This window comes from Methylovulum psychrotolerans (assembly GCF_002209385.1).
GTDB lineage: Bacteria > Pseudomonadota > Gammaproteobacteria > Methylococcales > Methylomonadaceae > Methylovulum > Methylovulum psychrotolerans.
Window position 1 is genome coordinate 2,480,053 of the sequence record NZ_CP022129.1, and the last position, 115,343, is coordinate 2,595,395.

Consider the following 115,343-nt stretch of genomic DNA (forward strand, 5'->3'; position numbering starts at 1 on the left):
ATCGGTCAACAGGATCATATCGGCACTGGCATTGACCGCCCGCATCAGCATAATGAGTTGTTCATTCGCTTGTTTTTGGGCGGTAATGTCTTGGCGCACGGAAATATATTGGTAAATCAGGCCATATTCGTCCTTTAACGGCGTAATGGTGCTGTCCACCCAATACAGGCTACCGTTTTTACGACGGTTGCAAAACACCCCTTGCCAGATTTGGCCTTGGCGGATGGTTTGCCACATAGTACGGATATAGTCTTTGTCGTGATAACCGGAATTGATGATACGGTGGTCTTTACCCAACAATTCCTCTAAAGAATAGCCGGACACCTCACAAAATATTTTATTGGCATGGATAATCTGCCCTTGGGCGTTGGCGATGCTGACCAAGGAATGATAATCCATCGCCCTACGCAATTCGGCATTCAGGCGGGTTTGTTTTAGCGCCACGTCACGTTCTAAGCCGATTTGCACGACTAACCTGCGCAGGACGAAAAACCATAATAACGGTGCGCTGATCAAACACATCAGCAACGCGTCGATTGCCGCTTCTTGGTACACCGTTAAAGAGGCGATATGCTGCCGATAAAAATCCAATACCAGCATCACGGCAATTTCGACCAAAAAAATGGTTAGGCTGATGGTCAATAACGACAGCAGAAACCGGCGGTTTAATTGTTGCGTTGCGCTATGCCGTTTGTTCATGGTCAGACCTTTAGGGATAAGTTGTTGTCGGCTTTGCCAAGTCCAATTAACCGCTTTTAAGGGACATGGGGTTGGCTAGCTGCGGCATAGTGCAGTAATTTAGCAAACAGAGTATTGGTGTTAATAGGTTTGCTTAAAAAATCGTCCATACCTGCGGCTTTGCAAGCCTGTGCGTCTTCATCAAGGGCGTTGCCGGTTAGGGCAATAATGTAAGGCTGGTGGATATGGCCCATGGCACGGATATGGCGGGTTGCCGTCAGGCCGTCCATATTAGGCATCTGCATATCCATTAAGATAATATCGTAAGTATTTTGCCCGACTTGTACCAACGCTTGTAAGCCATCATTTGCCGTATCCGGCTTAATGCCTATTTTTGCGATGAGTTTGCCGGCAATGGTGCGGTTTAGTAAGTCGTCCTCAACCAATAAGAGCCGCAAATGCGCCAAAGCCGCCGTGTTGTCGGTATGGGTAGGGAGCGGGGCGGTCTGTTGCGGTGGGCTTTGCCAAGACAGAAAGGTAAAGTGGAACGTCGCCCCTTGTCCGGGCTCGCTGTCTACCCAAATTCGTCCGCCCATCATCCGGGTCAGATGGGCGCAACTTGCCAAATTTAAGTCTATGCCGCCAAACGGGTGGGGCGTTGCCATGTCCGCTTGGCTAAAGGCGGTAAACAACGTGTCTTGGGCAGGTTTGCTAATGCCGATCCCGGTATCTTTAATGCTTGCTTGGATTAAGCCGGGCGTTGCGGTGGCTTGTAAGCGGATGCTGATATGGCCGTTTTGGGTGTATTTGATGGCGTTAGACAGCAGGCCGGCGATTATTTGCCGTAAGCGCTTAGGATCGCCCACTAAGTTTTCCGGCACAGCCGCATCAATATCGGCCAGCACCGCTAGGTTTTTACCACGCGCTGGCGGGCGGAAAATGTCTAACAATTCCGCCAGCAATTGCCGGGGGTTAAAGGGGATGCGCTCAAGTTCCAAGTTACCTGCTTCGATTTTAGCAAAATCGGGAATGTCGTTAAGGCCATCAACAAAGTTTGCTTAGCGCTTTGCTGACCTGTCAGTGGTGTATTCACGCGCTTTTTAGGCGATAAAGCCCTGCATTGATTAGTACGGATCGCGTGAGGTGGCGGACAAAACCTATTATAGGCTTCTTAGGAGGCGATGTCTTATGAACTGCCGACCATTCCCAAGTAACCGAATAGGCCATCCACAATTACCCTAAAGCTGATCGCCCAGATTCTACCACTTTTTTGAGACGCTTCGTTACGGTAAAAACGGCGGTTTTTTTAGGTTATCATTTTTCCCGGCAAATCCTTAAGGCTTTGGCCTGTCCACATCTTAAATCTTGTGAAGGCTGCTATGGGAAGCCATTTCTTTTTTTTACGGTATTGGCGGCTAGGGTGGCAACATCCACGCCGCCGATTTTTTAAACCTCAGAAAATACCCGCGTCACATCAGTCCAAACAATAGACGTTAGCAAATTATCTCCCAAGATTGAATAATTTGCGACACCAGCAAAAAATCCTACCCTTCTCATACAAGCCCAGTCTTGTGCTTTTTCATCAACACCCACGCATTTCCCCCAAAGCTATTCGCTTAATCGGTCTAGGCTTTCGGTAAGCCCGGCCATAGGTCGGGAATAACAAATATATCACTGATGTTACGCAGTAACGGGCTTTACCCCCGTTTGCCGCGCCGACCCCCGACAAAACCGAGAAGCGCAGGATCAAGCGGCAATCGGGCCGCCTTTTCTTTGGATACTTTCTTTTGGCGGAGCAAAAGAAAGTATCTCGCCTTCGGGTGCGAGAACCCGATTAAAAAACGTCGCGGCAGCGACTCATCACTACATTTTTCAATATCGCAAAAGTGGCCGCGTAACATCAGATATATCATTTAAAAAAAGCCAGTGCTGCTTTAGCAGCGATAGAGCAGCAACGCCGCCTGATATTCAACGCCTAAAGGTTTTCTAAAAACGCAATAATATATTGATTTTAATGGAAAAAATAACTGGCATAGTAAGTGCTTTTGTCAATATAAGCGTTGCTTTCGCTTTATCTGGCAATGACTTAAGCACATTTAAACTAGGAGTGAATAATGAGTGAGAAATTAAAAGTGACGGCCGTTTCCGGCGGTGCGGGTAAACCGTCCAGAACCTTGGCCGTTGTGGAAGAGATTATTGCCCGTCTTGGCCAACACATCGCCATAGACCTGCATCTGATTGAACTGGGGGCAATAAGCCCAAGCCTAGGGGCGGTTTCGGCACGCGCCCAATTGCCGGACAGCATCCAAAACGATATTGCTGCTATAGAAGCGGCAGATTTTCTGGTGGTGGCGACACCTGTTTACCGCGCCTCGTATACGGGCTTGTTTAAGCATTTGTTTGATCTTGTCCATCATGAGGCCTTGTTTGATGTGCCGGTATTGTTGGCGGCCACAGGCGGCAGTGACCGCCATGCCTTGATTATTGATCACCAACTCCGCCCCTTGTTCAGCTTTTTCCAAGCCTTAACGTTACCGGTTGGCGTTTATGGGACAGAGGCCGATTTCACCGATTATAAAGTCACCAGTAAAGCCTTGGATGAGCGCATTGACTTGGCGGTAGCCAGAGCCTTGCCGTTCTTGAAGCCCAGGCAACAATAACAGCGCGTTGTTTAGGGCAACCTAAAATCTTTAAACCATTAATTAAGTGAGAAAAATTATGAGTTCCGAACCTATCAAATTTGCTTATTGGGTGCCTAATGTCAGCGGCGGCTTGGTGGTGAGCGACATTGAGCAGCGCACCAGTTGGGATATTGATTATAACCGCAAATTGGCGCAAATCGCCGAACAGAGCGGCTTTGAATATGCCCTTACCCAAATCCGTTTCATCGCCGGTTATGGCGCCGAATATCAACATGAATCGGTGTCATTTTCCCATGCCTTATTGGCGGCGACCAGCCACCTGAAAGTCATTGCCGCGATTCTTCCGGGGCCTTGGGACCCGGTTTTGGTGGCTAAGCAAATAGCCACTATCGATATTCTGACGGCCGGACGGGTGGCCGTGAACATTGTTTCGGGCTGGTTTAAGGGCGAATTTGTCTCCATAGGCCAACCGTGGCTGGAGCATGACGAGCGTTACCGCCGTTCTGAAGAGTTTATTGATGTCCTTAAAGGCATTTGGACGACCGATAACTTTTCCTATAAAGGCGATTTTTACCGCATCAACAATTTTTCCTTAAAACCCAAGCCGCTGCAAGACCCGCATCCTGAGATATTTCAGGGCGGCAGCTCGCGGGCGGCGCGTGACATGGCCGCCAAGGTGTCGGACTGGTATTTCACCAACGGGAATACCGTAGAAGGCATAAAAGCGCAAATTGATGATATTAAGGCGAAAGCCGCCGCCCATAAGCACCCGGTCAAAATCGGCATTAACGCCTTTATTATTGCGCGGGACACCGAAGAGGAAGCCAAAGCGGTACTGGCGGAAATTATCGACAAGGCCAACCCGGAAGCCGTTAATGCCTTCGGCCACGAAGCCAAACAGGCGGGCGCATCCAGCCCTGAACGCGAAGGCAACTGGGCCAAATCCACGTTTGAAGATTTAGTCCAGTATAACGATGGCTTTAAGACGAATTTGATCGGTACGCCGCTACAGATTGCCGAACGCATCGTCGCCCTTAAAGCGGTTGGTGTCGATTTGATTTTGTCAGGATTTTTGCATTTTCAGGAAGAGGTGGCTTACTTCGGCGAGAAGGTGTTGCCGCTGGTACGCGAACTGGAAGAACAAAAAATCGCCTTGGCGGCCTAGGCGGCATTCTGATTTATCCCCGATCCTCAACTAAGGAGCCCGATTATGACAGCGGATACCTTGCCTTTTTGGCTAAATTATCAAGCCAGCGAACAGCCTGTTAAGGTCGCGCTACGGCATAAACAACGGGGTATCTGGCAGGAAAAACGCTGGCTTGAGCTGCGCCATGACATCGCCTCGCTGGTGTCGGCGCTCCAAGCCAAGGGCTTTGCGCGGGGTGACACCTTGTATCTGCTCTCTGACCCAAGGCCTGAAGCCCTGCTGCTTGCCATTGCCGCGCACTGGTTGGGCGGCAGTGCTACCCCGTTAGACCCTAATGCTGGCGAGGCGGATACCCTGAGCCTGTTAGCAAGGTTACAACCCGCTTTCATTTTTGCCGAAGGGCAATGCCAAGTCGACCTCGCCCTAAAATCGGCCCTTAAGCCGCCGTTGATCATTTATGCCGATGCACGGGGCTTGTCCGGTTATCGGCAAGGTGGTTTACAGCCTTATGCCCAATGGCTGGGCGCGGCTAATGCTGGCTCTATTAGCCCGCCCATCGCCCAAGCCCATGATGATGCGTTTGTGTTTTTTCGTCTGGACCCGCACGGGCAAGTGGAGCGGCTAAACCTGACCCACCACCAGTTGTTAAACCAAGGCCGCGAGCTGGTTAAGCAGGAGCGTTTGACAAGTCAGGAAGAGGCCTTGGCCGCTAGGGCGTTTGCCGCCAGCGGACATCTGCGTTACTTGCTGGCGCCGTGGCTGCTGGCTGGGTTTACGCTGAATTTTCCCGAAAATATCAATACCCGCGATATAGACAGGCGCGAGCTAGGGCCTACCCTAGTGGCCGGCACTAGCCAAACCTATCAACGTTTGGAAGCGCTGATCTACGCGCGGTTGCCGTTGCCGGGTACAGTCCGGCGGGCTTTCTTGGATTGGTCGCTGACCGCACCGGCCCAGACCAAGCCTTGGTATAAATTGTTCGCTTATTGGTTAACGATAAGGCCGCTGCGGGATGTGATCGGCTTTAGCCGCACCCGCGTCCCCTTATTGGTCGGGGAGGTGTTGCCGGAACCGTCCGCCGCATTTTTTGCCGCCCTAGGTATCAGGGTCAGGAACTGGCCGGATGCTTGCGATTGGCAACCCTCCCCCAATAGCCCCAAGCCTAAACATGTCCTTCAGGATAGCTATCTTGATGACAGCCTCACCCAGTTGGGGGCGCAAGCATGACGGCCCGCGACCCACTGTTAACGCTTGAGCATATCTCGCTGTCGTTTAAAGGCGTTAAGGCGATTACCGACATGAGTTTTAGCGTCGCCGAAGGGGAAATCTGCGCCTTGATCGGCCCTAATGGGGCGGGTAAAAGTTCGCTGCTTAACGTGATTAACGGCGTTTATCAGCCTGATGACGGCATCATTACTTATGACGGGGAAATCCGCACCGCCATGAGGCCGCACCATGCCGCCGAGCGGGGCATTGCCCGCACCTTCCAAAACATCGCCTTATTTAAAGGCATGAGCGTACTGGATAACGTGCTGACCGGGCGCAACCTAAAAGTCCAAAGCAGTTGGCTGGAGCAAGCCTTTAATGTCGGCCGTGCGCCTAAGGAAGCGCTGGTGCAGCGGCAAAAAGCCGAGGAAATCATCGAATTTTTAAGGATTCAGCCGTGGCGGGGCAGTTTGGTGGGTGGCTTGCCTTATGGCCTGCAAAAACGGGTGGAATTGGCCAGGGCATTGGCGGCAGAGCCTAAGTTGCTGTTATTGGATGAACCGATGGCGGGGATGAACAGGGACGAAAAAGCGGAAATGAGCCGTTTTATTATCGATACCCAACGGGAGTTTGGCACCACCATTGTCCTGATCGAACATGACATTGGTGTGGTGATGGCACTGTCACAGCACTTGGTCGTCTTGGATTATGGCAAAAAAATTGGCGATGGCCCGCCTGAGGCGGTCCGTAACAACCCCGAAGTGATTGCCGCTTATCTGGGCACAAGACATTAATAATAGGGAGTGACGACGATGAGTTTTTTCTTTGAGGTATTGCTGGGCGGTTTGCTGGCCGGGGTCATGTATTCTTTGGTCGCCATTGGCTTTGTGCTGATTTACAAAGCCTCCGGGGTGTTTAATTTCGCCCAAGGCTCTATGGTGCTGTTCGCCGCCCTGACGTTTGTCAGCTTGTTGGAGCGCGGCATTAGTTTCTGGCTGGCCTTTGTCCTGACGCTGCTGGCGATGGTGGCGCTAGCTTGGACGATAGAGCGGTGGGTGCTGCGCAAATTGGTTAACCGCCCGCCCATCACCCTGTTCATGGCGACCCTGGGTTTGAGCTACATCATCGAAGGCTTGGCGCAATCGCTGTGGGGGGCGCAAGTGCATGGCCTGGACTTGGGCATCAATGATGAGCCTTTCGAATTTCAGGGCATGTTGCTGTCGCAGTTCGATATTTTTGCGGCTTGCGTCGCCGGGATCTTAGTGCTGGTGCTGTCGGTCTTTTTCAATAAGACCCGTACCGGCATCGCGCTTCGCGCTGTTGCCGACGATCAATTGGCGGCGCTGGCAGTCGGCATCAAACTGGAAAAACTCTGGCTAATCGTTTGGACGGTAGCCGGATTTGTCGGCTTGGTGGCTGGGCTGCTTTGGGGCGCACGCTTGGGGGTGCAGTTTTCCTTATCGCTGGTGGTGCTGAAAGCCTTGCCGGTGTTGATTATTGGTGGCTTTACCTCCATCAGCGGTTCGATTGTCGGCGGGCTTATTATCGGCGCTTCTGAAAAGCTCGCGGAAGTTTTTTTGGGGGCTTATATCGGTGGCGGCATTGAAAACTGGTTCCCTTATATGCTGGCGATGCTGTTTTTGCTGGTCAGGCCTACGGGCATTTTTGGCGAACGCCAAATCGAACGGGTGTAAAGGAGGCGACCATGTTGTATAGGGAATCAGGCCAATTTAGCACCAGTTACCCAGCGGATCGGCGGATATTTCGCTTGTATCAGGAGCGGTGGGCGTTTTATTTGTTGTTGGCGGCGGCGTTTTTGTTAATCCCCTGGCTAGGCAATGACTATTGGTTCAGCGCCATTTTAATCCCTTTTCTGGTGTTGTCCTTAGCCGCCTTAGGACTGAATTTGTTGACGGGCTATGCCGGGCAGTTGTCTTTAGGCTCGGCGGCCTTTATGGCCGTCGGCGCATTCGCGGCCTATAACAGCCATTTGCGCATCGAAGGCTTGCCGTTTTTATTGAGCCTCCTTTTGGGCGGCGTGGTGGCCGGGTTGACCGGGGTGGTGTTTGGCTTACCCAGTTTGCGGATTAAAGGCTTCTACATTTTGGTATCAACCTTGGCTGCCCAATTCTTTGTGCTCTGGGTATTCACCACCTTTGCTTGGTTTTCCAATGACAGTTCGTCAGGGGTGATTACCGCCCCGCCCTTGGTGATACTGGGCCACGATTTCAGCTCACCGCAGGGACGGTATTTATTCACCCTGACGGTCGTCGTGGCACTGGGATTTTTGGCAAAAAGCATCGTCGGCAGTGAATTGGGCAGGAACTGGATGGCGGTGCGTGATATGGACAAGGCGGCGGAGGTGATCGGCATCGCCCTTCCCAAAGCCAAATTATTGGCCTTCGCCATCAGTTCCTTTTATCTGGGCATCGCCGGTTCTTTATGGGCTTTTTGCTATCTGGGCACGGTGGAGCCGCATGGTTTTGATTTGAGCCGGTCTTTCCAGATTCTCTTCATCATCATTATCGGTGGTATGGGCAGTATTTTGGGTAATTTCTTAGGAGCCGCCTTTATTGTCCTGTTACCTATCTTGCTCTCCCATATCGCCAGCGGTTTGTTGGCCGATACGATTGACGCGGGGCAACTGGAGAACTGCCAAAAAATCATCTTTGGGGGCTTAATCATCTTTTTTCTGATTAAAGAACCCGATGGCCTGGCAAAGATTTACCAAACCTGCAAACAACGTTTGCAGGTCTGGCCGCTACGTTTTTGACAGGTTTAGCCAACTATCCCAAGGAAAGGGACAAATTTAACAATCAGCCGTTTTAATTTTTAACTGTCTTACTCAACTAAATGGTATCAACTTATGAAAAGCACTTTAACCAAATTTTCAAAACTGGCTATTGCGATAAGCATAGGCGCCGCACTCACCGTCAATGCCGCCCACGCCGAAGGGGAGCAATATTTTCCGTTGCAAAGCTATAGGATAGGGCCTTATGCCGCTGGCGGATCGGGGTTTTTTGGCGGGTTTATTGATTATCTCCAGTATGTCAACCTCAAAGATGGCGGCGTTAACGGTGTTAAGCTGACTTGGAGCGAATGCGAAACCGAATATGTAGTCGAAAAAGGCGTGGAATGCTATGAACGCCTCAAACAAGGCTTAAACGGTGCGCCCGCAGCGGCCACCAACCCGTTGTCAGTGGGCATCGCCTATGCGACGCTGGACCGCTCGACCGCCGATAAGCTGCCCTTGATTACCATTAACCACGGCAGGACAGATTCCACCGACGGCAGCGTGTTCCCTTATGTATTTCCGCTGCAATTAAACCCCTACAGCGAAGTGTCGGCCATCATCAATTATATCGGCACCCAATCCGGCGGTTTGGAGAAGCTGAAAGGCAAAAAAATCGTCACGCTGTATCATGGTTCGCCTTACGGTAAGGAAACCAACCCTATTTTAGAACTGTTGGCGAAAAAATACGGCTTTAAACTGACCTTGTTGGAAGTGCCGCATCCGGGTAACGAACAACAATCGCAATGGCTGAATATCCGCCGTCTTAAACCGGATTGGGTGATCTTGCGCGGTTGGGGCGTGATGAATCCGGTGGCGTTAAAAACCGCCCAAAAAACTGGATTTCCTGCCGACCACATTATCGGCAACATCTGGAGCAACTCCGAAGATGATGCCGCCCCTGCGGGCAATGCCGCCAAAGGCTTTATCGCCATTACTACCCATCCGTCCGGCACCGATTTTCAGGTCTTGCAAGACATTAAAAAATACGTTGTCGATGCCCAAAAAGGCAATTTGGAAGACCCCAAACGCTTCGGCACGGTCTATTACAATCTGGGGGTCGTGAACGGCATATTAAATGTCGAAGCGGTGCGGGTGGCGCAAAATAAATACGGCAAACGTCCGTTAACCGGCGAAGAAGTCCGTTGGGGTTTTGAAAATATCAAATTGGATGATAAGCGTTTGGCGGAATTGGGGGCATTAGGTCTGGTCCAACCCCTGACCTTAAGCTGCGCCGACCATGAAGGGGGCGGGGCCGTGCGTTTCCAACAATGGGACGGCAGCCAATGGCATGTGATTTCGGATTGGGTGCAGGCAGACCGTGAGTTGCTGCGGCCTATTATTGAAAAATCATCCCATCAATATGCCAAAGAAAAAGGCATCACCCCGCGTGATTGCGCCAAAGAATCTTAAGCTTGCTTTACCGGGCGCAGGGCAAATCCTGCGCCCGCTGCCTAACACTCTAGGAGATTGCCCATGCCAGTCGGTGCGCTATTACATATCCAAAATATTGAAGTGATCTATGAAAAAGTGATTCTTGCAGTACAAGACATTTCGCTTTCGGTTGCCCCGCAGAGCATAGTGGCGTTGCTGGGTGCGAATGGGGCGGGGAAAAGCACCACACTAAAAGCCATTTCTGGCTTGGCCTCGGCCCAGCGCGGGGAGGTTGTCGATGGCCGCATCGAATATCAGGGTAATGACATCACCACTACGCCGCCTGCAACCTTGGTCGAAAGGGGCTTGGTGCAAGTCTTGGAAGGCCGCCATTGCTTTGCCCACCTGTCCGTTGAAGAGAATTTGCTCACGGGCGGTTTTGTCCACAACCCCTCCCGGCACAAATTAAACCAACTCTTAGAAAGCATCTACCATTATTTTCCACGGCTTAAACTGCTACGGAAAAATTTGGCCGGGTACGCTTCCGGGGGCGAACAGCAAATGGTGGCAATAGGCCGTGCTTTGATGAGCGAACCTACATTGGTATTACTGGATGAGCCTTCCATGGGTTTGGCACCCCAGATTGTCGAAGAGATATTTGCCATTGTCAAAAATCTCCGGGACGAACAGGGCATGAGTTTTTTAGTCGCCGAACAAAATGCGGGGGCAGCGCTGAGGTATGCCGACTATGCCTATATTTTGGAAAATGGCCGAATTAGTAGCGAAGGCGATGCCGGGCATATCAACCAATCAGAGGTACTGTTAGCGTCTTATCTTGCAGGTTAAGCACATAAAACGTCATAAAGAAACCCTAAATTTATCGCTTAAGGCGGAGATAAAGCGTTTTCGTTTGCTATTCTTTTAGTAGGTGCAACTCGATCATCAAGATATTAAGGGTATACGCTAGCTTCCACATCCACACCACATCCGCATCGCTTAAATCTGGTGAGCCTTTTGATCCGCTTTGGGCGGATGCAATAAGGCTTGATCTTTGGATTTTAAGACGGCCTCTGTAAATAAATGCCCGTAACCAGAGGGCAACAGTGGCGGCATCTACGCCCTGTACGTTGTTCCACAACCGCCATTGTGCCACTACTTCACCGTCTTCGGTAAGGGTACTGCTGGCTCTCCGCTTTGCTGTCGCAAGAATGCCGGGTTATGTGCTTTTCTGCATGTAAAAACCACCGCTTCCATTCGCCATACCTTCACTATGTACGATACCGTACAGACCTGGCCTGTCCTTATGGCTAAGATTTAGCTGAGTTTTTAAACTGCTAGGCGCGACCAAAAAAGCGGCATTTCCCCAAAAGGAGGCCGCATTTTGCCAATAACCCAACAGCTACTATCAAAATACCTAAGGAACACCCCCATGAACACGACAAATAGCTATTTATATAAGATAGCCGCCCATAATTTTCTGATACTTGCTTGTGCATCTTGTCTCGGCTTTGGTTTGGCGGGTTGCCAACCGGAAGGGTCTGCCGAAAAAACCGGCAAAAAAATTGATAAGGCGGTTGGTCAGGTTAAACAAAAAATTGGCGATACGACAGAAAAAGCGGGCGATGAATTAACCGAGGCCAAGCAGTCGGCTAAAAATAAGGCCGATATCGCCGAAGAATATATTGATGACGCAATGATTACCTTAAAAGTTAAGGCGGCACTGGGCAACGACGCTATCCTTAAAGCTTCCCATATTGAAGTGGTAACCGCCAATGGTGTCGTAACCTTAAGCGGCACAGTAGATTCTGAGCCCAGCCTAGGCAGGGCGATGGAAGTTGCCGGGAGCCAAGCCCATGTCAAATCGGTACAAACTCAACTGATAGTGGATGCCAATGCAGGGAGCAAATAATCATGATTAATTTGCGTTTATTGGCGATCACCGCCGCTATGCTACTGCCTACGGCTTTTGCCCAAGCAGACGAGACGGAAAATTTATATCAGCAGCCTGTTGATCCTGCCGCATCCAAAACGGAAAAAACCGTTTTATCGACCGGGTTGTTACCCGCCGGGCATTTATTCAAGCCTTTATTGGCCGATCCGCGCTGGGCGCATTTCTCGGCTTCTTACCGCAATTACCAAAACAATAGCTTTGATGGCTCAGACATTGCCTCGGTCAGCTTTGGGGAAACCATACCCTTTTACCGCAGCAACTTCGGGCAATCTAATGCCCAATGGGAAGCCGGTTTACAAGCCGGGGTTTTTAGTGATTTCAACATCGGCACACCGTCAAAGGATTTGGTCAATACCGATTTTATCGCCTCGATGTATACCAGTATCCGCTCAGGAAACTTTTCCGCATTTGGACGGCTTTTTCATCAGAGTTCGCATTTGGGCGACGAATTTTTGTTGCGCAAAACCAACGAAAAATTTCAGCGCGTCAACTTAAGTTATGAAGGCGTGGATATGAAGCTGTCTTATGAATTGCCGTTTGGCCTGCGTCTCTACGGCGGCGGCGGCGGTCTGTTTGATAGGGAGCCATCCAAGCTGAAGCCTTGGCTGGCGCAATATGGCGCTGAATTCCGTAGCCCTTGGCGGTTAAATTTCGCTTCCCTAAGGCCTATTGTGGCGGTGGACATTAAGAATTTTCAGGAAAATAACTGGAATAATGACCTTTCCGCCAGAGCCGGGTTTGAATTTGAAAACTTGAAGGTATTAGGGCGCAAGCTCCAAATCTTAGGCGAATATTATAACGGCTACTCACCTAGCGGCCAATTTTATAGAGAAAAAGTGGAATATTTCGGCATCGGGGCGCATTATCACTTCTAACCCAAATAATGGGTCATGTCCGTCCGCAAGGGCGGACAGACAGGGCTTTAAGCCCGCCCATTCCCTAAGATAGGATTGATCATGATGCACCGCTTGCAAATCAAACATATAACGACTTACCAATACGCACAGACCGTAACCCTGTTACCGCACAAATTGCTGTTGCGGCCCCGCGAAGGCCATGACATCCGTATCGAATCGGCGGAACTGACAATTGCGCCCGCCCACCAATTGCAATGGCAGCGGGATGTCTATGACAATGCGGTGGCGTTGGCGACCTTTACCGAGCCGTGCAACCAACTTTTGATAGGCAGCCATATTGTCCTCCAGCATTTTGCCCACCAGCCGTTGGATTTTTTTATGGCCGATTATGCCGTGTATTTCCCCTTCCAGTACGATGCCTCCGAACGCATTGACCTGATGCCTTATCTGTCATTGCTTTATGAGCAAGACCGCCCGGTGTTGGGCGCATGGCTACGGCAATTTTGGTATTCCGGACAAATCGTCGAGACGTATATGTTATTGGATTGGCTCAATAAAGCGATAGCCACCGGGTTCATCTATCAACAACGTGAAGAGCCGGGTGTGCAATCTCCGGCGGCCACCTTAAAAAGGGGCATCGGTTCCTGCCGGGATTTTGCCACCTTATTCATTGAGTCTTGCCATAATCTGGGGTTGGCGGCACGCTTTGTCAGCGGTTATTTATTTTCCCCAATATCCCCACAAGACCAAGGCGCAACCCATGCTTGGTCGGAAGTTTATTTGCCGGGGGCAGGTTGGAAAGGTTTTGATTCGACATCCGGCCAAGTGGTCGGCAACGACCACATCGCCGTCGCGGTAAGCCGCCACCCTGAATTAGTCCCGCCCATATCAGGGGCTTTTATCGCCCATCCCCCGCAATCCCCGCTGATGAGTGTTATGGTCGAAGTCAGCCGTGAACCCGATGCAGCAGACGACGAGGAGGAGGCAACATTTTCTTAAGCTAACAGCTTTTATGTATCTATAGAAATTTTTACATCAACCTGGAATAAGTGAGTATTTATGAGTGATTTAGTTGTTACAGAAAATGATATAAGCAATGAAAAATTAAAAAACCTAACCGTAACCGTCTATATCTGTCAGATCCTAACGTTTGCTTTAGCAGGCTTACCCTTGCTGATCGGCGTGGCGATTAATTTTTACAACCGCAATGAGGTACAAGGAACATGGCTGGAATCGCATTTTAATTGGCAAATTAAAACCGTTTGGATCACTTTGGCAGGTTTTGCTTTGGCAGGTTTGGTCTTAACCATCAATATGGAAATGGCCCTATTTATTTTAATCCCGACCTTAGTGCTGCTGGTTTACAGAATTGTTATCGGTTGGACGACGCTTGCGGCTAACCAGCCCATTAAAATATAGGCTAGACGTTACGCAGTAACGTGGTTTACGCCACTTGCGCTTCACTGCCGAACGGCTTAAGAAACGCGGGCAGCGCTACAAGTCCGATAATGAAAACTAGCTTTGGCCTTGCCAGTTAGGTCTTGAGTGTCTATACTAACGGACAATAAAACTCATACTAGGTATTCTCAGGGCATTGTCCTGGGGATTTAAACGGGAAGCCCGGTGCGTTTGCCTTAAGCGCAAACTAATCCGGCACTGCCCCCGCAACGGTAAACAAGTATAAAATTTGCAACAAGCCACTGTGGTTTCATGGGAAGGCGCAAATTTTGGGAATAATCCCAGCTTGTCAGTCCGGAGACCGGCCTCGTGTTGATGATCAAATTTGTACGCGGAGGGCGTTCAGATGGATTGCCGTTCGCTTTGTCCGACTCTCTGTCTGTTCTTTCTCCCGCGTTAACCTTTACCCGATGGGCGTGCCAGTATTGGCAGGTTTAAGGGGGTATTCACTGGGTTCGCCCTTAACAGGAGAAAGAAACATGTCTGTTGCACCTCTATTGACGGCTGCCGTCACCGCCCCTTCCCAAACCCGCCTGAGCAAAGATAAGTTGGCCTCCAGTGTGCTGACGGCCTTATTAGGCTTAGTGCTTGTTTATGCGGCAGGTTTTGCCGAAAGCGCAATCTTGCACAATGCCGCCCACGATGGCCGCCATTCCGCCAGCTTCCCTTGCCATTAACCATGCCGAACCTTGCTAACGCCCGGCAGATGCTGGTCGCCGCCTTATGGGCGGGGCTATGGGCGGGGCTGTTTCTGACCGCTATCCAACGCCTTCAAGTCTTGCCGCTGATACAGCAAGCCGAACTGTATGAGGTTCAGGCAACGGCAATCCCTAGCCATACCCCTGCCGAGCATGCAGTGCCCCATCAAGCTGAAGAAACGGCTTGGCAACCCCAAGAGGGTTGGGAGCGTACCGCCTATACGGCGGTGGCCAATATCAGTTTGGCGGTCGGTTTTGCCTTATTATTGGCGGCGGCGGGTAATCTGCGGGGCGGTTTGAGTGGTTGGCGCAAAGGCTTAGCGTGGGGCTTGGCGGGTTATGTGGCTTTTTTTGTCGCGCCATCTTTAGGCTTACCGCCGGAATTGCCCGGAACGCAAGCGGCTTTACTAAAAGACCGCCAATTCTGGTGGGTGTTGACCGTGGCCGATACGGCTCTGGGTTTATGGTTGTTGGCTTTTGCCAAAACCTCCACTAATAAGCTGTTCGGCTTAGTATTGCTGGTATCCCCGCATCTTCTGGGGGCTCCGCAACCGGAATTCCATGATAGCGCCGCACCCGCCGAATTAGCCCGACGTTTTATCATCGCCACAACCATTGCCAACGCCCTGTTTTGGCTGGTTTTAGGCGGTTTAATAGGCCGGTTTTTCGCGCCGCACACCGATAATAAGCCCGTATAATGCGCAGCCATCACAAACATGTCCTAATGTGTACCGGCCCGCGCTGTACCGAAGGCGGCTTGCAAGCCGAAAGCCTATTTCAAAAGTTGGGTAAGGCTATCGATAGCCGTCCTGGCCTTACTGTCAAGCGCACCCGTTCGCATTGTTTTGCCGTCTGTAAGGATGGCCCGATTATGGTGGTATACCCTGAAGGGGTATGGTATCGCTGCGCCGATGAAGCCGTGTTAGAGCGTATCGTCGAAGAGCATTTGCAAAATGGCCAAGAACTTAGCGGGCATGTCATCCATCGTTTAGGGGTCGGCGATGTCTAAACCGCTGATTGCCTTGTTAAGCCATGCGCCCAGTGATTTGGCGGTTTTGCACAGTGCCTTGCTGCAAATGCCGGATAGGGCGGTGCAGGCGATTGCCATCAATTTGCAAACGGTGGCGGACGACGCTGAAATGTCGGCCTTGCTGGCGGACATGTTGCAGCCTGTGCGCATTATTGTCTTACGGGTATTAGGACGGCTAGGCAACGTGCCAGGTTTTAGCGAATTGCGTAGGCACGCACAACGCCAAGGCCAACAGCTTTTAGTCATTAGCGGTACGGGCGAGCCTGACCCCGAACTGGCGGCGGCTTCAACGGTCGCGGTGGATGTCCTGCATCAAGTGCAAACCTATTTCCAGGCGGGTGGCAGCATCAATATGGCACAATTGCTGCGCTATCTGTCCGACCATTTCTTATTAACCGGATTGGGTTTTGAGCCTGCGCTTGCCCTGCCTGAACACGGCATTTACCATCCTGATCTAGGCCAAGCCGCCGAGATTGATGAGTGGCTGGCAATCCGCGACCCCGCGCGGCCCAGTATTGGCATTGTCTTTTACCGTGCGCATTGGTTAAGCGGCAATACCCGTTTTATTGATGCCTTAGTGACGGCTTTGGAACAACAAGGCCTGAATGTTTTGCCTGTGTTTACCGCCTCGTTACGCGCGGGCGGCGATAATGGCGGGCAGTTGCCGACCGCCTTGGCCTATTTTAGCGGCGCTCAAGGTGCCCATATCGATGTACTGATTAACACTACGGCGTTTGCGATGGGGGAAATCAGCGCGGGCGGCCCAACTCCGGCGGGGTGGTCGGTAGCGGTGTTGGAACGGCTGAATGTGCCTGTCTTGCAAGCCATCACCAGCGGGATGACCGAAACGCAATGGCGCGGTTCGGTGCGGGGCCTTAATCCTTTGGATGCGGCCATGAATGTGGTGTTACCTGAATTTGACGGCCGCATTATCACCGTCCCCCTGTCCTTTAAGGCCAAAACCGAAGGTTTGCCTCATGAAAGCGTCGAATATCGCCCTGTGGCCGATAGGGTCACGCGCATAGCCGGTTTGGCGGCACGGTTCGCACGGCTTAAACGCCTGCCCAATACCGACAAGCGGGTCGCCTTTATTTTTACCAATTCCAACAGTAAGGCTTCGCAAATCGGCAATGCTGTCGGTTTGGACGCACCTGCTTCTTTGCTGCATATTTTGGCGGCCCTACAAGAGGCGGGTTATCAGATCGGTGAGTTGCCGGACACCGGCACGGCTTTAATCCACGCCCTGATAGACCGTTGTGCTTACGATAACACTTATTTGACCAGCGAACAGTTGGCCAATGCCATAGGGCAGGTGTCGGCGGGGCAATATGCAGAGTGGTTTGCCGAACTGAGTGAGTCTATGCAGGCAAAAATGACCGCACAATGGGGCGAGCCGCCTGGTGCCGCTTATTTGCACAATGGCCAACTGGCTTTGGCGGGGCTGCCCTTCGGTAATGCCTTGGTGATGTTACAGCCGCCGCGTGGTTATGGCATGGACCCCGATGCCATTTACCACCAACCGGATTTGCCGCCTACCCACCACTATTATGCCTTATACCGTTGGCTGAAAGATGTCTGGCAAGCCGACGCGCTTGTCCATGTCGGTAAGCACGGCACCTTGGAATGGTTGCCCGGCAAAGGTGTAGGGCTGTCTGGCGACTGCTTCCCCGACGCGCTCTTGGCCGATTTGCCCTTGTTTTATCCTTTTATTATCAATGACCCCGGCGAAGGTTCGCAAGCCAAACGCAGGGGCCATGCAGTGGTGGTTGACCACCTGACCCCGCCGATGACCACGGCGGATACTTATGGTGCCTTGGCGCAATTGACGCAATTGGTGGACGAATATTATCAGGTCGAAATACTGGACCCGGCAAAATTGCCGCTGTTACAGCAACAAATCTGGGAGTTGGTCAAAGCGACTAATCTTGATGCCGATTTGCAGGCCCGTTTGCTCCATGAGCATCATGACCATGACCATGAACACCCACATGGGCATCATCACCCTCATACCCATCCGGCCAGCAAGCCTTTGTTATCGCCTAGTGTGGCAAAAGTGGGCGGAGGCTTAAGCCCCGTTATGCTAAAACCGCTTAAGATGGGGCAAGGTGTGTTCAAACAGCAAACCGTTGTTGCTGCCCATAGCCATGCCCATGATCCCGAACAATTGCCTGCGGTACTGAAGAAAATGGCTGGCTCTGATGTCGCCCATTTAATCGAAGATTTGGACGGTTATTTGTGCGAATTGGGTGCGGCACAAATCCGCGATGGCTTACATATTCTGGGGCAAGCGCCGGAACAGGGGCAGCAGCTTGACATGCTAGTGGCGATCACCCGCCTACCTAACCAGGACATACCCGGTTTGCAGGCGGAAATAGCCCGCCTATTTGGCTTTGATAGCGGGGAGTTGCAGGAACATCCAGGCCGCCGCCTTAAGGGGCGTTGCCCCGCACTGGAAGCCTTACAAGGCCGGGCGCTGATGACCCATGCGGACATAATGGACAGCATTGATGCTTTAAGCCAACAACTGTTTTGTAATTTGCAGGCTAAGGGCTTCCAGGAAACGGCGATAGGCGATATGGTGGCGGCTACGTTTGCCAACCCCAGTGCCGATCTTCAGGCCATCAGGCAAATAGCGGGTTTTGTTTGCCGCCAACTTGTCCCTAAGTTAAACCAAACTCGCGCTGAAATCGACCATTTATTAGCCGGTTTATCGGGCGGTTATATACCCGCCGGCCCTAGCGGCTCGCCAACGCGGGGCATGGCGCATATCTTACCGACCGGACGCAATTTTTATTCGGTTGACCCGCGTAGCGTGCCTTCGCAATCGGCGTGGCGGGTCGGCCAACAATTGGCCCATGAAGTGCTGGCCCGTTATCAGCGCGAAACAGGTGCTTATCCTGAAAGTGTCGCCATCAGCATTTGGGGGACCAGCGCCATGCGCACTCACGGTGATGATGTCGCGCAAATTCTGGCTTTGCTGGGGGTACGGCCTGTGTGGCGGCCAGAAAACTGCCAGATAACGGGCGTGGCGGTAATCCCACTTAACGAACTTAAGCGCCCGCGTATTGATGTCACTACCCGCATCAGCGGTTTTTTCCGTGATGCCTTCCCGCAATTGATTGATTTGCTTGATGATGCCGTCCATGCCGTGATCGCCCTAGATGAAGCGCCGGAAGACAATTTTGTCCGCAAACATTATCTGGCCGAATTGGCGGGCTTGGTCGGCAGTGGTTTAGCGGCTCCCGAAGCCGCACAACGTGCCGCTTACCGGATTTTTGGTGCGAAACCCGGCAGTTATGGGGCGGGCATTTTGCCGTTGATACAGGAAAAAAATTGGCAGACCGATGCCGATTTTGCCGAGAGCTATATCAATTGGGGCGGCTACGCCTACGCGCGTGGGCAACAAGGCCATGATGAGCGCGCCGCTTTCCGCACCCGTTTGGCGGGGGTGCAAGTCGCTTTACACAATCAGGATAACCGTGAGCATGATTTGTTTGACAGCGACGATTATCTGCAATTTCATGGCGGCATGATCGCCACCATCCGCGCCCTGACCGGCCAGCAACCGCGCCATTATTTCGGCGACAGCCACGACCCGTCCCGTGCCCAAGTCAGGGATTTAAAAGAAGAGACGTTGCGGGTATTCCGCTCCCGCGTGGTTAACCCGAAATGGTTGGCAAGCATCCAACGCCACGGCTACAAAGGCGGTTTGGAATTGACCGCGACCGTCGATTATTTGTTCGGTTACGATGCCACCGCGCACATTATGGATGATTGGATGTATGAACAAGTCGCCGCTACTTACGCCTTAGAACCGGGCTTGCGAGATTTTTTGGCGGCGGCTAACCCTTGGGCGCAAAACGCCATTGCCGAGCGTTTACTGGAAGCCGCCAGCCGTGGCATGTGGGCTAACCCTGAGCAAACGACGTTAGACGCACTGCAAGCGCTTTATTTGCACAGCGAAACCCTGTTGGAAGCGCGGGGCGAAACCCCACGCCTGGCTTGAGATCATGATGAATTTTCCTTTTACCGCCATTGTTGGGCAAACGCAGTTAAAAACGGCCTTATTAATGTGCGCGGTTGACCCTTCCCTAGGCGGGGTGTTGATACGCGGCGATAAAGGCTCCGCCAAAAGCACCGCCGCCCGGGCGCTGACCGATATTTTACCGCTGATAAGCCGGGTGCCTGGCTGTGCTTTTGTTTGTAGCCCTGATATACCCAGCGAACATTGCCCCGTTTGTAACGGCCTTGATGTGGTGGCCGTCGCCAGTCCGGTACCCTTTATCACCTTGCCCTTAGGGGCAACCGAAGACCGGGTGGTCGGCACCTTGGACTTACAGCAAGCCCTAAAAGGCGCGGAGCGGGTATTTCAGCCCGGCTTGTTGGCCGCCGCCCATCGCGGCATACTCTATATTGATGAAGTGAACCTATTGCCCGACCATTTAGTGGATGTGCTGCTGGATGTCGCGGCGATGGGGGTTAACTCGGTGCAACGGGAAGGCTTGTCCGTCACCCATCCGGCACGGTTTAGCCTGATTGGCACCATGAATTTGGAAGAAGGGGATTTACGCCCGCAATTGCTGGACCGTTTTGGCCTGATGGTCGAAGTGGCCGCCCCGCGCGACAAAACGGTACGCGCCGAAGTGGTACGCCGCCGGATTGCCTTCGAGGCCGATACCGCAGGCTATGCCAATAGCTGGCAAGATTCCCAACACAGCTTGCGCGGGCAGTTGGTGGCCGCCCAGCAACTGTTGCCGCAAGTGCTGATGGCCGATGCCTTATTAGCGTTAATCAGCCATATTTGTTGTGAATTTGAGGTAGCCAGCCTACGCGCCGATATTGTTATCCATAAAGCCGCCCGCACCTTAGCCGCTTTGGCCGGGCGCATTCAGGTCACGCCGGAGGACATCCGCACCGCCGCCGAACTGGCCTTACCGCATCGGCGGCGGCGCAAACCTTTCGAGCAACCGGGCTTGGATCAAGAACGTTTGGATGAATTGATGCAAGCGGCTTTGCCGCCGCAACACAGCACTGATGATGGCGAGCCAGACCTAAACACGCCGCCACCTGAAACCGATGGCTTGGACGCGCCGCAGCAAGTTTTTGCCGCTGACCCGGCTACGGCAATGGCCACTATTAAAGTGGACAGCCCTGCCCGGCACTCGGCTTCCGGCAAACGCAACACCGCCTTACATGCCACGCGAGGACAAGTGGTGCGCTCCGTACCGGATAGCCAGCCTAGCAGTTTGGCACTGGCCGCCACGTTACGCAGCGCCGTGTTGCGTGACGGCAGTGACTTTCATATTCAAGCCGATGATTTACATCAACAAATCCGCACCGGCAAAACCGCCAATTTGATCTTGTTTGTGGTTGACGCGTCCGGTTCTATGGCGGCACAACGGCGCATGGCGGCGGTGAAAGGCGCGGTGTTGGCTTTGTTGACCGATGCTTACCAGCACCGCGACCAAGTGGCGGTGATCGCTTTCCGTGGTGAGGCCGCTTATTGGCTGTTACCGCCTACGCGCAGTGTCGAACTGGCCGAACAGCAGTTGCAGGATTTGCCTACTGGCGGCAGGACACCTTTGGCACACGCCCTGCATTTGGCATTGGAAACAGTCGGAACCCGCCAAGGCCTGCCGCCATTATTGGTGCTGTTAAGCGACGGCAAAGCCAATGTGGCCCTGCAAGAAGGCGGCGACCCTTGGCAAGAAAGCCTGGCCTTAGCGCATTTGTGTGCGGATAGCGGCTTACCCGCCTTAGTGCTGGACACAGAAACGGGTTATCTGCGCTTAGGGAAAGCCCGGCAATTGGCGCAAGCGTTACGCGCAGACTGTTTGACCTTGGAAGAATTATCGGCAGAAAATCTGGTGTTGACGATACGCGGACAGCTGCACTAAAAAGCTACCGCTTAAACCATATAAATATACTGTGAACGGCCAAGTTTTCGGCTTTTACCATTCACCGTAGGGTACGCTGTGCGTACTTTTTGCACTGATTTTATGATGGTTTTTTAAAGGTACGCATTATGCCCCTGAGGGTACAGCGTACCCCACCAAAAAACCGAAAACTTGACCGTTTGAAATATAACTTCACATATAGTATTAAATGATTATTTGCATAGGTGCAGGCCCCGGCGACTTGGGCTATTTGACCCGGCGGGGTGCGGAACTGATCGGTAACGCCGATGTGGTCGCTGGCTTTGACGCGGTCGTTAACGTGGTTGCCAGCCTGATTCCGGCGACCGCGCAAACGGTGCTGATGAATTACCGCGACCAAACCGCCCAATTGGCGATGGTCGCCGCCGCCCATCATGCGGGTAAGCGTTGCGTGGTGGTGTTTATGGGCGACATCCATTTTAGCGGTTTCCAATATTTGGAGCGGGTCGAGCGGGCTTGTGGCCATCCGGTGGACACCTTGCCGGGCATATCTTCGGCACAAATACTCGCCGCCCGTGCAAAAGTCTGTTTTGATGAAACCACTTTTATCACCTTCCATCGCCGGGGTGACTTAAGCCCTTTCAAACGCCATTTGCTGCATGTGCTGCAAGATTGTCGCAATGCCATTGTCATCCCTTGCCCTTGGGATGCCGCCCGCTCTTTTATGCCCTGCCATATCGCCGCGTATTTGCTGGAAAATGGCATACCGCCTGAGCAACCTGTGGAAGTGTGGGAAAACTTGACCCGTAATGAGGCCGAATGGCGCGGTTCGCTATCGGCGTGTGCCGGACAGTCATTCAGCGATATGAGCATTATGTTAATCCGCACCTTAAGACCTATGCCCAGTCAAATTGAAGCGCCATGACACCTATAGAACCACACGCGCCGCTGGCGATTGTCATAGCCGGACATGGCAGCCGTGATCCTGATGGCTTGCGGGAATTTGAGGCGCTGATGGCTTTGATCAAACAGCGTGCCCCACACTTGTTGGTCAATCATGGTTATTTGGAATTTGCCAGCCCGACTATTGAAGAAGCCATCGGCGAGCAGATTGCGGCGGGTGCGCAACGCGTGGTGATGGTGCCGGGTGTGTTATTGGCGGCGACCCATGCCAAAAATGATATGCCCAGCGAATTACTGGCGTTCGCACAAAGCCATACCGACCTTGATTTTCATTTTGGCGCACCGCTAGGTTTGCATCCTTTGTTATTGCAAGTTGTCCAGAGCCGTATCATCGCCGCCGAAGCCCAATCACCCCGGACAGTGCGCCGTGATGACACCTGCTTGGTGGTGGTCGGGCGCGGTACCAGTGACCCTGACGCTAACGGCGAAGTCGCCAAGTTTACGCGGATGCTCGAAGAAGGCATGGGCTTTGGCAGCTCTTTCGTTTGTTATTCCGGCACCGCCAAGCCCTTGGTGGCCGATGGTCTGAGGGCGGCGGCGCAACTGGGCTTTACACGCCTGATAGTCGTGCCGTTCTTTCTGTTCGATGGCGTGTTGGTCAAACGCATTTATACCGCCGCCACCGCCCTGCAAGAGCGTGAGCCTGGCGTGGAAGTGTTGCAAGCGGGCTATCTGGGGGTACATCCCTTAGTGGCCGATGTCTTGCTGGCACGGGCGCAAGAAGCCGTGGAAGGGCGGGCGGCAATGAACTGCGCCTTATGTAAATACCGGGTGCAGATTGTCGGTTTTGAAGAACAAGTGGGAGAGCCCCAGCGCCCGCACCATTGGCAGGTACGCGGCCTGTCGGCTAAGGAAGCGGCTCCCGAACGCACAACTACTGGCGTGACGGAGTTTGCGGCTTATCTTCCCCATCCTATTGAGGCGGAAAGCTTCCGCATTATCGCTGCCGGACGCGATTGGTCGGCGTTTCCACCTGACCAATTGACCATTTTACAACGCTTGGTGCATACCAGCGGCGATTTTCATGCCGTTGATGACCTTTATTTTTCGGCGGGGGTGGTTGAGATCGGCATCCGTGCCTTATTGCGTTGCAAATGGGTGGTGACGGATGTGACGATGGTACAAACCGGGCTGAAACGGGCGTTATTGGCACAATTGGGTATTGAAACCTGGTGCGGTGTCCATGATCCAGAAACAGTGTTGATGGCCGAAGCGCACGGCATTACCCGCTCGGCGGCGGGCATCCGCCGCGCTTGGGAAAAATTCGGCAATGATATGGTATTGGCCATTGGCGATGCCCCCACCGCGATTATGGAAGCGACCCGCCTGATCCGTACACAGGGCTGGCGGCCACAGCTGGTGATTGGTTTGCCGGTCGGTTTTGTCGGCACTTGTGAGGCTAAGGCCGACCTTCAGCGTTGCCTGCAAGTGCCGCGTATCACCAATAGCGGAACCCGTGGCGGTTCGCCGTGGGCGGCCAGCGTCGTTAATGGTCTGATGATTGATGCGGTGAACCAGCTTGCAGCCAGTACCGCCCCCTGATTTGCAAGAATTTTCCCTCGCCGAGCTGGCCCCTAATGGTTTGCGGCGCGGACGCACCACCGGCAGCTGCGCCACGGCGGCGGTTAAAGCGGCGTTGACCTTGTTGTTGCAAAACCGGATTTGCCAGCAAACTGCCGTGACCTTGCCTGATCAGCGGCATTATCTGTCGGTACCGATTGAGGCGGTGTTTTGGCTGGATGCACACAGCACCCGCGCCGAAGTCCGCAAAGACGGCGGTGACGACCCCGACAATACCCATGGCGCGATCATTTTTGCCGAAGTGCGCAAAAATGCCGTGGCCGACATCCGCTTTTTTGCCGGGGCTGGGGTCGGTACCGCCACCCAACCGGGTTTGCGGGTGGCGGTGGGCGAACCGGCGATCAATCCGGTGCCACGGCTGATGATGCGGCAAGCCGTTATGGACGTGTTGGAACAATTCGGTTTGACGGCGCAAACGCCGGGGTTTGATTTGACTATCGGCTGCGAAAACGGGGCGGTTATTGCCGAAAAAACCTTTAATCCCCGCTTGGGTATTGTCGGCGGCATTTCCATTTTGGGTACATCCGGCATTGTCGAGCCCTTATCATTGGCTTCTTGGTTAGCATCCATCGACGTATATATCCGGGTGGCTTTAGGTGCCGCCGCACCTGGCATCGCCTTATTGCCGGGCAAGATAGGCCGTGGCTATGCCCAACAGGTGTTGGGTTTATCGCCGCAACAAGCCGTGCAAATGGCGAATTTTTTCGGTGAATCGCTGGATTTCCTCCAGCAAGCTTTACGCGAAGAAGACCGCCAGTTACAGGTGTTATGGCTATTGGGCCATCCTGGTAAATTGGCGAAAGTCTTGGCGGGCGCTTGGGATACCCATTCCGGCAAAAGCGCGATGGCCATGGCGGCAGTGGCGACAGTCGCCGCCGATTTGGGCTTTACCCACGCACAAGTGCAGGCCATTACCCAAGCCAATACCGTCGAAGCGATTATCGGCATTGTGCCGCAACCGCAAGCGCGTGTGTTGTGGTTGGAAATAGAGCGGCGGATTGCCGTATTAGTCCGGCAACGTACCCCAGCGGTAAAGCGTGTGGAAGTGCGTTTATTTAATTTACAGGGTGAAACATTAGGCAGCGCATGAGCAATTTAGGGACATTTTGGGGTATCGGCGTAGGCCCTGGCCCTGCGGGGTATCTGCCGTTGGCGGCGGTGGCCGCGTTACAGGCGGCGGACATCATTTTTGCCCCGAAGGCGACCACTGCCGATAGCTCCATTGCCGTACACTGTTTGGCGGGTATTGCTATCGAGCCAAGCCGGATACGCGAGATCGCCTTTACGATGGACCCGGACCGTTCGGTGTTGAGCGAACATTATGCGGCGTTGGCGGAGACTATCGCCTTGGAATTACAGGCCGGCCACTCGGTTGCTTATCTGACCATCGGCGACTCGCTGACCTATTCCACTTATGGTTATATCCTCAGCGCCTTACAGGATATTCTCCCCACCGCCCCATTACACACCTTTCCGGGCATCACCAGTTATGCGGCAACCGCGGCGGCCTTAAATTGGCCGCTGGGCGAAGGCAAGGAGCGGGTGTTGATTTTGCCCTGTCCTGAGCAAGCCGACGCGCTTCGCGCCGATATTGCCAGCCACGATATTGTTATCCTGATGAAAATTGGCAAACGCTTGCCGTGGGTATTAGCGTTGTTGCATGAGTTGGGCATTAGCCAGTATTGCGCGTTTGCGCACCGGATTGGCTTGGCCGATGAAATCCTCAGCAATGATCTGGACACCTTAAACACTACAGCGGCGACGGGTTATTTGGCCACCTTACTGATCCGCAAAACCCCCAAAGGCAAACGTTAATGAAAGTCTATTTTATCGGTGCAGGCCCAGGTGCCGCCGACCTGATTACCGTGCGCGGTGCGAACGTGCTCGGACAAGTGGAGATGCTCTTATATGCCGGTTCCTTAGTATCGACAGAGATGCTGGCTTATTGCCGTGCCGATGCCGAGATCATCGACACTGCCGAGCTTGACCTGGAGCAACAGGAAGCCTGTTACCGCCGCGCCCAAGCTGAAAACCTTAACGTGGCGCGGCTGCATTCCGGCGATCCGGCCATTTATGGCGCGACCGCCGAACAAATGCGCCGTTTGGAGGCACTGGGCATAGATTATGAGATTATCCCCGGTGTGTCGTCATTTACCGCAGCGGCGGCGACCATTAAGGCCGAACTGACTAAGCCGGAAGTGTCGCAAACCATTATCCTGACCCGCGTTTCAGGCCGCGCTTCCGCCGTGCCGGACAGCGAAGCCATCGCCTTGCTGGCAGCACACCGCGCCACGATGGCGATTTTTTTGTCCGGGCCACATTTGAAGAAAATTGTCGCCGATTTGCGCCTGCATTATCCCGACAGTACCCCAGTGGCGTTGGTGTATCGGGCCAGTTGGGCGGAAGAAAGGAGCTTACAAAGCACTTTAGGGCAATTGCTGGGCGAAATTAAGGCCAGTGATTGGAATCTGACCACCATGCTTTTGGTGGGGGCGGCGTTAAGTAAGGACATTGCCGCCGAATCGCGTTTATATGCCCAAGATTACACCCATATTTTTCGGGTTGTGAAGAAACGGCCAGGCCAGCCGCCCGGCGAATGAACGGGGAACTGGGCATTTGGTTAGTGCGTCCGGCCAGCGAAGCCTTGGCGGAGCGGTTACGACAGCAATTAGGCGGGGTGTTATATCGGCCTTGGCAACAGAGCGGGCAACCGCAACAGGCACTATTCGCCCAAGCCTACCGCCAGCATCGGCAATGGCTGATGTTGGCGGCCAGCGGCATTGCCGTGCGTTTTCTTGATGGCTTGAGCCATGATAAGCACAGCGATCCGGCGGTGGTGGTGATTGATGAGGCCGGGCGGTTTGCGGTGTCCTTATTGGCGGGGCATGAAGGCGGGGCGAACCGTTTGGCTTACCGTGCCGCCAATGTGCTGGGGGCAGTGCCTGTGATTACCACCGCCACCGAAGCCTTAAAGCCCTTGGTGGTCGGTATCGGTTGCCGTAAAGATGTGGGCGTGGCGCAGATTAGCGCCGCCGTTCAGCAGGCACTAGGGCTACGGGCCATCATAGAAATCCGCGAACTGGTCACGATTGACCTGAAAGCCCAAGAACAAGGCTTGCTCGAATTTTGCCAACACTATGATCTACCGTTGCGGGTATTGGCCAGCGAAACCGTCGCCGCACGCGAATGGCTGACCCAGCCTTCTGAGTGGGTACAACAGAATATCGGTTTGGCGGGGGTATGTGAGCCTTGCGCTTTGATCGCCAGTCCGCGTGGGCGGCTGATTGTGCCAAAGACCGCCTTGGCCGGAGTGGCGGTGGCGATAGTGGAAGATACGCTGGCCTGATAGGCCACCATCACCAACAACGGCATCCTCCGTACGGAAGGATTTTCAAACTTTACTATAAACAGCAACATGAAAGGTGTCTTAAATTTAGTCTCGGTAGGCCCCGGTTTTGCCGATTTGATTGTCCCCCGTGCCGAGGCGGCTTTGCGCGGTAGTGAGGTGATTGTCGCTTATGAATTGTATTTGCGTTGGATAGGGCCGTGGCTGGACGGCAAAGAAATCCATACCCCACCGCTAACCCAAGAGCGTGAACGGGCGTTGTTGGCGATAGAAAAAGCGCGGAGCGGGGCAAAGGTGGCTTTGCTGTCCAGCGGTGATATTGGCATTTATGCCATGGCGGCCTTGGCGTTTGAAGAAATGCGCGAAGATGACGGCTACGAAGTGAATGTGATACCCGGTATCACTTCCGCCAATGCCTGCGCATCTTTATTAGGCTCGCCTTTGTCGCATGATTTTGCCACCCTCAGCTTATCGGACTTATTATGCCCCTGGGAATGGATTGAGCAACGCGGTAAGCATATTGCCGAAGCGGATTTGGCTTGTGTGCTGTATAACGTGCAAAGCGTGGGCCGGATGGAAGGGGTGTACCGCATCCTTGCCATTATGCTGGCGGCAAAATCCCCGCAGACCTTGTGCGGTGTGGTGCGTAATGCCTATCGTCCCGATCAGGCCGTCAGTATCCATACGCTGGCGGAATTGCCGACCTTGCAGTTTGATATGTTGACGACCATTGTTATCGGTAACCGCTTTACCCAATGCAAACGCGGCTTTATTTTTACCCCGCGCGGTTATAACGCTTGGGCGGCTCCGGTTGCCGCCGCCCCCGCCCCAGAGCCGCCATCACAAGCATTATGGGTATTTGCAGGGACGAGTGACGGCAATCGGCTGGCGGCGCAGTTGGCCGGACAGGGTTATCCGGTGGTGGTGTCGGCGGCCACCGAGTATGGCGGACAAATCGCCGCCGAGCATTGCCCTGATGTGTTCGTCTGGGCAGGACAACCCGGCGTAGAGGCGCGTAAGCAAGCCTTGCAACGCTATCGGGCGCGGGGGCTGGTTGATGCCACCCACCCTTATGCCCAACTGATTTCCGGGCAATTGCTGGCCTTAGCGCAACAGCTAAAGTTACCGTATCTGCGTTATGAGCGCGGCAGCGCCTTTACGGCAGATTCCGGGCAGTTGTGCGCTTCCAGCCAAGCCGCCGCCACCGCCGCTATTGCCCAAGGGCGGCGGATTTTTCTGGCAACTGGCTCCAAAGACTTGGCGACCTTCCTGAACGCCCCAGGGGCACAGGCTTGCCAATGGTTTGTCCGTATTACCCCAGAGCCGGATTTTATCCGGCGGACATTGGCTTTAGGAATACCGCGTAGCCATCTGTGTGCCATGCAGGGGCCTTTTTCAGCCGCTTTTAACGAAGCGTTGTGGCGGGATTGGGCGATTGATTGTGTGGTCACTAAAGATTCGGGCGAAGAGGGGGGGTATCCTGCTAAAGCCGCCGCCGCTAAGGCCTTGCAAATCCCATTATTAGTGATCCAGCGCCCACAATTGGCGTATCCGGTGGTCGCCACCGATTTCGGTGCGGTGTTAAGGCAAATCCAAGCGTGGCAACCGGACGTATGAGCAATTTAATTCCTGTGACGATAGTGACCGGATTTCTAGGTTCCGGTAAAACAACATTACTGGGCAACTTGGTGAAAACCAAGCAAGATCGTCGGTTGGCCTTATTGATTAATGAATTTGGCGAAGTTTCGATTGATGGTGCGCTGATACGCGCCGACAGTAGCGGGCAGGCACATATCCAAATCCATGACTTCCCGCATGGCCTGATTGCGTACGGCGATGACCGCCAATTTGTCCCGACCCTGTTGGCACTGGCCGAACGCCGGAGCCAAATCGACCATTTACTGATTGAAACCTCCGGTTTGGCCTTGCCCACAGCGGTTATGGCATTACTGCAAAGCCCGGAATTGGCCGCGCATTTTATTCTTGATGCCACTTTGGCTATTGTTGACACGCCCTTATTATTGGCGGATGCGTTTGCCGGACAGCTAACGCCCGCCCAAGCGGCTGTCAGTGATTTGTTTGCCCGGCAATTGGAATACGCCGATGTGGTGGTGCTGAATAAAATTGACGGTTTGGCCGAAGAGGACTTGCTTGTCGCCGAAGCCCGCATCCGGGCAGGTGCGCCTAAAGTGCGGTTTTTGGAGCTGGCCTATCAGGCCAGCTTAGATAGCCGTTTGGCCTTAGGTTTGCGTCTGCATCAACCGACCTTGTTGGCGCAAACCCACCGCTATACGCCATTGCCTAGCGTACCCGGCGACACGGCCCGTGTTTTGGCTAACCAGCATTTGCTGGACGGCCATGCCCATTCCGGCTTAGCCAGCCATAGCCACGGCTTGGCAACCCATAAACATTTTCACGAACAAGATCCGGGCTGGCTGTCCTTTGTGCTGCGTAGCCAAGACCCGCAACAGCCGGAGGTGTTAAAGTCGGCGTTGTTTGAGACGGCCAAAGCCGATCCTATTTTGCGCATTAAAGGCTTTATCCGTACCGGGCAATCCGAACAGGCGGTACTGGTGCAAGGTGTGCGCACCCGTATGGTTATCAGCCCTTATGCCGCCCAGCCAGTCCGGCACGGTTCGGAAATCGTCTTTATTGGTTATCACCTGAACCGTAAACAAGTGGCCGCCAGATTGTCGGCTTTGACGGCGACCCGGTGGCTATAAATACGCCTTATTACGCTTGCCTAACCGTTATCAGCCAATGACCGCCGCCCACGCCGAAACCCGCCATTGCCCCGCCCTGTTCATTACCGCTCCCGGTTCCAACCACGGCAAAACCACGGTGACTGCTGCGCTGGCCCGTTACCATCGTGACCAAGGCCGCCAGGTCAGGGTGTTTAAGGCCGGCGCGGATTTTCTTGACCCGATGATCTTAGAGCAGGCGAGCGGCCAACCCGTTTACAGCCTAGATTTGTGGTTGGCAGGGGCGGACGAATGCCAACGCTTGCTTTATGACGCGGCCTTGGTGGCGGATGTGATATTGGTTGAAGGGGTGATGGGGCTGTTTGACGGCGAGCCATGCAGCGCCGATATAGCCCAACGCTTTGGCCTGCCCGTCTGTGCGGTGATTGACGCGGCAGGAGCGGCGCAAACGGTGGGGGCGGTGGCTTATGGTCTGGCGCATTATCGCCCGGGACTGGGTTTTGCTGGTGTGTTGGCCAATGGTGTCGCCTCGTCCCGCCATGCTGATATGATTAAGCAAGGTATGCCGGATACTCTCCGTTATTTGGGCAGCTTGCCGCGTGACCCGCAAATGGTCTTGCCTGAGCGGCATTTAGGGCTGGTGCAAGCGGCGGAAATTGCCGATTTGGATGGCCGCCTAACCCGTGCGGCGGAGGCGGTGGCCGTTACCGAACTGGCCGGCCTACCGGAAGCCGTGGCCTTTTATCCGGCCAATTGGGCCGTCTTGCCGCAATGGTTGGCTGGGGTGCGTATCGGCATCGCCCGCGACAGTGCGTTTTCCTTCATTTATCCCGGCAATCTGGAGTTGTTGCAAAAGCTGGGAGCCACTTTGGTGTTCTTTTCGCCCCTGGCCGATAACGGCTTACCCGATGTCGACAGCCTCTATTTGCCGGGCGGTTATCCAGAGCTGCATATAACGGCTTTAGCCGCCAATCAGGCGATGCAAGCGGCATTACAAACGCACTTTAGGCAAGGCAAACGCATCTATGCCGAATGTGGCGGGATGTTGTACCTACTGGAATCGCTCACCAATAAGGCAGGGGAAGTGGGGGCAATGGTCGGCTTATTGCCCGGCCATGCGGTTATGCAAAACCGCCTACAAGGTTTGGGCTACCAATCCGCCCCATTCCCAGGCGGCTTATTGCGTTGCCATACCTTCCATCATTCGCGCATCGACACCCGGCTGGAGCCGCTAGCCTATGGCGAGCGTTTATATAACACCTCGCCGGGGGAAGCCATTTTCCAAAGCAAAGGCTTGACCGCCTCTTATTTGCACGGTTACTTTGCCTCCAACCCGCTGGCGGCGGCACAGTTATTTTTAACCACCTCTTATAGCCTGTAATGCCTTTATGAATCATGGCGGTAACATTTATCAGTTTGCCCGGCAAGTGGGCTGCTTGCCCGACCAAGTGCTGGACTTTTCGGCGAACATCAACCCCGAACAAGCGGTCAGTGCGGACAATTTGCCGGTAACCGCCCTAGGGCCGTATGCCGACCCTGATTATCCGTTGTTAAAAGCGGCCTTAACAAGCCGTTACCCCTACCCTGACGGGGTTGACATAGAAGTGTTTAATGGTGCGAGTGCGGCTATTTTTGCCGTTTTACGCTGGCTACAACCCCAAGATGTCGTATTGTACACGCCGTTATACGGCGAATATGCCCAGATTGCCAAGCAATTGGGCTGTACCGTGCATACCGTTGACCGCTTCACCGATGTAGGCGCTGCCGTACCTAAGAACAGCACGGTTATTTTTGTCAATCCGGCGACACCGGACGGGCAGCTTTATGAAATGCAAACCCTATTAGGGCACTGGCGGCAAGCGGGGTGTACGGTGTTGGTCGATGAATCGTTTTTGGATTTTTGCCCTGCCGAGTCTGTCAGCGCTTACCTTGGCGAAGACGATAAGCTATTGCTCGTCAAATCCTTAAGCAAATTTTATGGCTGTGCAGGCATCCGTATCGGCTTTGTGTTGGCAGCCACCCCCGTTATCCGGCAATTAAGGCGTTTAGAACCCGCCTGGAAACTCTCCAGTTTTGACATGGCCTATATGCAGCAAGCCTTGGCGAATACGGCATTTATCGACCAAACCCGCCAACAAACCCGCCAGCGCCGCGAGTTACTGGCGCAAACTTTGGCCGATTCCGGTTTATTCACGCATATCTACCCCAGCCAAGCTAATTTCTTATTGGCGGAACTGGCGGCGGATGGCGATGGCCAGCAATTACAAGCCCGGTTGGCGACCGCGCGGATTTTAATCCGGGTGTGCGCCAACTTTACCGGCTTGACTAACCGCCATGTCCGCTTTGCGGTTAAGGATGAGTTAGCCATCGCCCAACTGGCAAAAGCCCTGCAAGGCGGCGTGTCATGAAGCCGTTGGCGGTCTTAGGCACTAGCTCGGACGCGGGCAAGACTACGGTGGCGATGGCTTTATGCCGGATTTTGGCGGATCGCGGCCTGAAAGTCGCCCCGTTTAAAGCCCAAAACGTCTCCAACAATTCCGCCGTCACCCACGAAGGCCGGGAAATTTCTAGGGCGCAGTGTTTGCAGGCAGAGGCGGCGCGGGTCGAGCCGAGCTATCTGTTTAATCCGGTACTGCTCAAATCCCACGGCAATGGTAGTGTGCAAGTGGTGGTCAACGGCTTGGTGTACCAAAACCAATCGGTTGCCGATTATTATGATGGCATTGCGCATTTGAAAACCCAAGTGGAACAGGCTTTTTTACAATTGCAACGCCAGTATGATGTAGTGGTGGCCGAAGGGGCTGGCTCGCCGGTGGAATTGAATTTGCTGCATAAAGACTTATCCAACACCTTTGTCGCCAACACTTTTTCCACCCAAAACATTTTGGTCGCCGATATTGAACGCGGCGGGGTGTTCGCGTCCATTTATGGCACGTTGGCGTTGCTGGACCCGCATATCCGCAGTAACCTGATGGGTGTGGTCATCAATAAATTTCGGGGCGACCGGCGATTTTTTATGGACGGCGAAAAAATCATTACCGAACGCTTCGGCATTCCCGTCTTGGGGGTGTTGCCGTTCAAGCCCTTGAACATCGACATGGAAGACTCGCAATCCTTGCGCAATTATCGGCAACGCTTGCAGGCGATGAGAGTCCGTATCGCCGTTATCTCCTATCCCGGTCTGAGCAATTATAACGACGTGGATGTGCTGATGGCGGATCAGGAGCTGTACGTCGAATGGGTGGATGCTTACCGCCCTTTAGAGAGTTTTGATATGGTATTGTTGCCGGGCAGTAAAACCGTCATCCGCGATTTGCGCTGGTTGAAAGCGCAAGGGCTATTTACGGAAATCCGGCAGTTCAAAAAAGCCCTGTTCGGCATTTGTGGCGGCTACCAAATGCTTTGTAAAACCTTGCATGACCCCGATGCCTTGGAACATGACACGCCCAGCATGGAAACCGGCTTAGGCCTGATTGACGATGAGGTGGTTTACCAAAGCCCTAAACTGCTGACGCGCGGGCATTACCCGCTGTTCGGCTATCCGGCCATTAAAGGCTACGAAATCCACTGCGGGCGCATGGCCCGCTATCCGCTGTACTATCAGGATAGCCCTGCCAGCGGCTTGCGGACGGTGGCGGGTACGCACGTCCACGGCATTTTTGACGATGACCGTTTCCGTGGCGATTATTTCCGGGCCTTACACGCCGATTATCAAGGCTATGCTTACGGCGCTTACCGCGAGCAAGAAATCCAAGGTTTCGCCGACGGCGTCGCCGAAAATTTGGATATGGATGTCATTTTAGCGGCGTTGGCGGACTGATGTTTTTTGCTTTGGCGTTATTGGCGTATATCTTGGATAAAGTGTTTGGCGAATTGCCGGGCAAACATCCGGTAATGTGGATGGGCGATTTTATCCAAGCCTTTGAGCGGCATTTTTACCGCAATAGCATTTTATCCGGGGGGCTATTAGTGCTTGCCTTAGTCGGGCTGAGTTTAAGTCTTAGCTTGCTGGCCGTTTATGTGTGCGGGTTGTTGCCCGCTTGGTTGGCCTTGCCCGTCCTGGCGTTGATGGCTTCGACCGGATTGGCGATGAATATGCTACATGCCTCAGTGGCGGCGATTCTGACCGCAGACCACCCCCGGCAAGCCATCCGCCTTTTGGTCAGCCGCGACACCGATAGCATGGACGAAACGGCGGTGTATAAAGCCGCTTTGGAAACGTGGGCGGAAAACCTCAGCGATGGGGTCATCGCGCCCTTATTGTATTTATTGCTGTTTGGCCTGCCCGGCCTCGCCGTTTACAAAGCCATTAACACCCTGGATTCTATGGTGGCCTACAAAACCGAACGTTACCTGTACTTTGGCCGCGTCGCCGCACTAGCCGATGATGCCGCCAATTATCTGCCCGCCCGCCTGACCGCCTTAGGTTTAGTCCTGGTGTCGGCTCAGCGGCGGCGGGCGTGGCAATGCGCCTTACGCGACGGCAATAAATTGGACAGCCCTAATGCCGGTTGGCCGATTGCCGCCTTGGCAGGGGCTTTAGGGGTCGGTTTGGCGGGGGAGGCTTTTTATCATGGCCAGTTAAAACCTAAGCCTATCCTCGGTGACGCACTTGGGCCCGTTACTGAAGCGACCCTGAGGCAAGGCCTACAACTACGCGCTACCATAGACGGCTGGCTGATTGCCCTGTTGGTTTTAGGCGTGTTATTTTCATAAAGCCGTAGGTTCCCGTGTCCGTCTACTCCGTCGTCAGCCCCGCCCAAATCAACGCGTTTTTCAGCCATTATCCGTTAGGCCGAGTCTTAGGCTTTAGCGGCATCACAGACGGTATCGACAACACCAATTATTGGGTCAGCACCTCAGAAGGCGAATTTGTCCTGACCGTGTTTGAATCGATAAGCGCCAGTGATTTGCCGCATTTTATGGACTTGTTAGGCCACTTGGCCGCACAAGGTTTGCCTTGCCCTTACCCCCTGCCTGATCGGCAAGCCCAGCACCTGCGCCTGCTTAACCATAAGCACGCGGCGGTGTTCCGCCGCTGCCCAGGCCGGGCCGTACTCAAGCCGGGTATGACCCATTGCCGGCAAATCGGCTGGCATTTAGCCCGTCTGCACCAACATACCCAAGATTACGGTTTCCCTATCGCCAGAAACCATGATCTGCCGGGTTATCTGCACCTGTTCGCAAAAATTGCCGGACAACTTGCCGCAGCGGACTTGGCAGTCATCCACGAGGAACTGGCTTTCCAAGCGGCAAACAGCCATGCGGGGCTACCGACCGGACTGATCCACGCTGACCCGTTCAGGGATAATGTCCTGTTTGTCGGCGATAAGCTGAGCGGTTTGTTGGACTTTTACAGTGCGGGTAAGGGGGTGCTGTTGTTGGACCTTGCCATAGCCGCCGCCGACTGGTGTCATGATGACGGCATAGTGAATGGTGCCAAATTAGCCGCGCTCTTGGCGGGATATGAAACGCTGAGGCCTTTGCACACATTAGAAAGGCGTTTATGGCCAACTCTGCTCCGTGCCGCCGCCTTGCGTTTTTGGTTATCCCGTCTGGTCCATCAGCTTCATCCCCGTTCCGGCGCAATCACCCAAAATAAAGACCCTGGGGTGTTCCGGCAACTGCTTTGCCAGTATCGGCAAGCGCACCGCTATAGCTAATCCGATATAAAAAGATGTCCTGCAACGGCCTCAGTGAAGAGGTCGTCAACGGAACATCGTGCTTGGTTGCGGGGATTTAAGCTGTGCCCATTTGTGTGCGATAGGGTTAAGGTCTGATGAGTATGGGGGCAAAAACGCCTGCTTTCCCGATACAGCTTTTCAATGATTCTGAGCGCCATAATCGTCTCACCCTTGCCATTTCCAGTTGCGGATTTCCGGCATGTCCTGGCCATATTTGTTGATGTACAGTCTGTGTTCGACTAGCTTATCTTTGAGATCCCGCTTTAGGCTGATACCTAGATCGCCGGTCTGTGGCAAACGGTCAATGGCGTCCATCACCAGATGGAAGCGGTCCAGATCATTCAGTACCGTCATGTCAAAGGGCGTGGTGATGGTGCCTTCCTCTTTGTAACCACGGACATGGATATTGTCGTGATTGGTGCGGCGGTAAGTCAGCCGATGGATCAGCCATGGATAAGCATGGAAGGCGAAGATGACCGGTTTGTCCTTAGTGAAAAGCGTGTCGAAATCGGTGTCACTCATGCCATGAGGATGTTCGAGTTGCGGCTGCAATTTCATCAGATCGACGACGTTGACCACGCGGACTTTCAAATCGGGCAAACGCCCGCGCAGGATGGACACGGCAGCAAGCGTTTCCAGCGTCGGCACATCGCCGCAGCAAGCCATGACCACATCGGGTTCAACGCCTGCGTCACAGCTCGCCCATTGCCAAATGCCGATGCCGGCGGTGCAATGTTTGATAGCTTCCTCCATCGTTAGCCATTGCGGGGCTTGATACTTGCCCGCGATCACGACATTGACATAATGGCGGCTGCGTAAACAATGGTCCCAGATTGAGAGCAGGCAGTTGGCATCCGGTGCCAGATAAACCCGCACGACCGAGGCTTTTTTGTTGACGACGTGATCTATGAAACCGGGGTCTTGATGGGTAAAGCCGTTGTGCATCTGCTGCCAGACATGCGAGGCCAACAGATAATTCAGCGAGGCGATCGGCCGTCGCCACGCTAGCCCGGCGGTGACTTTCAACCATTTGGCGTGTTGGTTGAACATCGAATCGATGATGTGGATAAACGCTTCGTAGCAATTGAACAGGCCGTGCCGGCCCGTGAGCAGATAACCTTCGAGCCAGCCTTCGCATTGATGCTCGCTCAACATCTCCATGACCCGCCCGTCCGGGGCGAGGAACTCATCGTTGTCCTGCTCCCTGGCATCCCATTGCCGGTTGGTCACCTCAAACACTGCGCCCAGACGATTGGAAAGTGTTTCGTCTGGACCGAAAATCCGAAAATTGCGCTGCTCAAGGTTAAGCTTGACGACATCGCGGAGAAACACGCCGAGTTCATGCGCGTCAGAAGCCTTAACAGATCCGGGCGACGGCACGTTAACGGCATAGTTACGAAAATCCGGCATAATCAGATCATGTAGCAGCATACCGCCGTTAGCGTGAGGATTTGCCCCCATGCGGCGGTCGCCTTTGGGCGCGAGTTCAGCCAGTTCCGGCTTCAGTTTGCCCTCTGTGTCGAACAACTCTTCCGGTCGGTAGCTCCGCAACCAGTTCTCCAGCAGTTTTAGATTTTCAGGATGGGCGGAAGGGTCGGAAAGCGGTACCTGATGCGCCCGGAAAGTCCCTTCAATTTGCAGGCCGTCCACCCATGTCGGCCCAGTCCAGCCTTTCGGTGATTTAAGGACGATCATAGGCCAGCGCGGGCGCATAGTGTTGCCGTTGACGCGGGCTTCGTGCCGGATGCGTTGGATTTCTTCCACCACCACGTCGAGTGTCGCGGCCATCGCCTCGTGCATCAATGCCGGCTCATGCCCTTCGACGTAATAAGGTGTCCAGCCATTGCCGCGTAAAAACTGGTCTAATTCTTCCGGCTCTATGCGTGCAAGCACGGTAGGGTTGGCGATTTTGTAACCGTTGAGATGCAGGATAGGCAGCACTGCACCATCCGTAATGGGATCGAGAAATTTATTCGATTGCCAAGCGGTTGCCAGAGGCCCCGTCTCCGCCTCGCCATCGCCGATACAACAAGCCACAATAAGATCAGGATTGTCGAACACCGCGCCGAACGAATGGCTGAGCGAATAACCCAACTCCCCGCCTTCGTGGATCGAGCCTGGACACTCCGGCGAGGCGTGGCTGGGAATGCCGCCCGGAAAAGAAAATTGGAGGAAAAGCTTTTGTAGGCCAGCCTCGTCCTGGCTGATGTCGGGATAGATTTCGCTGTAAGTACCTTCAAGATAGGTATTGGCCACCACGGCAGGGCCACCATGACCGGGGCCGGAGACGTAAATCATATCGAGGTCGAATTTTTTGATAATCCGGTTCAAATGCACATAAATGAAATTCTGTCCGGGGGTCGTACCCCAGTGGCCCAGTAGCATGTGCTTAATGTCTGAAAGCAGCAGTGGCCGCTTTAACAAGGGATTGTCGAAAAGATAAATCTGGCCGACCGACAGATAATTGGCGGCACACCAATAGGCATCAATTTTTTGGAGCAGTTCTGGCGTGAGTGTGTTAGTTTTCAAGGTCTACATTTCCTGTATAAAAATTAAGACGGATGGCGCAAAGCTTTATCTTTGGTTTCAAGGCAACTTATTCTTAGTGCCATCTTCATCAACCCAGTAGCCTTGGCGGTCGTAAAGGCGATGCAGCCCAATCTCATAGTCTCTCGTCAGCTCAGACGCATCAGTAAATTCCGGTGATTCTCTGATGATCTCGCGGGGAAGGCCGACGAAGACGGTTGATTCGTTCCAGCTAACGCGCTCAATCCATTGCGGCGCAATCAGCACCTTTTTTCCAGGCCACCAGTTGTTGGTATCAATCACCAGATAACGGATCGTCCAAGTCGCATCGTCGATGATAAAATCATCAACATGCCCTATATCGCCGTCGGTCGCCTGGATGTGATAGCCGCTGACATCATGCGTACTGCGCAAATGCGAATCCCAGGCTTTCCCGCCTTGGTTGCACGTTAGCCTTTTTTCAGGATCACGCTCAATGGCAGCAAATTGCCCCCAGTCGTAGGGGCCGTCCCAATATTGCGGCCACCGATAATATTGGAAGTACGCCTCCTCGAATTGCTGTGAGACAGGTTGGTCAGTGTTCAAGGCGGGGCTGTCCTCAATCTGTTTTTTGGTCAAACTGATTGTAATGTATTCGTCCTTTTGATCGACACCGACCAACGCATACGGGGAGATCAACACTTGCCGGCCCAATAAGTAATTTCCCGTATCAGCGACGAGATAGCGTACCGTCCAATAATGGTCATCGAAATAAAATTCTTTGGCCTTGCCTATTTTTCCATCGAGACCGTGTAAGGTATAACCGCGCAGGGTTTTGGCTTTGTTTAGCATGGTAGTAATCCTAGTTTTTTGAGTTTGATTTTTGTACGCTGTTGTCGATCAACTGGCCGTCGTATTTGAACAATAGCTCTGCTTTTATCCACAGCGGCCAGTGTGATCAATCAGTCTGATGCCGCTTCCTTCATGATTTTTACAATGGTGTTTTCCACATCCCGAGCCACTACTTCCAGTTGCGGCACGTTAAACATGGCCAGAAGAGTGGTTGGTTTTAATGTCGCCAGAACAGTTTTACCTCCCTCCTCGTAAATGCTGATTCGGCAGGGCAAGGCAGTGGAGACGCTCATGTCTTGCTCAAGCACTTTTTTGGCCTGTTGCGGGTGACATACTTCAAAAATCAGGCATTCGCTGTTGAATTCCACGCCCTTTTTGTTCATAGTCTCTTTGAGGTTATGCACCTGCATGACACCAAAATGATTGGCCTGGACGGCATCTTGCAAGGCCGCCGCCGCTTCTGTTACGGTTTTATCAGTAAATAATTTGACTAGCATAAAATGGCCTCCGATTGATAGTTCACTTAATTAACAGGGCGGTGTGCGCGGAATTATTTTTTAGACAGTTTGATTAATCAGGGCGGCCAACAGGACGACCATCAGCACACCGATGACCGTCCAAACCCACATTCCTCCGCCCATCATGCCGGTCATCCAACCCTCTGTATGATTCATCATAATTTTCCTTTTGTTGCACTGAGACTAACGTATATGTTATGTTTTGAGCCGCCGCGCATTAACCGTCAGGATGCGTGGGTTATCAGGTTTCATGGCTGACACCCTCGTCATACGGCAATCCGAAGGCGGCCAATTGTGCGCAGGTGGACGGGTAATCCGTGTGCAGGATGCTGCGGATTCCTAAACCTTCCGCGATCTCGGCGAACATCAGGGTGTTTTCGATATAGATGATCTGTCCGGTCGGCACCTGGGCGAGGTCTAGGGCAAGCCGGAAAATGTCCGTGTCGGGCTTGCGGAGATGGACAAAGCAGGAGGAAACAAAAAAATCCACGAAACTGTTCAGCTTGAACTGATGAATCCGGTGTTCATTCAGTTCTCGTGCTTCGTTGCTGACCACGACAATTTTCAAGCCATATCTTGCTTTCAGTTTGCGGACCAGCCCGATCATTTCGGGAAGCGCGTGTGACTGCGCGAACATGAATTCCCGGAACTGTTCCCGTGTGAACGGACGCTCCTCATAGAAAACCGTCCGGCTCAGATAGTCTTCCAGGCTGAGCTTGCCCTCCTCATAGGTGGCGAAGTTCAGGCCATGCCTATCTTCCATCTCGGCCCATTCCAGTTTGAAATTCGTTGCCGCGCGTTTGCGGGCAAGATGGTCCCAGCCGTTGGTGAGCAGGACACCGCCGATATCCAAAAATAATGCCGTAATGTCTTTGTTCATTTGGCCTCCGTCAATGCTGTTTACCGTCTTTCATTGTTGATTCCCCGAACCGGCAATAGGGCGGGGCTGAGGTGGTAAGTTGGTCGATATTTCCAAAGCGGCTTCCCGCCAGCAACACACAGACCTTGCGGCGACTCGCAGGCGGATGCGGTCAGGCTCCCGGCAGGTACACCACGAACGGATTAACCGTCCACCCTTCGATAGGCTCAGGGCGAACGGTTAATCCTAAAACCGAAAACTTGACCGTTTGAAGTATATATTCAGCAACGCCGTATTTATGGCACAAGAACCGCCGCACCGACAAACCGGCCTGCCCGCAGGTCGGCAAGGGCTTGGTTCGCTTGCTTGAGTGGATAGGCGGTTGTTTGGGTGACAATGCCCATCTCAGGTGCGAGACGCAGAAAATCAAGGCCATCCTGCCGGGTGAGGTTGGCAACCGACACCAGTTGCCGCTCTTCCCACAATAGCTGATAGGGGAAACTAGGAATATCGCTCATGTGAATTCCTGCGCAGACAACCCGCCCACCTTTGCGGACAGCTTTTAATGCCAGCGGCACCAGTTCTCCCACAGTAGCAAAGATGATGGCAATATCCAGTGGCTCTGGTGGCATTTCTTCCGAGCCACCCGCCCAAACAGCACCGAGTTGCCGGGCAAAACATTGTGCCGTTATATCTCCAGGCCGGGTAAACGCAAACACCGAGCGGCCTTGCCAGTTGGCGATTTGCGCAACGATATGGGCAGCCGCACCAAAACCATAAAGCCCCAGTTTGTTACCCTCGCCTGCCATAACGAGCGAACGCCAACCAATCAGTCCTGCGCACAGCAGCGGCGCCAACGCTATATCACTACCCCTTTCACCCAAGGGCAATGCAAAGCGGGCATCGGCTATTACCTTAGTCGCAAAGCCGCCGTCGCGCGTGTATCCGGTAAATAAGGGCTTATCACAGAGGTTTTCATGGTGCGTTAAACAATAAGGGCAGTTGCCACAGGTATGCCCCAGCCAAGGAATACCCACCCGTTCACCAAGTTGAAAACCTGTGACATGAGTGCCAATAGCATCTACACGTCCGATAATTTCGTGTCCAGGAATGATGGGAAAAACGGGGTGGGGTAATTCACCGTCAAGGACATGCAAATCGGTACGGCAAACGCCGCAAGCCAGCACCTTGACACGAATTTCACCAGATTCCGGTTGCCTGTCAGGAAGCTCTGTCCATTCCAAAGCAGAATGGGCTTGTTTTAACACCATGGCATACATAGTCTGTTTTCGCTTATTAATTGATGTTACGCAGACACATTCTGCAATTTAAAAAAAACAATAATGAGTCGCTACCGCGACGATTTTTTTAATCGGGTTCTCGCACCCGAAGGCGAGATACTTTCTTTTGCTCCGCCTCGGCAATTGCTCTGTCTCCAGACCACCCTGAGGTGGCATTGCTCTACCTCCTGCATCCTTGCAGTCGAAAAGAAAGTATCCAAAGAAAAGGCGGCCCGATTGCCGCTTGATCCTGCGCTTCTCGGTTTTGTCGGGGGTCGGCAGAGTGGGCTCCTGCCTTTATGCCCTTGGGTGCACCTGCCGACGCGCGGCATCCCTGCCGCGCCCCTTTATGCCCTATGGGTATTCGGGCTGATCCCGACAAAACCTGCGATGCTCGGCGCGGCAAACGGGGGTAAAGCGACGTTACTGCGTAACGTCAGTTATTAAACGTTAATCTTTTGGAAAATCCGCACCACGGGTCACTGTTTCCCACGCGGCAAACTCTTTCTGCAAACTGGCAAGTTTGGCTTTTGCACCTTCAAAAGCGTCATTACCTAAGAGCAAATGATGCGGCGGATTATCGGAATTGACCGCTTGGACGATGGCATGGACGGCGCGTAGCGGGTCGCCCGACTGTTTGCCGGAAATGGCGCGGATATTTTTACGCCATTTACCTGCGGTCTTCGCATAATCGTCAATAACGTGCTGGCTTTCATTGGCTGACCGGCCTGCCCAATCGGTTCGGAAACCGCTAGGTTCAACGACCATCACTTTAATCCCCAAGGGTTCCACTTCTTGCCACAGCGCATCGGACAGACCTTCCACGGCAAATTTAGTGGCGTTGTAATAACCTAAGGACGGTAATCCGGTCAGCCCTGCAATGGAGGATAAATTGACGATAAAACCTTTCCGACGTTTACGCATGGTCGGCAAAGCCACATGAATCATGCGGCACAGGCCAAAGAAATTGACATCAAACATTTTCCGCACTTCATCTTCTTCGCTTTCTTCCACAGCGGCGAAATAGCCGATGCCCGCATTGTTGACCAAAACATCAATATGCCCAAAGGCGTCTTCAGCGGCTTTTATTGCCGCCTCGGCTTGAACATGATCGGTCACATCAAGTTTAAGCACCAAAGCATCGCCTAATTCAGCCAAATCTTTAATGGCATCAGGATCACGCGCAGTCACTACGGTGCGATAGCCCAGTTCCAGTACATGGCTGGCAAGTTCGCGGCCAAAACCCGTTGAGCAACCGGTAATAAACCAAACAGGTTTGTCGTTGTTTGTCGTTGTCATTGCAATTTATCCTTGTGGTGTTATGCGGATGCGTCAATCGCATCAACTCGAATCAGTTTTTTGTTGACGAATTCCTGAATGCCCAGATGGGAAAGCTCCCGCCCGTAACCGGAATTTTTGATGCCACCAAACGGTAAGTCTGAGGTTGTCCAGGTCGGATGATTGATGAACACCATGCCGGTTTCGATACGGCTGGCGACAAATTTTCCCCATTCGACATCTTGGGTAAAAATAGAGCCGCCTAGCCCAAAATGGGAGTCATTGGCTAATATCACGGCTTCATCTTCATCTTTGACCCGAAAAAAGAGCGCGACGGGGCCAAAAAATTCTTCATTATAGGCAGGGTTGTCGGGTTGAATATGGGTGAGGATGGTCGGCTGCATAAACGCGCCTGGACGGTCAATCCGTTTGCCGCCCATCAACACAATAGCGCCGTGCGCAACGGCCAGTTCTACTTGCGCTAACAGATGTTGCAGGGCATCTTCGGTCGATAATGGGCCTAATGTGGTTGCTATATCCATTGGGTCGCCACATTTGAGCAAGGCCAATGCCGCGCTAAATTTTTCCAGAAACCGGTCCGCCAATTCATCGACAACGATGAAACGTTTTGCCGCGACGCAGCATTGGCCATTATTGTTCATCTTCGCCCAAACTGCCCATGCGACGGTTTTGTCGAGATCAGCATCATCAAGCACGATAAACGCATCGCTTCCACCGAGTTCCATGGTCGATTTTTTAAGATTTAGCCCTGCCCGCGCGGCAACACTCTTTCCGGCTTGTGCGCTACCTGTTAAGGCTACGCCTTTTATCCGAGGATCATCAATGACCCGGTTGACCTGATCATGGGAAATCAATAAATTGGTGTACGCACCGATGGGTGCGCCTGCATCCAACCAGAGCTTTTCAAACGCTATCGCGCATTGCGGCACACAGGACGCATGTTTCACCATGACCACATTGCCCGCCATTAGATTAGGGGCAGCAAAACGCGCAAGCTGGTAATAGGGGAAATTCCAAGGCTGTATGCCAAACAATACCCCCAGTGGCTCATTCACCACCATCGCTTCACCCGTGCTAGGTGTGAGATGTTCAGTTGCCAAAAAATGTTCGGCATGTTGGGCATAATAATCGAGGATGTCGGCGCTCAACACGACCTCACCATGCGACTGGGCAATCAGTTTGCCCATTTCCAAAGTCATTGGCGTTGCAAACTGCTCACTCTGTTCGCGCATCAGCACTGCCGCTTTGGCAACAATCGTCGCCCGTTCGGCAAAGGTCGTTTGCCGCCAGGTATCAAAACAAGCCGAAGCTGTTGTCAGCGCCGTTTCAAGCTGTTGGTCAGTGAGTGCGTCGAACGTTTTTAGGGTGTTACCGTTGTAGGGATTGATACTTTGATAAGTCATGAGAGTTCCTCTGTCTTGCTGATCGTAATGATTGCGTCAGTGGGTACGGTGAAGGTTATGTGGGTTTGCCAAGCTTTTTAGTTTAGCCAAAATAACCAACTGCCCCATTGGTTTCTTAGAATCCTGTTTTAAAAGCGCCGATACAATTTAGGATTAAGCCATCATTTAGCTAGCAATGCTTTATGGACTTCTGCTGCTTTAGCTTGGTTTTATAGTAGAATGGCTTTTGCCTGTTCTACTTCAGCCAATATTCCGTGAGCGATAAGTAGAAATTTATGGGCTTTAAGTGCTGTTTCGTAACGGATGATAGCGTCCTGACCAAAGTGCTGCCCAAAATAGGCCAACAGCTAAGTTGTGACTTTGGGGCATGGCACTTCTCCAATTAATATCAGTAAATAATAGCCGCCTTGAGTGTGTTAGGGTCAGAACAAACCCCAAGGCTTGTCTTGCCCCCGGCAATCTCAGTAGTCGGGTTACTTAGGGTTGGCTACTTTTTCATGTTCGGCGGCTGTTTGTTCATATTCTTTTGCCAATGCGTCTTCATGCACTGCGATGGCTTCTTGTCTATCGCCTAAAATACGTTGACCGTTACTTTGATACACTGCACCCACTGAGCGATGATGTTTAGCCAAGCCCAAATAGTATTGGGCGTGTTTTAAATTCAGTGCGGCAGCTGCTTTATGTTCAACGGGTGTTGTTGCAGGTGCCGTGATTTGCTCAGGTTGTACAGGTGCGGGAATAACTTCCGCCAACACTGACGCAGACATAACGCCCATACAAATTGCCAAAGCCAAACCCAAGTAGATATTTTTAGTCATGATTTTTTTCTCTGAATGAAGTTAAAAAGTGATAAGCCACGTCCGTCCACGCCAAATCTTTTCTCGGTTAGCGTGTCCGCTAGATTTATCAAAAACTCTCTACAGATGGGCTTCCAATACTAATAACAAGGTTATTGCGCATCTGCGTCGCTATGATCTTCGTTCCGCTCAAAACAGTCTGTTTGCCAACGCACATAGGCGAACCATGCCAAACGGCGGTGAGGCGGCCTTGGCCGTCGTAGTCTTGGCTGGCGGTGGTGACGCCGCGCGGGTCGGTGTAGGCGGCGAGTCCGCCTTGGGGGGTGTAGCTGTACTGGAGGCTTTGGCCTTGGGGGTCGGTGATGCGGGTGATGCGGCCTTGGCCGTCGCGCTGGAAGGCGACGCTGAGTCCGGCGCTGTGGACAATACCGTTTTTGCTGTAGGTCAGGGTATTGCCGAACGGGTCTTGGACTTTCTCCAAACCCACGCCTTCGGTGAGGAAGTACACAGTGCCGTCTTCGGTGGTCAGTTTGAAGTGTTTGGGGTTCCTTTTCCTTTGCTTAAGTACACTCTGTCACAGTTCCACAAAATGGACATAAAGCTAATTTTTCAGAGCATGTCAGTTCCAAACCGCATTCAATACAAATACCATTGTGCAAAAACTCGGTCTCATTAGTAAAAACAGTCAGTGGCAATGCCAAATATTCAGGATCCAGTAAACATTCCGCTTTTAAATAGCCTGTATTGGGATCTAAAATGCCACTATGCTCTACAACAAACCAGCGTCTTACTTCAAATTCAGTGTGAGCAAGCTTGTAATCGCGTTGCCTAAATACTTCCTGTAGCAAAGCGAGGAGGCGATTACTGGGCAGTGCCGCCAGAATTTCCACATAATCGCTATCATCTGGGTCATAATTAATCATGGCCATGGGAAAATATTATCATCTTCAAGTATTATCATTACTTCGTCAATACGCTCTCTTCGGGAAGCCTGCACTTTATTCCAGCCTTTTTGAAAAGTCTCCCAAGTCAGATCGCGCCCCGTCCGTCCAATACTTGTGGCATGGCGGACGGTAGCTGTCACGCCTTGCCGCGACTCCGCCGTTGGATAAGCTTCATCAGAAAGTCTTGTCCCCTATAACCGCCTCGGCATTTATCGGCTTTACTTTTATATCTCAATTTTTACGTTTGCACATAAAAAATTCTTTGAAAAAATAAACAAACAACGCGGCAATAACACCCCATAATAAGCATACTTTGATAACAAATGCGTTTGAATCCGCAATTGAATAGGCTTTAAACCAATTTATTACGCTTGCCTGATCTTCAGTAACAAGCAGTGTCAGTAAAATGCAAGTCCATAACAGACTACATAAATTACTGATGTTACGCAGCCCTTAGTTTTTGCAACTCTTCATAAGCCATTTGGTTGGCCTTGACGAACAGCTTGGCCCGCATAGCGAAATGATTGGTTTTATGTTTTATCTTCAGGCATTCGAGCTTGAAAGGCTATAACCGCCCTAGTTATCCGCAACCCGGCCCTGGTTATTCATGGACGAACCACCCCACCCAGGGCTGGGGTTGGCGGCATCCACAGAACGGTTGGCATCAAGGTTGGCAAGATCGGGATGATAACCGCCAGCGGCAACAATGGGGTGGGCAACAGAACGATGACCGTCGGCAGCAGCAGTGGGGCGGGCAGCAGAACGATGGTCGTCAGCAGCAGTGGGGCAGGCAGCAAAATGATGACCGCCAGCAGCAGTGGGGCGGCGGGCAGCAGAACGATGGCCGCCAGCAGCAGTGGGGCGGGCAGCAAAATGATGACCGTTAAGTAACCTGCGGTATGGCTGATCTGTAAATCGCGTTGTGATGAGGAATTTAAGGGTAAGGTTATCTTCTTAAGCCTTCCGCCCAGCAGCCGAGCGCTGTCTTGATGACAGTGAAGCAGTGCTGATAGGCGGTGGGGGCTTTATTATACGGGTCGGCAATTTCCAAAGCCTGCGCCGGATTTAATGTTCCCAACAAAAAGCTTTTGTCCGCCGTGCCGGGGAAGGCGGCTTGCAAGCGGCTAAGTTGGGCCAATTCCATAACAAATACCACATCTGCCTCGGCAAGCATGGCGCTATCCAAGATTTTCGAGCGGCAAGCGGATAAATCCACGCCCTGTTCGGCGGCGACCTTGACCATAGTGGCATCCGCCGGACGGCCCGCAACAGGATGGAATCCGGCGGAGGCAAACCGGATGCCCGCGTCCGCCAGCATTTGTTCGGCGAGAACCTGCGCGACGGCACTGCGGTTGATGTTGCCGTAACAGACAAACAGTACCTTATCGGCTTGCTTAAGCCGTTGTGCCAAGCGGTTTTGCATGGCGGCGGAGCGGTGCTTGTTAACTTGCCATTTCTGCGCCAATAAGCCCGCCACGCGCTGATAATACGCTTGGGCAATCTGCACTATATCCATCAGCCCCGGCAAGGGGTCGCGCCATTGTTGCACGTCAAAGGCATGACGGCTAGGGTGCAAGACCCACAGCGCGTCCTTGAGCAGTTGCCCGGTGCTGGGGTAGGCGAATAGACGCGGCTCTTCCGAGCGTCTGAACACCTGCTCATACCAGTAAATATCGCTGGCGAGTTTCCGGCAATAAATGGCAGGGCGATAAGTCTGGGTGGCGGGGCGTTGCCCGTCCACCCAGAGTTGGTATAACAGCCACGGAAAATCCGCGCCTGCCGCGCAGGCCAGCGGTAATGACCCCCAAAACCGCCCGTTAATCTCCATCAGGGTATACGCACCCGTGTCCGGTTGCCACTTAAATTCGACCATCGCCACGCCATGCCAGTTTAAGGCTTTTATCAGCCGTGCCGCCGCCGCTAACAAGTCGGGGTCGACGGCGATGCTTTTGCGGAAACTGCTGCCGCCGCCCGTCAACGGTACTTCATGCAGGCGTTGGTGTTGAAAAGCGTAGACGATTTCGCCGTGGTCGGCCAGCAGTTCGATGCCTGTGCCGATGCCTAGGCTATAGCTTTGCACTAAAACTTGGCAATGGCTGAGCAAAGCCGCGCCCAATTCCAGCAATTCGGTGGCGTTAAAGGCGTAGGCGACGCTCAGTTGCTGGCGGCTGTCGGCATTGGGGATGGAGCGGCCTGGCTTTAACACTACCGGAAAGCTTAAATCCGGCAATAGGCGCTGGATGTCGGCGACGCTATCGACGGCTTGGCTTAGCGGTATGACGACCCCGCATTGCTGCGCTACAGCCATGGTCTGTTCTTTATCTAAAACCTTATTTAGGCTATCGCGTGGGGCGATTGCCAGAATGTCCACCCACGGCTGCATTTTGGTGCTGTGCGCTAGCGGTATGAGGCTGCGCTCGGTGACGGGAATCACCAAATCATAAGTATGGCACTGCAAATGCCCGGCGATAAAATCCACAAACCCGTCGGCATCGCTTAAGGGGTTAGGGTGGCGGAACAACTGTCCGGCGTAGCGCGAATACTGGCTTAAGGTCGCTAGGCCGGTACTGGCGGCTATATCGCAAATAATGCCATGGCGGGCTAAAGATCTGACGATGCTTAGACAAGCGATCATGTCGGCATCTAAGACTAAAACGCGGCGGTGCACGGCCATCAGAACCCCTTAGCGGCTAAAAAACGTTGGAATTGCGCGTTCATGGCAATGGCCTGTTCCATCGGCAAGGGATGGGAGACTTTTTGGTGTTCGCGGGTATTGGCTGGGGCGCTGATTTTTGTCAGCAACGCCGCTTCGTCAAAAATTACGCCTAATTCACGAAGCAATCGGCAGGTTTTTTGCGGATCGTTAAAGTCTTCGGTCTGGAATTCGACAAACTGGACATTCGGTAAGGCTTGCCGCCAGTGGGCAATGCGTGCCTCCATCTCATACCAATACCATAAGCCTTTGTAGAAAGGGTGCTTAAATTCCGGGTCATTATCCAGAACCTCGGCGATACGGATATGGTTACTTGCAGCGGTATAGTCCAACCACCATTTGTTGCCTTCTTCGGTACCGGGAAAATCCTGTAAGGCATAAATGGAGTTGGCGACTTTGACCGGATCGCGGATTAAATGGATGACGGCGAGCTTATCGCCAAAATCGGCTAAGGCGTATTCAATATACGTTTTAATGAACAAATGGTTGGCTTCGCAATAAAAAGCGTAGCCCGCCGCACCGCGCCTGAGGTTGATGGCTTTTTTTTGCCAATATTCGGCGCGGACGACAGCTTCGTCGCCAGCGGCCTTGGCTTTGAGTATATCCTCACTCATGGTCGGGTACGGCTCGTGTTCGGCATGACAGCCTGGGATATGGTTAAAAACTTCCGCTAAGGTCATAGTGCCGCTACGCCCGGTGGTGGCGACAAAAATAATTTTCTGCAAGTTTCGGCAGCGCCATTGGTAATAGGCTTTGCAGATGGCTACCGTCAGCGGGTGGTATTTAAGGGTAGTGATCAGTGGGTGCATGGTCGGCTTAAAACAAGGTACGCAACGACAAGGCTAAAAAACGCAACTGGTTTTTTAGCGATAAATGGGTAATGCCCAAACGCTGCGCAATGCGCTTAAGGCTGGGCTGGTCTTCGGCATAATAGGCCGCCAGAAAGGCTTCCTGCAAGGTCGCTTGAACGGTCTGCCTAATGTCGCCGTGCCAAGCGGCGGGGGCTATGCCCAAGGTGATATGGTCTTCTAAAATCTGGCATTTGCCCAGTAAACTTTTTAAGACGGAACCGGATGTATTGCCGACATAACGGCGCTGCCTGCTGGTGATAGTAAAATCGCATACCGTTTGCCCGTGCAAAACCGCTTTGCGGGTCATGTCGGCATCTTCATTGACTAGGCGCGAATAGCGCGGGTCAATGCCGCCAATTTGGTTATATAGCTCGCGGCTCAGCACGGTGGTGCTGGGCCAAGCCGGATTAAAGGCCAGTAACTGCCGATAAAATTGCCCGTCTAAAACCAAGCAGTTGTCGGCATTGGCCGTTCCTAAGGCTTCCCACCATCCCTTCGGGGCATCATCGGAAAATATCCGCGCACCAGGCCGGGCGCCTGGGCCGAAAAACTCTGCGTCGGCAAAGCTGAAATTGGCTTGCGGATAGTGGTTTAACAAGGCCACGCGCCGCTCAAGATGTTCGGGTAACCATAAATCGTCATGGTCACAAAAAGCCAGCCAAGGGCTGGTGGTGGCTTCCGCCGCCATTTTACGCGCCATACTGGGGCCGCTATTGGCAATACGCAGGGATTTGACGCGTGGGGCGTATTCGGCCAGCACCGCCGGGGTATGGTCGGTGGAGCCGTCGTCAACGACCATAATTTCCGCCGCCGGATAACGTTGGTTTAAGATGGCATCCAGTGTCTCCCTGAGCAGTTCGGCATGGTTGTAGGTGGGGATGGCGACGGCAATATCCATGTTACGGTTTAATCTGGCGATAAAAGTTAAGGAAAGTAGGCGGCAGCATACTGGCAAGACAGCGTAAGCGGTTTTTACCGGACAAGCGGCGTAGGCCCAGTTTACTGACAATATCCCGCATCAAGGGCTTATCCTCAGCATAGTACGCCATGGTCAGCGCATCATTCAAGGTTTCCGCAATGGCGTTGTCGATGTCCGTGTGCCAGTGTTCAGGGGCAATGGCCAACTGGATGTGATTTTGCAAAATCTGGTATTTGCCGAGCCGCGATTTTAGTTCTGAACCGGAGGTGTTGCCGGCATGTCGCCGTTGCCGGACAGTGACCGCAAAATCGCACAACGTCGTGCCATGCAAAACCGCTTTGCGCATGATGTCGCCGTCTTCTGCCACCATATAAGCGTAGCGCGGATCAATGCCGCCCACTTTATCATATAAAGCCCGGCTCAGCAGCACGGTGCTGGGCCAAGCCGGATTAAAGCGCAACAGGGGCACATAGAAGCCTTGGTCTAATAATAGGCATTGGTCGGCATTGGCTACCCCTAAGTTTTCCCACCAACCTGCCGGGGCATAATCGTAAATGCAGCTATCGACGGCGGTCGGGCCAAAGAATTGGCCATTGGCAAAGCTAAAATCCACCGCCGGATACTTTTCCAATAAGGTGACCCGCCGCTCAAGATGGTGCGGCAACCAAATGTCATCGCTGTCGCAAAAGGCCAGCCAAGGGCTGCTTGACGCGTCGACCGCCGTTTTCCGCGCGACTGTACAGCCTGAATTGGTAATGCGGATGGCGGTTATCCGTTTGCCATAACGGGCCAGTATGTCGGGGGTATGGTCGGTCGAGCCGTCATCGACAACAATAATCTCGGTTGCCGGATAGGTTTGTCCTAAGATAGCCTCCAGTGCTTCTTCGAGATACTCGGCACGGTTATAAGTCGGTACGGCAACGGCAATGTCGTATTTCATGGCGGCGGATAGGGCTATTTTTCTGCTGGTGGGATAGATAAACGGGGTGTGGCTGTTAGGGAAAATCTCTCATCTGCGCCGATTAAACTGCTTTAAATTGTACGTTAGGTATCTGTCCGCGCAAAGTCCATGTAGCCTAATTTAGGCAAAAATACACTTTTTCTGTCACCGATTCTTGACGGGAAAGTGCTTTACCACGAAGCCGATGCACGGCTCCGTGGCGGAGGTTTTATAAGGGATGGGGCATTTTAGTGGGTAAACTTTTGCTTATCCCTGGCCTGCCAGTAGGCGGTCGCCAATTCTTGCGCCTGCTGTTGGCTATCGGCTTTACCCAATAACTTTAAAGCCACCGCCGCCGTGCCGATCACCGACGCTTGCGCGAACTCATCGCTATACCCGCCTTGCCAAAGCTGAGCCAATTGCTTAGGGTCCAATTCTTCGGGCTTGATATGGCGGCGCGGGAATAGGGCAGGCCACAGCTCGTCGCTTAACTCGCCGTGGTGGACGCTTTGCACCAAGCATTCCATATCCGGGTTGCGCTCAGTCTCGCCACCTTCGCCTTTTAACACCGCCATGTGCGGCTGTTGTAATAAGGCGGCGGCTTGTTGGTGGACGGGACGGTAACTGGGATGGAAAATGCCTTGGATGCTGTACGCGGCATTAAACGGGTTAAGTAACCTGACCAAAGTATGCACAGGCGAGCGCAAGCCTAAAATTGGCCTCAGCTCGATAATCTCATGCAATTTAGGGCAAAAATGTTCTAAAGACAAATAGCTAAAACGCTGTTCCTGCAATTGTTGCCGCGCTTGCGCTAGCGATTGCGCCGGGCTTAAGCCGAGATAACCGAGCATATTTTCGGTATACAACCGCCCCGCCGAATGGCCGCTGGCTCCGTGCATAAACACACTGATGCCGTTCTCCGCCAATAATAAGGCCGAGAGCAGAAACCACGGCAAATGCCGCCGCTTACCTGCATACGATGACCAGTCCAAATCCACCAGCCCGTCATTGCTGATATGGAACGACTCCCACGCCGCTTGAACAAAACCCGCCAATTCCTCCGGCGTTTCTTCCTTAACCCGCATCAGCATTAAAAACGCCCCCAACTGCACAGGCAGCACGTCGTCCGCCAAAATCATGCGCATGGCGCGGAAAGCTTCTTCTTGGGTCAACGGTCTGGAGCCTTTTTTGCCTTTGCCGAGAATGCGGACAATTTCCGCAAAGGGATGCTCTTCGTACGGGGTTTCTTCGTGATGGGTAAAAGTGGTCATAGCGTCAGGAGAAAATAATGGTCGATGAGTAAGGCGGCAAACAAGACGGTGATATAGACAATCGAATAGGCAAAGGTCTTCATGGCCGTTTTATTGTCTTTGGTGCGCATCATCAGCACCGCCAGATAAATGAAGAACAAGCCGAGCGGGATGGCAGTACCCAAATAAATCAGCCCGCTCATGCCCGTTAAGTATGGCAACACCGTAACGATAAATAATAACACGGTATATAACAGGATTTGCAAGCGGGTAAATTCCACGCCGTGGGTGACCGGCAACATCGGGATATTGACCTTAGCGTACTCCTCACGGCGGGCAATCGCCAGTGCCCAAAAATGCGGTGGGGTCCAGACGAAAATAATCAGCACCAACAGCAACGCATAAGGATGGACGCTATCGGTCATCGCGCACCAGCCCAACAGCGGCGGCGTCGCGCCAAACGCCCCGCCAATGACGATATTTTGCGGGGTGGCGCGTTTTAAATATAAGGTATAGACAATCGCATAACCGAACAGCGACAAAAACGTCAGGATAGCGGTCAGGGTATTCACCAAGAACACTAAAATCAGCATCGAACTGACTCCCAACACCACCGCAAAGGCCATGACATTAGTCGCGGTCAGATTGCCCTTCGGCAAGGGGCGGTTTTCGGTGCGGGTCATCTGCGCATCGGCCTTACGGTCGATAAAATGGTTAATCGCGGCGGCAGAAGAGGCGGCCAAGGCAATGCCTAAGGTACTGTAAAAAACAGTGGCCAACGGCGGCATACCGGGCACAGCCAGTAACATGCCGACCACGGCGGTGAACAGCATTTCCAGAACCACGTTAGGTTTACAAAGGGTGAGATAGTTTTTCCAGGAAATATCGGGGGTTTGGCTAGACATGGTATAAGCGTCAACAGGGTAATGATTTTTTATAGAATACAGGGAAGTGGGGGTTATGGAAAGTGGCGGGGCTTTTAAGGGGGCGATTTGGCGGCATAACGCCGTAAGCGTGACGAATATTGGCTGATTGGGTTAAGGCTGGTTATCCCGTAGAGGCCGTTTCGTTGTCCTTCGGGCGGAATTTGCCATCGACGAAAAAAAACGAAGCGTTGCAGCCTTGTGAACTGCTGGGGGCTATTTTGGCGTGTTGGGTAGGAGCAAGCCAATCGTCACTGAGGGATGTAATTACCGGAAGGCGTTTGGGCAGGATAGGCGTTATCCGATTACGTCGACGAAAAGTCAACGACTTAAGTTTATGAACAGATAAATTGTCTGGCGGGTATTGCATAAGTTATCGGATGTGCTAAATTCTGCTAACCTTATAAAAGAAAAGAAACTTTGCATCTTTAAAGAACTATAGACAAATGGATGCCGCAATATCTTGCGTCAATTAGGCTGTCTACTTCGTTGGGCAATGACTGGACAAATAATTCAAATTTTGTTTTTAGCTGCCTTTCATTTTTAAGCCAAGCTTTAAATTGCGTTCTCCCATGAGTGTATGGATGGATTTTTGTTATGAGTGGGATTTTATCGATTATTTTGATCTGTGTTATTGTTTTTCCGACTATGCGACGGATAGCAGCTCTTTTATTCATAGTATGGTATTTTGGCTGGCAGATTGTACTCGGAATGTTTGTGTTCGTTGTTGTAACTTCAATAACATTAGCTTTAGGAAATAAGAAGCAAAAATTAAATTATAAAAATAAAGCTGGAGCATCTAAAAATACGGATTTAACTTTTTCAACTCAGGTTTATAAAAAGCAAGGTAAACCTCCAAAATTAACTAGTGAGCAACAACTTTGTTATAGGTGGGCAACTGAGCATAAATTTTGGCGAAACTCAATTCGAGATGAAGCAACATTTTTAAAAATTCTGAATAATCCAAAAGTAAAATTAGAAAAACAGTATAAAAATTATTTACAGAAAAAAGAGCATGAATCGCGATAATACGCAAAATTTTTACCAACGCGTAACCCTAACCTAACGCTCTATCGGAGCTTCTCTATCGCTTGCCCGCTGAGCTTTGCGTTGAGCGGCTTTAGCCGGGTAGGGAACGCTGTGCGTACCTTTTGATGTTTGTTGTTGATCCGTGACAATGGCACACACAGCGTTTCCTACAACTGCTGATTCTGCCAGCAATTTCAGGGTTTGCTATCGCCAAAAGTGCCGCATCGAGGCATAGCGGCTCAGGAAGTCCAGGCCGCCAAGGTTAAAATGAAAGATTCAGAAATTTTGAGCCTGCTTGCCAAAGATGACTGGTATCTTGTAGCTACACGCGGTAGCCATTTCCCGTTCAAACACCCTGTAAAATCTGGGCGCGTAACCGTTCCCGGCAAACCAAGCGATGATGTGGCTCCTGCAACGTTAAACAGTATTCTTAAGCAAGCGCAATTAAAGGGGTAAACTATGCGTTACGCAATCATCATTGAACAAGCCGAAGGCAATTATTCCGCTTATGTGCCTGACCTTCCGGGGTGTGTTTCTACCGGGGCTTCGCTTGACGAAATAGAGCAGAACATCCGTGAGGCTATCACGTTTCATCTTGACGGTTTGCGGGAGGACGGTTTGCCTATCCCTATCCCTTCAACTGTCGTTGAATATTGCGAGCTTGCCGCCGCTTAATTGTGCTGTAAAGACTTTCAAGCCCAAAAGGGACGCGCCGCCCGTTGGCAGTTTTGACATTTCATTTTTTATCAATGTTCGGCGGCTTCGTTTAGCTTCCGCTAGCGTCAGCCCCTCACCGTAACGTTGGGCAACCATAATGGTATTTCTCGTGAGTGGCAGTGGTCTAAATAACGGGTATAATTTCAGCTTTTATTAAGGAGCGGCCAATATGAGTGAAGTTGAAGAGCTTGAAACACGCGTCCGTAATTTACCTAAAGAAGAGTTTACAAAATTCCGTGATTGGTTTTTGGGGCTTGAAAATGAACTGTGGGATAAGCAAATTCAATCGGATTTTCGGGCGGGGAAATTTAATAAGCTGATTGAAAAGGCTAGGGAAGAATTTGCCCAAGGGAAGGCCCGCGAACTTTGAAGCATTTTACCTCATCCGACTTTTGGGTTCTGTATGGGCGGCTTCCCAGCGAAATTCGGGAGCTTGCAGATAAAAATTACGAATTGCTGAAAGAAAATCCCCGGCATCCATCTCTTCAGTTGAAACGAATCGAAGAGCTTTGGTCGGTGCGCGTGGGACAAAATTATCGGGCTATTGGCATTGATGCTCCGGGTGGCATCCAATGGATTTGGATCGGTTCCCATGCTGACTACGACAAAATTATTGCTTAAAATGGCCCGCTGCTGGCAACAAGAAAGATTGGGGTGGGTTTAGGTAGGGTACGCTGTGCGTACCTTTTGAGGATTGTTATTGATATGTGGCTTTGAAGCATTTGGCTTCTGGCTTCTGTATAAGTTTTCAATTTTTTGGAGCGCGGTCATCTTGACCGCAACCAGTGGGCAGGATACTCGCGCTTCTCTCAATAAAAACCGAAAACTTGGCCGTAAGCAAGTGACAGGCGTTGGTACACACGGCCACACGTCATCGTGCAAAAGCTAAAGAATTTTGCTCTCCGCTCTATGCCGCCCTGGTATCGATAACACCCAAAGCCCCACGAACAAGGCTATAATAACGCCATGACCTTTTGCCCGCCCGACAAACTTAGCCAACCTCTTATCTTATGTCCTTAAAAATCGCCCTAGCCCAAACTAATTTCTTGGTCGGCCATATCGCCGCCAATGTCGAGGCCATTATCGCCGCCGCCCTCACGGCGCGGGATGATTTACAGGCCGAACTTGTCGTTTTCCCCGAACTGAGCATTATCGGCTATCCCGCCGAAGATTTGTTGCTCCGTGCCGACTTTATCGCCGCCGCCAATAACGCCATTTACCAAGTCGCCGAGCGGGTGAGCGGCATTGCCGTAGTCATCGGCTTCCCTGAGTTGGACGGCGATAAGCTCTATAACAGCGCAGTGGTTTTGCACCAAGGCGCGGTACTGGCACGTTACCGCAAACAGGCCTTGCCCAATTACGGCGTGTTCGACGAACAACGCTATTTTCAGGCCGGACATAGCCCTTGCGTATTCGAGTTTAACGGCACGTTTATCGGCCTGACCATTTGCGAAGATGTCTGGCGTGACGGCATTATCGAAGCCACCCGCGCCGCCGGGGCGGAACTGGTGCTGACCCTGAACGCCTCGCCCTATCATGCCGGGAAAGTCCGGCAACGCGAAGCGGTGGTGTGCGGGCACGTCAAAGCGGCGGGTATCCCTTTAGTTTATGTTAACCAAGTCGGTGGCCAAGACGAGTTGATTTTTGACGGCGCGTCGTTTGTCGCTGATGCCCAAGGCGAGGTGGTGTTCCGTGCCGCCGAATTTGCCGAACAACTCAGCGTGGTCGACTTTATCGGCGGCCACCCGCAAGCGGCGGCTTGCACAGAGCCTTACCCGGAGGTGGTCAGCGAATACCACGCCCTCGTGTTGGGCGTTCGCGACTATGTGCGTAAAAACGGCTTCCAAGGGGCTATATTGGGGCTATCGGGCGGGATTGACTCGGCGCTGGTCTTAGCGTTGGCGGTGGACGCGTTGGGCGCGGATAAGGTCGAAGCGGTGCTGATGCCGTCGCGTTACACCCATGATATGAGCAATACCGATGCGGTCTTAGAGGCCGAGGCTTTAGGCGTTAAGTACCATAGCATCCCCATCGAACCTGCCGTGCAGGCGTTTACGGGTATGTTGGCCGAGGTATTTGCCGGAACGGCCAAAGATGCCACCGAAGAGAATATCCAAGCCCGCTGCCGGGGTGTGGTGTTAATGGCGATGTCCAATAAACAAGGCAAGCTGTTGTTGACCACGGGCAATAAAAGCGAGATGAGCGTTGGTTATGCGACCCTGTACGGCGATATGGCGGGCGGCTTCGCGCCGATTAAAGACGTGCCGAAATTGCTGGTCTACCAATTGGCGAACTACCGCAACAGTGTAAGCCCGGTTATCCCGGAGCGGGTCATCACCCGTCCGCCCTCGGCAGAACTCGCCCCCGACCAAAAAGACGAAGACTCGCTGCCGCCTTATGAGGTACTAGACCCTATTTTGGAGCGTTATGTCGAACTGGACCAAGCCGCTGAGGACATCATCGCCGCCGGTTTCCGCCCCGAAGACGTGGCGCGGGCGATTAGCTTGGTGGACAGGAACGAATACAAACGCCGCCAATCGCCGCCGGGGATTAAGATCACCGGGCGGGCGTTTGGCCGGGATAGGCGTTATCCGATTACTTCGGGGTATCGGGGGTAAGGTGGGGGTGTTTGCTTGGGGCGGCAACTTCGGCTTGGTTGGGGTTGGATTCGCATTACCGTCCTTGTCTGTTCTGGATGAATTTGTTTTGTGCGGAGGATTTAGTGCTTAAAAATAGCTATTTACATGACTTAGGGTTGGTTATTTAGGTTGTTGGATAGATAAATTGTCTGATGGGTATTGCATAAGCTAAATTCTGCTAAGATTGAACGTAACTATCGTTTTTTTGAAATGCTATAGGCAAATTGATGCTGCAATATCTTACGCCAATTAGGTAGTCTATATACGTTAGGAATTAACAATATCTCGATGAAAAAAAATGAAATATTCACTGGAATACTTTTCTCTTCATTACCTCAATATGTGGTTAAGACATGACAGGTTTTATCATGAGTCAATAAACAACGGGACTCGCAAAGAGAAGTTAGTTTCCATAAAAAAAGCGGCGACATACTACAAAGTTGCCCGAAATCTACCAAAAGAATACGACGAAGATATTGGCTATGAGAGATATGAGCCGATTGTAAAAATACTAGATAAGGCAATCGCTTCTGATTTTTCTGGCGACACAGTGAAGTCTATCAGTAAGGTTCAGGATAAAATATCTAGAGCTTATGGTCATAGATGCGTCCTTTCGGTCACTACCAAATTGCTATGGCTAAAGATACGCGACCCAATCATCATCTACGACTCTCAAGCACGTAAGGCATTAAATACTGAGGACGGGGATTTGTCAGGATTCTGTGAAGCATGGCGGGACGAATACAGTAGGCATGATAAAACCATAGTCTCTGTATGTGGCGGGTTGCATAGGGTTGCAAAATACTCTTGTGATCAATCAATTGCTACTCCAAAGTATGTCCAAGAAGTATCAGCGCAGCCTTGGTTCAAAGAGAGGGTATTTGATGTGTATTTGTGGCATAAAGGCCAGTAATGTCCAGTATCCCGCTCAAGCGGGATGCGTCTTGTTCAGCGGCTTCGCTTAAGTCCTGTAGACGGCAGGCCTCTTACCGTTACATTGGGTAGTGCGAATGCTCTTGTCTCTTGTGATCCACTGGATTACACTAGCAGCCATGCTTACTACCGTTACTGAACTTCCCGAATATATTCGCCGCGCTGACGAACTGCTTAATGAAGCAGAGCGTAAGTCCGTTATAGATTACCTTGCCGCTTATCCGCAGGCGGGAGACCTTATGGAAGGGACTGGCGGTATCCGCAAACTTCGTTGGGCGCGGGGCGGCAAAGGTAAAAGCGGAGGTGTCCGGGTCATTTATTATTACCATGACCAACGCATCCCGCTCTATTTGCTCACCGTTTTTGGCAAAAATGAAAAATCGAATATCACAAAATCTGAACGTAACGGGCTTGCCAAGCTGGTTGGGTTGCTTGTCCACGTTGCGCTAGAGAGGGAACATGTCTGAGGCATTTGAAAGTATTGCACAAGGTTTGCGTGAGGCCATCGCCTTAAATGAAGGGCAAGCCATCCAAGCCAACACTTATCGCCCTGAAGCCATTGATGTCGGGCAACTGCGCCACAGCTTGGGGCTTACCCAAGCTGAGTTTGCGGCTAAGTTTTGCATTAGTCTTGGAACGCTTCGGCATTGGGAACGCGGCGACCGTAAACCGCATGGGCCCGCATTGGCTTTGTTGCATGTGGTTGCAAAAGAACCGCAAGCCGTACTTCGGGCATTGGCTTAACTGAGCTTAGTTTGTAATATCTAACTCAACAAACCAGTTAAGAGGATTGCCCGCCATTCCGGTTGGCAAGGTTTATATTTTTCAAAGGTAAGCGGCTTTGCTGTAGCTAACCAAGTGGACTGCCTCTCCCTTACTATCGTTTTTAATGAGAAATCTTAGAATCATCACCTTGCAACAAAACCAAAGGAGGACTTTATGGAACTTTCGGCAATCTTGACACCAGCCCCAGAAGGCGGTTATGTCGCCTTTAATCCTGAAACGGGAACAACCACGCAAGGCGAGACTATTGAAGAAGCGATAGCCAATTTAGCCGAAGCCACTGAACTCTATCTTGAAGAGTTCCCGCTGGCATTTCACGCCCGCCCATTATTAACAACTTTTCAGGTGGCTGGACATGCCTAAACTCCCCGTCGTTTCGGGCGCGGAAGTGATACGGGCTTTGGTGCGTTTGGGATTTTTGGTGGTTCGTCAACGGGGTAGCCACATTGTCCTCCGCATGGGTTCTTCCGGCTGCGTCGTTCCCAACCACAAAGCATTAAAAGCCGGAACTCTAGCCGGAATACTCAAGCAAGCCGATGTGTCACCGGATGAATTTATTAAGGCACTACGCGCCTAACCGTCCGTTAATGAAAAACGATCATTTCAATGAATTAATAGCCAGCATCAAAGAAGCTGGCAAAATACAGCGGGGGGAAGCAGAAGCCTCCCGGCTACACGAATTCCCAGAACCTGACGTTAAGGCTATCCGTAAAAGCATCGGTTTTTCCCAAGTAAAGTTTGCCGCTCTGATTGGCGTAAATGTTAGGACGTTGCAAAATTGGGAGCAAGGCCATCGGCATCCGACAGGCCCCGCTAAGGTTTTGTTAAGGCTGGTGCAGGCTGATCCCCATTCAGTAGTAAAAAATTTACCTGGCTGTTATCTTTAATAAGCCGCCGCGCCAGTTAAAGTAACTGGCACGGCGGCTTCGCACTTACGGCAAACTGCCGTTCGCTTTCAAAAAGACCAGTAACTGCCGTAACGCTTCCGGCGGGTTGGTGACGGCCGGATGTCCGGCCTGATCTGCGGTATTCGGCGCATGGCAAGCTGGGCAAGTGCGGATTTCTCCCGGTTGCAAGGTCAGCCAGTTACGTTCGCGGACGACAAATTTGCTGGCGGGGTCGGTGATTTGCCAGCTTAAGGCGCGGCGGGTCGGCAATAACATCGCCACTGAGCCGTCGCTGGCGATTTTGACGCTGCCTTTCGGTGCGCCCGCGCTCAGGGGCGGATTGGCGGTGACGCTATGCAACGGCTCCGCCAACACCCGCCGCCCGTCTTTGGGTGTCGTCGAACCGCAGCAACCGAATAAGCCTCGGATCTGGTCGGCTTGGAAGGCTTGGAAATGCGCCACTTCATAAAGCTTGCCAGCGTTACCCAAGGTTTGCGTCGCCGAACCGGCCACCGCCAAATTATAGGGCTGTTGCTTGTCGCTGTGGTCGCGTTGCGTGACATTGCGCATAATCGCCAACGCCAGACCTTTGCTGGCTAAGAATTGGCGCAAGCTGGCTTCGCTTACCCCTTCTTGTTGCAAGATTTGTTGCTCCGGTGCGCCTAAAGAGGCGACACGGCGGGCAGGTCGTGGCCGCGCCTTCACTTCCACAGGCTGCAATTCCCATAACGCTGTTGAATAATGCCGTAAGGTATCTGGGCTAAAATAGCTGATGTCTTTAGTGATGCCTGCCGTCAACGGTTGGTCGGCTGTCCAAGTACCATTCGGCAATTGCTTTAAGGTACGCAAGCGGAAGGTATAGCGTGATTTCGGGAAGGAATTGGCGTTATCCGCCGAGGTTGTGCCTTCATCCTTATCTTGGCGGGTCTCTGCTGTATGCGCGGCGATCAGCGTACCGTCAGACAGCACCGCCGGGTCGCGGTAATGGCCGGAGTCGGCAGGCGGCGGGGTTTCGTTATCCCCCACAGTCGAAAAGGTCGAGACATCGGTCAGATAATCAATGCGCATTTCATCGGCATTGTGGACGGGGTCAACATTGGTTAAGCGGACAATTTGCCCGGACGCATGAGTGCCAAATTCAGGCGCGTTGATGCCGATAAAAAAGTTAGGGTTAGTCGGGTCTTGTTTGATCTGGAAAAAATTGCTGATTTTGTTCTGGTTAAGGCTATTGATTTGGAAGGTCAGGTCAGGATCATCGGTAAACACCGCATCGACAAAGGAGCCGCCCAACTCGTGCCGCCCGATATGGTTGACGGTTTCCATTTCCGTGCCGTCCTCGTTAATTTGCCAGGGGAAAAACTGGTTAAAACTGTGTCCGGTTAAGTTAGTCCCCGCCAAAGAAATGGTGTCGCGGCGGATAGGCTCAGGAAACACTTCTGTCCGGCTGTTTAAGATTTTTGCCGTGGCCGATTCGTTAGAATAGTTAAATGTCCCATAATCGCCGCCTGCCCGGTCGGCAGCCGCTTGCTGGTCTTGCTGCAAATGGTCCCAACGGGTAAAAACAACCCGCCCAAAGCTGTCCACCATCGGGCTAAAATCTCCCGAAGGGGCGTGGGTCAGCATTGTCAACGCACCTGTATTGGGCTTTAAGCTCCACAAACCGCTTACCGTCGGGGCTTCCTCATACTCATCCAACTGCGGATATAAATGCGCCGCACCCCCACGCGGGCGGTCAGACGCAAAAATGATGCTGTCGTCTGTGCCATAAGTCGGGCTGACGTTGTTATAAGTGGCGGGTTGTTTGGCGACTTTGGTGATCATTGGCGTGTCATTTTTGCCCAAGCCTGTGATTTCATACAATTGCCAATTGAAGCGTTTGACTTGGAAATGTGCGGGCGCACCGATAACCATACTAAAGATCACTTTAGTGCCATCCCAATGTACCGAAGGGTCACGGACGGCGATGCTCCGGTTGCCTTGCAATCCCGTTTGGCCTAAGCCCGCCGCTTGGGTCAAGTTTTTTAAGCTGCCGTCGGGATAGCGTATCCATAAATCGCCCCCACGTCCGCTGCTGTCAATGTCGCCTTGTTGGTTGCAAAAAGTCGAAGTCAACGCGCAAAAATCGCCCGGTATCGGCACTTGGGTGACGAAAACGATGGGGTTGTTAATGGCCGCGAGACAAGGGGTTGTTAGCTGGGTCAGCAGCAATAGGCTGAACCCGGTCAGTTTTTTCATCATGCCAAACTCCTAAGTGGATTTTCATTAAAGTTAAGGGGGTTTTGATATATCGGTTTGGTGTACGCGCGGTTACTAAACAATCCTCTGATTGTCCGGTAATGGATTCCGTCGCGTTTAAGCAAGGTTCAAAGTCTGTATTGTGATTTATTTACTTATGTCAGCCAACTATTGCCAAAAAGATGGGTGACATAGCCGTGTATTAAGTTGCAGCGGGCTGGTAAGTGAAAATACTTTACAATTCAAGACTGGCCGCTTATTTTTTAACAAATTGGGTTTTTTTGTCTAAAGTGATGAATGTCGCCGTATAAGTTAGCCTTTTAGGCTTTTGTTATAGCGGATGCCTAGAGAAGCCGATAGGCCAACTTATGGGGCGAAGGCTATCTAACAGGAGATAAAAAAGATTTACCACACAGGTAGATTTGATTAAGATACTAGAGGAACAGTTAATGGAATGTTAATGGGAAAGGCGACCCATCACTATAACCGATGTTACGCAGGCGGGTTCGATCATAAAAAACGGGGGGCTTAGGGGTGTTGGGGGCTTGTTATCGTTAATAAATGCCCACCATTGAAGCCAAGGCACAGTTCGGCCTTAGCCTTTTTGCTTTTCAGGCCATTTAATAGCATTTTACTATTCAAGTCGGTGTATGGGATTGATTTAATTAGTGCTGTGGAAAAATTATGTACTGCCCGATAGGTCAGCTAAATCCGTCCAACGCGCTACAAAAGCCTAATTCAAGCGTTGCCCATCAAACCCTAACCAGCAACGGTTTTCAAAATCGTAAAGCTTGCAGATGCGGGTGCATTCGGCATACCACCGCCAGGAAAAATCCTGCACTACGATAATATCCGGCACCAGCACCTCCAACTGCCGTTGTGCGGCTTGTAGTTGGTGATAAGGGATGCCGGGGCAAAGATGATGTGCCGGATGTTCCATAATGTAGTGCAGGCCTCCGCTCAACCACGCCGGGAAACGGATGTGTACGGTCGCCATTAATGATGGGGGCGCAGACAGGTAGGCCGCTCCCATCGGCTGTTGTTGCCAATTGACTTTGGGGTGGGTGTGGTGGAGATAAGACACGAACCCTATCACGGTGTTGGTGAGGGCCAGCGGTAAAATAAAGCCAGCCAGCCATAGCGGCATATACGCTTGGCCAGTTTGGGCGGCCAGTCCGTATAAGAGCAGAGGCCAAGCCACGGAAAAGCCTATCGCCAGCAAGGCATCCGGTAAGAGGCGGCGGGCCAGGTCGTTGCCAAACTGTTTGGGGGAAGGATAATAAAAATATTGCCACCAAACTTCCACCAAATAATAAAGGCCGACACCGCAGGGGCTGCGGTACAGACGGTACAGTCCCCGTTGCCAGGGGTTGAGCGTCCGGTAGCGGTCAGGGGGCAATGGCGCCCACAAATCACTCGGTATGGAATTGGCATAATTATGGTGTTGGTTATGGCTGAAAACCCAGCTTTGGTAAGCGGTCAATGAGGGTAGGAATGCCAACCTTCCCAGCCAGGCGTTAAGGGGCTTAAAATGGGACAGCAAACCATGTCCGGCATCATGCGCCAAAAAAAACAGCCGGACGGCGGCCATAGCGGCAATAAGCCCACCCAAGGGCTTTAATAGGAGAGGGCTGGCAATAACGGCATATTGTCCGAAAAAAAACAGCAGCATGTTGGCCAACCAATCGCTATACGCCCGCCAGTTGTTCCGGGTGGTGTAAACCTGCAAAGATTTGCGTAACGCTTTGGCGTTATAAGCGGGGGGATTTTGGGGTAAAGGGGGGCTAAACAATGTGCCTGCCCATTGCTGGGCGACCCTTTGGCTGTGGCGCCGAATTTGCTTTTCGTTCATGTTTGCTAGGAGGAGTGGCAGGCCGCTAAGGGGCGGCAGGATAAAATGGCATTATGTGGCAAATGCCCCCTCCCTTTCTTAGCCTAAGGGCTGGGCATAAAGCAATGCCGACATCCCCGCCAGAGGATTAACAATACCTGTTTTATCCATAAAAATAGATAAAAATCAATCTATTGTTGTTCTGTGCGGTTGTCATATAATACCAGGAAGAACTGGGCAACCCCGTTCAACTTTCGACGAACACGCGCCCGGAACTGGAGCGCCACACCGGACGGACCATATAACAAATTTTGGCAGATAGCCATGCCCCATCCGCCACCACTATCTTGATGCGCTCCAGTGACACCATTAGCCGTAGCAGCGCAGGTTGGCCATCAAAGGTTGCACCTCCCGGTACGGGTATCATCAACGGCGGTTGTTGCAACATCAAGGCGGTATCCGCATCTACCATGCCCCGCTCCAGCAATGTGCCGACCAAAGGTGCCAAGGCTTCGTGGGGTTTCGCGTGCATTCTGGCCACCACCGGCACATGCCAGGTTAAGCCCGGATCAAGGGTTGGCGGCACAGCCACTAGAGGTGGGACAGCGGACAGGCTGGCGATTTCATCAACAGCCGCCCAGTTGGGGTGGCCGTTCCAGTCGCGTTCTGGGCCAATCGCGACAGTCGCCCGCACCGGCATGTCCTGTCGTCCAAGATAAACCCCCAACCCGACGATGTTGGCATGGGGGGCGGTGGCGGCACGTTGCCAAGCCTGGGCCAAATCGGCATCATCCAGTTGCCCGGCAAATTCTCTGACCACCGCCTGCCAGTTGGGTTGGTTGGGCGCAAAGGTCAGGAACACCTGCGGCTGCGCTGAGCCAGTACCGATCTGTTCATCCCACATGATCATCAAATGTAAGGGCAGGCAGTCTTGACAGGTAGTCCGCCAAGCACGGATGAGAGGGGCCAAAAACGCCGCTCTGGGCATATTGGCGGCACAGGCTAAGGCGGCATCCATGCACCATGGCCAAAGATGAAAGCCAAATTGGCTGATGGCGGGCGAGTCCAAGGTGCGTTCGAAACCAAACGCGGCTCCGGGCAAAGCGGGCGCAGCGTTGGCCAGCCTGTCCCAGGATGCGCTGTCGACAATATCCGAGGGGACGTAGTTTTTCAACAACTCCCAATAATCACTGGCCGTTCTGGCCGGATAAAGGGAGGGCAAAGCGAATCCGCTCATGCTGATGTCTCCTTATAATTAATGGCAAAAGTGAAGGGCTATCGGTAAATGCAATCGGAAATCCGTTGCACAACTGATTTTATTGTCGCCGTCCATCTGGGTGTGGTCTTGAGATGGACGGCAACGGAAAATGGCTGGCTCTGGCACTGACGCTATCAGGTGCTGGCGGAACAACTGCTGCCGCCCGTGACAACCCCTAAATCCTCATCGCTCAGTTCGCCTTCCGCCGGTGGCGGCGGCAATACCAAGTTGACTGTGGTGGCGGTGTTTTCCAGCACCCGCAGTTCGATGCCGTCGGGCACGGTGATACCTTCGGCGGCCAGCGTGGCTAGCGGATCGCCCATCAGCTTGGCCTTAAATTCCGCGTCCGCCCAGCATTTGGCGACGATTTGGCTGTATTGCTGCATTTGTTCTTCGTTCATAGTTTGCTCCTGGCCGTTATCTGAGGGAGTAGGTGGCCTACCCCCAGTTAAATTTCAGCGGTTTAGTGTTACCTTTTAGAGATGAGTTGGGTAAAGATGGCTGGCCGGAACGGCCCGCGCGTATCTCCTGTCTAGAGACCCTTTGTCTAGCAACTAGAACAACCACAGCCACAGCTACTGCCGCCCGTGACAGTTCCTAAATCTTCATCGCTCAGCTCGCCTTCCGTCGGTGGCGGCAGCAGCACCAAGTTGACTGTGGTGGCGGTGTTTTCCAGCACCCGCAGTTCGATGCCGTCAGGCACGGCGATGCCTTCGGCAGCCAGCGTGGCTACCGGATCGCCCATCAGCTTGGCCTTAAATTCCGCGTCCGCCCAGCATTTGGCGACGATTTGGCTATATTGTTGCATTTGTTCTTCGTTCATGATCGGTTTCTCTTAGTTATGGCGTGGGGATAGGCTTTGGTCTACCTCCACTTGGGTTTCAATGATATTGTGGTGCTTTGGGGATGCGGATTGGGCAAGTGTAGCGGTGATGGCCGGATTACACGCACCCACATCCCAAGTGAACCCTTTTAGGGGGCATTGCTGCAACCGCCGCCGCCTGTGACGAACCCTAAGTCCTCGTCGCTCAGTTCGCTTTCTTCAGGCGGCGGCAACACCAGGTTGACTGTGGTGGCGGTGTTTTCCAGCACCCGTAGTTCGATGCCGTCAGGCACGGCGATGCTTTCGGCGGCCAGTGTGGCTTTGGGGTCGGCTATCAGTTTGGCCTTAAATTCCGCGTCCGCCCAGCATTTGGCGACGATTTGGCTGTATTGCTGCGTTTGTTCTTCGTTCATAGTTTGCTCCTGGCCGTTATCTGAGGGGTAGGTGGCCTACCCCCAGTTAAATTTCTTACTTTTTAGAGATAATTTGGATAAAGGGCTGGACGAAACGGATCGCGCGTATCTGCCACCTAGAGATCCTTTATTTGGAACTACAGGCACAGCCGCCACCGCCCGTGACAGCCCCTAAATCTTCATCGCTCAGTTCGCCTTCCGCTGGCGGCGGCGGCAGCACCAAATTGACAATCGTGGCGGTGTTTTCCAGCACCCGCAGTTCAATGCCGTCAGGCACGGCGATGCTTTCGGCGGCCAGTGTGGCTTTGGGGTCGGCTATCAGTTTGGCCTTAAATTCCGCATCCGCCCAGCATTTGGCAACGATTTGGCTGTATTGCTGTGTTTGTTCTTCGTTCATAGTTTGCTCCTGGCCGTTATCTGAGGGGGTAGGTGGCCTACCCCCCAGTTGCATTGCAGCGGTTTAGTGTTACTTTTTAGGGTAAAGATGGCTGGCCGGAACGGCCCGCGCGTATCTGCCGCCTAGAGACCCTTTGTTTAGCAAGTGCAACTGCAACAGGCACAGCCGCTGCCGCCCGTGACAGATCCTAAATCTTCATCGCTCAGCTCGCCTTCCGTCGGCGGTGGCGGCAGCACCAAATTGACAACCGTGGCGGTGTTTTCCAACACCCGCAGTTCGATGCCGTCAGGCACGGCGATGCCTTCGGCAGCCAGTGTGGCTTTGGGGTCGGCTATCAGCTTGGCCTTAAATTCTGCGTCCGCCCAGCATTTGGCGACGATTTGGCTATATTGTTGCATTTGTTCTTCGTTCATGGTTTGCCCCTCAATTTTAAAGTGTTGGTTTGGTATTGACATTAGTGTTACGGACAGATGGAAAAAAGCTTAAACCGCAGGCCTAATAAATTAAGGCATCAGAATAGCTTTTTCAGTCAATCTAACAGCTTGCATAACAAGCCTCGCCGCCTCCAGTGACGGCACCTAAATCCTCGTCGCTCAGTTCACCTTCCGCTGGCGGCGGCGGCAGCACCAAGTTGACGGTGGTGGCGGTGTTTTCTAGCACCCGCAGTTCGATGCCTTCGGGTACGGCAATGCCTTCGGCGGCCAGCATGGCTTTAGGATCGGCGATGAGTTGGGCCTTGAATGCTGCATCCGCCCAACATTTGGCGACGATTTGGCTATATTGTTGCATTTGTTCTTGGTTCATAGCTTGCTCCAATGGTATGGGATTGTGTTCTGCATATTCTGTTTGCCTAGGGATCAGACCCAATAGGTGGTGGGTTACCATCCCTGATTTTAGGAGTATAATGTTGATTTACAAGCTAATTTAATTGAGAGGGAGGGGCAGCTTTTACTGCCATCTCTCTAAATGCTTTCAGCTCGCGATCTTTTTAGCATCCCCAAAGCCTGTCTTTTAGGTGCAGCACATGCAGCCTTGGCTACTGCCTCCGCCCGTCACTGTACCCAAATCTTCATCGCTTAGTTCGCCCTCTGACGGCGGCGGCGGCAGCACCAAGTTGACGGTTGTGGCGGTATTTTCCAGCACCCGCAGTTCGATGCCTTCGGGTACGGCGATGCCTTCGGCGGCCAGTACGGCTTTGGGGTCGGCGATGAGCTGGGCTTTAAAGGCGGCATCAGCCCAGCATTTGGCGACGATTTGGCTGTATTGTTGTATTTGTTCTTCGTTCATAATGTGCTCCGGTCGTTATCAGCGGGGGGCAGGTTGGCCTGCCCCCCGGTTAGATTTTAGTCGTATCGTCTTGTCGGTTGGGCAAAGATGGCTGGTCGGAATCGGATCATGCATCCCCCTTAGAAGCCTGTTTTTAGCAGGTCGATGAGGCTTCACAGCACAAACCACCGCCTGTGACAGCCCCCAAGTCCTCGTCGCTTAGCTCGCCTTCCGCCGGGGGTGGCGGCAGCACCAAGTTGACGGTGGTGGCGGTATTTTCCAGCACCCGCAGTTCGATGCCTTCGGGTACGGCGATGCCTTCGGCGGCCAGCGCAGCTTTGGGGTCGGCGATGAGTTGGGCTTTGAAGGTGGCGTCCGCCCAGCATTTTGCGACGATTTGGCTGTATTGTTGCATTTGTTCTTCGTTCATAATGTGCTCCGGTTAGATTTCAGTCGTATCGTCTTGTGGGTTGGCCGGAATCGGATCACGCGTATCCATCCCCTAGCGGCGTGTTTTTAGGTGGAAGCACCACAACAGCCACAGCCGCTGCCGCCCGTGACAGCCCCCAAGTCCTCGTCGCTCAGCTCGCCTTCGGCCGGTGGCGACGGCAGCACCAAGTTGACGGTTGTGGCGGTGTTCTCCAGCACCCGCAGTTCGAGACCTTCGGGCACGGCGATGCCTTCGGCAGTCAGTGTGGCTATCGGATCGCCCATCAGTTTTGCCTTGAATTCGGCATCAGCCCAGCATCTGGCGACGATTTGGCTGTATTGTTGCATTTGTTCTTCATTCATAATGTGCTCCGGTCGTTATCAGCGGGGGCAGGTTGGCCTGCCCCTCGGTTAGGTTTCAGTGGTATCGTGTTATTAGGTTAGGCAAATTGGATCACGCGTATCCGCCCTTTTGGATACCTGTTTTAGCTGGAGACGGCACAGCAGCAACTACTGCCGCCCGTAACAGCACCTAAATCCTCGTCGCTCAGTTCGCCTTCCGGTGCTGGCGGCAGCACCAAATTGACGGTTGTGGCGGTGTTCTCCAACACCCGCAGTTCGATGCCTTCGGGTACGGCGATGCCTTCGGCGGCCAGTACAGCTTTGGGGTCGGCGATGAGCTGGGCTTTAAAAGTGGCATCGGCCCAGCATTTGGCGACGATTTGGCTGTATTGTTGCATTTGTTCTTCGTTCATAGGTTGCTCCTAAGTTTGCTTAGTGGTTATGGCCCGGTTGTTGCCTTCTTCCTGCGTAGGGCCGGTGACAGGTGAAGATCCGTTTAACTGTCTAAGCCACTTGACAGTCGGCCTCCCAGCATGAATTCGCCGATGGCGGTTTCTTGGTAATAATCCAGCCCTGCCGCTTCGGCGAATAAATCAGAATCGCCCATCCCCAATCCGCAAGGAGCCAGGCCCATCACGGTAGCTGTCAGGTATAGTTGGTGGTAGAGCACGCCCGTGTTTTTGAGCATCAAGGCATAGGCCATGCCTTGGTATTTCCACGCCGGACGTTGGCAACGCGCCACTAAGGTGAGCAATACCGGGGGCTGTGTGGCCGCGCCTGAGTTTAGTCTGGCGTTGTCCAGCAATTGTTGGACATCGGCGGTCAAACCGCTGATGGGTAAAAGCCTGTGTTCTAGGGGTTTGTAGTAGTACAGACCAGCGGCCAAACCGGTACAAGCCCCCACCGACAAATACAGTTCCAGTTCGTACATCGCCCCGCCGCTAGGATAAGGCCGCTGCGTGATAGGGTAGGGGCGGCCTGGTGGGTTTGCATTGGTTTGGGCTTTGACACGGGCCGCACGGTACAAAAACTCACCCAACAAGTCCACATCCAACAGCCTGCCTGTGTAATCACGGATAGAGCGGCGGTTTTCCACCACGGCAGCAAACGGCGGGTCTTCCTGTTGTATGCGTGCCATATCAGGTATGGGTAAGGGAAGCCCGGCATCTGCCGCAACCGATTTGAGCGCGGGTAAGGGGTCTATCTGCCCTAAGAAACGGAATGTCGCACCGCAAAAACCGTCGTGCCGACCGGGTCGGCTACGGCTATGGAACAGCAAATCCACACTTTCCCATTGCCTTAAGGCGATGTTGCCATCCTCTGGGAGTTGCCCGACGGCATCACAGGGAGCGGCGGCCCCGGCGGTGACCAGCAAGGCCAAGACAGCTAGGGCCGTATCCGGTTCCCAGTCCGGCACGGCACGGCACAGCGTATCCAAGGCTGTCGGTTGCGCCAAGCAAGCTAACAGAGGCAAAGCTTGTCCGGCATGTAGCCACAGTTTGGCGGGGCTTAACGGCGTTTCCAGCAACCACTGGCCTTGCTCTGGCCGCAAGTTGACAAAACGGGATAAGCGGTAATGGCTGGCTGGGCTAAGTTTGGGCAATACAAACTGAAACCGGGCGGTCATGGGCTGCAAGGTCGCCAACACGGTGTTATTGCCTAGTACGGAGCGGCTTAACAAGCCTTTTGCATCCAGACGGCCTAGCATGAAATGCAATTTTGCCCAGTCAACGCCGCCATCTTGGGTTTGCAAGATGCTTGCGATGCCGTCTAGGTCAGCACCGTCTGCCGCCAAACAAGCTAAGGCCTTGCGCCAACCTAGTGAAGGGGTGCGCCAACGTAGGCCTTGGCTGCTGCCTTGCACGGGGAAAATCAGGTCATCACCCTCGGCATAAAAGGTTGTGGCGGATTTAAGGCCGAAGGCAAACGGGTAAGCGGACATACTACACTTACCTTTAAATGAACATGGCGATGGGGTTTAACGCCTCTTCCGGCAAAGGTTCGGCTAACCAACCCATTTGCACTGGCACATCATACAGGCGGCCTGGGGCGAAACGCGCCCAAAAATGCCGTAAGCCCGGCACGATGACCTTGACCACCGCCAGCCCGGTGTCCGGTTTGGATTGGTCTAATACCAACATTTCCATGCCTTTGCCTTCAACAATGCGTTGGCATAGCAGGATGTCGGTTAACAAGTCGCCGCTGGCCAAGCACGGATAATCGTCGCGCCGTTTGGCGGCAATGGCCGGATCAGGCAATAAATAAGGCTGGTTGGCCACGGTGGCGGTCTGTAGCCAAGCCAAGGTGTCGGCATCGCCAAGCTGGCCTTGGCTTTCTAGGCAACCGTTAGCCAGCCCCAACATTTGGTTCATCTCGGCGAATGCCCGTTGCAGGGCGATGCGGGCATCCAAATGGCAGCCAAAGCCAAACAGAATATGCTCTTTGCCTGTGCGGACGCGGGATATGGCGACAAACACAGGCAGACCTAAGTCGGAGGTCAAGTCTAAAGCCCAAGCATCACGGCCAAGGCTGCCGTAATAGGTGATTAAGTCTAATAAGTACGGTTCGCCAAAGCTAGCAATATCAACACCCGGTTTGGCTAAGCGGTTGTACCACCACAAGGCGACGGCATCGCGCTCCACCAGTTCACAAAAGCCTTGCAACACCGCTTCTTCCAGATTATTGCCGGAAGCGTTGCCGTTGGAGCAGCCGAAGCAATAAAAAGTGTCGCAGTTATCGCCTGCTTTGGCTTGGAAATACAACAATTGGCTAGGCAAGTATTTGTGGCGTTGCTCGGTCAATGACCAAGCGGCTGACCAGAATAATGGCCGCTCATCATCGAAGGGTTCCGGTATCCGGTTGAAATGTGAGCCTTGGGCATTGCAGGCCTCACGGCCTGCAAATTGCCGCTCGCTGTACAACATGCAGGCAGCAGGATGGATGGCGGCATCGCCTAATTCCCGGTAGCTGGCGGTAATCCGGTGTTCTTGGCCTGTGAACAGCCCGGCATCGCGTTCGATGGCTTCACACAACGCGCTGACTTTGGCTTGGGTGTCGGAAATGCCTTTGCCGCTGCTGGCTTGGCGCAAATTACGGCGCAAAAAAGCTAAGGTGTCCATAGGGACGGCATAATTATGACCGGCCACATAGACATGGGCGATGCCGTCTGCTTGATGTACCGGTTCTAACACCCTGACGATGCCGGTGATCGGGCTGACCAAATGTTGGTATTGGCGTAGGGTCTGATCTGGGGACACGGCGCGGTGGCCGCCGTCTTGAAGGAAGTTGACTTTGCGCTTGACCAGCGCGATGGGGGCGGGCAAGGTGGCAGGCATCGGTTCGCCGCATCCGTTGCAACAGGGGTTACGGCTGAGGGTATGGCTTTGGCTTTGCAAGGTCGCCAAATTCAGGCTCAGCACTTTGCCCAGCAGCGGCTGCTCAGTGCAGCCCGCCAGATGCTTGGCGGTTTCCAAAGCCAGTAACCGGGCCGCCAATGCTAAGGACATCGGTGACAGCACCAACGGTAAGGATGCCAACCCTACGCCCAATTTGTCCGCAACAAAGCCCCGTGCCCGTTGATGCCGCTCCAGACGTGAGCGCAGGCACTCGTAGCAGCCGGTTTGTCCGGGTACGAATATAGGCCCTAACCAAATCTCATTACCGGACAATTTGGCCAGCAGCCAAGGGCGGCCAGTGGCAAGAGCTGTACGGTTGTGCGCCGATAAGGCTAAGTCCAGATAATCATCGGCCAATACCACGTCCAAGGCCGATTGCCCGGTTTCAGCAACGGCGATGCCCAGTTCGGCAAAGACCTGCCGCACCGGCTCGGCAAATGTAGGCTGTAAGGCGATGAGGTTGACCGGTTGCTGTTGCAGATGTTGCTGCATGGCTTGCGGGTCTAACCCTAAACCGTGCCAAAATGCCGCCACTTCGGGGGCGATGTCAGTAAGCTCGGTGGTATAGCCGTTTTGCTCCAAACGCAACAAGGCATAATAAACCTTGGCAGGGTCAATGCGGCCCGCCAAGGCGGCAACCACGGCATCGGCGCTGCGGCCATCCAACAGCGGGGCCACTGCTTCATAAATCGACCCGTACAGGGCTTTGCTGTCTTGTTCGGACAGCAGCAATACGCCCTCGCCGCGAATGGGCGTAACTTGGTAATGGTTCTTGAAAATGGGGCGTTTGAGCATGGCAGATTCCTGTTTTTAAAATTGTCAGTGTGGCGCTATATTTACACTGCCCCCAATTTGGAGGCTTGGCAATGGGTAACACCGCACTGGAAAAAGTTCGCCAAAAGGGTGTTTTTTTTTTCGTTTGCAGGTTAACGGTTGCCGAAATTGCCGCCCGGATGGTTAGGGTTTGAGTAATTTGTCCAAAAAATGTCCGCCGCCGCCGGTGCCGCCGACGACAGCGTCCAGTTCAAGGTCGCTCAATTCCCAATCATTGGCCGCCATACCCATGTGCCGTATCAGTTCTTGGTCGCTAAACCGGAAGCCTGAGGCATTGCCTAGTTGTACATAAAGCTGGAGAAAACTGCTCAGGTCTGTCGTTTGTTTAATCTGTCCCTGTAAGCGAAAGTCGTGGGTCACTTGCCTGTTAAATTGCCGCAATGCTTCTTCTGGCGGCAAGCGTACGGTTATCGCCTCCTCTAGGCGTTGGCCGAAATTGCCATCCAGGGTATGGCCGCTATACATGCCGTTCAGGCTACCGATCCAGCCCATCACCACCGCCAGAGCGGCCTGGTGTGTCCGGCACGCCGGGCAATCGGCCAGATGCCCGGCCAATTGTTTGGCCTCGCCGTCATCTAAGTCGTGCTCGGATGCGCGGCTTATCAAGAGCCGGATGTCATCACACGTCAAAACTTGCATAACCAGATACCCCATAAACAAGTGGAAAATTGTTGGCAAATAGCTATTGTCAGTAACATTTCAATATGTCCGGTTCCCCGCTCCTCAGTTTTTAACATGATCCGCTGGCGGCTATAGTGGGCAAAACCGCATCTGAAGGTGTCAGCCCCTGTACTTGGAGATAATCGGCCAATAAGCAACGTGCCCGGTTGACCCGGCTTTTGGCCGTACCTACAGGGATACCGAGCAGATTAGCGGTGTCCTGATAAGACAGTTGTTCAAAAGACACGAAAATAAGGGCTTCGCGCAAATCGGTCGGCAACTGGGCAATGCCTTGGCGTACGGTGTCCAACACTTGGCGTTTTTCCAAATCCAGGCAAGGCATACTGTTGGGACTGGCATGGTTAAACAGGCTATCGTCAGATTCCCAATGGAAACGCCGTTCGGGTGCGCGGTTGAGATAATTTCTGGCCTTGTTGAGGGCAATGCCCAGCAGCCAAGTGGCCAAGGTGGAGTCGCCCCGAAAATTAGCCAAGTTCAAATAGGCTTCGATGAAGGTATCTTGAGCCAGGTCTTCAGCATCGGCGACGTGGTTAATGTGCTTGAGGAGGAAGCGGTAAACGCGGTTTTGGTGGCGGCGTACCAAATGCAAGAAGCTTCGGTGGTCACCGTCCAGCGCGGCATCGATAAAGTGACGTTCGGATGGCATATCGTCATCAGGAGAAGTTGCCATCGGCACGATTTTGCGCTCCAGTGGTGAAAAGTTGCATGATTATTGATTATAGTATTGTAGAATTCAATCATTATCGCCACACTGAAATAGCACGCCAATTTGTGCCGGTGGCTCTGGCCTTACCGAAAGCGGTTTTGTGGATCTGTGCCCTAAACGGACTCTATAACAACAAGAAAAGACGGGGAAACCAATCATGACCTTGCCAATTGATAGGGAAGGCATCAGGATTTTATGCCCTGATGCCACATCCCATACGTTTTGTAAGCGGCGGAGCCGCTATAAAACCCCACTGGTGTTACTGGGGCTATGGCCTTTACTGGTGGGGCAGCCCTTACAGGCGGCGCAATTTGACGGCCATTTGTTGGAAGCGGTGCGCCTTACTTTGGCGAACGCGCCTGATATCGCCCTGAGCGAGCAGCAAATCCAGGCCAGTCAAGGCCGTTTGCTGGCGGCGCAAAGCGAATTTGTCCCGGTCATTTACTCTGGGCTGGGCGGGCAGAGCATCCATACCCCGTTGCCGCAAGCGTTGCGGTCGGGCGGACAAACCGAAATCAACGGCGACCTATTCAACTACACCGTTGGCGCAAGCAAAAAGCTCTATTCCGGGGTCATCGTTAACCCTGAATTGAGTGTCATCCGCACCAGCGACAATTACGGCAACACCACTATCCCTAACAGCGGCAATCTCGCCCTCAATTTTACCGTGCCGTTACTGAAAAACAGCGGCACATTGGTCAATACCGCCAATATGACCGCCGCGCAACTGGAGTTGGATTCCGCCGCGCAGGATTACCGCTTCACCTTGTCAGCTAAAATTGCCTCCACCGTTATTGCCTATTGGGATTGCTTAGCCGCCAAAAAACTGTTGGACATCAGCGCCGCCGCCGAGAACCGGTCTAAGGAGTTCCTCGACAGTGCCCATAAACTGGCTAATGCGGATGAAATTCCGCAAGCGGAAGTGAAGCGCTACGAGACCCAGCTGGCGGGGGATACCATTAACCGTATCTCTGCGGAACAGGCCTTGGTTGTCGCGCGTGCCGGGCTGGCCTTGGCCATGCAGTTGCAAAACCAAGACCCCGCCGCCGTGGCCTTGCCTATCGACGATTTCCCCGTTGTGGAGCCTGCGGACTTGGCAAGCTTGGACAATGCCGTTTCTGTCCAGAATCTGATTGAAACGGCCGCCCAACAGCGTTTGGACGTGCAAGCCATCAGCATACGCCAACAGGCCGCCAACACGTTGTTGGCTGCCGCGCAGCAAAACAACCGTACCCAATTGGATTTGAACCTCAGCTTTGGTTATAGCGGCCTGACTGAAGGCAGTGCCGTTGCCAATACTGTCACGGCCTTGCAACCTAAGGGTAACGGCCCTAATGCCGCCGTCAGTGTCAATCTGGCGTTCCCGGTCACTGACAACGCCTACCGCAGCGCTATTGTCCAACGTGCCGCCGCCGCCGAGCAAAACAGTATCCAAACCCGTGCCTTGCAAAACGCCATCCGCAATAATATCCACGTCCACATCAATGCCTTGCGGCTGAGCGCCGCACAATGGGCAAAAGCGAAATTTCAGGCCGAAACCCAATTCCAAGTGCTGGAAAACGAAAAAAAACGCTATAAATTGGGGGTCGGGTCAGTGCTGGACATCATTTACAACAACGGGCAACTGAGTGTCAGCCAAGCCAATGCCGTTTATGCCGCCCGCGATTTTTTCCAAGCCGTCATCCGCTTTAGGTTCGAGACCGGGCAATTGCTTGAACCGTTGCATGAACAGCAAACCTTGGATATGGCAGAACTCACTACCCTTCCCGATCACTGATTTTAGGACTGATGCACCATGAATAACGGGCTGTTTCGCCAATCCGCTTTGCAGGCGCTCGCCAGACCGGAGCAACTGGACCAATTTTTGACCCTAACCCGGCCTCGGGCTTGGCTGGGGTTGGGCGCGTTGGCGATGATTCTCGCCGCCGTGCTGATTTGGGGTATTTTTGGTTCTTTGCCCACCACTGTGGTGGGTACTGGCATTTTGATCAGCCGGGGCGGGGTTTTTAATGTTGTCGCCCTAGGTAACGGGGTAGTGACGGAAATGGCTGACCTGAAGGTCGGCGATCCCGTCCGTAAGGGGCAAGTGCTGGGGCGTATCGACCAACCGGCCATGGCACAACAAATCCAAGCGGCCCAGATAGAACTGGAGCGGCTGGAAAAGGAAGAGGCCGAAGTTATTGCGATGATACATGCGCAACAGACGGCTCAAGAGCATTCTTTCATTTCCCGGAAAAATGCGCTGCAAAATATCATCCATGCCAAGGAAGAGCATTTGCGTTCGTTGAATACGGTCAAACAGTCACGGGCCGGTTTGGTCAGCGAAGGGCTGATTACCAAGCAAGGCTACGAAGAAACGCAACAACTGATTTATGCCGAAGAAAACGCCATTGATGAGGTGCAAAGCCAGTTGCAACAACTAGGGCTGGAAAAATTGGGCAATGCCGACCAGCATAGTGAACGTTTGCGCATGTTGCGTTCGCGTATCCTCCAAGGCCAAAACCAATTGCAAGACATGCAATTGCGCCAACGGCTCGCTGTGGACATTATCAGCCAGCATGACGGCAATATCATTGAAACCATGACTACCCGTGGCAGCACCATCACCACGGGCCAAGCCATTTTGAGTTTGGAAATCACGGCCAAAAACTTGGAAGCCGTCATTTACCTGCCGCCTCTGAGCAATGCCAAACGCCTGCAACCGGGTATGACCGCGCGTATTTCCCCCGTCACTTATAAAAAAGAACGCTATGGCTATCTGCTTGGCAAGGTCAAAGGCGTAGCCAAGTATCCTGCCACCGCCGCCGGCATGATGGCGATGTTCAATAATGAATCGTTGGTTGGCGCCTTGTCGCAACAAGGGCCACCGATTGCGGTGTCGGTAGATTTGCTGACCGACCCCAGCACGGCGAGCGGCTATGCTTGGTCATCGGATACGGGCGCGAAGCTGGAATTGAGCGGCGGCACGATGGCAACCGGCAATTTTATCATCGAAAGCAAACGGCCCATCAGTCTGGTGTTGCCGTGGCTGAGGGAACTCACTGGCTTGTAAACAGAAGGAACTCACATGTTAAAAGGGTTGTTGAAAAAAAGCTGGTTTGCTAACGGTAAAGCAAGTGGCGCACGGGTGCGGACACCCACCGTTTTACAAATGGAAGCGGTGGAATGCGGAGCGGCGGCTTTGGCGATTGTGCTGGGCTATTATGGCCGCTTCGTGCCGCTAGAAGAGCTGCGGGTGGCCTGCGGCGTGTCGCGTGATGGCAGCAAAGCCAGTAATGTTGTGCGGGCAGCACGCACTTATGGCTTGATCGCCAAAGGTATGCGCCTGGAGCCGGGCAGTTTGGCTGCACAGAACAGGCCGCTTATTGTGTTTTGGAATTTCAACCATTTTTTGGTGTTGGAAGGCTTTGGCAAACAGCGGGTTTATCTGAACGATCCGGCCACCGGGCCGCGCACGGTCACGGAAGAAGAGTTCAACAAGGCTTATACGGGTGTGGCACTGACGTTTGAGGCCGGACCGGAATTTCGCCCCGGCGGGCAAGCCCGCAGTTTGCTCAGATCGCTTAAGCCCCGCCTGAAGGGTACGGGGACGGGGCTGGCGTTTGTGCTGTTGGCAAGTTTGGCGTTGGTCATCCCTGGGCTGGTCATCCCCATCTTCACCCAGGTCTTTGTCGATAATATTCTCATAGACCACATGGGCAATTGGCTCAGGCCGTTGTTGGTGGGTATGGTGGCCACCGCTTTGTTGCGCGGCCTGTTCACGTTATTGCAACAAACGTATTTGTTGCGCTTAGAAATGCGCTTGGCGCTGACCTCGTCCAGCACCTTTATTTGGCATGTGTTGCGCCTGCCCGTGGAGTTTTTCAACCAACGCTATGCTGGTGACATCACGATGCGGGTTTTCTCCAATGACAGCATCGCCCAGATACTGTCCGGTGATTTGGCCACCAATGCCGCCAATATTGTGTCATTGGTGTTTTTTGCCTTGATCATGTTCCAATACGACTGGATGCTGACTTTAGTCGGCATTGCCATCACCGCGATCAATTATGCCGCCTTTAAAACCGTGGCGCGGCTACGCAAAGACAGCAACATGAAATTGTTGCAAGATCAAGGTAAGCTCAATGCCGTAACTATGGGCGGTGTCCAAGCCATAGAGACCATCAAGGCCACGGGTGCCGAGAGCGATTTTTTTTCCCGTTGGGCTGGCCACCGTGCCAAGGTCAACAACACCGAGCAGGGACTGGAATTGTACAACTGCTTGTTGGCGGCTTTGCCGACGTTGCTGTCAGGGCTGACCAGCGTGGCCATCTTGGGTTTGGGCGGGCTCAGGGTCATCAATGGTGAACTGACTGTGGGTATGTTGGTGGCATTCCAAAGCCTGATGAGCAGTTTTACCCAACCTGTCACTAATCTGATGGGGTTAGCTGGCAAGTTACAACAGGCCGAAGGCGATTTGGCACGCTTGGATGATGTCCTGCATTATAAGGCCGCAGACTGGGAAGAGTCTGCCAGTACCCTAGAAACGGAGGCAAAATTGCAGGGCGAGTTGGAATTACGCAATCTTTGTTTTGGCTACAGCCGTTTGGACCCGCCGTTAATCGACAATTTCAACCTGCACTTGCAGCCCGGCCAACGGGTCGCCCTAGTGGGGGCATCCGGCAGCGGCAAGTCCACTATCGCCAAGCTGGTCATGGGGCTTAACGCGCCCTGGTCAGGCGATATTTTGTTGGATGGCATCCCTAAGCAAGACTTGCCGCGTTTGGTCTTACATGCCTCCTTGAACGGTGTTGACCAAGATGTGTATTTGTTTGAAGGCACGGTGCGCGATAACCTGAGCTTATGGGACGACACCTTGCTTGAGGTGGACATCATCCGTGCGGCTAAAGATGCCTGCATCCATGATGCCATTATCAGTCGGGCCGGCGGTTATGGCAGCCTTGTCGAGGAAGGCGGCACCAATTATAGCGGCGGCATGGCGCAACGTCTGGAAATCGCCCGCGCTTTGGCCAGCAACCCGCGTATTTTGGTCATGGATGAGGCCACGGCGGCTCTAGACCCCAGTACGGAAAAACAAATTGATGACCATATCCGCCAGCGTGGCTGTACCTGCCTGATCGTCGCGCACCGCTTATCCACCATCCGCGATTGTGACGAAATCATCGTCATGGAGCGTGGTCGGATTATCGAACGCGGTAACCACGAGCAGTTGCTCAACCTGAAAAAAGCCTACTACCGTTTGGTTAGCGAAACATGAACATAAGCGCCTTAGAAACCCTGCCCTTAGATAGTAACCAGCCGATATTGCTGAACGGGCGCGGCGAACTGTGGAAGGTCGCACAAGGCCAAGTTGACTTGTTCGCTGTCGAAGTCAGGGACGGCAATCCCGTTGGGGTACGCGAACATATCTGCCGTTTGCAAGCGGGGCACTATTTGCTGGGCTTGGGGGAGGGTGGCGGCGCGGTCGGAATGGGTCTGTTAGCGGTGGGATTACCGGGCACCCGTCTGGCTTGTTTGGCTTCTTCCCTATCAGCGCGTGCCGAACTGGCGGCAGAATCGCCCGAAGAATGGGTAGCCGAGTTGGATGAATGGCTAATTATGCTCAATGTGGTGTTGCGCCAATCATCGGCTATGGATTCGCTGTTTGAAGAAGCCGATAAGGAAGACCACGAAGGCGTGGTTTGGCTAGTTGACCCTAGTGGTGAGGCATTGATACCGGTGCTGGTGTGGATGCCCATGCAGCAAGTGCGTTCGCGGACGGTGGTGTTGCCGTTAAATTTGCAGGCTTGGATGGAAGCCAGCGTGGACGGCGATTTGGTGTGTCAAAGCAGTGCGGTGCTGGCCAGCACCGGGCATTTGCAAACCGCCTTAGATGCCTGCCATAGCGCCTTGCTGGAAGCCATCAAAGAGCAGCGCGACCAACGCCAAAGCGCGGAAGCGCAACGCTTGGTATATAAGCAGGAACTGGAAACGCAACGGTTCGGTGATGCCTTAGCAGGGTTGACCCACATCATGGATGCCTCGTCTGAACAGTATTTGCCGTTCAGCGATTGGACAGGGCTGGCGGCTGTGGATGCCTGTTTGTTGGTGATGGAAGCCAGCGGTATCCGTTCGCCTTTGCCCAGCGGCGAGAAAATTGATCCTGCCATCCACACGGTGGAAAATTTGGCCTTACGCAGTCGGGTCGCCCTGCGCCAAGTGACGCTCACGGGTGAGCATTGGTGGCTGGAGGATGCCGGGGCGTTGCTGGCCGCCCGTAAAGACGGCAGTCCGGTGGCGTTGTTGCCGCGTGGCCGCCAAGGCTATTGGCTGGTTGACCCTACCGATAAATCGCGCGTACCTTTAACCCAGGAGAATGCCGCCGGGCTTGGCGATACCGCCGTGACGTTTTTCCGCACCTTCCCGATTGGACAGCCGATTGGGATCAAAGAGGCTTTGCGTCTGGGTAAGGTGGGGAGCGGTGGCGACTTCCGCCGTTTACTGGGGGTGGGTGTATTGGGCGGCCTATTGGGGCTGTTAGTGCCATTCGGCACCGGCTTGCTGATCGACAGCGTCATTCCCAACGCCCAACACAGCGAACTGGTGCAACTGGTGTTGCTGTTGTTCACCGCTACCCTAGGTATCAGCGCCTTTGAACTGACCCGCGCCATTGCTATGTTACGCATTATGGATGGCCGCATCGGCAATGCTGTGCAAATGGCGGTGATCCATCGCCTGTTGTATTTGCCGACGGTGTTTTTCCGCCGCTATTCGGCGGGCGATTTAGCCAACCGCGCACTGGGCATCGGCATGATCTTCCGCCAATTCAACACCACCACACAAGCGGCGGTACTCAGTTGGTTTTTCGGTTTGGCCAGTTTAATCTGTCTGTTTTTCATCAGCCAAAAGTTGGCTTGGCTGGCGGTGCTGTTGGCGGTGTTGATTATCCTGCTGTTTTCCGGCCTCAATTACTGGCGGCTTACTTTTGAGCGGCGTAAATATCGGTTGCAAGGCACGCTTGCCAGCCGGGTGTTCCAGTTGCTCAACGGCATCGGCAAACTCCACGCCAACGGTGCGGAAAAACGCGCCTTTGCGTTGTGGGCGACCGATTTTGCCAAACAAAAAGCCTTGGATTATCAGGCTCGCCGTATCAGCAATATTATCATCGTTATTGAGTCAAGCTACCCGGTTTTGGCATCGGCGCTGTTATTTGGCATCACCGCTTTTGCCCTGCCTAACCTCAGCACCGGCGATTTTGTTTTTTTCAACACCGCTTTCACGCAGTTTTTGGCTTCCACTTTGGCGATGTTCAACGCCCTGACGATGCTAATCCCCGTTATTCCGCTATACGAACGCGCCCAACCCATTTTAGAGACTTTGCCGGAAATGAGCGCCGCCCACAAGTCCCCCGGCCTATTGACCGGGGCGATTGATCTTAATTTGGTTACATTCCGTTATGTTCCTGATGGGCCGACCATACTCCACAATTTGTCAATCAACATAAAATCTGGCGAATTCATTGCCTTTGTCGGCCCGTCAGGTTCGGGTAAATCCACTATATATCGGCTGTTACTGGGGTTTGATAACCCTGAATCGGGTGCGATTTATTATGACGGCCAAGACCTGTCCGGTCTGGATATTGGCGCAGTCAGGAAACAACTGGGCGTGGTGTTGCAAAACGGCAAGCTGATGTCAGGCGATGTCTTCAGCAATATTGTCGGTTCCGCACCGCTGACCTTGGATGATGCTTGGGAAGCCGCCCGTATCGCGGGTTTGGAAGCCGACATCAAAGCCATGCCGATGGGTATGCACACCGTTATCGCCGAAGGTGCGGGGACGCTCTCCGGGGGGCAAAGACAACGGCTGATGATTGCCCGCGCCGTGGTCAACAAGCCCCGCATCTTGCTGTTTGACGAGGCCACCAGCGCCCTTGACAACCATACCCAATCCATTGTTTCACAAAGCATTGAACACCTTAACGCCACCCGCATCGTCATTGCCCACCGCCTATCCACTATCCAAAAAGCCGACCGCATTTTCGTCATCGAGGCCGGACAGGTCAGCGAATGCGGGACTTATGACGAACTGATGGCAAAGGGCGGCGCGTTTGCGTTGTTGGCCAAGCGGCAATTGTTGTAACAGCGCGTTAAGCTATGACGTTATTTTATGCATATTGCATAGCGGATGATATGTCCGGTATTACCATCATTAAATTATTTCACACGATGTTGGAGTAGGTTACATCCAATGACAAGGCTTTTGTGTTCTTCTGCACTGCCGCCTATCCGTCCCTAGCCCATATACTCTATAATGGTAGCCATTTTTCCACCCATTCCACTTACTCCACATCTAAAGGAATTGTTACATGGCTCACCCTGACGAACCTACTTCTAACACCCGCACCTTTTCATCACAAGTTGTCGATGGCATGGAGCGCGCACCTAGCCGCGCCATGTTACATGCGGTCGGCTTTAGCAATGAAGATTTTAAAAAGCCGCAAATCGGCATCGCTTCAACATGGAGCATGGTCACGCCTTGCAATATGCACATCAACAAACTGGCGGACGATGCGGCGGCAGGGGTTAATAACGCCAACGGTAAAGCCGTGGTGTTCAACACCATCACCATTTCTGACGGTATCTCTATGGGTACTGAGGGCATGAAATACTCGTTGGTGTCGCGTGAAGTGATCGCCGACTCGATAGAAACCGTGGTCGGTTGCCAAGGCTTCGACGGCGTGGTCGCTATCGGCGGCTGTGACAAAAACATGCCCGGCTGTATGATCGCCATTTCCCGCCTCAACCGTCCGGCGATTTTCGTCTACGGCGGCACGATTATGCCCGGTTGCCATAAAGATAAAAAACTCGATGTCGTGTCGGTGTTTGAAGCGGTCGGCGCACGCGCCAATAATAAAATCGACGATGAAGAGCTGGCGCAAATTGAAGCTAAAGCCATTCCTGGCGCGGGTTCTTGCGGCGGCATGTATACCGCTAATACCATGGCCTCGGCGATTGAAGCCTTGGGCATGAGTTTACCGAACAGCTCCGCGCAAGCCGCCATTTCCAACGACAAGCGTTTGGACTGCGAACGTGCAGGCGCGGCGGTGTTGGATTTGCTGAAAAAAGGCATCAAGCCCAGCGACATCATGACCAAAGAAGCCTTTGAAAATGCCATCACCGTGGTCATCGCCCTGGGCGGTTCCACTAACGCAGTGCTGCATATTTTAGCAATGGCGAATGCGGCGAAAGTGGACATTACCTTAGATGATTTTACCCGTATCGGTAAGCGTGTGCCGATGTTGGCGGATTTGAAACCCAGTGGCCGCTACCAAATGGCGGAATTGATCGAAATCGGCGGTATCCAACCGTTAATGAAAGTCCTGTTAGCCGCAGGTTTGCTGCACGGCGATTGTTTGACCGTGACCGGTAAAACCTTGGCGGAAAATCTGGCTGAGGTTGCGCCTTACCCGGACGGTCAGGACATGATCCGCGCCTTAAGCGACCCGATCAAAAAAGACAGCCACTTGGTCGTATTATACGGCAACCTTGCCCCCGAAGGCGCGGTGGCAAAAATTACGGGTAAGGAAGGTTTGTGCTTTACGGGTACGGCGAAGGTGTTCGATGCCGAAGAGCAAGCCCTGCAAAGTATCTTGAACGGTGATATTGTTAAAGGCGATGTGATTGTTATCCGCTACGAAGGCCCTAAAGGCGGCCCCGGAATGCGTGAAATGCTCTCACCCACCTCGGCGATTATGGGCAAAGGTTTGGGCAAAGAAGTCGCGCTGATTACCGATGGGCGGTTTTCCGGCGGTACGCATGGCTTCGTGGTCGGCCACATCACCCCAGAAGCTTACGTCGGCGGGCCTTTAGCGATTATCGAAAACGGCGACACCATTACTATTGATGCGGAAAACAACGCTTTGACCCTGCATGTTAATGAGCATGAAATGGCGCGGCGCATGGACAAATGGCAACAACCTGCACCCCGTTATACGCGTGGGGTGTTGGCTAAGTATGCTAAGTTGGTTAACTCGGCTTCTTTGGGGGCGGTTACGGATAATTAGGATAGGGTAGGGCTAAGCCTGTTTGTTAAGGTTTGGAGAAAGGGCCGCTTCTGTTCCGGTATGTTCTGGAACAGAAGCTTTATCATAAAGATCTATCGAGTAATTGCCATGTCTAGTTTCTATAAATTCATTGATAATAATCTTGATGTTATTCATAGCTTAATTGGTGGCAGTATCAAATTCACGCCAATACCGGAACTGAACGATCCATCCGAGCTTGTGCCGAATCTCGATATTGACGAGATAAAAGCTTCACTTCAGTACCTACGTCAGCATGGTTATAGCGAACAAGATATGATTTATCTCAGGCAACAGGGCAACCTTTTGCAGCGTCTAGCACCAGAAGTTATGGTTATTGGAATACCTGCGACACAAGAACAGGCAAGCCAAGTTATCCGCTTACCATTTTTTAATGATATACAAAATTTAGAACCGCAGCTTTACAGAACTGCCACAGCAATTTCCTCCAATGTCGGCATATTCTGTCTTTCGCAACGATATGACTCACTTCCTATGTGGGCGCATTATGCGGCTAATGCCAAAGGATTTGTGGTTGAGTTTCTAGAGTCCGAATTAAAAAATGAATTTTTGGGTGACAATACTGGTGTGTTGAACCAGCTTATTCCAGTACGCTATGGACAAGAAATATCAGGTGTAACTTTTGACCCAAAGTCCCACGAATCACTTTTTTTCGATAAATTCCAAGATTGGCAGTACGAACAAGAAGTGCGCATTATAAAGCCGCTCAAAGAATGTAACAAAGTAGAATATAAAAAAACAGAATGCCAAGAAACTGGCATCATATACTTACATCAGCTTCCTTTCACTTGCATAGGGCGTGTGATATTGGGCTGGAACATTTCTCCAGAGCATCGGAATGCTGTAGTTGACTATGTTCATAGCCTTGATTCGCCAGTAGAAGTTGTGCAAGCAAGATTTTCAATCAGAACAGGGGTAGAATTGATGAGCCTAAATGATTAATGCCATTAAACGCCTTGACGAAGAGCGGTTAACAGACTGTCTGGAAGATTACGCGCTGGGTGAGTATGGCAGCAAAACATTATTGGTGGGCGGCATTCACGATGATACGCTGCTTTGTTATTTGCGAAGGGCAAGCCGAAGAAATCTATTTGACCGAATTGTATGCCTGTTAGCCGGACAATCACAACTATAGGGGCGGCCAAGCCGCCCCTATGGCTAAAAAAACCGCTTATTTGCTGCTGGCTTTAATGTGTTCCACTGCCTCTTCCGCCGATTTGGTGGCGGGGGCGGTTTGGTCTAGGCCGCCTTGGTCAATCGCGTCTTGCAAGGATTGGGCGGCTGCGTCCAGATGGTTTTTGGCTTTGCCGTGGGCGACTAAAGAACCTGCTAAGGTATGTTCTAAAGCCAATTTGGCGTGTTCTACCAAGACGGGCGGGTGGCCGGCTTTGCCGTGTTCTACGGCGGCTTTAGCGTGGCTTAACGCTTCGGCGGCGTGGTCTTCGGCGGCGAAAGCGGCAGTGCTCAAAATCAAGAATAAGCCTGCACAAATAGATGCTAATTTTTTCATTATTCTTTCCTCATGCTAGTTAAGTCGATATATTTATTATAGTTGCCGGGATTGCCTGTAGCGATCCGACACTACTATTCTAAATAGCTGGAGGATTATTTTCAATAGCGTAATACAAGTATGCCGCTCTTTTTAATTGCTAGGCTTGGCAATAACAGCCCGCACTTGGGGTTGCCGTCCGCGCCACCAAAACACCAGCCGAAAGCCCAGCAATACCGCCAAAATGGCCGCAAATGTTATGGGGTTGGTCAGGTCTTTTTTTACCAGCCACCAGTAATGCACCACGCCGCCGACCCCGATCACATAAATCAGGCGGTGCAGCGCCTTCCAACGTTTGCCGCCGAGCTTTTTGATTAAGGCGTTGTTGGACGTGACCGCCAGCGGGATCAGGAGCAGGAAGGTGGGGAAACCGACAGTGATATAAGGGCGTTTGATGATGTCCTTAAGGATGCTGTCCCAGTCAAAAAATTGGTCTAAGACCAAATAGGTCAAAAAGTGCAGGCAGGCGTAGAAAAACGCGAACAGCCCCAGCATCCGGCGGGTACGGGTCAGCCAGTGCCAGCCTGTCAGTTTGCGCAATGGGGTGACGGCCAGCGTCACCATAATCAGCACCAATGTCCAATAGCCCGTGGAGCGGGTGATTTTTTCGATAGGGTTAGCCCCTAAGGCATCGGTCAGGCCGCCGATTATCAGCCGGGCTAAGGGGATTAAGGCGACTAAGAACAAGGCCACTTTAACCCAGGTCAGGGTTTTGTCGGTTAATTGTTTCATGGTCATGGCACTTAAAAATAGGTTTTTAAATCCATGCCGGTATACAAACCCGCCACTTCGTCGGCATAGCCGTTAAAGGGCAGGGTAGGGCGCTTGAGAAAGTCACCGATACGGCGTTCTTTCGCTTGTGTCCAGCGCGGATGGTCAACTTCGGGGTTTACGTTTGAGTAAAAACCGTATTCGCTAGGCCCGGCCTTCATCCATGAGGTGATCGGTTGCTGTTCGGTAAAGCGGATTTTAACGATGGACTTGGCGCTTTTAAAGCCGTATTTCCACGGCACGACCACGCGGATCGGCGCACCGTTTTGGTTGGGCAGCATTTCCCCGTACAAGCCGAAGGTCAGCAAGGTTAAGGGGTGCATGGCTTCGTCCATGCGTAAGCCTTCGTTATACGGCCATTCCAGCACGGCGGAGCGTTGTCCGGGCATTTGCATCGGGTCATGCAGGGAGATAAATTCGACAAACTTGGCGTTGCCTGTCGGTTCGGCTTGTTTAATCAACTCCGCGAGCGGATAACCTATCCACGGCACGACCATAGACCACGCTTCAACACAGCGCAGGCGGTACACCCGCTCTTCCATCGCCGCCAATTTCAGCAATTCGTCTATATCCCAGGTTTTGGGCTTATGCACTTCGCCTTCGATGGTCACTGTCCACGGGCGGGTTTTTAAGCTGTGGGCATTTTGCGCCGGGTCGTCCTTGCCAGTGCCGAACTCATAAAAATTATTGTAGCCCGCCACATCTTTATAAGGGGTCTGCTCTTCGCTTAAGGTATAAGCTTGGGATTTACCTGCCGCCAGCTTATCGCCCGCCCACAGCGGCGCAGGCAACAGGCTGGCCGCTGTCGCCCCCGCCGCCATTTGCATAAAACGCCGACGATCATAATAATATTCGCGGGGGGTGATGTCTGAAGGCAACAGGTGGGGGTCGGGTCGGTAACTCATAACGGCGTTCCTTTTTTATGATAAGTGGATGGCTTTTATAAGTAGTCGTAAGCAAAACGTTTTGCTTACCGTTTTTTTTTCGGCGGTTCGGTTGGCGATAGCGTCGGATGCTGCTATCGCCGTTATGTCTTGGAGGGCAAACCCGACTCACCGGCAGTTTTTTACGGCCATCTAAATTTATTTACCCGATAATCGCCAGAAGGCAAGCGGCTTATACCTTGAGCCAGCGCCACCAGAACCAAGTGCGCACATGCAAATAGTCCCGAATCGGGGTTTTGAGCAGCAACAGCAACAGGCCGATAGAATATAAACACCACACAGCCGCCCATTCGTTGGGGTTGTTGGTGCTTAAATAGGCCAAAAACGGCCCGGTCACGATGTGGTAGATTGTTATTTTCCAAGACCCGTACAGCACCGGCATAATAAACGCGGCGATGACGTACATATTAAACAGCACCAAGTTGGCGATGGCCGGAATTTCCCAGGCAATATGCCACTGCCCCGACACCGAGCAAATATGCTTGCCGCAAAAAGGCACGTTAAACGATTCGAAATAATCGCTGAACAGCACTACTTTGGTCTTTACTTCATAGCACATCGGTGCCCAATCAAACGGATATAAGCGGATCAACAGGCAAACCGTGGCGACAAAGCAAATAAAATACACCGTCGGCGAAATTTTCTGCCGGATAATGTCAGGGATGAAATACATGGACACTGCGTTGACAAAGAACGGTTGGAAGGCGATGTGGATATAACCCAGTAAGGTGGCGATCTGGTTGCCCGGATTGGCGCAATCGTCGATCACCGTATAGGTATAAGCCTGCAAGGCTTCCATCAACGAAAAAAATCCCAACGCCGCACATAACGCCAGCGGTTCTTTTTTATAATAAAAATACACGGTACTGCCTAAGCCCACCGCCGCTAAAACGGTGGACGCTTCGCCACTCCAACACATTGCCTTGCCCCTTGTTATTGTTATTATTTATCCTTTTTAGGGGATGGTGTGATGCCAGTAGCGGAGCTGTTTCCGATAAGACCTGTGGTCTGAACGAAATGGTTTTTGCATCTGCACCCTGCTTGGTATATGGCTATTGTGGCCGTATATGCGGGTAGGATGCCCGCGCTCCCTGGCGTGTGCCGCCGCTGCTATTTTATGCCCATTCCCTCTTTTACACTAGGGTTCGCAATAGCCGATGGGCTTAGATAATAGTTTTATCGCTGGTCTGTCATTTCCATTTTACGCCACGCGCAAATGAGGTTTTCGCCATTAGATAAACTATATCAATATAGCGGGTGGTCGGGTTATGTTGGCAGGTTTGGTAGGCCAGCGATAGGGCGTAATCGGTACTTTTAAACGGCCAGACTTTATCGCCATGCTCCATCATAAAACTGGCAAAAAAACCGCTTAATGTACCGCTAAAGTTGCCATAATCCTCATAGGTTTTCTGTAGCGTAGCGGAGTCTTGCACTTCGTGGCGGTTAATTTTTGCCATTGTTTCGTAAGTGCTGACAAATGCCGAGCAAGGGGCGTTACCGATGCCGACCATGGTCGCGGGCGGGCGGAAAAAGCTGGCGGCAGAGGCGGCGCAGGGTAGGGCTAGCAGTAACAGTATGGGAAGTTTGTGCATGGTTTAATCAGGTTGTGGGGGAGGGGGCATTTTATCCGCCGCCAGCCGCTTAAAGAATTCGCTTTCGGCGACAATATCCAAGCTGCTTTCCACCCTATCCAAATAGACTTTACCTTCCAGGTGGTCATATTCATGCTGGAAAACCCGCGCGACAAAACCGTCCAGCGCTAGGGACACGGCTTCGCCTGCCGTGTCGGTATAGTGTACGCTGATGTGTTGGTAGCGAGGTACTAGGGCGCGTATCGACGGTATGCTCAAACAGCCTTCCCAGTCTTTTTCCTGTTGGGCTGAGGTAATGTCATAACGGGGGTTAACCATCACTGTCGGGGCCATCAGCGGCGCGTAAGGATAGCGCGTGGTGGGGCGCGAGGCGACAATGATAATGCGTTGGCTGATGCCGATTTGCGGCGCGGCCAGACCGACACCCTGGCTGTTGGCGAGGGTGTCTTGCAGGGCGGCAATGGTCGCTAAAGTGTCAGCGGCGTGGATGTCGGCGACCGGGGCGGCGATTTGCCGCAGTACGGGCGCACCCAATTGGGCGATGGCATAAACGGGCTCTGGGGTCATGCTTGTAACTCATTTAGGAGTAAGGCTTGCGCCTGCACGGAGGTTTCGTTGTCATGCAACTGGTGTTGCCGATAAGTGCCGTCGGGCTGTAAGAACCAGACTTGCGAGTTGTCTTGCAAGTAGAGGTTCAGGTCGTGCAGAATCCGCGCCGCGAGTTTTTTGCTTTCAATCGGGAAACAGACCTCGACGCGCTTGAACATGTTCCGGCTCATTAAATCGGCGCTGGAGGCATACACTTCTTGATGGCCATCATTGGCAAACACATAAAGCCGCGCATGTTCCAAAAAGCGGCCAATGACGGCACGCACTTCGATATTGTCCGATACGCCGGGGATGCCGGGGCGTAGGCAGCAAATACCGCGCACAATCAGTTTAATTTCCACCCCCGCTTGCGAGGCCCGGTACAGGGCCTTAATCAGTTGTTCTTCAACAACGGCATTGACTTGGATGATGATTTTCGCGGGCTTGCCGTTTTTGGCATGTTGGCTTTCACGGTCGATTTTTTCCACTAAGCCCTTATGTAAGGTAAACGGCGATTGCAGCAATTTGTTCAGCTTGGTCACTTTACCCAAGCTGGTCAACTGGGCAAACACCCGCCGCACGTCTTCGCCCAGTTCCTTATCGCAGGAGAACAGGCCGTAATCGGTGTAAATTTGCGCGGTGCGCGGATGGTAGTTACCTGTGCCCAGATGCACATAGTTACGCAATTGCTTATCTTCGCGGCGTAACACCAAACACATTTTCGCATGGGTCTTATAACCGACCACACCATACACCACATGCACCGCCGCTTCCTGCAATTTGGCGGCGAGGTCGATATTGGCCTTTTCATCAAACCGGGCGCGTAGCTCAATCACGACGGTGACGACCTTGCCTGCCCGCGCGGCTTTAATCAGAGCGGCGACGATAGGCGAATCGGCTCCAGTGCGGTACAAGGTCTGCTTAATCACCAACACATCAGGGTCGGCGGAAGCTTGCCGCAAAAATTCCACTACGGGTGCAAATGACTCGAAGGGATGGTGCAATAGCACATCGTTTTTTCTGATGGCGGCAAACATATCCTTGTCTTTACCAAAACAGCTCGGAATGCTGGGCTTAAACGGCGGAAATTTTAGGTCGGGGCGGTCGAGACAGTCGTTGACTTCTTGGATACGGTTGAGGTTGACCGGACCATTGACCAAAAACAGGCGGTCACGGGTCAGATGGAAACGCTCCAGCAAAAAATTGACGGTATCATCGGGGCAGTTGGCATCAATCTCCAAACGCACTTCATCGCCATAATTGCGCATCGCCAATTCGCCCTGTACCGCCAGTAACAGGTCGTCAATGGCATCGTCATCGACAAAAAAATCACTGTTGCGGGTGACGCGGAATTGGTAGCAGCCTGTAACATTCATGCCGCTGAATAAATCGTTAATAAATTCGTGGATAATCGACGACAAAAACACGAAATCATGCGGGCCGCTGCTAGTCGCTTCGGCGGGTAACTGTACAACTCTGGGCAGGCCGCGCGGCGCTTGCAATATCGCCCGGCCACTGTTACGGCCAAACGCGTCTTTACCGGTTAAGGAGATAATGAAGTTAAGGCTTTTGTTGAGGATGCGCGGGAAGGGGTGTGCCGAATCTAAGCCTACCGGGGTCAAAATCGGCAGCAGCTCTTCGTTAAAATAAGTGGTCAGCCATTGGTGTTGGGCTTTTGTCCAATCTTTACGGCGGATGAAGCGGATATTGTGTTCGGCCAGCGTCGGGATGAGGATGTCATTAAGGACTTGATATTGCTTATCGACCAACTCGTGTGCATAGATGGCGATTTTTGCCAATTGTTCGCTGGGGGTAGTGCCGTCAGCGCTGATGGTGTTGGGGTCGATGCTTGCCATTTCGATGATACTGGCGACCCGCACTTCGAAGAACTCATCTAAATTGGAGCAGGAAATGCACAGATAATTGAGCCGTTCCAGTAACGGCACGGCCTCGTTTCTGGCTTGCGCCAACACCCGCTTGTTAAAGGCCAACAAGCTCAGGTCGCGGTTAATATATAACTCAGGGGCATTCAGTGGGAGGCTGGTTTCGGTTGGCTTGCTATCCATAGGGGTTCCGTCAATGAAATGTTCAGGGTAGAGAAATTAGGCTAGTGGGTTAGGGGTGGAAAATTTGGGGTTGCGGGTATTGGCGGCAGTGGATTGGTACAGCCCCTTCAAGCCATCACCCCGGCAATAAACACATGACGGTCGCTGGTTTGGCTAACGCTTAGCGGTAACTGCGCCGCCGTCAATTGGGCGGTGATTTCCTCAAGGCTAAACGCCGCCAATAGGGAATGGTAAAAATCCCGCCGCAAGATGTCCGGCTCATTGCCCGCATAGCTATCCACCAGCCGTTGGGCGGTGGCGGGGCTATCAGGGCGTAACAAATCCATGACGATAACCCTTGTGCCGCGCCGCGCATACTGCCGTACCGTCTGCCAAAGTATTTGCGGGTCTGGCAGATGGTGCAACAGGCTATTGCTAAAGATAATGCCATAATCAGATTGTGGCAAGATGACAACAGGCAAACGACCGAAAATATAACGGATAGTTTCCGGTTGCGGACACAACAGCGGATTTTGCGCATACGCGAGCATGGCGGCGGAACCGTCGACGGCATGGACTTGGCTGTTGGGGTAGGCATTGGCAAAGCGGCGGCTAATGTCGCCCGCGCCGCAGCCCAAATCTAAGGCGACACCTTGATAAACGTCACTGACCACGGATTGCAAGCGGCGGATAAAATCACTATGGGCTTGGCTAAAGTCGGCCTGGGCGTAGGCTTCTACTTGCTCAGGGTCTTCCATCAGTTCGGGTTCTAATTGTCGGTGCATGGCGGGAAGCCTCGATTGCCTTGTAGGCCGCCGGTATGGACGGCAATGATGGTGGTACCGGGCGCAAATACGCCGTTGTTAATCAGCTCATACAGCCCTAACAGCATCTTGCCCGTATAGACAGGCTCTAAAGCAATACCATGGGTGGCCTGAAAATCGCGGATAAACGCCAGCAGTGCCGGGGTCGTTTGGGCAAAGCCGCCGCAATGGTAATCTAAATTGATGTGCCAATTTTGTTGGGGCTGCGGCAATAACTGCGCGATATCGGCACGCAAAAATCCGGCGTTTTTTAAGGCCGCAAAACCCAGCACTCGGCTAGGTGGCGCGACGGCTGCCGCCAACCCCGCTAAGGTCGCGCCAGTGCCGCACGGCACACAAAGCCACTGGTAGGGGATAGCCAATTCCGCCACCAATTCGCCGACCCCTTGCAAGGCCAAGGGCTGGGCGCCGCCTTCGGGCAGCCAATAGTCGCCTACTTGCCAGCCGGGCAAGCTGTCCCACGCTTTATAAGGCCTGAGTATACGGTAATCACCGCGCGAGATAAACTTTAGCTGCATACCCCAGTCTTGGGCATCTTGCAAGGTCGGGGTTAACGGGGTGGGCGGCTCACCACGGATATAGGCGGTAGTCGGCAAGCCCAGTGCCTTACCCGCATAGGCTAAGGCGTGGAGATGGTTGGAATAAGCCCCGCCCATACTGATGAGGCGGCGGCAACCCAGCTCTAAGGCATGGTTGAGGCTATATTTTAGCTTGCGCCATTTATTGCCGGAGAGGATGGGGTGCAACTGGTCGTCGCGCTTGAGCCATAGCGTCACTTGCTTTTGTTCAAGGAGCGGATCGGTGATACGGCTGAGGCCGGAAGGCTGGAATTGGGTTTCCAGGCGCTTAAGTGCAGGGTGCATGGGAGAATAAAGGGAGGGGTAGGGTATAAAGCCGCCCAATCCGGGCGGCTTTATACCAGTTACAGCTTACTTATCGAGCTTTAAGGCAATATAAGACGTACCGCCACGGCGTTGCACCAGTACCGCTACCGATTTGCCCACAGGCAGGTTTTTCAGTGCCTGCTCAAAGTCGGCAAGACTAGAGATAACTGTGTTTTGGATGCGTAAGATCACGTCGCCGCGTTGGAGGCCTGCGTCTTTTGCCGCGCCTTTGCCGACCTCGTCAACAATGACCCCACCCTTAGGCAATTCTAAGACGGCTTTTTGTTCATCGTTTAAGGCACTGACCGCAATGCCGATTTTATTCATCGGTTTGGCTTCGGGTTTGCTGGCTTCAGTTTTTTGTTCAGGCTGGTCAGGCAATAATCCGACTTTAAACGTCACCGTTTTGGCGGCACCTTGGCGGATGATTTTTAAGGTCGCGGGGCTGTCGATGGCGGTGATGCCGACTAAAGGCGGCAAATCGCCAGAATTTTCAATGGTTTGGCCGTTGAACTCGACAATCACGTCGCCCAGTTGCAGATCGGCCTTAGAGGCGGGGCTACCAGGAATAATCTTGGCGACTAACGCGCCTTGCGGACGCTTCATGCCGAACGACTCGGCCAATTCGCGGGTGACATCTTGGATTTGTACGCCTAACCAGCCGTGGGCGACTTTGCCCTTGGTTTTGATTTGGTCGGCGACATTCATTACCACATCAATCGGAATGGCGAAGGACAGGCCCATAAAGCCGCCGGTGCGGCTGTAAATTTGCGAATTGATGCCGATGACTTTGCCGTCCATATTAAACAGCGGGCCACCGGAGTTGCCGGGGTTGATCGCCACGTCAGTTTGGATAAACGGCACATAGTTGCCGCCGGGCAGGCTGCGGCCTTTGGCGCTGACGATACCCGCCGTTACCGATTGTTCAAAACCGAACGGCGAGCCGATCGCCAATACCCATTCGCCGACTTGTAATTTATCCGGTGCACCGATGGTGACAGTCGGCAAATCACTGGCGGTGACTTTTAACAAGGCGACATCGGTACGCGCGTCGGAGCCGACCAGTTTGGCGACCAGTTCGCGGTGGTCGGAGAATTTGACGATAATCTCATCGGCATCTTTCACGACATGTTGGTTGGTCAGTACATAGCCGTCAGGGGAAATGATAAAACCGGAGCCTAAGGATTGGGTTTCGCCCGCGCCGTAACCGTCGCCGTTTTCGTCGGGGTTATTGTAAAAGCGTTTGAACAGCTCTTCCATTTCCGGCGGCATACCTTCGGGCATTTGTGGCTTGGCGGTTGCTTCGGGACTGGGTTTGGGTTTCTGGCTAGTGCTGATATTGACCACGGCGACGCCGTTGGTTTTGACCATTTCGGTAAAGTCCGGCAGTTGAGCCAAGACGTTTTGGCTTGCCAAGACCGCCAAAAACACACATAAACTCATAATTCTGAGCATATTATCTCCATTTTGGGCAATTAAAATTAGTGGTAGGTCGCTTGATAGCCATTTTTTAGATTTGATGGGCAATTGGAGCGTAAAGGCTTGTTGCCTTTGCTGAGAGCTTTAAGGGGGGCTAAACTATAAGACATTACACGCGGCCCGTTCAGGCAAGCCATTAAGTCGGTATCTGTAAGGCCTATAGCCCATGCGCTTCTGGCGTTAGAGGCTGCCATACCCCGTTTACCGCAACCGGACATTATCGGCAATTAGGCGGATGGTTTCGGGCGGCACTTCCCCCATCACCGTGATCTGGTAATTGCCTTGGGCATGGCTGAAAAAGTTGATGGCATCAATCGTTTGTACCCCTTCGGTACTGTTATTGACAGGTGGAGGGGTATTATTCCTGGGTTCCATATAAATGGATACCGAGGCTAGACCATCGCTCAGCAAAACATGGTCGACCGGCTGCTCGGCGACATGGATGGGCTGGCGGGAAAAAAACACTTCCGTGAAGCCCTTAGGCAGGCTGCTGAACGTAAAGGCCGCCTGTTGCGGGGCGGTGGCGTTGGTTGCGGCTGGCGGGGTGTTGGTGGCTGGCGGCATGGCAATAAAAGGCAAATTGTCTTTGACTTGCAACTCGGTGAACAGCCGCTCTTCGACGATTTCGCCGCTCAGACCATATACCTCCACCTTAAGCGGTAAGGCCCATTGCTGGCTTAACCAGATTTTCCGGCCATATCTAAGGCCGTCTTTAGGCTTGATGGCGACCACATTAGCGGGCAATAAAGCGACGCTTTCTTCGCCCTGCATTTCAATGTCGTAGGCGGCGTCCAGTTGCGCCAAGTCGGTGGGCATGTTAACTAAGAACGAGCGCTCAAAGGGGCGTTGATCAACGACAAGCTGGTGAGTCGCCTTATAGAGGCAACTCACCTTGCCGGTTTCGCGTACCACTTCGCGTAACGGCGAATTAAGCGACAGTAGATGTTCTTGCTCTTGGCCGTTGTTGACGGCATGGGAATAACGCATCGGTTCGAGCTTACCGTCCCGCAGAAACGCTACTGTCCCTTGATAATTAAGGGTCTGCATGGCGGTCACCATATTTTTTAACGCCTGTTTACCATTTTGCAATTGTCCGGCGGAGTGGCTCCCGGAAATAAGGGAGGGTAGGTTTTCTGCCCATGCCGTGACAGTGGACAAAACGGAGAGGATAAGAAAAAACCACTTTACCACAATCATTTTTGATTATATGCCGTAAGACGCGCCATAGATTGTAACTGTTGGTTATCCGCATAAGCGCTACCATTGTGGGCTTGCAGATAATCGTTGATGCGGGCATTTAACGGTTGCTCGGTATTGCTGCGGGCAACGGTAGTGACGGGCGAGTGGGGCAAGGTGGGCACAGCGGCATGTTGGGCAATTTGTAGGGTGGCCGGATTGGCGTTGGGGCTATGCTGCCCTAACAACGGCAAGGAGCGGACTGCCACTACAGATAGCACCGCCACCGAGGCCGCCAAAGCCAGCCATTGGTAGCTGCGCTTGGCGGCAGGCTTAGGGCGCGGCAATAGGTAGGCCGGTTCCGCCTCCAGCCGTGCGGAAATTTGCGCCGAAAAATCTGGCCGTAAGGCGATAAACTGCTCGGTTTTTAACGCATGGCTGATGGCGGCATAGCGCTGCAATTTCTCCGCCAACGCCGCATTGGTACGCATTTTCTGCAATAAGGCCAAGGCTTGGTCATGGGGTAGTTCATCGTCAAGAAATTGGGAAGTTTTCTGATTTAGCTCGTCGTTCATCAAAAGTCACCGTGTGTGAGCAAAGGGTTTAATTTACTATCTATGGCCTCCCGCGCCCTAAAGATGCGCGAGCGGACCGTTCCGACCGGACATTCCATGGCCTCGGCAATTTCTTCATAACTCATCCCTTCAAATTCGCGCAGCATAATTGCGGTGCGCATTTCTTCGGGCAAATGGTCAATTGCCGCCCTGATGGTCTTGATGATTTCTTCATTCAACAACAATCTCTCAGGGGTGTCGATACCTTGCAATTGCGGGGCGTTTTCTATCGCCTCCGCATCTTGGATATCGACTTCATATTGGGAGCTACGCCGTGAGCGCGACACCAGATAATTTTTGGCGGTGTTGATGGCGATGCGGTACAGCCAAGTGTAAAACGTCGATTCGCCGCGAAAACTGCCAATGGCGCGATAGGCTTTAATGAACGCTTCTTGGGCGACATCCTGCGCTTCGCTGGGATCTTTCAGGTAGCGGTTAACCAACTGGACGATTTTGTGCTGGTATTTAATGACCAACAAATCGTAGGCTTTTTTATCGCCTTGCTGTACACGCGCCACCAACTCTTCGTCGAGATGTTCGCTAGTCCTATTTTGACTGTTCACTACTGCTCTTATATGTTGGGTAGACAGGATTAAACTGAATAAGTTCTTTTGTGACAAAATTGTGTTATCACTTCAAAAAGCGGTATTATCGCCAATCTGCGTTAACTAAGCCACTTTCATAAGCTGGCTGCCCATACTTTTTGTTGATTTTTTATGCCCTATTCAAGTAGCTATGATGTTTTAATTATCGGTAGCGGGGGTGCTGGGCTAAGCCTGGCACTGAAGCTGGCAGACCACGGCACACGTGTTGCCGTACTGTCAAAATTTGCCTTGACCGCCGGCAGCACCTATTATGCCCAAGGCGGTATTTCGGCCGTTTTTGATGCCGAGGATTCTATCGAGTCACATATTGAAGACACGCTGGATGCGGGGGCCGGCTTGTGTAATCCGGAAATAGTCCGGCTGACCGTCACCCACGGCAAAAGTTCCATCGAATGGCTACGCCGCCAAGGGGTCGCCTTTACCGAAGACGTTACCCCCACCGGTGAAAAAGTCCTGCACCTTAACCGCGAAGGTGGGCATTCGCACCGCCGCATTGTCCATACCGCCGATGCCACAGGCAAAGCGGTGTCTTTATCGCTGATCGAACGCGCCCAAGAACATGACAATATCCGGCTGTTCGAGCATCATAACGTCGTCGAACTGATTACCCAAACCACCCCTTCGGGCAGCAAAACCATCGTCGGCGCTTATGTGCTCGACTCACAACGGCAAACTGTGAATACTTTTACCGCAAAAGTGGTGGTCTTGGCAACAGGCGGGGCAAGTAAAGTGTATTTATATAGTACCAACCCGCAAAGCGCCACGGGTGACGGCATCGCTTTAGCATGGCGGGCGGGCTGTCGGGTCAGTAATATGGAGTTTATGCAGTTCCACCCGACTTGCCTGTTCCATCCGAAAGCCCAGTCGTTTTTAATCAGCGAGGCAGTCAGGGGTGAAGGCGGCAAACTGATCTTGCCGGACGGCTCACCGTTTATGCACCACTTCGATCCCCGCGCCGAACTGGCGCCACGCGACATTGTCGCCCGCGCCATTGACCATGAAATTAAAAAACGCGGCATCGATTGCGTGTATTTGGACATCCGCCATAAGTCGGAAGACTTTATCCTAAAACATTTTCCGACCATCCATAAAAAATGCCTTAAATTCGGCATTGATATTTGCAAACAGCCGATTCCGGTCGTACCGTCGGCACATTATACCTGCGGTGGCATTTTGACCGACAGCTATGCGCGTACCGACATCACCAACCTTTACGCCATCGGTGAGGTCGCCAGCACCGGCCTGCATGGGGCCAACCGTATGGCCAGCAATTCGCTGTTAGAATGCTTGGTCTTTGCCGACCGCGCCAGTATTGATATTTTGGCTAAGCTGGCTAGCATCGCCGCGCCGCCGTCCGTGCCGGATTGGGACGATTCGCAAGTCAGCGACTCTGACGAAGAGGTGGTGGTGTCGCATAATTGGGACGAACTACGCCACTTTATGTGGGATTATGTCGGCATTGTCAGGACGGACAAGCGCCTGTCCCGCGCCATGAGCCGGGTCGAATTGCTAAAGCAGGAAATCAACGAATATTACCGCTATTTCCGCGTCACCAGCGACTTGCTGGAACTGCGCAATCTGGTCATTGTCGCCGAGCTGATTATCCGTTGCGCCATGCAGCGCAAAGAAAGCCGGGGTCTGCATTATACCTTAGATTATCCCGAACTTGACAACAGCAAGCCGCCGCAAAATACGATTTTAACACCCTAACCAGTGACGGATTCCTATATAATGGGCTTGTTTCGGGTGTATACTTCGCCCACTCCTTAACTATAAAAAATAATAAAGACGGGGATCTTCTGATGACTGAAAAGACCGCTAGCAAATACCTGCTGAACTTAGAAAAACAATTCGCCCACGACAATCCGGTCTTGCTGCAAGCCTTAAAAGTCTTCCAAGAAGTTGACCAATTCGAATATGATTTAGGGCTGATCGAAGCCGAGGAAACCACCGCCAGCAAACATTCTTGGTGGCCCATCGTTAGCCTGGTCGGCGGCAATTCCACCGCCAAAGCCCGTTTTATCAACAGTTATTTGGAAACCGGGCAACAACTGGCTGGCGTGCAAAGTGCCGGACATAAATTTACCGTACTGCTGCACAACAACCAAACCAATTCCACCACGTTGCCGGGTACGGCTTTAGATGTCGACCCGCGCTACCCGTTTTACAAAATCAGCAGCAAAATCGAGCAGCAAAAAGCCGGCGAAGGCAGCCGTATCAATTCCTACCTGGAATTAAAAACCCTGCACAGCGACCGCCTTAAAGGCAAGCTGATCATCGACATGCCCAATGTCGCCACCGCCTTGGTAACCCCTGTCATATCTTTACTGACCCGCCATACCATCGAAACGTCGGATTTGGTCTGTGTGTTCAGCGATGTGTTCGAGTCCGATAGCCCGCTCGCCAAAGAACTGATCGGCTTGGTTGCCGCCCATCAGGACACCAATAAGTTTGTGTACCTGATCGACGAGCCGACCGCCAATTTAAGCACCACCAACAACAACGCCATCATTTCCCTATGGCAACGTAAATTGGCGGAATTAGGCCTGAACAGCGGCCAATTCATCGTGCTGACCAACCAACAAAATTCCGCCAACCCCTCCGGCAGCGGTTATTTTGCCGAGATAGACCACCGCATGGCCAATGTCGCCCACGGGCGTTCATACCGTGTCTTGGACGCGCTGGAAAAAAATATCAACGATATTAAAGATGTGGTTATACCGGAAACCCAAAAAGGCATCGCCGCCTGGAAAGACCGCGTCAATATGTCCACGCTGATGATTTTAGGCTTTTTAGGGTCGCTGGCGGTGTTGGCAGAAATCCAAATAGGTATTTTAGAGTTTATCATCGACCCCATTATTGGCCCTATGGTCGGGGTGGCGTTTTTGGTGGTGATGATCCCCATCCATTTAATCAGCAGTAGGCTGCAAGGCCGCATCATCAGCCACCGTTTGGCGGCACGGCAAAAAGAACTGCATTTGCTGGAAAATCTGGCGAACCTGTTTGAAAAGAACCTGACCTTCAGACGCATGATGTTTACCGTCAGCGACCCTGTGGGTTGGAACAAAAAGAGCAAAGCCCGCTTATTGCATCTGCGCGAAAAGACCGAAGAGCTGGTGCAATCCTTAAACGACCATTTCAGCAGTTATCAGGAGCCGCCGCCGAGCAACGGAACGTCCAGTTTTAAAGAGTTTCCATAGCGTATCCCTTCCCATCCGTAGCACTTAAAAAAGGGCGTTATTATTCTATAGCAGTTAATCAGACAGCATTCAATGCTAAAAAATACCTATGGATACTTTAAAACACTATTTGCCGCTCTGCTGGTTTACGCTGAACCCGCTCGAGCTGATAAGATCAGTCAGTTTCTTCAAAAATAACCTTATTTTTTATTTTATCGTTGAGTTTTTTTTGCAGGCCAATATGACCGACGACCCGATTGAGTCGTTTTATGAAGTCAGTTTTGAGACGCTGTTAACCTTGCTGTTTATTTGGGTCATGTTGGGGCTTAACCGTTCCCTGTACGGGTTTATTCAAGTCACCGCCGCCGTGGTATTTTGCTCTAATGTGGTGTCGTTTTTTATCATTCCGGTGCTGGTTTGGCTGACCATCAGCGAAAACACCATCAGCTATTATCTGGTCGGTATCCTGCTGGCTTGGGACTACGCCCTGACCACTTACATCTTCAAGCGCGTCTTAGTGCTGAACATCCCCGCCAGTGCCGTGGTTTCGCTGATTTATGCGGGGTTTACTTATTTTGGCGCGTATACCTTGGGGCAGTTGGTGCAGTGAGGGGGTAAGGAGTGGCGGTAGTTGTGTAAACATCCCCGTTACGGCAACAGACGATAAAGCTTTATCAAGCGGTTGTGCGCAAATAGGTTCGATTGGCGGCATTGAAACGGACGAACAGTCTTCGGCGATGTATGGGGGGCTGGCAGGGTGATGGATTGCTGTCGGTAAAAATGGTTTTTAGGCATTAGGTTAGGAAAGTGAAATCTATCATTTCTAAATACAAAACATTGGAAGGCGTTTGGCATTTTACTGACCATGCAAATTTGGAATCGATCAAACAACACGGTTTGCTTGCGTTATCGGAACTAGAAAAAAGGGGTATTACAATACCTGCTCCAGGCGGTAATGAATGGAGCCACGATGCAGATAAAATGAAAAAGCTTGATAAATATGTGCATTTGGCTTTTGTTGATGAGCATCCAATGGCCTATCGGGCAAGGGAAGATGGCAGAATTAAAAATCTTATTTGGTTAAAAATTGATGCGTCCGTTATTTTAGGTGGCGATGTGTATTTTTGTGCCGATGTTGCCAATAAATCCGGTGTCAGCGTGCTAACTGCCGAACAGGCAAAAGATCATATAGATTTTGAGGTGCTGTTCACTTACATGGATTGGCGTGACCCAGCGATTCAGAATAGACGGCAAAGCGCGAAAAAAGCGCAAATATTAGTTCCTAAAATGATTCCTATAGATAAAATTTTGATGGTCAAAAATGGCTAAACGTCCTGTTTTTATTCCGCTATACCAACCTGAACATTTAGTTGATGAAGTTCAAGTCGATTTTAAATGGAATCCTGGTTTTGCCGTTGTTCAGAAGAAGAAAAATGTCGCCGCTTTGCATGAGTTAGCTAAAACGAAAGGCCTATTTCCCTTATTAGAGGTTTCGACAAAATCAGATGAAAAACTGGGGCAAAGGCTTAGCGCGTTTAGTCTGAAAATCGATACTACAATTGGGGCAATCAGTATTGAAGCGGCCTTTCAAGGTAGCAAGGTCTTTGAGTTAGGGGGGCCTTACACGGATATTTATAAAAAAAGTAGCCTTGATGCCAAAAGGGATGGGCGCTTAAAACAATCTGGCAAGCTAATCGGTTTTAATTATTTTGGTCAAGAATGGCCGTTAATACCTAAAACAGCCTTTTATGATTGGCTATTTTTGTCCGCATTGCAACCGCACCAAAATTATTTACAGCGTCTTTTTGCCTATAAAGGCTTTACCGATATTGAATTTAATCCAGAAAAGTCAATTAACTGCCAAGCAAGAACCTGTGCCCTTTTGTTATCGCTGCTAAAGTTAGGGCTTTTAGATGAGGTGTTGGTTAGTCAGGAGAGCTTTATAGCCTTTGTTGCCGCCGATTCGTTAAAACAACCGCACTCATTGGGTAGTATTCGCCAAGATTCAGGACTTTTTGGTAATGGAATCTACTGATTGTACCGGATTATGGATTAATATCTTGATACCATTTTCAATGTTAATATCTTTATAAGTGTCTTATTGAGCAAATGGGTTTGGCTAAAATCATTATTTTGACTACACTAGCCATTACTTGAAGCCAAAATGCCAGTACACATGAAATATAACGCATTAACTTTGCTTTCCGAACAACTTACCCAAAGCCTAACCAATTGCTTACCTGCCCTTGCTGAAGACTGGTGGCAAAAATTGGTTATAGACCAATTGACGTATCCACAACAAAATTACGCCCGCGAACATCGCTACCAAACTATCGCTCAGCTTGATTTGGCGGCACTGCTAAGGGTGGCGGATCAAAATTGGTACGATTTATCACGGCACTGCCCAATTCAGGCAAATCAGGCAAACGTCAGAAACTGGCTGAAAGAAGCACAAACCCTTCGGAATCGTTGGGCACATGCACCTGCTGAAGGATTTCCAGATGACATGTATTACCGCGACCTCGACACCATTGGCAGATTGCTGGAAGCATTTGGCGCAAACACGGAAACCTTGGAAAAACTCAACGTAGAAAAAACAACGCTACTAAACAAAATCGCCAACAGCAAAATAGCCGTACAAGAGCAGCAAGCGCAAACTGCCAGCACAGAAGCCTACAAACCTGGAGACATGGTTTTCTTGAAAGCCGAACCCAGTAAAACGGGTGCAATTATCACCGTATTATCAGGCGACCCAGAAAACCGCTACCAAGTATTTCACGACGGCAATATCGCTACCTATTACCAATCCCAGTTAGGCTCCGTCAACAGCTCGCCCACACGCGTCACCGTAGTATATGATGCCCTCCATGCCGCGATGACGGCCCTACAACTACGCCACCCTAGCACTACGCACCTTTACTCGCTGTTCGCTTCGCGTATCAATTTTGTGCCATACCAGTTTCGTCCGGTACTCAAGCTAATACAAGCAGACCGCCCCAGAATGTTAATTGCTGATGAAGTCGGTGTCGGTAAAACCATCGAAGCAGGGCTGATCTTGAAAGAGCTGCAAGCGCGTCGCGAACTGAAAACGGTTTTAGTGATTTGTCCTAAGCCCCTGGTTGCCGAACGTAAATGGCAACAGGAAATGAAACGCTTCGATGAGCGGTTTGAGCATTTAAACAGCGCAGCCTTGCGCTACTGCATTAACGAAACCCATGGGGATGGTGTTTGGCCGCAAAAATATGCACGGGCGATTGTGCCGTATTCGTTGCTGGACGAAAGCCTTCTGCATGGCAAGGGCAAACAATACGGATTGCTGGCACTTGACCCACCTCCTATATTCGATTTAGTCATCGTCGATGAAGCCCACGCCGTTCGCAATAGCGACACTTGGGCGCACCGTAATGTCCGTTATTTTTGCGAAAACGCCGAAGCGGTTGTGCTGATGTCAGCAACGCCGATTCAATTGCGAGACCACGATTTATATAACCTACTAAATTTGCTACGCCCTGATGTCATCACCAGCAAGCAAGCTTTTCTGCAAATGGCAGAACCTAATCCGCATTTAAATGCCGCAATTGCTGCGGCCCGTGCGGCTACCTCCGATTGGAAAGGCATTGCCTTGGACGCAATCGACCATTCTCTGGCAACGGACTGGGGGCGCGGCGTATTAAGCAATGACCCGCGTATGCAACAAGCTACAGACGTGCTCTTGGACGATGACGACAGCTCAGAGACACGCTTGGCACTCATCCGGCAACTAGAAGAGCTTTACACTTTTGCCCCCTTCATTAACCGTACCCGTCGGCGTGACATCGGCAATTTTTTCACCCTTCGCAAACCGGAAACCGTTACGGTCGAATTCACGCCAGAACAAGCCGCCTTGCACCGTGATTTAATCGACTTACTGGCACGGATGCTTATCATTCGCCACGGCAACGTCAACTTAAAATTTTTGTTATCCACCGTACGGCGGCAAATTTCTAGTTGTGTCTTCGGTTTGGCACCGCTATTGAAAGCTTTGCTTAACCGCCATTTGTCACAATTGGAATGTTTGGAATGTGATAATGACGATGAAGGCAGTTTAGAGTTGGCAAGCCAACTACTCGCCGAATTCCGCGCCGAAGTTGATGGCATCATCAACCGGGCGAATCAGCTTACCCAAGGTGAAGACCCTAAGCTACAAGCCTTTTTAACAGTGATTGCCGACAAACAAGCTCTGGAAAACAATAAATTGCTAGTGTTTACCTGTTTCAGCCACACTTGGGAATATCTTCATGAAAACCTCGAACGTAAGCAAATTCGGGTTGGCTTGATTAACGGGACAATCCCCGATGATGAACGCCGTACCTTACGCAACCGTTTCAGCCTGCCGAGAACAAACCCGCAAGCGATTGACGTACTGTTATCGTCGGAAGTGGGTTGTGAAGGCTTGGATTATCAATTCTGCGACGCACTGGTCAATTACGATTTGCCGTGGAATCCGATGCGGGTTGAACAACGCATAGGCCGTATTGACCGTTACGGGCAAAAAAGTCCCAGTGTGGTTATTTATAATTTCATCACGCCTGGCACGGTTGATGCCGAAATTTACGACCGCTGCTTGCTACGCATTGGCATTTTCCAACAAGCCTTGGGTGGCAGCGAAGAAATTCTTGGTAGGTTAACCCAAGAAATCAAAAATATCGCTGAAAATTTCGAGCTGACCGCCGAAGAACAAGCTGCCCGCTTGCAACAGCTTAGCGATAACGAAATTCGTGCCATTCAAGAACAAGCTAAGCTAGAAGAAGAGCAAAGCAAACTCTTTGGACTTAGCCAACCGCAACGCGATGAGGACATGATCAAACAAGCCTCCAGCTTCTGGCTGGCACCTGTCATGCTTGCTAACTTAATCAGCCGTTACTTGCAGACCTTAGGCGCAAGCAATATCCCCGCATCGTTGGGACAAAAGCCCGTTACCACCTTGCAACTCGGTCAGGAAATCCGCGACAAACTGCTTGCCGATGTCCAAAAACTCAAACTAAGCGGCGAAACCGCACAAAGCTGGACGCGCTGGCTAAAAGGCAATAACCCGTATTTAGAAATAACGTTTAATCAAGCCGCCGCCGCCGAACAACGCGAACTGCTGTTTGTTACACCTAACCATCCTTTGGCGCAACAAGCCGCACGGTCTATTGAACCCGTCACGCCTTTAATGTGCAACCTGAAAGCAAGCAGTAATACCTTGCCGCAAGGCCAACACCCTTACGCTATCTACCGCTGGCAAAAACGAGGTTTAAAAGAAGACTTCACGTTCCAACCGATAGCCGCGACACCGGAACTGACCGCCGAAATGTTGGCTTTGCTAGAATCGGCACAAGCACTGGAAGATGACGTACCCACCATTACCAGTGAACAAGAACAGGAACTGGAAAAAAGCCACTATCAACTTTGGCAAGATGCCCGTGCCGAACATATCGAACAGGTAAAACAACATGCCCGCGCTCGGTTAGATTCATTAACGACTACCCATAAAGCCCGCATCGCATTATTGCAAGAACAACGCGATGCCAACCCCAGCGACAAAATCCAGCGCATGAAAAACGCGCAAATAGACGCAGCGGAGCGGGATTATCGGCAACATGCCGGACAATTGGAAGAAGCGGCACAGCAGGCGGATATTTTGGCTGAGGCGGTGGCGGTAGGGGTTTTGATAATTGAGGAAAAACAATGAGAAAAGTCGATTACGCAAAAATCCGTGAAGAAAACATTAAAAATTACGGCACAAAAACACATCACCTAGCATACTTTGCAGACATTTATTCCGCCCGAACACATTTTATTTTTGAAGTTCTGCAAAACGCTGAGGATGCGCTTTCGCGCCGCCCGTTACCCAGCACTTTAGGATATGTGCGCTTTCATTTGCATCACGATAGACTTGAAATTTATCATAATGGCAAACCATTTGATAATCGCGATATTATTGGTATTTGTGGTATCGGTGAAGGTACTAAAGCGGGCGATTACACACAGATTGGAAAATTCGGTATAGGTTTTAAATCCGTTTATGCTTATAGCTTTTTTCCGCAGATTCATTCCGAAGATGAACATTTTGAAATAAGGCGATTCGTTGAGCCTTATGAAATTACAATCACGTTAAGCGAAGATACGCTAATTGTTTTACCTTTCGACCAACTGGACAAACGGCCAGAATGGGCGTTTCGGAAGAGCGTAAATGCCGACCTAGCCCAATTTGAAATTAGTCAAGCGATAAAAAAACTGAATATCCGTACTTTATTGTTTTTGAACAATATTGAAAAAATTGAATGGATATTGCCAAATGGCGAACAAGGTTTTTTGACCAAAGAAAATAAGCTAGAAAATAAACAAAATCATTGGCGTATTGTTGAAGTCAGAGATCATCAAGGCAAGCGTGAGCAATGGCATATTTTTGCGCGTACTATCGCGGTTATAGACGAAGATAAAGAAGAACAAGTTACTGTTGAAGTTGCGTTTTTAATGGATAAAAACGGAAAAATCACTAGAGAAAACGATACAGAGTTAGTTATTTCATTCCCTACCGAAAAGAAAACTGAACTCGGATTTTTGATACAAGCACCGTTCAAAGCGACCAAATCGCGAGACAATATCAAAAGCGATGATCTAGCGAACCATCAAATGATTCAAACTGCTGCGCAGCTTGCAGCCGATAGCTTATCTGTTTTACGAGATGCCAACCGTTTGGCTGTAAATAGCTATAACGCGCTCCCTTTAGACGAAAATGATTTTCCCGAAGATAATTTTTTTCGTCCCATCTATAACCGAATATATGAAGCTTTAAAAAACAAATCGTTATTACCTGCTCACGGCGGCAGCTACATTACATCTGATAACGCTAAATTAGCGCGTGGTAAAGAATTGGTTGGATTAATTTCATCCAAGCAGCTAGGTGAATTATTCAATAAAGAAAAAACAACTTGGCTGGACGCTTCTATTACTAGCGACACTTTACCGGAGTTTCACTCTTATTTGCGTAATTTGGTGGACAAAGTTGAAGTTACCCCTGAATCTTTGGTACCAAAACTGACGGCTGGTTTTTTCAGCAAGCAATCTCTAGCGTGGCTAATCCAGTTTATTCAATATGCCGATGAAGGAGCTAAGATACTTAGACGGACGCCATTCATTCGGCTTGAATCAGGTGAACAAGTGGCTTTGCCTGAAATCTCAAACTCAAAACCAACCGCATGGTTTGTGCCTAGTGAAGCCGAAAAGCTGGATTTATCAGCCTTTGCATTAGTTCATACCGAACTTGCCGCAAATAAATTCGTCAGGACATTTCTTGAAAAAGAAGGTGTACGGGAAATTGACTCAGTGGACATGGTGGTCAAAAGCATTCTACGAAAATACCAAAAAGAACCAATTCCATTTATTGAAGCTGATTATAGGGCAGACTTACGTCAAATTCGCAAGGCTTTTGCTGATAGTAATGATGATGCAAGAGTAAAGTTTGTTGGCGAACTCAACACCGTTACTTGGTTGGCTTGTGTTTATGCCAGCGGGAAAGAATCCGATAAAATTTTTTGGAAGCAACAAAATACCCCAAACTTATATGAGCAGCCAAATTTACCTATACCCGATAGGGTCAATGCTTATTTTTTACACCCATCAGTCAGTGAAGAACTAAACACAATTGAATCTACTAAAGATTTTTTAAAAAAATGTCTCACCAAAATAGTTCCGCTTGATTTTGTTGAAAGGCATATTTTACCGACATATCCAAAAAATGACTCTACTTTCGACGAATCTAATTATCGAAATGATTTGAATTGGATACATAAAGCATATATCGAAGGAGATATTTCTGCAAAAATAAAACTTAAAAACAGCCTAAAAGATAAAAACTGGCTTGTATGCCATAAATTAAATAACAATGGATACATTCATTATAAGAACCAAAATGAGCCAAATTTGTTTAGCAATAACTTAATGCTTACATGGTTTCAAGGTATAAGTAACGAAATTAATGCTTACTTTCTACACCCGACAGTTACATCAATTTTGCGAGATGTAATTGATAATTTAGCTTGCACAAAAAACAGCCCGGTTATAACAAAAACGCCTGACCATGAAGGATATATAACTATTCTGTCTTACAAAGGAAATCATAAACGGGGGCTTAACGGGTTTGACCCTGATTGGGAAATCGTAGGGCTTGATGAAGTAATCAACAATCCAGATTTACTGGATAAGCGAGATGTCCAATTATGGGAAATATTGAAACAGCACAATCAATGTATTCGAGGAAAGATAATAACGTCAAAGCATAATGATTTTAGAAATCCAAATTATGAAGACGATATAATTTCAAAAATCGGAAGAAAACTTATCGAAAAAGCGTGGCTACCGGATAAAGATGGTCAACGGTATAAACCTAGCGAATTATTGCTTACAGATTTGCTTGAAAGGTTTGATAGCAGCTCTATTAACGCCAAAGAAGTAGCAGAAAAATTGGGCATGAAAAAGCCTGGGTTTGAAAAAGCGGCTGACGAATTATCAAAAGGCAATCCACGAAAAAGAGAATTATTAGAATGGATTTCCAATGCGTCTGAAGACGAACTCGAAAAATTTGAGAAACTTAAGCCCAAAATGGTTATGCCTCAACCAGCCCCTTCTTTTAAAGAAGGTATTGGTAATTTGTACCGACCACAACGCGGCGGCATTGCATCAAACGAAGCGCATAATTCAAACAATCCGTTAAGTAATCCAGAACGCTATCAAAAAAACGCCAATCAAGAAATTGAAGAAAAAGTAATCCAGCATAAAATTACCCCGCAAATTATCCGTTTTTCTTTAGTACGCGAATCTCCATCGAATCAAAAAGTGCGTGATTTTCTCTATGAAGAATACCAAGGACGATGCCAGATTACCAACAATACGTTTCTTAAAGCATCGGCAAATACTGATGGAGATGCTGAAAATTATTTTGAAGCATGTTCGTTACTTCCATACGGCAATGCAGATTATTTAAATGACGCAGGCAATATGCTATGTGTCAGTGCTGATACGTTAGCAAAACTTAAAAATGCCAGTTTTGTGTGGTTAGAGGATTTGAATCCTATTATTGAGAATTTTAAAAATAGACGGCCTGCGAAAATCGAAAGTGTAAAGGTCAAAATTAACTTGGCAGAAGATGAATGCGAAATAACTTGGAGCGAACGGCATTTTGCGCGTTTTGTGGCTTTATGGGATAAAACTTAATTATCCTAAGAAACTGGCATAAAATAATTCAATCAATTGCAGACCCGGCCTTTCAGGTTTCTAAGATCTGAAAGGCTTTAAGTGACGAATTTATTCCATACCCCTTCTAAACTGCAACTTTATGTAAACGGGGTTAGCCATAGGCACAGGCTATCCCCCCTGCCGTTACCCATTCACCCCTCGCCGCAACACTGGCAACGGCGGCTTACCCAATACCCCACGCAAACCCCAACAACCCGTCACGGCAACACATAACGCGCCAATCAGCGGCACGGCGACCCATACATACAGATTAGGCTGGTAGGCCATGTTCATGACCCGCGTGTATAACCCCCACAACAAAGCTTCGGATAACAGCACCGCGACTAACCCGGCAATAAACCCTACGGCGGCAAATTCGCTGATCTGGTTGCTGCGCAATAAGCGGCGGTTAGCCCCTAGGGTGCGCATTAACGCCCCTTCGTAGATACGGCTGTCCAAGGTGGCGTAAACGGCGGCGAACAGTACGGTAAAGCCCGCCAGTAAGGCGAAATACAACAAATAGTTAATGGCTTGGGTCAATTGGCTGATAATGGTCTTAAGCTGTTGGATAATCGCATCCACTTCCATTAAGGTGATGTTAGGATACTGTTTTACCAGCGCATTCAAGCGAAGCTTTTCGGTGCGCGGCAGGTAAAAGCTGGTCAAATAAGTGCTAGGGAAAGCCTCTAACGTGCCTTTGGAAAAGATCATATAGAAATTCGGCTTCATAGTGTCCCAACGCAAACTGCGCAGGCTGCTGACGGTGGCGGTGAATTGTTCGCTGCCGACGGTAAAGGCCAACACGTCGCCGACTTTAATCTTTAGGCTATCGGCGAGTTTTTGCTCGACTGACACCTGCCCGGCTGGCGCGTCGGCATGCCAGATGCCGGCGGTGATTTTGTTCTCGTCCGGCAAGGCCTCTGTCCAGGTCAGGCTGAGTTCGCGGTGGGTGGCGGCATCGCCTTGGCTGTCTTTACTGACCCGTTTTTGTACCGGGGTTTGGTTAATCGTTACTAAGCGTCCGCGCACCACCGGATAAAATTGACTGCCGCTGATGTGTTGTTGGCGCAAGGCCTCGGCAAACTCGCTTTGTTGCTGCGGGAAGATGTTCAGGGCGAAATGGTTGGGGGCGTTGTCCGGCAATTGCCGTTGCCAAGTGCCGAGCAAGTCGTTACGCACGGTAAAACTTAAGATCATGGCGACCAGGGTCAAGCTAAACGCCAGAATCTGGCTGACACTGGCTTGGCGGTTTCTGGCCAGCCCTTGCAAGCCAAACCGCCAGTATAGGCTGGTGATGGGCAGGCGGCGTAAGCCTGTCAACAGGGCAAACACCACGCCGCCCAACACCAGCAAACCGAACGCCCCACCGCCCAGCAGGGTGGCGGTCATCGGCAAGTCGTCGGTGTATTGCCAAATCAGCACCCCAATCAGCCCCAAGGCTAAGCCATAGACCAGCCAGGCACTGGTGGGCAAGGGTTCCAGTTCGCGGCGTAACACCCGCAATGGCGAGACGTGTTTAAGGCGCAATAAGGGCGGTAAGGCAAAGCCCAGCAACACCGCCAGACCTACGGCAAAGCCGGACAGCAAGGCGGGCCAGCCGGGGGCGGCGAGATGCTTGGGCAATAAGTCTTTTAACAAGTAAAATAAGCCTTGTTGCGCCAAGCCGCCCAAGGCGCTGCCCAGTAAGCTTGCCGCCAAGCCCAGCACAGCGAACTGGCTGCCGTACAGCCACAAAATATCCCGTTGCTTACAGCCCAAACAGCGTAACAAGGCGGTATTGTCGAAATGGCGTTCGCTGTAACGGCGCGTCGCCATGGCAATCGCCACCCCGGCGATGATAATCACTAAGGTGCTGGACAGGCCTAAATAGCGTTCGGCCCTATCCAAAGCCGAACCCAATTCGGGGCGGTCATTATGGATGTCCATCAGCCGTTGCGAGGCGTTGAGCTGGGGCTTAAGCCAGCGGTTAAAGGCCAGCAAGTCTGTGCTGTCGCCGATAAATTGGAAAAAATAATGGACATGGCTACCCGGCTGGATAATCCGGGTCGCGGCCAGATCGGTGCTGTTCATCATGACGCGCGGCGAGAAGCTGTAAAAATCGCCTTGTTTGTCGGGTTCGTAAGTGAGGATGCGGGTCACGGTCAGGGGGTGTTCGCCGACGGTGAGGGTATCGCCCAGTTGCAGCTTTAACGCGGGTAAGACGCGTTTTTCCACCCAGACCGTACCCGCCGCCGGGCCGGTGCTGCTGGGGGTTTCTTGGGCATAATCGGCGGTGCTGGTTTTCAGTTGCCCGCGCAAAGGATAATTGCTGGTGACGGCCTTGATGCTGGCTAAGAGCATTTCCTCATGCTCAATCAGGACGCTGGAGAACTCAACCGTTTGCGCACGGGTCAGGTGTTGTTTTTCCGCCTGCTCTGCCCACGCTGGGGGCAACTCAGTCGGACTGCTGACCACCAAGTCCGCCGCCAGAAACTCGGCGGTCTGTTGGGTCATCGTGCGTTGCAGGCGGTCGGAAAATAACGTGATGGCGCTGGAGCAGGTCACGGCGATGATGAGCGCCGCCAGTAAGATGCTCAGCTCGCCGGAACGGCTATCGCGCCAGAGCAGGCGCAAGGCTAATGTAAAACGGTTCATACCAGCTCTCCGGCGGACAGGCGGATGGTGCGCTGGCAACGCGCGGCCAGGGCGTGGTCATGGGTGACTAAAATCAGTGTGGTGTGGTGTTCTTGGTTCAGCTCGAAGAGCAAATCAATAATATGCGTCCCGGTTTTGCTGTCCAGATTGCCTGTGGGTTCGTCGGCGAACAAAATCGCCGGACGGGTGGCGAATGCCCGCGCCAACGCCACCCGTTGCTGTTCGCCGCCGGACAATTGCTTAGGCGTATGGCTCAGGCGTTGCGCCAAACCGACCCGTTCCAGCAACTGCGCCGCGATGGTTTTGGCCTCCGGGTTGCCGAGCAGCTCTAAGGGTAGCATGACATTTTCCAGCGCGGTTAGCCCCGGCAGAAGCTGAAAGGCTTGAAAAACAAAGCCTATCAGTTGGCTACGCAAAGCCGCCCGCCCGTCTTCGTCCAACCCGGTCAGGCTCTGCCCGTTCAGGTGGATAGTGCCGGAAGTGGGCGTATCCAAGCCTGCCAATAAGCCGATTAAGGTCGATTTGCCGGAACCGGATTCGCCCACGACGGCAACGCTTTCACCCGATTTGATTATCAGGTTTATTGCTGACAAGATATGTAAGTTTTTATCGGCAGTGGCCACGGCTTTACCGAGATTTTCCGTGACGATAATGTTGTTTAACAAGTGTGTTGGAGAGTGCATAATGTCCCGATTGTTTGTGGCTTTAATCATGATGTGGATGCCGATGGCTGTGATGGCGAAATCTATTGTCGTCTTGGGTGATAGTATCAGCGCCGCTTATGGAATGGAGGTAGACCAAGGTTGGGTGGCATTGTTGCAGGCTAAGCTCAATAAAGACCAGCCGGGCCGCCATAGTATCCATAACGAAAGCATCAGTGGCGACACCAGCGCGGGCGGCTTGGCACGGATAGACGCAGCTTTGGCCTTGCACAAGCCCGACCTGGTGTTGCTGGAACTGGGCGCTAACGACGGCCTGCGCGGCCTGTCGCCTGTGACGATGAAAGCCAATCTGACCGAAATCATCCGCCGCGCCCAACAGGCAGGAGCCAAAGTCCTGTTGCTAGGCATGAAAATCCCGCCCAATTACGGCAAGCGCTATATTGATTTGTTTTACAACGTCTACCCGCAATTGGCAAATGAATTAAACCTCCCCCTCGTTCCGTTTATTCTCGAAGAAGTCGCGCTCGACCCGGCGCTGATGCAGGCGGACGGCCTGCATCCCAACGCCAAGGCGCAGCCGATTATCGCAGACAAAATAGCGGCTTATGTTTTTCCTTTACTGTAACCAAGAGCCTAAACAATGACAGACTTAACTTTGCAACAAGCCAACCAAATCATCAACCACGCCATTGCTATCGCCCGCGAGCTTAACATGAACCCGCTCACTGTCGTGGTGTTGGATTCTTCCGGCCATCTGAAGGCCCTGCAACGCGAAGACGGTGCCAGCATGATCCGCCAACAGATCGCCACCGCCAAAGCCTGG

The 115,343-nt window shown here is 52.1% G+C and carries 108 protein-coding genes, 1 pseudogene and 1 riboswitch (2 of these 110 only partly in view); of the genes and pseudogenes, 58 read left to right on the forward strand and 51 right to left on the reverse strand.

Features of this window, described 5'->3' with window-relative positions; all coding sequences use genetic code 11:
- Positions 1-699: the beginning of a response regulator gene (locus tag CEK71_RS11250; RefSeq protein WP_088619471.1), read on the reverse strand. It extends 2,850 nt beyond the left edge of the window; 699 of the gene's 3,549 nt are visible here — the first part of the coding sequence; the start codon lies at positions 697-699; the stop codon falls past the left edge of the window.
- A 56-nt stretch (positions 700-755) separates the two neighbouring features.
- On the reverse strand, positions 756-1,676 hold the full coding sequence (locus CEK71_RS11255) for a response regulator (RefSeq protein WP_088619472.1): 921 nt from the start codon (positions 1,674-1,676) through the stop codon (positions 756-758).
- 1,116 nt (positions 1,677-2,792) lie between these two features.
- Here CEK71_RS11255 and msuE point away from each other — a divergent pair.
- The 30 genes from msuE (at position 2,793) to CEK71_RS11410 (ending at position 35,963) form a co-directional block, all read left to right on the forward strand.
- A complete protein-coding gene (gene msuE / locus CEK71_RS11265) occupies positions 2,793-3,338 on the forward strand; it encodes an FMN reductase (RefSeq protein WP_088619474.1) in 546 nt (181 codons plus the stop codon).
- Positions 3,339-3,396: 58 nt separating this feature from the next.
- Positions 3,397-4,485, forward strand: a complete 1,089-nt coding sequence (sfnG, locus tag CEK71_RS11270; protein WP_088619475.1) for a dimethylsulfone monooxygenase SfnG — start codon at positions 3,397-3,399, stop codon at positions 4,483-4,485.
- A 45-nt stretch (positions 4,486-4,530) separates the two neighbouring features.
- Positions 4,531-5,694: an AMP-binding protein gene (locus tag CEK71_RS11275; protein ID WP_088619476.1), complete on the forward strand. Its 1,164-nt coding sequence runs from the start codon at positions 4,531-4,533 to the stop codon at positions 5,692-5,694.
- Positions 5,691-6,467, forward strand: a complete 777-nt coding sequence (locus CEK71_RS11280; RefSeq protein ID WP_088619477.1) for an ABC transporter ATP-binding protein — start codon at positions 5,691-5,693, stop codon at positions 6,465-6,467. The genes CEK71_RS11275 and CEK71_RS11280 overlap by 4 nt, the downstream gene beginning before the upstream one ends.
- An 18-nt stretch (positions 6,468-6,485) precedes the next feature.
- Positions 6,486-7,367: a branched-chain amino acid ABC transporter permease gene (locus CEK71_RS11285; RefSeq protein ID WP_088619478.1), complete on the forward strand. Its 882-nt coding sequence runs from the start codon at positions 6,486-6,488 to the stop codon at positions 7,365-7,367.
- Positions 7,368-7,378: 11 nt separating this feature from the next.
- Positions 7,379-8,446 carry a branched-chain amino acid ABC transporter permease gene (locus tag CEK71_RS11290; protein WP_088619479.1) on the forward strand — a complete coding sequence of 356 codons (1,068 nt, stop codon included), beginning with the start codon at positions 7,379-7,381 and terminating at the stop codon, positions 8,444-8,446.
- A 93-nt stretch (positions 8,447-8,539) separates the two neighbouring features.
- Positions 8,540-9,877 carry an ABC transporter substrate-binding protein gene (locus CEK71_RS11295; protein WP_088619480.1) on the forward strand — a complete coding sequence of 446 codons (1,338 nt, stop codon included), beginning with the start codon at positions 8,540-8,542 and terminating at the stop codon, positions 9,875-9,877.
- Between the two features lie 63 nt (positions 9,878-9,940).
- Positions 9,941-10,684, forward strand: coding sequence for an ABC transporter ATP-binding protein (locus tag CEK71_RS11300; protein ID WP_088619481.1), 744 nt, complete (start codon positions 9,941-9,943; stop codon positions 10,682-10,684).
- 583 nt (positions 10,685-11,267) lie between these two features.
- The gene (locus CEK71_RS11305; RefSeq protein WP_088619482.1) at positions 11,268-11,747 is read left to right on the forward strand and encodes a BON domain-containing protein; all 480 of its coding nucleotides are present in this window, start codon (positions 11,268-11,270) and stop codon (positions 11,745-11,747) included.
- A 2-nt stretch (positions 11,748-11,749) separates the two neighbouring features.
- Positions 11,750-12,664 (forward strand): DUF1207 domain-containing protein, encoded by a 915-nt coding sequence (locus tag CEK71_RS11310; RefSeq protein WP_088619483.1) that lies wholly within the window; start codon positions 11,750-11,752, stop codon positions 12,662-12,664.
- Between the two features lie 81 nt (positions 12,665-12,745).
- On the forward strand, positions 12,746-13,645 hold the full coding sequence (locus CEK71_RS11315; RefSeq protein WP_232463624.1) for a transglutaminase family protein: 900 nt from the start codon (positions 12,746-12,748) through the stop codon (positions 13,643-13,645).
- A gap of 60 nt (positions 13,646-13,705) precedes the next feature.
- Positions 13,706-14,065 (forward strand): DUF4870 family protein, encoded by a 360-nt coding sequence (locus CEK71_RS11320; RefSeq protein WP_088619484.1) that lies wholly within the window; start codon positions 13,706-13,708, stop codon positions 14,063-14,065.
- A 142-nt stretch (positions 14,066-14,207) separates the two neighbouring features.
- Positions 14,208-14,428: riboswitch (cobalamin riboswitch) on the forward strand.
- Between the two features lie 155 nt (positions 14,429-14,583).
- The gene (locus tag CEK71_RS11325; protein ID WP_088619485.1) at positions 14,584-14,781 is read left to right on the forward strand and encodes a CbtB domain-containing protein; all 198 of its coding nucleotides are present in this window, start codon (positions 14,584-14,586) and stop codon (positions 14,779-14,781) included.
- Positions 14,782-14,783: 2 nt separating this feature from the next.
- Positions 14,784-15,500 (forward strand): CbtA family protein, encoded by a 717-nt coding sequence (locus CEK71_RS11330; RefSeq protein ID WP_088619486.1) that lies wholly within the window; start codon positions 14,784-14,786, stop codon positions 15,498-15,500.
- The gene (locus tag CEK71_RS11335; RefSeq protein WP_088619487.1) at positions 15,500-15,811 is read left to right on the forward strand and encodes a (2Fe-2S) ferredoxin domain-containing protein; all 312 of its coding nucleotides are present in this window, start codon (positions 15,500-15,502) and stop codon (positions 15,809-15,811) included. Before CEK71_RS11330 ends, CEK71_RS11335 begins: the two co-directional genes overlap by 1 nt.
- A complete protein-coding gene (locus CEK71_RS11340) occupies positions 15,804-19,838 on the forward strand; it encodes a cobaltochelatase subunit CobN (RefSeq protein ID WP_088619488.1) in 4,035 nt (1,344 codons plus the stop codon). The genes CEK71_RS11335 and CEK71_RS11340 overlap by 8 nt, the downstream gene beginning before the upstream one ends.
- 4 nt (positions 19,839-19,842) lie before the next feature.
- Positions 19,843-21,729 carry a magnesium chelatase subunit D family protein gene (locus tag CEK71_RS11345; protein WP_232463625.1) on the forward strand — a complete coding sequence of 629 codons (1,887 nt, stop codon included), beginning with the start codon at positions 19,843-19,845 and terminating at the stop codon, positions 21,727-21,729.
- Positions 21,730-21,937: 208 nt separating this feature from the next.
- Positions 21,938-22,633 (forward strand): cobalt-precorrin-7 (C(5))-methyltransferase, encoded by a 696-nt coding sequence (locus CEK71_RS11350; RefSeq protein ID WP_088619489.1) that lies wholly within the window; start codon positions 21,938-21,940, stop codon positions 22,631-22,633.
- Positions 22,630-24,213 carry a precorrin-8X methylmutase gene (locus CEK71_RS11355; RefSeq protein WP_088619490.1) on the forward strand — a complete coding sequence of 528 codons (1,584 nt, stop codon included), beginning with the start codon at positions 22,630-22,632 and terminating at the stop codon, positions 24,211-24,213. The genes CEK71_RS11350 and CEK71_RS11355 overlap by 4 nt, the downstream gene beginning before the upstream one ends.
- Positions 24,191-25,342, forward strand: coding sequence for a cobalt-precorrin-5B (C(1))-methyltransferase CbiD (gene cbiD / locus CEK71_RS11360; protein ID WP_088619491.1), 1,152 nt, complete (start codon positions 24,191-24,193; stop codon positions 25,340-25,342). The genes CEK71_RS11355 and cbiD overlap by 23 nt, the downstream gene beginning before the upstream one ends.
- Positions 25,339-26,067 carry a precorrin-2 C(20)-methyltransferase gene (gene cobI, locus CEK71_RS11365; protein ID WP_088619492.1) on the forward strand — a complete coding sequence of 243 codons (729 nt, stop codon included), beginning with the start codon at positions 25,339-25,341 and terminating at the stop codon, positions 26,065-26,067. The genes cbiD and cobI overlap by 4 nt, the downstream gene beginning before the upstream one ends.
- Positions 26,067-26,852 carry a precorrin-4 C(11)-methyltransferase gene (gene cobM / locus CEK71_RS11370; RefSeq protein ID WP_088619493.1) on the forward strand — a complete coding sequence of 262 codons (786 nt, stop codon included), beginning with the start codon at positions 26,067-26,069 and terminating at the stop codon, positions 26,850-26,852. The genes cobI and cobM overlap by 1 nt, the downstream gene beginning before the upstream one ends.
- Positions 26,849-27,598 carry a cobalamin biosynthesis protein gene (locus CEK71_RS11375; RefSeq protein ID WP_088619494.1) on the forward strand — a complete coding sequence of 250 codons (750 nt, stop codon included), beginning with the start codon at positions 26,849-26,851 and terminating at the stop codon, positions 27,596-27,598. Before cobM ends, CEK71_RS11375 begins: the two co-directional genes overlap by 4 nt.
- A 69-nt stretch (positions 27,599-27,667) precedes the next feature.
- Positions 27,668-29,215 (forward strand): precorrin-3B C(17)-methyltransferase, encoded by a 1,548-nt coding sequence (gene cobJ, locus CEK71_RS11380; protein ID WP_088619495.1) that lies wholly within the window; start codon positions 27,668-27,670, stop codon positions 29,213-29,215.
- The gene (locus CEK71_RS11385; RefSeq protein WP_088619496.1) at positions 29,212-30,321 is read left to right on the forward strand and encodes a CobW family GTP-binding protein; all 1,110 of its coding nucleotides are present in this window, start codon (positions 29,212-29,214) and stop codon (positions 30,319-30,321) included. The genes cobJ and CEK71_RS11385 overlap by 4 nt, the downstream gene beginning before the upstream one ends.
- Positions 30,322-30,358: 37 nt before the next feature.
- On the forward strand, positions 30,359-31,681 hold the full coding sequence (locus tag CEK71_RS11390) for a cobyrinate a,c-diamide synthase (RefSeq protein ID WP_088619497.1): 1,323 nt from the start codon (positions 30,359-30,361) through the stop codon (positions 31,679-31,681).
- 7 nt (positions 31,682-31,688) lie between these two features.
- Positions 31,689-32,708: an aminotransferase class I/II-fold pyridoxal phosphate-dependent enzyme gene (locus CEK71_RS11395; protein ID WP_088619498.1), complete on the forward strand. Its 1,020-nt coding sequence runs from the start codon at positions 31,689-31,691 to the stop codon at positions 32,706-32,708.
- Complete coding sequence (locus tag CEK71_RS11400) at positions 32,705-34,120, forward strand: cobyric acid synthase (protein WP_088619499.1); 1,416 nt, start codon at positions 32,705-32,707, stop codon at positions 34,118-34,120. The genes CEK71_RS11395 and CEK71_RS11400 overlap by 4 nt, the downstream gene beginning before the upstream one ends.
- Positions 34,120-35,016 (forward strand): adenosylcobinamide-phosphate synthase CbiB, encoded by an 897-nt coding sequence (gene cbiB, locus CEK71_RS11405; RefSeq protein ID WP_088619500.1) that lies wholly within the window; start codon positions 34,120-34,122, stop codon positions 35,014-35,016. Before CEK71_RS11400 ends, cbiB begins: the two co-directional genes overlap by 1 nt.
- Before the next feature lie 14 nt (positions 35,017-35,030).
- Positions 35,031-35,963 (forward strand): homoserine kinase, encoded by a 933-nt coding sequence (locus CEK71_RS11410; RefSeq protein ID WP_088619501.1) that lies wholly within the window; start codon positions 35,031-35,033, stop codon positions 35,961-35,963.
- Between the two features lie 186 nt (positions 35,964-36,149).
- Here CEK71_RS11410 and CEK71_RS11415 read toward each other — a convergent pair whose 3' ends face one another.
- The 11 genes and pseudogenes from CEK71_RS11415 to CEK71_RS24310 form a co-directional block, all read right to left on the reverse strand.
- Positions 36,150-38,513, reverse strand: a complete 2,364-nt coding sequence (locus tag CEK71_RS11415; protein WP_088619502.1) for a phosphoketolase family protein — start codon at positions 38,511-38,513, stop codon at positions 36,150-36,152.
- Positions 38,514-38,570: 57 nt separating this feature from the next.
- Positions 38,571-39,341 (reverse strand): PRC-barrel domain-containing protein, encoded by a 771-nt coding sequence (locus CEK71_RS11420; protein ID WP_088619503.1) that lies wholly within the window; start codon positions 39,339-39,341, stop codon positions 38,571-38,573.
- Positions 39,342-39,451: 110 nt separating this feature from the next.
- The gene (locus CEK71_RS11425) at positions 39,452-39,838 is read right to left on the reverse strand and encodes a DUF302 domain-containing protein (RefSeq protein ID WP_088619504.1); all 387 of its coding nucleotides are present in this window, start codon (positions 39,836-39,838) and stop codon (positions 39,452-39,454) included.
- A gap of 262 nt (positions 39,839-40,100) precedes the next feature.
- Positions 40,101-40,739 carry an HAD family hydrolase gene (locus CEK71_RS11430; RefSeq protein ID WP_088619505.1) on the reverse strand — a complete coding sequence of 213 codons (639 nt, stop codon included), beginning with the start codon at positions 40,737-40,739 and terminating at the stop codon, positions 40,101-40,103.
- 275 nt (positions 40,740-41,014) lie between these two features.
- Positions 41,015-41,998 (reverse strand): zinc-dependent alcohol dehydrogenase family protein, encoded by a 984-nt coding sequence (locus CEK71_RS11435; RefSeq protein ID WP_088619506.1) that lies wholly within the window; start codon positions 41,996-41,998, stop codon positions 41,015-41,017.
- Between the two features lie 450 nt (positions 41,999-42,448).
- Positions 42,449-43,297: an oxidoreductase gene (locus tag CEK71_RS11445; RefSeq protein WP_088619508.1), complete on the reverse strand. Its 849-nt coding sequence runs from the start codon at positions 43,295-43,297 to the stop codon at positions 42,449-42,451.
- A gap of 20 nt (positions 43,298-43,317) precedes the next feature.
- The gene (locus tag CEK71_RS11450) at positions 43,318-44,700 is read right to left on the reverse strand and encodes an NAD-dependent succinate-semialdehyde dehydrogenase (protein ID WP_088619509.1); all 1,383 of its coding nucleotides are present in this window, start codon (positions 44,698-44,700) and stop codon (positions 43,318-43,320) included.
- Positions 44,701-45,173: 473 nt separating this feature from the next.
- A complete protein-coding gene (locus CEK71_RS11455) occupies positions 45,174-45,518 on the reverse strand; it encodes an acid-shock protein (RefSeq protein ID WP_088619510.1) in 345 nt (114 codons plus the stop codon).
- Positions 45,519-45,606: 88 nt separating this feature from the next.
- Entirely contained in the window at positions 45,607-46,005 is a 399-nt protein-coding gene (locus tag CEK71_RS11460; protein ID WP_157679154.1) for an RHS repeat domain-containing protein, read from the reverse strand.
- A gap of 52 nt (positions 46,006-46,057) precedes the next feature.
- Positions 46,058-46,426 carry a hypothetical protein gene (locus CEK71_RS11465; protein ID WP_088619512.1) on the reverse strand — a complete coding sequence of 123 codons (369 nt, stop codon included), beginning with the start codon at positions 46,424-46,426 and terminating at the stop codon, positions 46,058-46,060.
- Positions 46,427-46,883: 457 nt separating this feature from the next.
- Positions 46,884-47,003, reverse strand: a pseudogene (locus tag CEK71_RS24310) (IS701 family transposase); the annotation flags it as partial.
- Positions 47,004-47,125: 122 nt separating this feature from the next.
- On the opposite strand from CEK71_RS24310, the gene CEK71_RS11470 reads away from it, so the two are divergent.
- On the forward strand, positions 47,126-47,332 hold the full coding sequence (locus CEK71_RS11470) for a hypothetical protein (RefSeq protein WP_157679157.1): 207 nt from the start codon (positions 47,126-47,128) through the stop codon (positions 47,330-47,332).
- A gap of 55 nt (positions 47,333-47,387) precedes the next feature.
- Here CEK71_RS11470 and CEK71_RS11475 read toward each other — a convergent pair whose 3' ends face one another.
- The 6 genes from CEK71_RS11475 to cyoE all read right to left on the reverse strand — a co-directional run bounded on the left by CEK71_RS11475 (position 47,388) and on the right by cyoE (position 54,019).
- Entirely contained in the window at positions 47,388-49,115 is a 1,728-nt protein-coding gene (locus tag CEK71_RS11475; protein ID WP_088619513.1) for an arsenate reductase/protein-tyrosine-phosphatase family protein, read from the reverse strand.
- The gene (locus CEK71_RS11480) at positions 49,115-49,963 is read right to left on the reverse strand and encodes a sulfotransferase family protein (protein ID WP_088619514.1); all 849 of its coding nucleotides are present in this window, start codon (positions 49,961-49,963) and stop codon (positions 49,115-49,117) included. The genes CEK71_RS11475 and CEK71_RS11480 overlap by 1 nt, the downstream gene beginning before the upstream one ends.
- Positions 49,964-49,970: 7 nt before the next feature.
- Positions 49,971-50,903 carry a glycosyltransferase family 2 protein gene (locus tag CEK71_RS11485; protein WP_088619515.1) on the reverse strand — a complete coding sequence of 311 codons (933 nt, stop codon included), beginning with the start codon at positions 50,901-50,903 and terminating at the stop codon, positions 49,971-49,973.
- Between the two features lies 1 nt (position 50,904).
- Positions 50,905-51,864: a glycosyltransferase family 2 protein gene (locus CEK71_RS11490; protein WP_088619516.1), complete on the reverse strand. Its 960-nt coding sequence runs from the start codon at positions 51,862-51,864 to the stop codon at positions 50,905-50,907.
- 248 nt (positions 51,865-52,112) lie between these two features.
- A complete protein-coding gene (locus tag CEK71_RS11495) occupies positions 52,113-53,135 on the reverse strand; it encodes a glycosyl transferase family protein (protein WP_088619517.1) in 1,023 nt (340 codons plus the stop codon).
- Positions 53,132-54,019, reverse strand: a complete 888-nt coding sequence (gene cyoE / locus CEK71_RS11500; protein ID WP_088619518.1) for a heme o synthase — start codon at positions 54,017-54,019, stop codon at positions 53,132-53,134. Before cyoE ends, CEK71_RS11495 begins: the two co-directional genes overlap by 4 nt.
- Positions 54,020-54,634: 615 nt before the next feature.
- Here cyoE and CEK71_RS11505 point away from each other — a divergent pair.
- The 12 genes from CEK71_RS11505 to nadS all read left to right on the forward strand — a co-directional run bounded on the left by CEK71_RS11505 (position 54,635) and on the right by nadS (position 61,025).
- The gene (locus CEK71_RS11505) at positions 54,635-55,066 is read left to right on the forward strand and encodes a hypothetical protein (RefSeq protein WP_088619519.1); all 432 of its coding nucleotides are present in this window, start codon (positions 54,635-54,637) and stop codon (positions 55,064-55,066) included.
- Between the two features lie 267 nt (positions 55,067-55,333).
- Positions 55,334-55,522, forward strand: coding sequence for a type II toxin-antitoxin system HicA family toxin (locus CEK71_RS11510; protein WP_088621589.1), 189 nt, complete (start codon positions 55,334-55,336; stop codon positions 55,520-55,522).
- 3 nt (positions 55,523-55,525) lie between these two features.
- Positions 55,526-55,741 (forward strand): type II toxin-antitoxin system HicB family antitoxin, encoded by a 216-nt coding sequence (locus CEK71_RS11515; RefSeq protein ID WP_088619520.1) that lies wholly within the window; start codon positions 55,526-55,528, stop codon positions 55,739-55,741.
- A gap of 211 nt (positions 55,742-55,952) precedes the next feature.
- Positions 55,953-56,153 carry a hypothetical protein gene (locus tag CEK71_RS11520; RefSeq protein ID WP_088619521.1) on the forward strand — a complete coding sequence of 67 codons (201 nt, stop codon included), beginning with the start codon at positions 55,953-55,955 and terminating at the stop codon, positions 56,151-56,153.
- Positions 56,150-56,404, forward strand: coding sequence for a type II toxin-antitoxin system RelE family toxin (locus CEK71_RS11525; protein WP_088619522.1), 255 nt, complete (start codon positions 56,150-56,152; stop codon positions 56,402-56,404). The genes CEK71_RS11520 and CEK71_RS11525 overlap by 4 nt, the downstream gene beginning before the upstream one ends.
- Before the next feature lie 389 nt (positions 56,405-56,793).
- The gene (locus CEK71_RS11530; RefSeq protein ID WP_088619523.1) at positions 56,794-58,401 is read left to right on the forward strand and encodes an NAD+ synthase; all 1,608 of its coding nucleotides are present in this window, start codon (positions 56,794-56,796) and stop codon (positions 58,399-58,401) included.
- A gap of 319 nt (positions 58,402-58,720) precedes the next feature.
- Positions 58,721-59,335: a hypothetical protein gene (locus CEK71_RS11535; RefSeq protein ID WP_088619524.1), complete on the forward strand. Its 615-nt coding sequence runs from the start codon at positions 58,721-58,723 to the stop codon at positions 59,333-59,335.
- Between the two features lie 97 nt (positions 59,336-59,432).
- Entirely contained in the window at positions 59,433-59,822 is a 390-nt protein-coding gene (locus tag CEK71_RS11540) for a type II toxin-antitoxin system RelE/ParE family toxin (protein WP_198328180.1), read from the forward strand.
- Entirely contained in the window at positions 59,815-60,099 is a 285-nt protein-coding gene (locus tag CEK71_RS11545) for a helix-turn-helix domain-containing protein (protein WP_088619525.1), read from the forward strand. Before CEK71_RS11540 ends, CEK71_RS11545 begins: the two co-directional genes overlap by 8 nt.
- Before the next feature lie 195 nt (positions 60,100-60,294).
- Positions 60,295-60,501 carry a HicB family protein gene (locus CEK71_RS11550; RefSeq protein ID WP_088619526.1) on the forward strand — a complete coding sequence of 69 codons (207 nt, stop codon included), beginning with the start codon at positions 60,295-60,297 and terminating at the stop codon, positions 60,499-60,501.
- Positions 60,494-60,715, forward strand: a complete 222-nt coding sequence (locus CEK71_RS11555; RefSeq protein WP_088619527.1) for a type II toxin-antitoxin system HicA family toxin — start codon at positions 60,494-60,496, stop codon at positions 60,713-60,715. Before CEK71_RS11550 ends, CEK71_RS11555 begins: the two co-directional genes overlap by 8 nt.
- Positions 60,716-60,725: 10 nt before the next feature.
- A complete protein-coding gene (gene nadS, locus CEK71_RS11560) occupies positions 60,726-61,025 on the forward strand; it encodes a NadS family protein (RefSeq protein WP_088619528.1) in 300 nt (99 codons plus the stop codon).
- A gap of 45 nt (positions 61,026-61,070) precedes the next feature.
- On the opposite strand, the gene CEK71_RS11565 is transcribed toward nadS, so the two are convergent.
- The 17 genes from CEK71_RS11565 to CEK71_RS11645 form a co-directional block, all read right to left on the reverse strand.
- Positions 61,071-63,263 carry an HzsA-related protein gene (locus CEK71_RS11565; RefSeq protein ID WP_088619529.1) on the reverse strand — a complete coding sequence of 731 codons (2,193 nt, stop codon included), beginning with the start codon at positions 63,261-63,263 and terminating at the stop codon, positions 61,071-61,073.
- 730 nt (positions 63,264-63,993) lie between these two features.
- Positions 63,994-65,112, reverse strand: coding sequence for a fatty acid desaturase family protein (locus CEK71_RS11570; RefSeq protein WP_088619530.1), 1,119 nt, complete (start codon positions 65,110-65,112; stop codon positions 63,994-63,996).
- A 226-nt stretch (positions 65,113-65,338) separates the two neighbouring features.
- A complete protein-coding gene (locus CEK71_RS11575; RefSeq protein ID WP_088619531.1) occupies positions 65,339-66,328 on the reverse strand; it encodes a hypothetical protein in 990 nt (329 codons plus the stop codon).
- Between the two features lie 155 nt (positions 66,329-66,483).
- The gene (locus tag CEK71_RS11580; protein WP_088619532.1) at positions 66,484-66,750 is read right to left on the reverse strand and encodes an NHLP leader peptide family RiPP precursor; all 267 of its coding nucleotides are present in this window, start codon (positions 66,748-66,750) and stop codon (positions 66,484-66,486) included.
- 146 nt (positions 66,751-66,896) lie between these two features.
- The gene (locus CEK71_RS11585) at positions 66,897-67,172 is read right to left on the reverse strand and encodes an NHLP leader peptide family RiPP precursor (RefSeq protein ID WP_088619533.1); all 276 of its coding nucleotides are present in this window, start codon (positions 67,170-67,172) and stop codon (positions 66,897-66,899) included.
- Between the two features lie 149 nt (positions 67,173-67,321).
- The gene (locus CEK71_RS11590; protein ID WP_088619534.1) at positions 67,322-67,585 is read right to left on the reverse strand and encodes an NHLP leader peptide family RiPP precursor; all 264 of its coding nucleotides are present in this window, start codon (positions 67,583-67,585) and stop codon (positions 67,322-67,324) included.
- Between the two features lie 127 nt (positions 67,586-67,712).
- Positions 67,713-67,982 carry an NHLP leader peptide family RiPP precursor gene (locus tag CEK71_RS11595; RefSeq protein WP_088619535.1) on the reverse strand — a complete coding sequence of 90 codons (270 nt, stop codon included), beginning with the start codon at positions 67,980-67,982 and terminating at the stop codon, positions 67,713-67,715.
- A gap of 137 nt (positions 67,983-68,119) precedes the next feature.
- Positions 68,120-68,395 carry an NHLP leader peptide family RiPP precursor gene (locus tag CEK71_RS11600; RefSeq protein WP_088619536.1) on the reverse strand — a complete coding sequence of 92 codons (276 nt, stop codon included), beginning with the start codon at positions 68,393-68,395 and terminating at the stop codon, positions 68,120-68,122.
- Positions 68,396-68,516: 121 nt separating this feature from the next.
- Positions 68,517-68,786, reverse strand: coding sequence for an NHLP leader peptide family RiPP precursor (locus CEK71_RS11605; RefSeq protein ID WP_088619537.1), 270 nt, complete (start codon positions 68,784-68,786; stop codon positions 68,517-68,519).
- A gap of 207 nt (positions 68,787-68,993) precedes the next feature.
- A complete protein-coding gene (locus tag CEK71_RS11610; protein WP_088619538.1) occupies positions 68,994-69,269 on the reverse strand; it encodes an NHLP leader peptide family RiPP precursor in 276 nt (91 codons plus the stop codon).
- 133 nt (positions 69,270-69,402) lie between these two features.
- On the reverse strand, positions 69,403-69,678 hold the full coding sequence (locus CEK71_RS11615; RefSeq protein ID WP_088619539.1) for an NHLP leader peptide family RiPP precursor: 276 nt from the start codon (positions 69,676-69,678) through the stop codon (positions 69,403-69,405).
- Positions 69,679-69,764: 86 nt separating this feature from the next.
- The gene (locus CEK71_RS11620; protein ID WP_088619540.1) at positions 69,765-70,040 is read right to left on the reverse strand and encodes an NHLP leader peptide family RiPP precursor; all 276 of its coding nucleotides are present in this window, start codon (positions 70,038-70,040) and stop codon (positions 69,765-69,767) included.
- A 122-nt stretch (positions 70,041-70,162) separates the two neighbouring features.
- Positions 70,163-70,432, reverse strand: coding sequence for an NHLP leader peptide family RiPP precursor (locus CEK71_RS11625; protein ID WP_088619541.1), 270 nt, complete (start codon positions 70,430-70,432; stop codon positions 70,163-70,165).
- Positions 70,433-70,515: 83 nt separating this feature from the next.
- The gene (locus tag CEK71_RS11630) at positions 70,516-71,961 is read right to left on the reverse strand and encodes a SagB family peptide dehydrogenase (protein ID WP_088619542.1); all 1,446 of its coding nucleotides are present in this window, start codon (positions 71,959-71,961) and stop codon (positions 70,516-70,518) included.
- A gap of 13 nt (positions 71,962-71,974) precedes the next feature.
- The gene (locus tag CEK71_RS11635; RefSeq protein WP_088619543.1) at positions 71,975-74,209 is read right to left on the reverse strand and encodes a TOMM precursor leader peptide-binding protein; all 2,235 of its coding nucleotides are present in this window, start codon (positions 74,207-74,209) and stop codon (positions 71,975-71,977) included.
- A 162-nt stretch (positions 74,210-74,371) separates the two neighbouring features.
- Positions 74,372-74,887, reverse strand: a complete 516-nt coding sequence (locus CEK71_RS11640) for a zf-HC2 domain-containing protein (RefSeq protein WP_088619544.1) — start codon at positions 74,885-74,887, stop codon at positions 74,372-74,374.
- 91 nt (positions 74,888-74,978) lie between these two features.
- Positions 74,979-75,599, reverse strand: a complete 621-nt coding sequence (locus CEK71_RS11645; protein WP_088619545.1) for an RNA polymerase sigma factor — start codon at positions 75,597-75,599, stop codon at positions 74,979-74,981.
- A gap of 193 nt (positions 75,600-75,792) precedes the next feature.
- On the opposite strand from CEK71_RS11645, the gene CEK71_RS11650 reads away from it, so the two are divergent.
- The 6 genes from CEK71_RS11650 to CEK71_RS11675 all read left to right on the forward strand — a co-directional run bounded on the left by CEK71_RS11650 (position 75,793) and on the right by CEK71_RS11675 (position 86,658).
- Entirely contained in the window at positions 75,793-77,412 is a 1,620-nt protein-coding gene (locus CEK71_RS11650; RefSeq protein WP_088619546.1) for a TolC family protein, read from the forward strand.
- An 18-nt stretch (positions 77,413-77,430) separates the two neighbouring features.
- Positions 77,431-78,687, forward strand: a complete 1,257-nt coding sequence (locus tag CEK71_RS11655; RefSeq protein ID WP_088619547.1) for an NHLP bacteriocin system secretion protein — start codon at positions 77,431-77,433, stop codon at positions 78,685-78,687.
- A gap of 15 nt (positions 78,688-78,702) precedes the next feature.
- Entirely contained in the window at positions 78,703-80,892 is a 2,190-nt protein-coding gene (locus CEK71_RS11660; RefSeq protein ID WP_088619548.1) for an NHLP family bacteriocin export ABC transporter peptidase/permease/ATPase subunit, read from the forward strand.
- On the forward strand, positions 80,889-83,753 hold the full coding sequence (locus tag CEK71_RS11665; RefSeq protein WP_088619549.1) for an NHLP bacteriocin export ABC transporter permease/ATPase subunit: 2,865 nt from the start codon (positions 80,889-80,891) through the stop codon (positions 83,751-83,753). The genes CEK71_RS11660 and CEK71_RS11665 overlap by 4 nt, the downstream gene beginning before the upstream one ends.
- 226 nt (positions 83,754-83,979) lie before the next feature.
- Positions 83,980-85,677, forward strand: a complete 1,698-nt coding sequence (ilvD, locus tag CEK71_RS11670) for a dihydroxy-acid dehydratase (protein WP_088619550.1) — start codon at positions 83,980-83,982, stop codon at positions 85,675-85,677.
- 108 nt (positions 85,678-85,785) lie between these two features.
- Complete coding sequence (locus CEK71_RS11675; RefSeq protein ID WP_157679161.1) at positions 85,786-86,658, forward strand: DUF2971 domain-containing protein; 873 nt, start codon at positions 85,786-85,788, stop codon at positions 86,656-86,658.
- A 229-nt stretch (positions 86,659-86,887) separates the two neighbouring features.
- Here the strand turns inward: CEK71_RS11675 and smbP are convergent, their stop codons facing one another.
- The 13 genes from smbP to rpoE all read right to left on the reverse strand — a co-directional run bounded on the left by smbP (position 86,888) and on the right by rpoE (position 98,745).
- The gene (gene smbP, locus CEK71_RS11680; protein ID WP_088619552.1) at positions 86,888-87,226 is read right to left on the reverse strand and encodes a small metal-binding protein SmbP; all 339 of its coding nucleotides are present in this window, start codon (positions 87,224-87,226) and stop codon (positions 86,888-86,890) included.
- Between the two features lie 132 nt (positions 87,227-87,358).
- Entirely contained in the window at positions 87,359-87,997 is a 639-nt protein-coding gene (locus tag CEK71_RS11685) for a protein-methionine-sulfoxide reductase heme-binding subunit MsrQ (protein ID WP_232463626.1), read from the reverse strand.
- Between the two features lie 11 nt (positions 87,998-88,008).
- Positions 88,009-88,941, reverse strand: coding sequence for a protein-methionine-sulfoxide reductase catalytic subunit MsrP (gene msrP / locus CEK71_RS11690; RefSeq protein WP_088619554.1), 933 nt, complete (start codon positions 88,939-88,941; stop codon positions 88,009-88,011).
- Between the two features lie 211 nt (positions 88,942-89,152).
- Positions 89,153-89,899, reverse strand: a complete 747-nt coding sequence (locus CEK71_RS11695) for a DUF5765 domain-containing protein (RefSeq protein ID WP_088619555.1) — start codon at positions 89,897-89,899, stop codon at positions 89,153-89,155.
- 271 nt (positions 89,900-90,170) lie between these two features.
- On the reverse strand, positions 90,171-90,572 hold the full coding sequence (locus CEK71_RS11700; protein ID WP_088619556.1) for a hypothetical protein: 402 nt from the start codon (positions 90,570-90,572) through the stop codon (positions 90,171-90,173).
- A 3-nt stretch (positions 90,573-90,575) separates the two neighbouring features.
- Positions 90,576-91,139, reverse strand: coding sequence for a peptide deformylase (def, locus tag CEK71_RS11705; RefSeq protein ID WP_088619557.1), 564 nt, complete (start codon positions 91,137-91,139; stop codon positions 90,576-90,578).
- Positions 91,136-93,226 (reverse strand): polyphosphate kinase 1, encoded by a 2,091-nt coding sequence (ppk1, locus tag CEK71_RS11710; protein ID WP_088619558.1) that lies wholly within the window; start codon positions 93,224-93,226, stop codon positions 91,136-91,138. The genes def and ppk1 overlap by 4 nt, the downstream gene beginning before the upstream one ends.
- A gap of 107 nt (positions 93,227-93,333) precedes the next feature.
- The gene (locus CEK71_RS11715; protein WP_088619559.1) at positions 93,334-93,990 is read right to left on the reverse strand and encodes a class I SAM-dependent methyltransferase; all 657 of its coding nucleotides are present in this window, start codon (positions 93,988-93,990) and stop codon (positions 93,334-93,336) included.
- Positions 93,975-94,892, reverse strand: a complete 918-nt coding sequence (locus tag CEK71_RS11720) for a 1-aminocyclopropane-1-carboxylate deaminase/D-cysteine desulfhydrase (protein WP_088619560.1) — start codon at positions 94,890-94,892, stop codon at positions 93,975-93,977. The genes CEK71_RS11715 and CEK71_RS11720 overlap by 16 nt, the downstream gene beginning before the upstream one ends.
- 66 nt (positions 94,893-94,958) lie before the next feature.
- The gene (locus tag CEK71_RS11725) at positions 94,959-96,368 is read right to left on the reverse strand and encodes a DegQ family serine endoprotease (RefSeq protein ID WP_088619561.1); all 1,410 of its coding nucleotides are present in this window, start codon (positions 96,366-96,368) and stop codon (positions 94,959-94,961) included.
- Between the two features lie 225 nt (positions 96,369-96,593).
- Positions 96,594-97,589, reverse strand: coding sequence for a MucB/RseB C-terminal domain-containing protein (locus tag CEK71_RS11730; RefSeq protein ID WP_088619562.1), 996 nt, complete (start codon positions 97,587-97,589; stop codon positions 96,594-96,596).
- Entirely contained in the window at positions 97,586-98,143 is a 558-nt protein-coding gene (locus tag CEK71_RS11735) for a sigma-E factor negative regulatory protein (protein WP_088619563.1), read from the reverse strand. The genes CEK71_RS11730 and CEK71_RS11735 overlap by 4 nt, the downstream gene beginning before the upstream one ends.
- On the reverse strand, positions 98,143-98,745 hold the full coding sequence (gene rpoE, locus CEK71_RS11740) for an RNA polymerase sigma factor RpoE (RefSeq protein WP_088619564.1): 603 nt from the start codon (positions 98,743-98,745) through the stop codon (positions 98,143-98,145). The genes CEK71_RS11735 and rpoE overlap by 1 nt, the downstream gene beginning before the upstream one ends.
- Before the next feature lie 153 nt (positions 98,746-98,898).
- Between rpoE and nadB the strand changes: the two genes are divergently transcribed.
- The 7 genes from nadB (at position 98,899) to CEK71_RS11775 (ending at position 111,203) form a co-directional block, all read left to right on the forward strand.
- A complete protein-coding gene (gene nadB / locus CEK71_RS11745; RefSeq protein WP_088619565.1) occupies positions 98,899-100,497 on the forward strand; it encodes an L-aspartate oxidase in 1,599 nt (532 codons plus the stop codon).
- 92 nt (positions 100,498-100,589) lie between these two features.
- A complete protein-coding gene (locus tag CEK71_RS11750) occupies positions 100,590-101,987 on the forward strand; it encodes a P-loop NTPase family protein (RefSeq protein ID WP_088619566.1) in 1,398 nt (465 codons plus the stop codon).
- Between the two features lie 88 nt (positions 101,988-102,075).
- A complete protein-coding gene (locus tag CEK71_RS11755; protein ID WP_088619567.1) occupies positions 102,076-102,576 on the forward strand; it encodes a hypothetical protein in 501 nt (166 codons plus the stop codon).
- 197 nt (positions 102,577-102,773) lie between these two features.
- A complete protein-coding gene (locus tag CEK71_RS11760) occupies positions 102,774-103,295 on the forward strand; it encodes a DarT ssDNA thymidine ADP-ribosyltransferase family protein (RefSeq protein WP_088619568.1) in 522 nt (173 codons plus the stop codon).
- Positions 103,288-104,001 carry a DarT1-associated NADAR antitoxin family protein gene (locus CEK71_RS11765; RefSeq protein WP_088619569.1) on the forward strand — a complete coding sequence of 238 codons (714 nt, stop codon included), beginning with the start codon at positions 103,288-103,290 and terminating at the stop codon, positions 103,999-104,001. Before CEK71_RS11760 ends, CEK71_RS11765 begins: the two co-directional genes overlap by 8 nt.
- Before the next feature lie 141 nt (positions 104,002-104,142).
- Positions 104,143-107,679: an SNF2-related protein gene (locus tag CEK71_RS11770; protein ID WP_198328182.1), complete on the forward strand. Its 3,537-nt coding sequence runs from the start codon at positions 104,143-104,145 to the stop codon at positions 107,677-107,679.
- The gene (locus CEK71_RS11775) at positions 107,676-111,203 is read left to right on the forward strand and encodes a sacsin N-terminal ATP-binding-like domain-containing protein (RefSeq protein WP_088619571.1); all 3,528 of its coding nucleotides are present in this window, start codon (positions 107,676-107,678) and stop codon (positions 111,201-111,203) included. The genes CEK71_RS11770 and CEK71_RS11775 overlap by 4 nt, the downstream gene beginning before the upstream one ends.
- A 165-nt stretch (positions 111,204-111,368) precedes the next feature.
- Here the strand turns inward: CEK71_RS11775 and CEK71_RS11780 are convergent, their stop codons facing one another.
- Both CEK71_RS11780 and CEK71_RS11785 read right to left on the reverse strand, forming a co-directional pair.
- Complete coding sequence (locus tag CEK71_RS11780) at positions 111,369-113,858, reverse strand: ABC transporter permease (RefSeq protein WP_088619572.1); 2,490 nt, start codon at positions 113,856-113,858, stop codon at positions 111,369-111,371.
- Complete coding sequence (locus CEK71_RS11785) at positions 113,855-114,541, reverse strand: ABC transporter ATP-binding protein (protein ID WP_088621591.1); 687 nt, start codon at positions 114,539-114,541, stop codon at positions 113,855-113,857. Before CEK71_RS11785 ends, CEK71_RS11780 begins: the two co-directional genes overlap by 4 nt.
- A gap of 1 nt (position 114,542) precedes the next feature.
- Between CEK71_RS11785 and CEK71_RS11790 the strand changes: the two genes are divergently transcribed.
- Entirely contained in the window at positions 114,543-115,145 is a 603-nt protein-coding gene (locus CEK71_RS11790) for an arylesterase (RefSeq protein ID WP_170065147.1), read from the forward strand.
- Positions 115,146-115,160: 15 nt separating this feature from the next.
- Positions 115,161-115,343 carry the 5' portion of a GlcG/HbpS family heme-binding protein gene (locus tag CEK71_RS11795; RefSeq protein ID WP_088619573.1) on the forward strand. Its footprint extends 246 nt past the window's final position, so 183 of the gene's 429 nt are visible here — the first part of the coding sequence; it begins with the start codon at positions 115,161-115,163; its stop codon lies beyond the right edge, outside the window.

Excerpts from the sequence above, each read along its gene's own strand:
- msuE (WP_088619474.1), top strand. The coding sequence starts at position 2,793 with ATGAGTGAGAAATTAAAAGTGACGGCCGTTTCCGGCGGTGCGGGTAAA.
- sfnG (WP_088619475.1), top strand. The coding sequence starts at position 3,397 with ATGAGTTCCGAACCTATCAAATTTGCTTATTGGGTGCCTAATGTCAGC.
- CEK71_RS11275 (WP_088619476.1), top strand. The coding sequence starts at position 4,531 with ATGACAGCGGATACCTTGCCTTTTTGGCTAAATTATCAAGCCAGCGAA.
- CEK71_RS11280 (WP_088619477.1), top strand. The coding sequence starts at position 5,691 with ATGACGGCCCGCGACCCACTGTTAACGCTTGAGCATATCTCGCTGTCG.
- CEK71_RS11285 (WP_088619478.1), top strand. The coding sequence starts at position 6,486 with ATGAGTTTTTTCTTTGAGGTATTGCTGGGCGGTTTGCTGGCCGGGGTC.
- CEK71_RS11290 (WP_088619479.1), top strand. The coding sequence starts at position 7,379 with ATGTTGTATAGGGAATCAGGCCAATTTAGCACCAGTTACCCAGCGGAT.
- CEK71_RS11295 (WP_088619480.1), top strand. The coding sequence starts at position 8,540 with ATGAAAAGCACTTTAACCAAATTTTCAAAACTGGCTATTGCGATAAGC.
- CEK71_RS11300 (WP_088619481.1), top strand. The coding sequence starts at position 9,941 with ATGCCAGTCGGTGCGCTATTACATATCCAAAATATTGAAGTGATCTAT.
- CEK71_RS11305 (WP_088619482.1), top strand. The coding sequence starts at position 11,268 with ATGAACACGACAAATAGCTATTTATATAAGATAGCCGCCCATAATTTT.
- CEK71_RS11310 (WP_088619483.1), top strand. The coding sequence starts at position 11,750 with ATGATTAATTTGCGTTTATTGGCGATCACCGCCGCTATGCTACTGCCT.
- CEK71_RS11315 (WP_232463624.1), top strand. The coding sequence starts at position 12,746 with ATGATGCACCGCTTGCAAATCAAACATATAACGACTTACCAATACGCA.
- CEK71_RS11320 (WP_088619484.1), top strand. The coding sequence starts at position 13,706 with ATGAGTGATTTAGTTGTTACAGAAAATGATATAAGCAATGAAAAATTA.
- CEK71_RS11325 (WP_088619485.1), top strand. The coding sequence starts at position 14,584 with ATGTCTGTTGCACCTCTATTGACGGCTGCCGTCACCGCCCCTTCCCAA.
- CEK71_RS11330 (WP_088619486.1), top strand. The coding sequence starts at position 14,784 with ATGCCGAACCTTGCTAACGCCCGGCAGATGCTGGTCGCCGCCTTATGG.
- CEK71_RS11335 (WP_088619487.1), top strand. The coding sequence starts at position 15,500 with ATGCGCAGCCATCACAAACATGTCCTAATGTGTACCGGCCCGCGCTGT.
- CEK71_RS11340 (WP_088619488.1), top strand. The coding sequence starts at position 15,804 with ATGTCTAAACCGCTGATTGCCTTGTTAAGCCATGCGCCCAGTGATTTG.
- CEK71_RS11345 (WP_232463625.1), top strand. The coding sequence starts at position 19,843 with ATGATGAATTTTCCTTTTACCGCCATTGTTGGGCAAACGCAGTTAAAA.
- CEK71_RS11350 (WP_088619489.1), top strand. The coding sequence starts at position 21,938 with ATGATTATTTGCATAGGTGCAGGCCCCGGCGACTTGGGCTATTTGACC.
- CEK71_RS11355 (WP_088619490.1), top strand. The coding sequence starts at position 22,630 with ATGACACCTATAGAACCACACGCGCCGCTGGCGATTGTCATAGCCGGA.
- cobI (WP_088619492.1), top strand. The coding sequence starts at position 25,339 with ATGAGCAATTTAGGGACATTTTGGGGTATCGGCGTAGGCCCTGGCCCT.
- cobM (WP_088619493.1), top strand. The coding sequence starts at position 26,067 with ATGAAAGTCTATTTTATCGGTGCAGGCCCAGGTGCCGCCGACCTGATT.
- CEK71_RS11375 (WP_088619494.1), top strand. The coding sequence starts at position 26,849 with ATGAACGGGGAACTGGGCATTTGGTTAGTGCGTCCGGCCAGCGAAGCC.
- cobJ (WP_088619495.1), top strand. The coding sequence starts at position 27,668 with ATGAAAGGTGTCTTAAATTTAGTCTCGGTAGGCCCCGGTTTTGCCGAT.
- CEK71_RS11385 (WP_088619496.1), top strand. The coding sequence starts at position 29,212 with ATGAGCAATTTAATTCCTGTGACGATAGTGACCGGATTTCTAGGTTCC.
- CEK71_RS11390 (WP_088619497.1), top strand. The coding sequence starts at position 30,359 with ATGACCGCCGCCCACGCCGAAACCCGCCATTGCCCCGCCCTGTTCATT.
- CEK71_RS11395 (WP_088619498.1), top strand. The coding sequence starts at position 31,689 with ATGAATCATGGCGGTAACATTTATCAGTTTGCCCGGCAAGTGGGCTGC.
- CEK71_RS11400 (WP_088619499.1), top strand. The coding sequence starts at position 32,705 with ATGAAGCCGTTGGCGGTCTTAGGCACTAGCTCGGACGCGGGCAAGACT.
- cbiB (WP_088619500.1), top strand. The coding sequence starts at position 34,120 with ATGTTTTTTGCTTTGGCGTTATTGGCGTATATCTTGGATAAAGTGTTT.
- CEK71_RS11420 (WP_088619503.1), bottom strand. The coding sequence starts at position 39,341 with ATGCTAAACAAAGCCAAAACCCTGCGCGGTTATACCTTACACGGTCTC.
- CEK71_RS11425 (WP_088619504.1), bottom strand. The coding sequence starts at position 39,838 with ATGCTAGTCAAATTATTTACTGATAAAACCGTAACAGAAGCGGCGGCG.
- CEK71_RS11430 (WP_088619505.1), bottom strand. The coding sequence starts at position 40,739 with ATGAACAAAGACATTACGGCATTATTTTTGGATATCGGCGGTGTCCTG.
- CEK71_RS11435 (WP_088619506.1), bottom strand. The coding sequence starts at position 41,998 with ATGTATGCCATGGTGTTAAAACAAGCCCATTCTGCTTTGGAATGGACA.
- CEK71_RS11445 (WP_088619508.1), bottom strand. The coding sequence starts at position 43,297 with ATGACAACGACAAACAACGACAAACCTGTTTGGTTTATTACCGGTTGC.
- CEK71_RS11450 (WP_088619509.1), bottom strand. The coding sequence starts at position 44,700 with ATGACTTATCAAAGTATCAATCCCTACAACGGTAACACCCTAAAAACG.
- CEK71_RS11455 (WP_088619510.1), bottom strand. The coding sequence starts at position 45,518 with ATGACTAAAAATATCTACTTGGGTTTGGCTTTGGCAATTTGTATGGGC.
- CEK71_RS11465 (WP_088619512.1), bottom strand. The coding sequence starts at position 46,426 with ATGGCCATGATTAATTATGACCCAGATGATAGCGATTATGTGGAAATT.
- CEK71_RS11470 (WP_157679157.1), top strand. The coding sequence starts at position 47,126 with ATGATAACCGCCAGCGGCAACAATGGGGTGGGCAACAGAACGATGACC.
- CEK71_RS11475 (WP_088619513.1), bottom strand. The coding sequence starts at position 49,115 with ATGGCCGTGCACCGCCGCGTTTTAGTCTTAGATGCCGACATGATCGCT.
- CEK71_RS11480 (WP_088619514.1), bottom strand. The coding sequence starts at position 49,963 with ATGCACCCACTGATCACTACCCTTAAATACCACCCGCTGACGGTAGCC.
- CEK71_RS11485 (WP_088619515.1), bottom strand. The coding sequence starts at position 50,903 with ATGGATATTGCCGTCGCCATCCCCACCTACAACCATGCCGAACTGCTC.
- CEK71_RS11490 (WP_088619516.1), bottom strand. The coding sequence starts at position 51,864 with ATGAAATACGACATTGCCGTTGCCGTACCGACTTATAACCGTGCCGAG.
- CEK71_RS11495 (WP_088619517.1), bottom strand. The coding sequence starts at position 53,135 with ATGACCACTTTTACCCATCACGAAGAAACCCCGTACGAAGAGCATCCC.
- cyoE (WP_088619518.1), bottom strand. The coding sequence starts at position 54,019 with ATGTCTAGCCAAACCCCCGATATTTCCTGGAAAAACTATCTCACCCTT.
- CEK71_RS11505 (WP_088619519.1), top strand. The coding sequence starts at position 54,635 with ATGAGTGGGATTTTATCGATTATTTTGATCTGTGTTATTGTTTTTCCG.
- CEK71_RS11510 (WP_088621589.1), top strand. The coding sequence starts at position 55,334 with ATGAAAGATTCAGAAATTTTGAGCCTGCTTGCCAAAGATGACTGGTAT.
- CEK71_RS11515 (WP_088619520.1), top strand. The coding sequence starts at position 55,526 with ATGCGTTACGCAATCATCATTGAACAAGCCGAAGGCAATTATTCCGCT.
- CEK71_RS11520 (WP_088619521.1), top strand. The coding sequence starts at position 55,953 with ATGAGTGAAGTTGAAGAGCTTGAAACACGCGTCCGTAATTTACCTAAA.
- CEK71_RS11530 (WP_088619523.1), top strand. The coding sequence starts at position 56,794 with ATGTCCTTAAAAATCGCCCTAGCCCAAACTAATTTCTTGGTCGGCCAT.
- CEK71_RS11535 (WP_088619524.1), top strand. The coding sequence starts at position 58,721 with ATGAAATATTCACTGGAATACTTTTCTCTTCATTACCTCAATATGTGG.
- CEK71_RS11540 (WP_198328180.1), top strand. The coding sequence starts at position 59,433 with ATGCTCTTGTCTCTTGTGATCCACTGGATTACACTAGCAGCCATGCTT.
- CEK71_RS11545 (WP_088619525.1), top strand. The coding sequence starts at position 59,815 with ATGTCTGAGGCATTTGAAAGTATTGCACAAGGTTTGCGTGAGGCCATC.
- CEK71_RS11550 (WP_088619526.1), top strand. The coding sequence starts at position 60,295 with ATGGAACTTTCGGCAATCTTGACACCAGCCCCAGAAGGCGGTTATGTC.
- CEK71_RS11555 (WP_088619527.1), top strand. The coding sequence starts at position 60,494 with ATGCCTAAACTCCCCGTCGTTTCGGGCGCGGAAGTGATACGGGCTTTG.
- nadS (WP_088619528.1), top strand. The coding sequence starts at position 60,726 with ATGAAAAACGATCATTTCAATGAATTAATAGCCAGCATCAAAGAAGCT.
- CEK71_RS11565 (WP_088619529.1), bottom strand. The coding sequence starts at position 63,263 with ATGATGAAAAAACTGACCGGGTTCAGCCTATTGCTGCTGACCCAGCTA.
- CEK71_RS11570 (WP_088619530.1), bottom strand. The coding sequence starts at position 65,112 with ATGAACGAAAAGCAAATTCGGCGCCACAGCCAAAGGGTCGCCCAGCAA.
- CEK71_RS11575 (WP_088619531.1), bottom strand. The coding sequence starts at position 66,328 with ATGAGCGGATTCGCTTTGCCCTCCCTTTATCCGGCCAGAACGGCCAGT.
- CEK71_RS11580 (WP_088619532.1), bottom strand. The coding sequence starts at position 66,750 with ATGAACGAAGAACAAATGCAGCAATACAGCCAAATCGTCGCCAAATGC.
- CEK71_RS11585 (WP_088619533.1), bottom strand. The coding sequence starts at position 67,172 with ATGAACGAAGAACAAATGCAACAATATAGCCAAATCGTCGCCAAATGC.
- CEK71_RS11590 (WP_088619534.1), bottom strand. The coding sequence starts at position 67,585 with ATGAACGAAGAACAAACGCAGCAATACAGCCAAATCGTCGCCAAATGC.
- CEK71_RS11595 (WP_088619535.1), bottom strand. The coding sequence starts at position 67,982 with ATGAACGAAGAACAAACACAGCAATACAGCCAAATCGTTGCCAAATGC.
- CEK71_RS11600 (WP_088619536.1), bottom strand. The coding sequence starts at position 68,395 with ATGAACGAAGAACAAATGCAACAATATAGCCAAATCGTCGCCAAATGC.
- CEK71_RS11605 (WP_088619537.1), bottom strand. The coding sequence starts at position 68,786 with ATGAACCAAGAACAAATGCAACAATATAGCCAAATCGTCGCCAAATGT.
- CEK71_RS11610 (WP_088619538.1), bottom strand. The coding sequence starts at position 69,269 with ATGAACGAAGAACAAATACAACAATACAGCCAAATCGTCGCCAAATGC.
- CEK71_RS11615 (WP_088619539.1), bottom strand. The coding sequence starts at position 69,678 with ATGAACGAAGAACAAATGCAACAATACAGCCAAATCGTCGCAAAATGC.
- CEK71_RS11620 (WP_088619540.1), bottom strand. The coding sequence starts at position 70,040 with ATGAATGAAGAACAAATGCAACAATACAGCCAAATCGTCGCCAGATGC.
- CEK71_RS11625 (WP_088619541.1), bottom strand. The coding sequence starts at position 70,432 with ATGAACGAAGAACAAATGCAACAATACAGCCAAATCGTCGCCAAATGC.
- CEK71_RS11630 (WP_088619542.1), bottom strand. The coding sequence starts at position 71,961 with ATGTCCGCTTACCCGTTTGCCTTCGGCCTTAAATCCGCCACAACCTTT.
- CEK71_RS11635 (WP_088619543.1), bottom strand. The coding sequence starts at position 74,209 with ATGCTCAAACGCCCCATTTTCAAGAACCATTACCAAGTTACGCCCATT.
- CEK71_RS11640 (WP_088619544.1), bottom strand. The coding sequence starts at position 74,887 with ATGCAAGTTTTGACGTGTGATGACATCCGGCTCTTGATAAGCCGCGCA.
- CEK71_RS11645 (WP_088619545.1), bottom strand. The coding sequence starts at position 75,599 with ATGGCAACTTCTCCTGATGACGATATGCCATCCGAACGTCACTTTATC.
- CEK71_RS11650 (WP_088619546.1), top strand. The coding sequence starts at position 75,793 with ATGACCTTGCCAATTGATAGGGAAGGCATCAGGATTTTATGCCCTGAT.
- CEK71_RS11655 (WP_088619547.1), top strand. The coding sequence starts at position 77,431 with ATGAATAACGGGCTGTTTCGCCAATCCGCTTTGCAGGCGCTCGCCAGA.
- CEK71_RS11660 (WP_088619548.1), top strand. The coding sequence starts at position 78,703 with ATGTTAAAAGGGTTGTTGAAAAAAAGCTGGTTTGCTAACGGTAAAGCA.
- CEK71_RS11665 (WP_088619549.1), top strand. The coding sequence starts at position 80,889 with ATGAACATAAGCGCCTTAGAAACCCTGCCCTTAGATAGTAACCAGCCG.
- ilvD (WP_088619550.1), top strand. The coding sequence starts at position 83,980 with ATGGCTCACCCTGACGAACCTACTTCTAACACCCGCACCTTTTCATCA.
- CEK71_RS11675 (WP_157679161.1), top strand. The coding sequence starts at position 85,786 with ATGTCTAGTTTCTATAAATTCATTGATAATAATCTTGATGTTATTCAT.
- smbP (WP_088619552.1), bottom strand. The coding sequence starts at position 87,226 with ATGAAAAAATTAGCATCTATTTGTGCAGGCTTATTCTTGATTTTGAGC.
- CEK71_RS11685 (WP_232463626.1), bottom strand. The coding sequence starts at position 87,997 with ATGAAACAATTAACCGACAAAACCCTGACCTGGGTTAAAGTGGCCTTG.
- msrP (WP_088619554.1), bottom strand. The coding sequence starts at position 88,941 with ATGAGTTACCGACCCGACCCCCACCTGTTGCCTTCAGACATCACCCCC.
- CEK71_RS11695 (WP_088619555.1), bottom strand. The coding sequence starts at position 89,899 with ATGTGTTGGAGTGGCGAAGCGTCCACCGTTTTAGCGGCGGTGGGCTTA.
- CEK71_RS11700 (WP_088619556.1), bottom strand. The coding sequence starts at position 90,572 with ATGCACAAACTTCCCATACTGTTACTGCTAGCCCTACCCTGCGCCGCC.
- def (WP_088619557.1), bottom strand. The coding sequence starts at position 91,139 with ATGACCCCAGAGCCCGTTTATGCCATCGCCCAATTGGGTGCGCCCGTA.
- ppk1 (WP_088619558.1), bottom strand. The coding sequence starts at position 93,226 with ATGGATAGCAAGCCAACCGAAACCAGCCTCCCACTGAATGCCCCTGAG.
- CEK71_RS11715 (WP_088619559.1), bottom strand. The coding sequence starts at position 93,990 with ATGCACCGACAATTAGAACCCGAACTGATGGAAGACCCTGAGCAAGTA.
- CEK71_RS11720 (WP_088619560.1), bottom strand. The coding sequence starts at position 94,892 with ATGCACCCTGCACTTAAGCGCCTGGAAACCCAATTCCAGCCTTCCGGC.
- CEK71_RS11725 (WP_088619561.1), bottom strand. The coding sequence starts at position 96,368 with ATGCTCAGAATTATGAGTTTATGTGTGTTTTTGGCGGTCTTGGCAAGC.
- CEK71_RS11730 (WP_088619562.1), bottom strand. The coding sequence starts at position 97,589 with ATGATTGTGGTAAAGTGGTTTTTTCTTATCCTCTCCGTTTTGTCCACT.
- CEK71_RS11735 (WP_088619563.1), bottom strand. The coding sequence starts at position 98,143 with ATGAACGACGAGCTAAATCAGAAAACTTCCCAATTTCTTGACGATGAA.
- nadB (WP_088619565.1), top strand. The coding sequence starts at position 98,899 with ATGCCCTATTCAAGTAGCTATGATGTTTTAATTATCGGTAGCGGGGGT.
- CEK71_RS11750 (WP_088619566.1), top strand. The coding sequence starts at position 100,590 with ATGACTGAAAAGACCGCTAGCAAATACCTGCTGAACTTAGAAAAACAA.
- CEK71_RS11755 (WP_088619567.1), top strand. The coding sequence starts at position 102,076 with ATGGATACTTTAAAACACTATTTGCCGCTCTGCTGGTTTACGCTGAAC.
- CEK71_RS11765 (WP_088619569.1), top strand. The coding sequence starts at position 103,288 with ATGGCTAAACGTCCTGTTTTTATTCCGCTATACCAACCTGAACATTTA.
- CEK71_RS11770 (WP_198328182.1), top strand. The coding sequence starts at position 104,143 with ATGAAATATAACGCATTAACTTTGCTTTCCGAACAACTTACCCAAAGC.
- CEK71_RS11775 (WP_088619571.1), top strand. The coding sequence starts at position 107,676 with ATGAGAAAAGTCGATTACGCAAAAATCCGTGAAGAAAACATTAAAAAT.
- CEK71_RS11780 (WP_088619572.1), bottom strand. The coding sequence starts at position 113,858 with ATGAACCGTTTTACATTAGCCTTGCGCCTGCTCTGGCGCGATAGCCGT.
- CEK71_RS11785 (WP_088621591.1), bottom strand. The coding sequence starts at position 114,541 with ATGCACTCTCCAACACACTTGTTAAACAACATTATCGTCACGGAAAAT.
- CEK71_RS11790 (WP_170065147.1), top strand. The coding sequence starts at position 114,543 with ATGTCCCGATTGTTTGTGGCTTTAATCATGATGTGGATGCCGATGGCT.